Origin of the sequence: Caulobacter sp. BE254, from assembly GCF_031457295.1 — a bacterium.
In the GTDB taxonomy this organism is placed as follows: Bacteria; Pseudomonadota; Alphaproteobacteria; order Caulobacterales; family Caulobacteraceae; genus Caulobacter.
In genome coordinates this window covers 141,438-251,262 of sequence record NZ_JAVDWJ010000006.1, presented here as the reverse complement: position 1 = coordinate 251,262, position 109,825 = coordinate 141,438, and the positions used below count along the sequence as shown (strand labels likewise).

Here is a 109,825-nt window from a genome sequence, read left to right as displayed (position 1 = left end):
GGCGAAACGATCATGGATCGAATTGGCGAAGTCGATGCACAGCCGCCCGCCATCCAGACGGACAGCGGCGATGGGCCGGGGCGCTGAAGCGTTCATGTCACCGATCTAACAGGTTTGACTCTACCATTGAAACCGAAATAGACGGTAACAATGGAACTCGACCTTGCAGCTTCTTCCCCGGCTCGGCCAGCGCCCGGCCCACGCGCTCGGCGGCGCGATCTCATCCGGTCGATGCGAAACGGGTTCTGGATTCTGTGGCTCATCCTCGGGCTTGGCGTGACCGGCGCGCTCTGGGTTGGCGGCCAGCCTGATCCGCAGGGCTCGGGGCAAGCGCTCGACGGCGCCTGGCGCTTCCATCCGGGCGACAATCTCGCCTGGGCCGAGCCCGGAGCGGACGATCAAGACTGGGACCGTCTGGCCCTAGTTTCGGATCCGAGCCTTCGCGATGGCGACGTCGGCATCCCTGGCTATTTCGATGGCTGGCGCGCGCGCGGCCACCACCAGGTCGAAGGCTATGGCTGGTATCGACGCCAGGTGATCCTGCCCCAGCAGGGCGACCTGGTGCTCGTCGGTCCGCCGGTCGTCGACGACGGTTATGAGATGTTCTGGGACGGCCGACCCGTTGGCTGGGTCGGCAGCCTGTCGGGTTCGCCCAGGGTCAGCGCTACGCGGCCGTTGCTGGTGAAGCTGCCGCCCTCGGGCGGGAAGTCGACGGCGGTGCTTGCGATCCGAACCTTCATGCAGCCCCACGTGGACCGCGACGGGCTGAGCGGCGGCTTGCGCACCGTTCCGGTGCTCGCATCGCCGACCCAGGGCCGGAGACTGCATCAGGCTCAGTGGCGGCGAACGATCGCCGGCTACGTCGTCGATGCGGTCGAGCCGGCGTTGATGCTGCTGCTCGTCGTCATGGCCGCGTTTGTCGCGCGCGCTCCGGATCGCCGGGAATTTGCGCTCTGGATTGGCTTTGCTCTCATCGCCGCCGCCGGCTTGCGACTTGGCAATGCGGTCACGGCCTGGTCCGACATGATCAGCCTGCCGAGGCTCCTGTGGCAAAACGGCGTGATCCTGGCGCCCGCCGCCAAGCTCGGCTGGGCGTTGGCCTGGAATGCCTGGGTCGACGGCAAGGACCGCCGCTTCGTCTCGTTCATCGTGGTGGCGGCCTGGGTCGCCTTGGTCGCCGGCGCCCTTGTGGAAAGCCCGTTATTGGCCGCGGCCGGGCGAGCGCTCATCGCCTTGTCCTTGGCGCTCATCAGCGTCCGCATCGCCCGCCTTGGGCGGCGCAGGGGCGCGGCCTTGAGCGCCATGGCGCTGACGTCGGTTGGTCTGTTCGCGCCCGATCTCTCGGCGATGGGCGTCCCCGGTATCTGGTTTCCCTTCAACATCGGGGTCTCGCGTTCGCAGTACGCCTATGCCTTGGCGTTGCCGGTGCTTGCCTATGTGCTCGCGGCGGCGGGCAAGAGAGGCGACGCCGTGGGCGGGGCCCTTGGCGCGCGCCGCCGGCTTCCCATCTTGAAGCCATGAACCCCGTTCTTCACCCCGCCGCGCTCGCCCTGATCGCGGCCTTCGCCCTGGTCGGCGCCGCCCAGGCCGAGATCGCCGCGCCGCCTGTCGCGCCGAAGCTGTCGCTGGCCCCGGCCAAGCCGCTGGACCTGGCCGCGCCCGGCCTGCCGGTGCTGTATTCGCGCGCGCCGACGCCGCTGCCGCCCGGCGTGGCGCGGACCTCGGTCGAGGGCAAGGTGGCCGGCGACGCCCTGCTGGGCGCGGGCCTGCTGTGCGGCCTCAAGCCCAACGCCGACGACAGCGGGGCGGGCCGGGCCCGCGGCTACGACCCCGACGGCAAGTTCGTCGGCGCCAAGCTGGCGTTCAGCTTCTAGGCCTCATAGCCGCACCCCGCCCAGCCAGGTCTGCCAGACCACCACGAAGCCGCCGTGCAGGATCACCGCCGGCCACAGCGAGCCCGTCCGCCAGCGCATCAGCGCGCAGCCCAGGCCCAGGATCGCGGTGCAGGCCAGGAAGTCCGGGCGCAGGAACATCGTCGCCTTCGGCAGGAAGGTCAGGGTCTCCAGCGGGTGCCAGGCGACATAGAGGGCGGTCGAGAGCGTGATGGCCGTCCTGGGCCTGGCGGCTTCATCGCGGGCCGGGACCAGCAGGCCGCGAAACGGGATCTCCTCGCCCAGGGCCGGCACGAACAGCACGGTCAGCAGCCGCAGCGGCAGGCCAGGCTCCGTCGGGGTCACGGCGTAGAGGCCGGTCGAGAACCCCAGGGCGGCCATCGCTCCGCCCGTGACCGCGGCGACCAGCCCGCACAGCACCCAGCCGCGCGCGTCGGGCAGGGTGGTCAGGGCGCGGCGCAGGCGGCGGAGCGGGGGCATGGGCCGCAGTCTAGAACGCGGTGCTGGACCCTGGAAGCGCCCCTCCAAGGCTGTCATCCCGGAAGCCCCGCAGGGGCTGTCCGGGACCCAGGGGACTGGGCTGGCGCCTTGCGGTTCACCTGGATCCCGGACAAGCGCTGCGCGCTTTCCGGGATGACAACGGAAAGGAAGCCCTAACCCAGCACCACCACCTCGCCGTCCTCCTTGCTGAAGCTGGCCGGCTTGCGGTCCAGCAGGTCCAGCACCGTCTCGGACGGCCGGCACAGGCGGACGCCCTTGGGGGTGACGACCAGCGGGCGGTTGACCAGGATCGGGTGGGCGACCATGGCCTCGACCAGGCGGTTCTCAGCGACCCGGTCGTCCAGCAGGCCCAGCTCGGCGGCCGGCGTGCCCTTCTCGCGCAGCAGGTCGCGGACGGCCACCCCCGCCCGGCCGGCCAGGTCGCGCAGCTGGTCGGCCGTCCAGCCGGCCTTCAGGTACTCCACCACCGTCGGCGCGTAGCCGGCCGCCTGGACCATGGCCACGACGTTGCGCGAGGTGCCGCAGGCGGGGTTGTGGAAGATCGTCACGGGGAAGTCGGGGGCGTCGGTCATGGGGTCTGCTCGTCTCTCAGAAGCCAGCCGAAGACCGCCGCCGCGACCAGCGCGCCGGCCGCCTGGGCCAGGATGAAGGCCGCAACGCCCGAGGGGGCGATGCCGGCGAAGGTGTCGCTGAGGCTGCGGGCGATCGTCACCGCCGGGTTGGCGAACGATGTCGAGGCCGTGAACCAGTAGGCGGCGGTGATGTAGAGGCCGACGGCCACCGCTGTGAAGTCCGGGCGGAACCGCACCGTGCCCAGGATGGTGGCGACCAGGCCGAAGGTGGCGACGAACTCGGCGAAGGCCTGGGCCGGGCCGAGACGGGCCTTGGTCGAGACCTGCCAGATCGCCTCGCCGAACATGGCGTGGGCGCACCAGACGCCGAGGATCGCGCCCGCCAGCTGGGCCGGCGGATAGGCCAGGGCCGCGCGCCACGGCAGGTCGCGCCGGAGGGCGGCCACCAGGGTGACGGCGGGGTTGAAATGGGCGCCCGACAGCGGTCCGAACACGGTGATCAGCACGACCAGGGCCGCGCCGGTGGCCAGGGTGTTGCCCAGCAGGGCGATGGCGACATTGCCGCCGGCCAGGCGCTCGCCCATGATCCCGGAGCCGACCACCACGGCCAACAGCAGTCCCGATCCCAGCGCCTCGGCGGCCAGGCGGCGCGGCAGGGAGACAGCGGTCACGACGGCCGCGACGGCGAGCAGGCCGGGCCGCAGTCGGCGGCCTTGGCCAGGATGTCGCCCAGCGGCGCGCAGATCTCCGGCGCGCCGGCGCAGCAGTCTTCCAGCAGGAAGCCCAGCAGGCCGCTCATCGCCGCGAAGTCGGCCGAATAGACGATCGACCGCCCCTCGCGGCGCGAGACGATCAGGCCCGCGTGCGACAGCACGTTGAGATTGGCCGACAGGGTGTTGGGCAGGCTGTCCAGCTGCCGCGCGATCTCGCCCGCCGCCACGCCGGCCGGCCCCGCCTGGACCAGCAGGCGGAAGATGGCCAGGCGCCCTTCGTGGCCCAGGGCGGACAGGCCGGCGACGGCGGCTCTCGATTCCATATTTCCAATATGATCGAAATATGAGACGGATCAATGACGATCTTGGAGCCGCCGTCGATGACCGAGTTTCCCGCCCTGCAGCCGCAGTTCCTGGCCCCGATCGATCGGGCGCGGCTGGAGGTCTCGGCCCCGTCGACCCATCCGCCGCGGATCCTGCTGCTGTACGGCTCGCTGCGGGCCCGGTCGTTCAGCCGGCTGCTGGTCGAGGAGGCGGCCCGCATTCTTCAGCGCCTGGGCTGCGAGACCCGCATCTTCGACCCGCGCGACCTTCCTCTGCCCGACGCCACCGGTCCCGACCATCCCAAGGTCCAGGAGCTGCGGGCCCTGTCGGCGTGGTCCGAAGGCCAGGTCTGGTGCAGCCCCGAGCGGCACGGGGCGATCAGCGGGGTGATCAAGGCCCAGATCGACTGGATCCCGCTGGAGATCGGCAGCGTCCGCCCCACCCAGGGCAAGACCCTGGCGGTGATGCAGGTCAGCGGCGGCTCACAGTCGTTCAACGCGGTCAACGCCCTGCGCCTGCTCGGCCGCTGGATGCGGATGGTCACCATCCCCAACCAGTCGTCGGTGGCCATGGCCTACAACGAGTTCGACGACCACGACCGCATGCGGCCGTCCAGCTATTACGAGCGGGTGGTCGACGTGATGGAGGAACTGGTCAAGTTCACCCTGCTGACCCGCGACCGGGCCGACTACCTGGTCGACCGCTACAGCGAGCGCAAGGCCAGCGGCCGGATCGCCGAGCCCGTCGCGCTGGGCGCGGCGGCGATGAGCCACGAGGCGGGGGCTCCGGCCTGAGCCTCGGGGCTAACTCGAAGGAGGACCCCGTCGCGCGCAGATTGATGACGATCCCGGGCGTTGGTCCGATCACCGCATCGGCCCCGGTCGCCCTGGCGCCGGGAGCCCTCCGCTGAAGACGTCCACAGATGGAAAGCCGAAATCATGAATTTGACCGGACCATCGAGTGGGCGACGCTGAATGCATAGAAAAGCGCGAATGCGATGTTGAACGCTCCGCCCACGATCGGTGCTCCAAGCGGAGCGGGGAGATATGTGGCGTTGGAGAGCAAAAGATAGAATAAGCCGGGGTTCACCAAGGCAAACCACATCGGCCATCGCGTTCTGCGTGTCAGAATGGCTGCGGCCAAGAGAAGTGACGCCGGCGCGCCAACAACCCCGCCCATCAGAAAGTAGGTCGAGAGGTAGTTGGCGACCAAAGCGTTACTCGGACCGTTGAGCGCCATCGTCAAAGCAAAGCTACCCCAGACCGCATGCGTCGCGGTGGCGATAATCGCCAAGATGAGCATGGAGCCCGCAACGGCCTGCCGAAGCCAGGCGGGCCTATCGGCTGTCCGGGCGTAGACGTGGCCAGCTCCGAGTGCATAGCCAAGACCACCGATGATCGATGCGAATCCACCGAAGGCCAAACGCTGAGGATCGGTACGCCGAACGACATCGAGAGACGTTGTCAGGGCGTCGGCCCCGCTTCCCCACTGCCCATAGAAGAGCATGTCGCCAGCGAACATGGCGCAGGCCCCGATGAGTCCTGCGTAGCCGAAGAAGCGAGCAAAAGGGTTCGTCATCGAGCCTCCCGCTCCGGTTGTAGGCGGTTACTGTCGAGGGCGGCAAGGGGCGCATCAGCAATGTCCGCACCGGGGCGAAACTTGCCACGGACATCCTGCCGGCAAGCCGACCTCGGATCGCCGTCGTTGGAATGTCGGTCTCGAGAGGCCGGCCGGCGCCAAGGCGTCTCGCCGTCGGTTGAACCAAAGGCTTGACCGAAAGGCGGAATGACGATTGGGCGGGCCGGAACGTCGATACGACTTTAAGCCGCCGCCTCGGCGTCTTCATCGTCGGCGGCGCTCAGCAGGGCCGACAGCACCATGGCCAGGCGCTCGGGCTTGATCGGCTTTTCGACCACGTCCTGCATGCCGGCGGCGATGTAGGTGGCCACGTCGGTGGGGTCGGCGTTGGCGGTCAGGGCGACGATCGGGGCCGAGCCGGCCCGGCCGGGCAACTCGCGGATGGCGCGGGTGGCGGTGACGCCGTCCATGCGCGGCATCTTGATGTCCATCAGGATCAGGTCGAAGCGGCCGGACCTGGCGGCCTCGACGGCCTCGACGCCGTCGACCACCTGTTCGGAGGTGCAGTCGAACATTTCGCACAGCGCCTCGGCGACCATGCGGTTGGTGGCGTTGTCGTCGACGATCAGGATGTGGGCCGAGCGGGCGTCCATCATCGGCGCGTCGTCGGTCTCGGTCGCCAGGGTCGCGGCGGGCACGGTGAGGGTGAACTGCAGGGTCAGGCCGGCGCCGAGGTTGGCTTCGGCCCGCAGCGGGCCGCCCATGACCCGGGTCAGGCCGTGGGCCAGGGCCATGCCGACGCCCAGGGCCAGTTCGTTGCGGTCCTCGATGGTGGCCGCGCCCAGCGGGTCGAACACCCGGGCCAGGCGGACCTCGGCCGAGCCGGCGGCGTTGTCGCGCACCCGGGCCTCGAGCCTCAGCCCGCCCTCGACCGGACGGGCCTTGAGGCTGGCCTCGATCACCCCGCGGCCGTGGGCCAAGGCGCTCTCGATCAGGGCGTCGAACACCTGCAGCACGCGGTCGGCGTCGATCAGGGCGGCGGCCTCGGGGTCGCCGTCATAGGAGAACAGCAGGGTGCTGCCGCCCTCGGCGGCGCGGGACGCCCAGCGGGCCTCGACGGCGTCGCTGAGGTCGCGCAGCAGGGCGGGGGCCGGCGACAGGGCCAGGCCGCCGGTCGCCGCGCGGCGCAGGTCCATGGCGCGGCCCAGGACCAGGCTCATGTCGCGGCTGGTGTCGCCGATGGCCCGGACATAGGCGCTGGCGTCGGGCGTCAGCCGCGACTGCTCCAGCCGTTCGGTGAAGGCCAGGACGCCGTCCAGGTGGGCGCCGATGTCGTGGGCCATGCGCTCGACCAGGGCCATGGCCTCGTCGGCCTCGTGCTGGCGGCGGCGGTGGGAGGTGAGCAGCGAATTCAGACCGCCGACGCCGACATAGTCGCCGGCCTCGTCGACGCCGACATAGGCGCTGCGGAAGACGGGGATGGCGCTGTGGGCGATGCGTTCGACGAACGCGCCGACGTCCATGTTGGCGTCGATGAGGCGCGGGGCGCGGTCCATGATCTCGACGATCGGACGCTGCGCCAGGTCGGGCGCCACCGCCATCTGGCCCAGGAACACGTCGCGATAGACCAGGCCCACCGGCTTGCCGTCGACGGCCACGGCCACGGCCGCCATGTGCGTGTGGGTGTCGAACAGCGCCCGGACCTCGGCGCACGGCGTCGCGGGGTCGATCGGGGCTCGGCGGTCGATAAGGCGGGCGAGCGTGTCCATGCAGCCGTTCGGCGAGGCGTCGTTGGGATCTCACCATCGCCGGTTGGCGTTGCGGAGTCGTAAATGGCCGGCGGGTTTGCCGTGCGGCGCCTGCGACCGGTTGTCCCTGCGGCGCGTGCCTGCGAGGGGGGGCTGGCTACGTAAGATGCGCCGGCCGCTTCCCTGATTCCGCAGGTTGGGGCAGGGTGGCCGCATGACGGGTCGGATCGTGAGAACCAGCTGGTGGGCGCGGGGGCTGATGCTCCTGAGCGCGATCCTGCTGTTCGCCGCGCCGGTCCTGCCCGCCATCGCCGCGACGCCGCGCGACGAATGCTGCGCCGAGGCGCCGTGCCACGACGAGGACAAGGCGGCGCCGTGCCCCGACGCCTGCCTGCTGGCCTGCCACGTCCTGGTCGCGCCCGAGGCCCTGGTCGTCGGGCCGGCCGAGATCGGGGCGTCGCCCATCGTGCCCCTGACGTCCCTGTTGCCCCCCGGCCGCGCCCTGGCGCCGGAGCTTCCGCCGCCGCGATGACGCCGAATTCAGACCAAATCCCATCCTTCTGAATCGGAAAATCATCATGAAACGCATCTTCTCGACCGCAGCCTTGATGCTGCTGGCTTCCGCCACGGCCGCCTACGCCGCCGCGCCGGACGCCGTGACCAGCGCCGTCCAGGCCTGCTGCGCCCTCGGCGCGGCCTGCTGCAACGGCGGTCCTTGCTGCTGATCTAGCCGACTGAGCTAGACGGGACGCCCGCTCCGTGAGGGGCGGGCGTTTTCGTGTCCGGACGGGCCCGACCTCCCGGCCCAGGACGCCGAAGGGGCGAACCGGCGTCCTTTGGCGAGATCGACCCTGCAACGGGGTGTCCCCAGGGCGGTCGGCCGGCCGTCCTGGCGTCTGGCTAGGCCGCCGGGGCGAGATCGAAGCCGTCGCCTTCGAACACCTCCAGCTGGCTGGGCTTGGGCAGCGACGCGTCGCCGCGCAGGCGGGCCAGGAGATAGGCGACAGCGACCACCATGTCGGCGGCGTCGTAGGGCTTGGGCAGGGAAGCGATCGCCACCGTCTGGGCCGATCGGGCCCGGCTGACCTGTCCGCTGATGAACAGCACCGGAATTCCCAGGTCCTTCAGATGCTCGGCCAGCGCCACGCCGTCATCGCGGCCGGCCAGCCGGATATTGACCAGGGCCAGGTCGGGCTTGCACGCCATGGCGACCTCGACCGCCTCGGCGTGGCGGTCCGTGAGATCCAGGACCTTGTATCCGGCGTCCTCCAGTTCGTCCTTCAGGACGATCGCCACCATGACCTCGTCCTCGACGATCATCAGGGTCTTGCGGGTTTCGCCGTCTCGGGGCGCGGTCATGATCATTCAATCCTTATCGACCGCCGATGGCGCTGGTTCCGGCGGCGGCCCGCGCGGCTCGCTCGCTCGCCGTCTTCGGATCGTCCTGCACGAGGGCGACCTGGGTGTGCTGGATCGAAACCCGGGTGCCCGGATGCTGTAGCGTGGTCTCGACGGAGGCGCTCAGCTGCCGAGCTAGGGCCTCGACAATGCTTGAGCCCAAGCCTTTTCGCGCGGTCGTCGGCATGCCGACGCCGTCGTCGTGCACGCTGAGGGTCCAATTGGGTCCGTGGAAGCCGTAGTCGATGACGATCTTCCCCGGCCGGTCGCCGGGAAAGGCGTGCTTGAGCGCATTGATCACCAGTTCGGTGACGATCAGGCCCAGGCTCACCGAAATCCTGGATTCCACGACGCCGCGGCCGCCCGCCACCGTCAGCGCGACATGGTCCTGGTCGCCGATGATCGAGGCCGAGATGATCTCGCAAAGGCTGGTGAAATAGGCGTGCATTTCGACTCCGTCGCCGTCGGAGGTGGACAGCAGGCGCTCCAGGGCGGCCACGGACATCACGCGATGGTGCGCGTCCTGGAGGTGGCCGCGCGTCTCGTCCGACCCGGTCTTGCGCGCGTTTTGCAGCAGGACGCTGGCGATGATCTGCAGGCTGTTGGCGACCCGGTGGCGCACCTCCCGCAACAGCACGCCGGTTTCGCGCTGGGCGTTTTCCTGCAGGGCCGCGTCGGCGCGGGCGTTCGTCACGTCGGACACCGCCAGCAGGAGGCGAGTCTGTTCCAGGTCCAGATAGTCCAGGCGCCTGGCCTCGACGACCAGGTGGCGAACCGGTCCTTGGGAGGGTTTCAAGTCGATGTCGCAGGCGTCCAGGTCGCCATGGCCGGCGATGGTCGCGGTCATCAGGGACCGCAGGGCGGGACCGTCCCAGTCGCCGGCGTCCAGGGCGTACAGCGACTGGCCGACGAGCTCGCCCGGATGACCGCCGAAGACGTCGCAGAACGACGTGCTGGCCGCGATGATCGTCAGTTGGTCGTCCAGGAGCAGCAACGGGGCGGGCGAGGAGGTCACGACGGCCAAGGTGAGACTCAGGGCGACGTCTTCGGCGCTGGGTTGCGGGGCAGGCATGGTCGGCTTTCGGAAGACCGGAGGCTCGCGGAGCGAAAGCCTAGCGCCGGGAAGTCGCGAAAGTCAGAGGAGGTCGCGCCATGGTGACTCGCTTGACGCTTTTAACGGCCAACTTTCCGTAAAGTTGCATCGATTTGCGCGATGCTGCTTAGGGTGGATTTCAAGGCCCGTCCGGTGAGGCCGAAGGCCGTACCTGGCGTCCCCTGCGTCCCCGGCGTTCAGGCCTTCGGCGGCGCCGGCGAAGTTCCAGGTGCGAAAAAGGGCGGCGGATCGCTCCGCCGCCCCTTGGGCGGAAAACCTCGTCCTTCGACAGGCTCAGGATGAGGTTTTCTACGCGCCGAGCTTGTGAATGGTCCTCATCCTGAGCTCGTCAAAGGACGAGGACCACGCAGGGCCTTGACCTAGAACGACTTGGTCAGGCTGACGCCGTAGGTGCGCGGCTCCAGCGTGATCAGGTTGGTGAACAGGCCCGAGCTGTCGTCGGTGGTGTAGGCGTCGGTGATCGGCGTGTCGTTGCCCAGGTTCTTGACGTAGGCGTCGATGCGCAGGCCCCATTCGGGCTTTTCGACCTTCAGGGTGATGTTGGCGTTGTCCCACGACTTCAGCTGGTCGTAGGCGGTGTTGTAGACCCGGGTGTACTGCTTGCTCTGGCGGTAGTAGTCGCCGCGCAGGGTGGCCGACCAGCCGGCGGAGAAGTCCCAGGTATATTGGGCCCCGACCGAGGTGGTCCAGTGCGGCGAGTTGGGCAGCTGGTTGCCCGACAGGTCCGCGGCCTTGCCCTCGATCGTGTAGCCGGCGCCGTAGTTGTACAGGCCCGTGGCGTTGGCCAGGAAGGCGGCGGTGGGGGCCGGCAGGCCCGCCCCGCCGGCCGCGGCCGGGGTCTGCAGGAAGGCCTGGAACACCTGCGGGCCGCCGCAGGCGAACGGCACGGTCGCGCCGGCCCCGGCCGCGATCAGGGTGGCGACCCCGGCGGTGGTCAGCACGCAGTTGGAGCCGACCGCGACATTGGGCAGGCTGGGGCCCGCCTTGACCACGGTATAGGCCGGGTTGCTCTGGGTGCGGTTCATGGTGTCGATCGACGACACCCCGCTGCCGATCTTGGTGTGCAGGTAGCCGACATTGGCGTTGAGCTTGAGATTGTGGACCGGCGACCAGACCGACTCCAGCTCCAGGCCGTAGACCGTGGCGTTGACGTTCTCGTTGACCGAGGTGCGGTTGACGATCTTGGAGATCTGGTAGCCCTGGTAGTCGTAGTAGAAGCCCGTGGCGTTCAGCATCAGGCTGCCGCCCAGCAGGGTGTTCTTCGACCCCAGCTCGAAGGCGTTGACGAATTCGGGGTCGAACTGCGGCTTGACGCTGGCCGAGCCGGCCGCCGCCGGCGGGTTCGAGCCGCCGCCCTTGTAGCCCTTGGAATAGAAGGCGTAGAGCAGGTTGTCGTCGCTGAGCTTGTAGTCGAAGCCGAAGCGGCCGGTCAGCTCGTTGAACACCGAGCGTTCCTGCGGGTGGGTCGTGCTCTGCTTGAGGCCGATGCCCGGCGACAGCAGCACGGTGTCGAAGACGTCCAGGCGCTTGTCGTCGTGGGTCCGGCGCAGGCCCAGGGTGAACTTCAGCTTCTCGTTGGCCTGCCAGTACAGCTCGCCGAACAGGGCGTTGGACTTCAGGTGATAGGGCGAGCGGTTGTCATAATAGTTGTGGCCGCTGCCGTCCGGCGTGGCGTTGGGGTCGATGCCGATGCAGGTGGTCGGCAGGGCGGTCGGGCTGCAGTTGGGGTTGCCGGTCTTCTGGAAGTTCAGGGCCAGGGCCGACAGGGTCAGCGAGTTGCCGATCACGTAGTAGTCGGTGACGGTCTTGTAGTCGAAATAGATGCCGCCGAAGTTGAAGTTCAGCGGGCCGTCGAAGTTCGACTGCAGGCGGACCTCCTGGCTCCACTGCTTGGAGTTGCCCGCCGAGACGTCCAGGGTGGTGAACTTGTTGGTATTGCCCACCTGCGGGTCGTTGAAGAAGCCGCCGGGCGTGAAGGGCGTGTTCCTGAACGGGACGGTCGCGACGTTCCGGTTGTAGTCCAGCTTGGTATAGACCTTGCCCTTGCTGTACGAGGTCATGGCCGTGAAGGTCAGGGCGTCGGTCAGGTCGTAGGCCAGGTTGAACTGGTAGATGTCGGACTTGGAGCGGTAGATCGGGTCGAACAACGACTCGATTTCGCGCAGGTTGCGGCTGGCGGTGTCGCCGGCGTTGGCGTCGCCGCTGGTGAAGCCGAAGATGTTGCCCAGCTCGCCGGTCAGGGTGCCGGAGGTGTTGACCGTGCCATAGGCGCTGTCGCCGTACAGCGAGGCGGGCAGGCAGCCCTGGCTGAGGAAGGCGCGGGCCGCGCCGCTGGGCACGCCGCCCACCGTGGCCGGGCCCAGGTCCTTGGTGCACAGCTGCTTGCCGACCCGGGCGCGGCTGTCGTCCTCGTTGAAATGCTCCCACATGAAGTTGGTGCGCAGGCTGTCGATGGGATTGAACATCACCGACACGCGGGTCGAGTACAGGTCGCGGTCGTCGACCTTGTGGTTGTTGAAGGTGTTGGTGACGAAGCCGTCGCGCTTGAGATAGTTGCCGGCCACGCGGACGGCCAGCTTGTCGCCCAGGATCGGCAGGTTGACCATGCCGCGGAGCTTCTGGGTGTTGTAGTTGCCCAGCTCGCCGGTGATCTCGGCCTCGAAGGTGTCGGTTGGCTTGGCGGTGATGATGTTGACCACGCCGCCGGTGGCGTTGCGGCCGTACAGTGTGCCCTGCGGGCCGCGCAGCACCTCGACGCGCTCGACGTCGAAGAACTCGGCGTCGAACAGGTTGCCCGTCTGCAGCGGGGCGTTGTTTTCGTGGACGCCGACGCCGCCGTCGGTCGAGACGCCGACGGCCTTGTTGCCGATGCCGCGGATCGCGAAGTTGAAGCTGTTGGTGAAGTTGCCCTTGGCGAAGGTGACGTTGGGGATCGCCTGCTGCAGGTTAGGGCCGCCGTCGATCTTCTGCGCCTGGAGGCTGTCCTGGCTGAAGGCCGACACCGCGATCGGCACGTCCTGCAGGGCCTCTTCCTTCTTCTGGGCGGTGACGACCAGTTCCTCGAGCACGTTGCCGCCGCCTTGCTGGGCGGCCGGCTTCGGCGCGGCGGCGGTCTGGGGCGTGGTCTGGGCGAAGGCTGGGGCGGCGACGGCGGCCAGCACGGTCACGGACGCGCCCATGGCCAGCAGGCTCCGCATACGCAGAGATTGCGACATTCTATTCCCTCCCTGACGTCGCGGCTCCTTATGGCGGACCCTGCGGGCGTCGTGTTGTTTCCTCGGTCGCCGTACTTTTTGAACACTGCGCGGGCGTACGGCTGACCCTGCGCAGCATAATAGGGATTGCATACTTGGCCCTGGGGGCTGTCAACCGGCCAAGGTGTAAGTAATCGGCGATAGGTTACGCGTTTTCACTTTACCCAGGCGCGAAATCACCTGGGCAAGGCAAGTTTTCACGAAAATTCGAAAAGCCGGTCCGGCGCCTGACGTTGGGTCAAGCGTGGTTTCAGGCCGGTAAACCCTGGCGCGCCTTGCCGGAGCGTCCGGCTCATACTGTCTCATTCGCGCCGAAGGTACAGGCCAAATATCGGCGTTCGAAACGATTGTTCGTCTGTGAGGGGCCCAGGCAACGGTCGGGTCGGCATCCGTGACCGTCCCCCACGTGCCAAGTCCGCGCGCCTCGTGTAGAGAGACGCCATGTCCACTCCTGAAGTTTCCTCCGCGTCCGGCGGCTCGCGGGCCGACGCCGCCCTGGTGCTGTTCTCCGGCGGCCAGGACAGCAGCGTCTGCCTGGCCTGGGCCCTGGAGCGCTACGCCCGGGTCGAGACCGTCGGCTTCGATTACGGCCAGCGCCACGTGATCGAGATGCAGGCCCGCCAGTCGGTGCGCCGCCAGATGGCCGAACGCTTTCCGCACTGGGCCGACCGCCTGGGCGAGGACCACGTGCTGGACCTGACCGGCTTCGGCGCGGTGGCCCAGTCTGCCCTGACCGCCGACGTCGCCATCGAGATGACCGAGCGCGGCCTGCCCTCGACCTTCGTGCCGGGCCGCAACCTGGTGTTCCTGATCTACGCCGCCGCCCTGGCCGACCGCCGGGGCCTGGGGGCCCTGGTCGGCGGCATGTGCGAGACCGACTTCTCGGGCTATCCCGACTGCCGCCGCGACACCCTGGACGCCATGCAGAGCGCGCTGAACCTGGGCATGGACCGCGACTTCGTCATCGAGACCCCGCTGATGAAGCTGACCAAGGCCGAAACCTGGGCCCTGGCCAAGCAGCTCGGCGGCGAGGACCTGGTCGACCTGATCGTGGTCGAGAGCCACACCTGCTACCAGGGCGACCGCGGCGAACTGCACGCCTGGGGGCATGGCTGCGGCGAATGCCCGGCGTGCGAGCTGCGGCGGCGGGGGTATGAGGAGTGGGACGCGGGCGGGCGGGGCGTGCTCGGTGTCTGAAGTGCGCACTTTTAACTGTCATCCCGGAAGCCCCGCAGGGGCTGTCCGGGACCCAGGGGACTGGGCGAATGCGGTGCGGTTCACCTGGGTCCCGGACAAGCGCTGCGCCCGCCCGCCGTCAGGCGGGCCGCTTGCGCGACCCGAGGCCGGGATGACAACGGTGGGTGGCGGGCTCGCCCAATGACCTACACCGTCAAGGAAATCTTCCTCACCCTGCAGGGCGAGGGCGGGCAGGCGGGCAAGGCGGCGGTGTTCTGCCGGTTCGCCGGCTGCAACCTGTGGACCGGCCGCGAGCAGGACCGCGCCAAGGCCGTCTGCACCTTCTGCGACACCGACTTCGTGGGGACCGACGGCGAGGGCGGCGGCAAGTTCGCCACGGCCGAGGCGCTGGCCGACGCGGTCGAGGCCGCCTGGACCGGCGGGCCGCGCGACCGCCTGGTGGTCTGCACCGGCGGCGAGCCGCTGCTGCAGCTGGACGCGACGGCCATCGCCGCCCTGCACGCCCGCGGCTTCATGATCGCGGTCGAGACCAACGGCACGCTCAAGGCGCCCGACGGGATCGACTGGGTCTGCGTCAGTCCCAAGGCCGACGCCCCGGTGGTCCAGACACATGGCCAGGAGCTGAAGCTGGTCTACCCCCAGGACAAGGCCCTGCCGGAGCGCTTCGAAGGCCTGGATTTCGAGCGCTTCTACCTGCAGCCGATGGACGGCCCCGACCGCGAGCGCAACACCCAATTGGCCGTCGCCTATTGCCTTTCGCACCCACAATGGCGTTTAAGCGTCCAGACGCACAAATATCTCGGCCTGCCCTGACGGATAAGGCGCTCGACCTGGTGACAGGGTCGAGCCGCTAGAGCCTCCCAGGCCTTGTCAAAAGAAGTACCTGATGAAGCCCGTCTTCGAGATCACGAAGGCCGCGCATTTCGACGCGGCCCATTACATCGAGCAAGGTCCCGCCGACCATCGCTACCGCAAGCTGCACGGCCACTCGTTCAAGGTCGAGGCCAGCGTGCGCGGCGCCATGCAGGACGCCGGCTGGGTCGCCGACCTCGACGGCCTGGACGCGGCCCTGAAGGCGGTGGCCGCCGAGCTGGACCACGGCCTGCTCAACGATCGCCCGGGGCTGGAAAGCCCGACCCTGGAGCGGATCTGCCTCTATTTCGCCGAACGCCTGACGCCCCAGTTCCCGGGCCTGTCGCGCGTGGTGATCTCGCGGCCCACGATCGGCGAAAGCTGCGCGCTGGCGCTGTAAATCGCCCTCTCCCGGGGGAGAGGGAGGGGCCCAGGCGAAGCCTGGGAGGGTGAGGGATTACGCTTTCGCCCTCTTCCCTGAGCGCCCTGCCGGCACGCCGTCGGACGTCTAAACCCCTCACCCTCCCACCGCTGCGCGGCGGGTCCCTCCCTCTCCCAATGGGAGAGGGTTTTCACGCGCCGTTCCGTGTCCTATCCCTAGCGCCCACAACGCCTCGGGGAACCCTCGCCCATGCTCTACATGCTGCTGTGCTACAACAACGAGACCGAGGTCCTGGGCTGGACCCCGGAACAGGACGCCGCCGTCATGGGTCGGCTGTCGGTCGTGCACGACCGGCTGGTCGCCCAGGGCAAGATGGGGCCGTCGGGCCGGCTGCAGGGCACCTCGGCCGCCAAGACCCTGGTCAAGACCGACGCCCCGTTCGTGGTCGACGGTCCCTATGCCGAGACCAAGGAGCAGTTCCTGGGCTTCTATACCCTGGACGTCGCCGACATGGACGAGGCCCTCGACATCGCCCGCGAGCTGGGCGTGGCCAATCCCGGCGGCGCCTACGAGGTGCGGCCGATGCGGCTGTACCTGCCGGGGGCGATCGCGGCGGAGTAGGCCTGAAAGTCGAAGTCATGCGTCACCAAACCCTCGCCGCGCTTCTCGGCCTGATCGCGGCCGCCGCGCCCGCCGTCGCCAACGCCGAGACCTGGCGCTGCTCGGCCCGCAAGGGTCCGGTGACCCACGACCTGTCGGCGACGGTCGACGGCGAGCGGGTGACGGGCTTCGACTACCTGGCCTCGACCAAGGGCGCGTCGGACGTCACCAGCTGCAGCCTGGCGCCCGAGGGCAAGCCTACGGCCGGCCCGGCGGGCGTCACGACCTTCCCGCTGACCGACGACGACGTCGCCGTGGCCCGCAAGCGCGGCGACACGATCGTCTTCGACTTCACGCGGACGCGCCCGAGCCACTATTGCGGCCAGTCCTCGACGCTGGCCGCCACCCTGACGCTGAAGGCCGGCGCCAAGCGCTGCCTGGCGGTGAAGAACCAGTAGGCGGGGCGAGCGGCCTCAGCCGTCCCGCTGGGCCTTCTTCCATTCCTTGAATTCGCGCTCTTCGCGGTCCTTCTTGCTTTCGCCGGGGATCACCGCCTTGCCGGCCCCGACCACGACCTTGCCGGTCGTGCCGACCACGGCGGCGCCCGCGCCGACCACGGCCCCGCCGGCGGCGACGGCCAGGCAGCCCTGGCTGGTGGTGGCGATGGCCACGAGGGCGAGAACGAAGGGCAGGCGACGCGGGACCATGGACAAGCTCACTGAGTTGGGGCCTGCGTTCTAGCCCGGCGCGCCGCCAGGGTCGCCGCGTCCGATGGCCGCTGTGTGGCGAGGAGCAGGCGAGAGGTCACCAAAGACGATTGTCATCCCGGACGAGCGCGTAGCGCGATGATCCGGGACCGGGGCGTGAACTCTGAGCTTGTGGCGGTCCCGGATCGGCGCTCGGCTTGGCCGAGCTTGTCCGGGATGACAGCGCATTTCAGAGCCAATCCATTTGGAAGAGGTCCCTGGTCGCTCCTAGTGATTCCGGGAGAGGCCGCTAATCGTCCAGAAAGCCTAACGTTTTCAGGGTAATATCGATTTTCGGCAGAGGCCGGCGCTGGCGATCCCTCGGCGAACCGCGCGCATGCGGCCACGTTAATCTTCAATCTTCGCGCGCCGATGATCAGACTATCCTTAACGTCGGCGACGCTTGGTTACCTTTTATCAACGAAAAACTTAGGAACGAGACTCGCCGCAGGAGAGTTGATGCGCCGAAGGGATATGATTTCCGAATGACCTCCCGCGACGAACTCATCAAGCGCGAAGCTCTCGAGCTCTGGAATCAGATGCACGACGAGCCTCCGCCGGAAGTCGACGGCGGGACATTGCTCGAGATCATCTGCCGAAACCTGCACATCCAGGACTACGACCGCGTCCGCTCGCCGTTCCTGCGCCCGACGATGATCCTGCGCCCCGAGGAATGGCCCGAGGCGCGCAAGGGGTAGGGGCTTTCGCCAAGCTGAAAACAGCCTGTCATCCCGGACAAGCTCGGCGCAGCCGAGCGCCGATCCGGGACCGCCGGAAGCTCTGAGTTCACGCCCTGGTCCCGGATCTTCGCGCTACGCGCTCGTCCGGGATGACACCTACCGCCGACCGCTCATGCCCGGGACGAACGCCCCGCCGCCGGTCTGGGCGCGGTGGCGCAGGAAGGCGTCGGCCAGGACGCAGGCGGTCATGGCCTCGACCACCGGCACGCCGCGGATGCCCACGCAGGGGTCGTGGCGGCCCTTGGTGCGCAGGTCGACCTCTTCGCCGGCCTCGTTGACGCTCTCGCGCGGGGTCAGGATCGAGGAGGTCGGCTTGAAGGCCACGCGGGCCACCACCGGCTGGCCGGTCGACAGCCCGCCCAGCACGCCGCCGGCGTGGTTGCTGAGGAACACCGGGCCGTCCTCGCCCATCCGCATCTGGTCGGCGTTGTCCTCGCCCGACAGGGCGGCGCTGGCGAAGCCTTCGCCGATCTCCACGCCCTTGGCGGCGTTGATCGACATCAGGGCCGCGGCCAGCTCGGCGTCCAGCTTGCCATAGAGCGGCGCGCCCCAGCCGGCCGGCACGCCGATCGCCTCGACCTCGACGACGGCGCCGGTCGAGGATCCGGCCTTGCGGACCTTTTCCAGGTGCTCTTCCCAGACCGGAATGATCGCGGCGTCCGGCGACCAGTAGGGGTTCTGCTCGACCTGGTCCCAGTCCCAGTTCGCGTGGTCGATGGCGTGCGGGCCGATCTGCACCAGGGCCGCGCGCACGGTGACGCCGGGGATCACCAGCCGGGCGATGGCGCCGGCCGCCACCCGCGCGGCGGTCTCCCGCGCCGAGCTGCGCCCGCCGCCGCGATAGTCGCGCACGCCGTACTTGGCGAAATAGGGGTAGTCGGCGTGGCCCGGCCGGAAGGCCTGGGCGATCTCGCCATAGTCCTTGGAGCGCTGGTCGGTGTTGTCGATCATCAGGCTGATCGGCGTGCCCGTGGTGCGCTGGCCATCGCTGCGCTCGTCCTCGAACACCCCCGACAGGATGCGCACGGCGTCCGGCTCCTGGCGCTGGGTGACGAACTTGCCTTGGCCGGGGCGGCGCTTGTCGAGGAAGGCCTGGATCTGCTCGGCGGTCAGGGCGATGCCCGGCGGGACGCCGTCGACCACGCAGCCCAGGGCCGGGCCGTGGCTTTCGCCCCAGGTGGTGACGCGGAACAGGTGGCCGAAGGTGTTGTGCGACATGCGGGCGGTGTAGCCGAAAGCGGCGGAGGGGGCAAAGCCGGGTGCGGTCTTCTTCGGGTGGCGGCGAGGTCGGACGCCCGGACAGCCGCATTAAGCTTAATGCATCTTATGGTAGACTTAACGGTAAAGCTCCTAAAGGTTGCATTAAGCGCAACCCCAGAGTAAGATTGTATCTGTCGGAACCTAAGGTGGCGCCTGGCGACGACCGGGCCATAACAGGGAGCAAGCACATGACCATCGGCACAGCGAACTTCAGCGGCGATTGCGGCGAGTGCAAGAACGGCTACTACAGCGCCACGTCCTCCGGCGGAATGCAGCCCAACCAGTCGGCCACGGTCAACGGCAACTCGCCGCAGAACTGCGTGGTGGCCAACGACGGCGGCACGGTCTTCGCGATCGAGCTGCAGTCCATCGCCGGCATCTACAGCTACCAGGTCCGGGTCGACGCCCAGGGCCCCAAGGGCGCCTTCAGCGGCTCGATGTACCTGGCCTTCGAGGACCAGACAGGCGACGTCTACTATCTGAGCATCTTCTCCTCGACGCGCGAGTGGCACGAGGTCTCGTACAACAGCAGCGCGCCGGCGATCGTCCGGATCTACTGGAGCGACTATTCCTTCACCGTCGGCAGCGGCGACGCCGCCAAGGCCAAGCCGGCGTACAAGGTGCTCAGCCCGGTCGGCTAGGGCGGACCGTTCGGGGCATGCCCAACGGCATGTTCCGGTTCTAGCGCGCGGCTTGCCCCCACCTGGCGACTTCGTCGCCTGTCCGCCCCCATAGGGGGCGGAGCGCTCCGCCCCCTATGGGGGCGGACAGACCGCAACGCGGTCAGGTGGGGGCAAGTGGGCGAACCGCCAACGTCCTGTCTCGCCGTTAGAACGGCGCGGGGATCCTGCGGCTGACCGTGACCTGGTCGGGACGATCGGGGCTGTAGCGCACCTCGGTGACCGCCTGTCCGGCCCCGCCCAGCCAGAAAACCATCTGCCCATTCTGGCGCGTCACGGCCCATGGCGACAGCTTCGCCAGCGCCTGTCGGATCTTCCCGGGATCGGCGCAGAGGCCCGAGGCGGTCTCGTCGGAACAGGTGAACTGGGCCGGGGCGTCACCCAGCCGGATGTCGTCCAGATATCTCAGCGCCGGCAGGGCCTGGGTCGCCTCAAGGCCCGGGTTCAGGTGCACGTAGCCGTCGTCCGGGCATCCGGCGGCGCCGGGCAGGGCGATCTCGGTCGAGGCCCACACGCTGGAAAGCGCCGCCTCGCCTTCGGCGACGCCGGGGGCGTGGGAGAACCTGGCGATCCACCGTCTTCTCGAGCAACCCTGGGGGCCGGCGACCGACTGTTCGACCAATTGGCGCTCGACCATGCCAGGCGGGTCCATGCCCCGACCCGTCGGAACGACGATCTTCGCGATCGGCTCGTGATCCTTGCCCGCCAGAACGATCTCGCCCGCGGCCCGCGGCGACAGGTTCGCCAGCGCGCCCAGCGTGGGCGGACCTTGCGTCGCGAGCAGGACCATCGTCATCAGGATCATCGGCGCGCCTCGGCGATGTCGGCCAGATAGAGTTCGAGATTGGTATAGCCCGAGCCGTCCTTGGCAAGGGCCGCCCCGTCGGCCTTCCTCGGATCCAGGCCGTGGGCCTTCTCCCAGGCGTCGGGCATGCCGTCGCCGTCGGCGTCGACGGCCGCGACGCCGGCCGCGACGCCGGCCGGCAGGACCGGCCAGCCGCCGACCTGGGCCTGGCTGTCGATCAGTCGGCCCGTCCGGTCGCGCACCCCGGCCACGATCCGGGCGTCGACGCTGTCGCGGAACACGCTGGCCCCGGCGTCGGCCAGCACCCGCTCGTAGGCCGAGGCGGCCGGATCGGCCTTGACCGGCGCCACCGCGATCGGCGCGGCCCGACGATAGCCCGGCGCCTGCAGCCCGGTGACCAGGCTCCACGGATCGGCGGGGACGACGCCGTTCATGCTGTTGCCGGCGAAGAACGCCTTGGCCAGGCTGTTGCTCTCGTCGAAGGCGATGGGCTTATCGCTGTCGGGGCCCATGACATAGGCGTTGTCGACGAAGCTGTAGGCCGCCAGGGCCGCCTTGTCGGCGTCGTAGCCGGCGTGGTCCTTGCCCCAGTTGTAGAAGACGTTGGAGCGGAACTCGAACAAGGCCCCGACCGGGTCCTTGTCGGGGCCCTCATAGTTGCCCGGGCGCGGCATGCGAGCCAGGTGGTTGGCCCACAGGTTGTGGTGGAAGCTGATCCTCGAGCCGTTGCCGCCGCGGATCAGGCTGCCATAGCCGTGGTCGCCCTTGGCGTGGATCGAATGGCGCAGGCTCTCGGCGATGATCGACCATTGAACGGTCAGGTCATAGAAGCCCCCCTCTTTCCCATTGGGGCCCGGCGCGTCGTAGCGGGCGCTGGCCGACAGGGTCTCGTCCACCGACCAGCTGGCCGAGACATGGTCGAGGATGATCCGCCGGCCGGCGTTGATCCAGATCGCGTCGCCCTCGGTCTTGCTCTCGTCGCCCAGGCGCGAGCGGATGAAGCGGATGACCACGTCGTCGGCGGCCACCACCAGGGTGTGGTCGCGCAGGGTGATCCCGCCGCCCGGGGCGGTCTGGCCGGCGATGGTGATCCGGCCGTTGGCGATCTTCAGCTCGCGCTTCAGCGGGATCGTGCCGGCGACCTCGAAGACGACGGTGCGCGGCCCCTCGGCCTCGACGGCGGCGCGCAGGGAGCCCGGGCCGGAGTCCTCCAGGTTGGTCACCTTGATCACCGCCCCGCCGCGCCCGCCCGCCGACAGCCGTCCCGCGCCCTCGGCGCCGGGGAAGGCGAGAACCTCGCGCGGGACGGCCTGGGCCAGGGGCGCGGCGAGGGGCGCGGCGAAGGCCAGGGCGGCGGCCAGGATCGTTGTCGGAGCGCCGGACGTGCGGATCATCTTCGTTTCCCCCTTTTTCGCCGCTCATCCCGGCGAATGCCGGGACCCAGATCCCGTGGCGGTGCGGCTGGCTGGATAGGCTCAGAGCCATTGGCGTCAGCCCCGTCGCCATTCCATCTGGGTCCCGGCATTCGCCGGGATGAGCGGATGTTGGGGGGCATCATCTCCCGTCCCAAAACCTCTGTCCACCGGTGTCATCGCCGTACGGTAAGGCTTCCCGATCACTGTGGAAGGACACCTCGCGCGAGCCTTGATGATTAATCAGGCAGGATTTGCCGCCAAATCGCGCATCCGCCACCCCGATGGCCCGCCAAACCAGCCACAGGGCGCGACGGATTGTCCGACCCCGGTTCTGCAAGCTGACAGCAGTGTCATGCTCGCCCGTCTGGCGAGTGATTCGGCTGTTCCGGGTCCCGCCGCCGGTTTCGGGGGAAACCACGCATGGCAGGACCTTCGACCGGCGAAGACGCCAGCCTCCGCCCAGAACGCATCCTGGAGCTCAGCGAGCGCCTCAGCGCCGTGGCCGGCGAGAAGATCGGCGAGATCGCCTATGTCAACCGCTCGGCCAAGATGCTGGCGATCAACGCCCTGATCGTCGCCGCCCGGGCCGGCGAGGCGGGGCGCGGCTTCGCCATCGTCGCCGAGGAGTTCAAGACCATCTCCACCCAGATCGACGTGGTGGCCGCCGCCCTGGAGAGCCAGGTGCGCGCCGACCTCGACGAGCTGACGGCGATCGGCGGGGCGATCCTGGGCCACCTGCGCGGCCAGCGCCTGGTCGACCTGGCCCTGAACGCCATCGAGATCATCGACCGCAACCTCTACGAGCGCACCTGCGACGTGCGCTGGTGGGCCACCGACAGCGCCGTGGTCGACTGCGTGGCCGCCCCCTCGCGCGAGGCGGCTGCCTACGCCAGCCAGCGGCTGAAGGTGATCCTCGACGCCTACACCGTCTATCTGGACCTGTGGATCGCCGACCCCTCGGGCCGGGTGATCGCCAGCGGCCGCCCCGACCGCTATCCGGCCGCCCGCAACGCCTCGGTAGCCGACGCGCCCTGGTTCCGCGACGCCCTGCGCACCCGGTCGGGCGACGATTTCACGGTCTGCGACATCGAGCGGGTCAAGGCCCTGAACGACGCCCCGGTCGCCACCTACGCCACGGCCATCCGCGAGGGCGGCCAGGCCGACGGCCGGGTGCTGGGCGTGCTGGGCGTGCATTTCGACTGGAAGCCCCAGGCCCAGGCGGTGGTCGACGGCGTGCGCCTGACCGACGAGGAACGGACCCGCTCGCGGGTGCTGCTGCTGGACCAGAACCACCGGGTGCTGGCCAGTTCGGACGGCAAGGGCGTGCTGGAGGAGACCTTCCCGCTCGACACGACCGGCGGCGACATGGCCAGCTACGCCGACGGAGCCCGCACCATCGGCTACGCCCTGACGCCCGGCTACGAGACCTACCGGGGTCTGGGCTGGTACGGCTGCCTGGTCCAGACGGCGGAGGCGGAGAAGGTCTCCGCCACCTTTCGCGCGGGCGTGAAGGCGGCGTGACCTATATTCCCTCTCCCATGGGGAGAGGGAGGGGCCCAAGCGAAGCTTGGGAGGGTGAGGGGGTTCTGAGTTCGACGGCGCGCCGGCAGGGCGCTCAGGGATAATTGGTGAGGGTGTAACCCCTCACCCTCCCACGCCTGCGGCGCGGGTCCCTCCCTCTCCCTCTGGGAGAGGGTGCTTCTACCCCTCCCAGAACCGGAACGCCTGGTACCCCGCGCCGATGTCGGGACGGGAGACGCCGAACAGGTCGGTGATCGTCAGCACGACGCCGAACAGGGCGTGGTTGACGCCGGGGATGAAGAAGATCGCCAGGAACAGGCCGATGAACACCAGGCCGCCGACCTTCATCGCCTGCTGCTGGACGGCCGGCGGCAGGTAGGGGCGGATCACGCCGAAGCCGTCCAGGCCCGGCAGGGGCAGCAGGTTCAGCACCAGGGCGAAGCCTTGCAGGAAGGCCAGGAAGGCGGCGGCGCGCGACAGCGGACTGGTCTCGACGCCGAACGCCCGGTCGGCGGCCAGGCAGACGGCCAGGCCGACCAGCACCGCCAGGGTGCCCAGCGGCCCGGCCAGCGAGGCCAGGGCCCGGCCGCGCCGGCTGCGCATCAGGTCGTCGCGCAGATAGACCGCCCCGCCCGGAAAGCCGATCCCGCCCATGGCCAGCACCACCAGCGGAAGGATCAGGCTGGTCCCCAGGTCGGTGTATTTCAGCGGGTCCAGGGTCAGGTAGCCCTTCTGGGCGATCGTGTGGTCGCCGGCCTTCCAGGCCACGAAGGCGTGGGCGAACTCGTGGACCACCACGCTGAGGATCCAGCCGACCACCACGAAGGCGAAGGTCAGCACGCCGGGCGGCGCCTCCAGCCGCGCCAGGGCGAAGGTCAGGGCGGCGAAGATCCCCGTCAGGATCAGGGCGTTGGCGCTGATCGGGGCGGGCTTGGAGGGGCGGATGTCGGCGAGGGTCATGGACCCTTATACCGCTTCTCCTCCCTCGCGCAGCGGGGGAGGGTTGTCGCACATGGATCCGCATCGAAGAAAACTGTCATCCCGGACAAGCTCGGCGAAGCCGAGCGCCGATCCGGGACCGCCGCAAGCTCTGAGTTCACGCCCCGGTCCCGGATCTTCGCGCCGCGCGCTCGTCCGGGATGACAAACCCTTTTGCGCGTAAGCGATAACCCCCGCGCAGCGGGATGGCGAAGCGGACGGAGGGGCGTCCCTCCGCGCCTCAGTCCACCGCCGCCAGCACCGCGCGGATCGTCTCAACCACCTGGTCCACCTGCCCCTTCTCGATGATCAGCGGCGGCGACAGGGCGATGATGTCGCCGGTCACGCGGGTCAGCAGGCCGCGGTCGAAGGCGGTCTCGAACGCGGCCATCGCCCGGGCGGTGGGCGCGCCGGGGCGGGGCTCCAGCTCGATGCCCGCGATCAGGCCGAAGTCGCGGATGTCGACCACGTGGCGGGCGTCCTTCAGCGAATGGACCGCCGTGCGCCAGTAGGGCTCCATCTCCAGCGCCCGCGCGAACAGGCCCTCCTCCTGGTAGACCTCCAGGGTCGCCAGGCCGGCCGCGCAGGCCAGGGGGTGCGCGCCGTAGGTGTAGCCGTGGAACAGCTCGATCGGGGCGTCGGCGCCGTCCATCATCGCCTGGTAGACGCCCTCGGACGCCGCCACCGCCCCGGCCGGCACAGCGGCGTTGGTCAGGCCCTTGGCCATGCAGATCATGTCCGGCGTCACCCCGAACCGCTCGGCCGCGAAGGCCGCGCCCACTCGGCCAAAGCCGGTGATCACCTCGTCGAAGATCAGCAGGATGTCGTGCCTGTCGCAGATCGCCCGCAGGCGCTGCAGGTAGCCTTCGGGCGGGACCAGCACGCCGGTCGAGCCGGCCACCGGCTCGACGATCACCGCGGCGATGTTGCTGGCGTCGTGCAGGGCGACGATGCCCTCGAGCGCGTCGGCCAGTTCCGCGCCGTTCTGCGGCTGGCCCTGGGCGAACAGGTTGCCGGCCACGCCGTGGGTGTGGGGCAGGTGGTCGACGCCGGTCAGCAAGCTGCCGAAATACATCCGGTTCTTGGGGATGCCGCCCACCGATATGCCGCCGAAGCCCACGCCGTGATAGCCGCGCTCGCGGCCGATCAGCCGGGTCTTGGTCCCCTTGCCGCGGGCCCGGTGATAGGCCAGGGCGATCTTCAGCGCGGTGTCGACAGACTCCGAGCCCGAGCCGGTGAAGAAGATCCGGTCCAGGCCCGGCGGGGTGATCTGGGCGATGCGGCTGGCGAAGGCGAAGGCGCCCGGGTGGCCCATGTTGAAGCTGGGGGCGAAGTCCATCTCGCCGGCCTGGTTGCGGATGGCCTCGACAATCCTGGGGCGGTTGTGGCCGGCGTTGACGCACCACAGGCCCGAGGTGGCGTCCAGCACCTGGCGGCCGTCGGGCGTGGCGTAGTACATGCCCTCGGCGCGGCCCAGCATCCGGGGATTGGCCTTGAACCGCCGGTTGGGCGTGAACGGCATCCAGAAGGCGTCGAGGTCGTTGGTCGCGGCCTGAGAGCCGAAATCGGTCATGGGGAGGTCTCCGGCCCTGGCGTTCTGGGCTGACGCGTGCATTGTGATCGCAGTTCAATGTGATCTGGCAAGCCCCTACGGCCGCTCATCCCGGCGAATGCCGGGACCCAGATCCCAAAGCGTGGATTCTGATCGGATGAACGCCGAGCCCAAGGAAGCCGCCTCAAAGCCATTCCATCTGGGTCCCGGCGTTCGCCGGGATGAGCGGATCTTTTGGCAGGAGGGGTAGGTGGCTGAACGCAAACCCCTCGCCGACAGCCTGGCCGTCCACGACCAGGTCTACGAGGCCCTTCGCCAGGCGGTGATCACCGGCCGCATCGCGCCCGGGGTGGGCGTCAGCCTGCGCAGCCTGGCGGCCGAGCTGGGGGTGTCGCCGATGCCGGTGCGCGACGCCGTGCGGCGGCTGGTGGCCGAGCGGGCCCTGGCGATCAACCCGGCCAACAAGCGCCTGAGCGTGCCGTCCCTGACCGCCGACCGCCTGGAGCAGCTGTCGCTGGCCCGGCTGTGGATCGAGCCGGAGCTGGCCGCCCGCGCCGCGCCGCACGCCGACGCCGCACTGCTCAAGCGCCTGCACGAGCTGGACGCCGCCGTCGACGACGCCCTGCGGCTGGGCGACGTCGACGCCTACATGACCGCCAACCATGACTTCCACTTCGCCCTCTACGCGCGGGCCGAGGCCGAGGTGCTGCTGGCCATGGCCGGCGGGCTGTGGCTGCAGATCGGGCCGTTCATGCGCGTGGTGTTCGGCCGGGTCGGCGCCGACGGCCTGGTCGCCGACCGCCACGCCGAAGCCATGGAGGCGCTGAAGGCCCACGACGCCGAGGGCGCCCGCCGGGCCATCGCCGCCGACCTGTCGGAGGGCATGGACAAGATGCGCATGGCGGTGGAGGCGGGGCGGTGAGCCGCTTCTCCTCACCCGCAAAGCGGGGGAGGTGGCGCGATGCGAATACGCATCGTGACAGAGGGGGCGCTCTCCGCCGTCGGACGCCCCCTCCGTCTCGTCGCTGCGCGCCGAGCCACCTCCCCCGTTCCACGGGGGAGAAGAAACGGCGCCCATCGTTTGGGCGCGGCGTCCATCGCGGCCTCCTTCACCTTGACAGCCGTCCCGCCACCGCAAACTGTGATCACAATTCATCGAGAGCTCTCCCGTGACCGCCGCCAGCCCGATCGACGTCCTCAAGACCCTGGCCCTGCCCGGCCGGGCGGTGATCGACGGCGCGCTGGTCGAGGCGGCCTCGGGCATGACCTTCCACAACGTCTCGCCGCGCGACGGGACGGTCCTGAACCAGGTCGCCGCCTGCCAGGGCGAGGACGTCGACCGCGCCGTGGCCTCCGCCCGCGCCGCCTTCGAGGACGGCCGCTGGCGCGACCAGGGCCCACGCGCCAAGAAGGCGGTGCTGTTCAAGCTGGCCGAGCTGATGGAGCGCGACGCCGAGCAACTGGCCCTGCTGGAGAGCGTCGACACTGGCAAGCCGATCCGCGACGCCCGCGCCGTCGACATCCCGCTGGCGATCGGCACCACCCGCTGGTACGCCGAGGCCCTGGACAAGATCTATGGCGAGGTCGGGACCTCGCCGGTCGACCGGCTGAGCTGGGCCGTGCACGAGCCCCTGGGCGTGATCGGGGCCATCGTGCCGTGGAACTTCCCGCTGCACATGGCCATGTGGAAGGTCGCCCCGGCCCTGGCCATGGGCAATTCCGTCGTCCTGAAGCCCGCCGAGCAGTCGCCGCTGACCGCCCTGAAGCTGGGCGAGCTGGCTCTCGAAGCCGGACTGCCGCCTGGCGTGCTGAACGTGGTCCCGGGTCTGGGCGGAGTCGCGGGCGAGGCGCTGGCCCTGTCGATGGATGTCGACATGATCGCCTTCACCGGCTCGGGCCCGGTGGGCCGGCGGCTGATGGAGTCTTCGGCCCGGTCGAACCTCAAGCGGGTGTCGCTGGAGCTGGGCGGCAAGTCGCCCCAGATCGTCTTCGCCGACTGTCCGGACCTGGACGCCGCCGCCTCGGCCGCCGCCTGGGGCGTGTTCTATAACCAGGGCGAGGTCTGCACCGCCGCCTCGCGCCTGCTGGTGCAGGACTCGATCAAGGACGCCTTCCTCGAGAAGGTGGTCGCGGTGGCCAAGACCATGGTCCCCGGCGACCCGCTGGATCCGGAGACCAATTTCGGGGCCATGGTCAGCGAGCGGCAGATGAACACCGCCCTGGACTATATCGCCACCGCCGACAGCCAGGGCGCGCGCCGCCTGCTGGGCGGCCAGAGGGTGCGCCAGGAGACGGGCGGCTTCTATGTCGAGCCTACCATCTTCGACCGGCTGGCGCCCGACCACACCCTGGCCCGCGAGGAAGTGTTCGGCCCGGTGCTGGGGGTGCAATCCTTCAAGGATGCGGACGAGGCGATCGGCCTGGCCAACGACACCGTCTACGGCCTGGCCGCCGGCCTGTGGACGTCGGACATCAACCGCGCCCTGACCTGCGCCCGGCGGCTGAAGGCCGGACTGGTGTGGATCAACGGCTGGGACGCCTGCGACATCACCATGCCGTTCGGCGGCTTCAAGCAGTCGGGCTTCGGCCGCGACCGCAGCCTTCACGCGTTGCACAAGTACGCCGACCTGAAGTCGGTGTCCGTGACGCTGAGGTGACGCCCATGACCTTCAAGACCCTGGAACTTGTCGAAACCGCCGCCTTCATCGACGGCCTGTGGATCGAGAGCGAGAGCACCTTTGAGGTGCTGAACCCGGCCGACGGGTCGGTGATCGCCGAAGTGGCCGACCTGGGCGCGTCGGAGACCAAGGTCGCCATCGAGGCCGCCCATCGCGCCTTCCCCGCCTGGGCCGCCAAGACCGCCAAGGACCGCGGGGCGATCCTGCGCAAGTGGTCGGACCTGATGCTGCTGCACGCCGAGGCCCTGGCCCGGCTGATGACCGCCGAGCAGGGCAAGCCGCTGGCCGAGTCGCGGGGCGAGGTGTCGTACGGCGCGGCGTTCATCGATTGGTTCGCCGAGGAGGCCAAGCGGGCCTACGGCCATGCGATCCCCAGCCCGCTGCCGGGGAAACGCCTGGTGTCGATCAAGCAGCCGGTCGGGGTCTGCGCGGCCATCGCGCCGTGGAACTTCCCGATCGCCATGATCACCCGCAAGGTCGGGCCGGCCCTGGCCAGCGGCTGCACCGTGGTGGTCAAGCCGGCGGCCGAGACGCCGCTGTGCGCCCTGGCCATCGCCCGGCTGGCGGTGGAAGCGGGGGTGCCGGCCGGGGTGCTGAACGTGGTCACCGGTCGGGACGCCTCGGCCATCGGCAAGGCCCTGTGCGACGATGCAAGGGTGCGCAAGCTGTCGTTCACCGGCTCGACTCCGGTGGGCAAGACGCTCTACGCCCAGTGCGCCGGCACGATGAAGAAGCTGTCGCTGGAGCTGGGCGGCAACGCGCCGTTCATCGTCTTCGACGACGCCGACCTGGAGGCCGCCGTCGATGGGGCGATCGCCAGCAAGTACCGCAACACCGGCCAGACCTGCGTCTGCGCCAACCGGCTGCTGGTGCAGGCGGGGATCCATGACGCGTTCGTGGCGAGGCTGACCGAAAAGGTCGCGGCGCTGAAGGTCGGTCCGGGCACGGAAGAGGGCGTGACCATCGGCCCGCTGATCAACGACAAGGCCATCGCCAAGGTCGAGACGCTGGTGCGCGAAGCCGTGGAGCGGGGCGCGACGGCCACGGTCGGCGGCGACCGTCACGAGCTGGGCGGCCTGTTCTGGCAGCCCACCGTGCTGACCGGCGCCACGCCCGACATGCGGCTGTTCCAGGAGGAGATCTTCGGCCCGGTCGCGCCGATCGTGAAGTTCGACACCGAGCAGGACGCCATCGACCTGGCCAACGCCACGCCGTTCGGCCTGGCCTCCTACTTCTACAGCCGCGACGTCGGCCGCTGCTGGCGGGTGGCCGAGGCCATCGAGGCCGGCATGGTCGGGATCAACGAAGGCATCATCTCCACCGAGGTGGCCCCGTTCGGCGGCGTCAAGGACTCGGGCCTGGGTCGCGAGGGGTCGTCGGAGGGCTTGGACGAGTATCTGGAGACCAAGTACCTGTGCTTTGGCGGGGTGGGATGAGCGCGGCCCTGACGCCCCCTCCGTCACGAGGCTGCGCCTCGCGCCACCTCCCCCGCTTCGCGGGTGAGGAGAAGGACGCGTCAACCCGCTCCTCCCCCGTGCAACGGGGGAGGTGGCGCGCTGCGAATACGCAGCGTGACGGAGGGGGCGTTCAGCGCCGGGTGATGCGCCCATGATCCCCAAACCCGTCACCACCCCGACCCTGTCCGACCTGATCCACGCCGAGGCCGACCGCTTCACCGCCGAACACCCCCGCTCGTGCGCCCTGTCGCGGCAGTCGGCCGAGGTCTGGCGGGGCGGGGCGCCGATGCATTGGATGACCGACTGGGCTAGCCCGTGTCCGGTGTTCGCCGCCCAGGGCGTCGGGGCCCAGATCACCGACGTCGACGGCCGGCTCTATGACGACTTCTGCCTGGCAGACACCCCGGCCATGTTCGGCCACGGCCAGGAGGCGGTGGCCCGGGCGATCGCCGACCAGGCCCGGCGCGGGACCGGCTTCATGCTGCCCACCGCCGGCGCGGTGATCGTCGGCCGGCTGCTGGCCGAGCGCTTCGGCCTGCCGCTGTGGCAGATGGCGACCACGGCCAGCGACGCCAACCGCGCCGCGATCCGCTGGGCCCGGGCGGTGACCGGGCGGCCGGCAGTCCTGGTGTTCGACGGCTGCTACCACGGCATGGTCGACGACGCGTTCGTGACGCTGAAGGACGGCGTCCCGGCCATGAAGCCCGGCCTGCTGGGCCAGGTCCACGACCTGACCGCCACCACCCGCGTCGTGCCGTTCAACGACCCCGAGGCCCTGGCCGCGGCCCTGGCGCCGGGCGACGTCGCCGCCGTCCTGGCCGAGCCGGCCATGACCAATTGCGGGATGATCCTGCCGCGGCCGGGGTTCCTGGGCGCCCTGCGCGACCTGACCCGCCGGGCCGGGACCCTGCTGGTCATCGACGAGACCCACACGATCTCGACCGCCCCTGGCGGCTACGCCCGCGCCCACGGCCTGGCGCCGGACATGCTGGTGGTCGGCAAGGCCATCGCCGGCGGCGTGCCGGCCGCGGTCTGGGGCGTGAGCGCCGAGCTGTCCGAACGGATGGACGCCGCCGCCGCCCGGATCGGGCCCGGCCAGTCGGGGATCGGCACCACGCTTTCCGGCAATGCACTGGCCATCGCCGCCATGCGGGCCATGCTGTCCGAGGTGATGACCGACGCCGCCTATGCGCGGATGCTGGCTGGGGCCGAGCGGCTGATGACCGGCCTGCGCGGGGTGATCGCCGCCCGGCGCCTGCCGTGGTCGGTGGTCCATGTCGGGGCGCGGGTCGAGCTGGTGTTCGCCGCCGCGCCCCCGGAAAACGCCGCCGCGATGCGCGCGGCGCTGGACGCCGATCTGCTGCACGCGCTTCATCTGTGGCTGATCAATCGCGGGGTGCTGATCGCGCCCTTCCACACCATGATGCTGGTGTCGCCGGTCACCCCGGACGCGGCCGTCGACCGACTGGTCGCCGCCGTGGACGGGTTCGCCGGGGCGCTGGAGGGGCTGGCATGAGTATTTATTCCAACACCCTCTCCCAGAGGGAGAGGGAGGGGCCCGCCGCGAAGCGGTGGGAGGGTGAGGGGTTACGCCGTCGCCGTTCGGGCAAGGCGCCCTGCCGGCACGCCGGCCGACGTTTTACCCCCTCACCCTCCCACGCTTCGCGCGGGCCCCTCCCTCTCCCCATGGGAGAGGGTTCAGGAAAGGGAGGAGTGCGCCCATGACGCTCCCTTCGGTCGCCGATCCCCAGGAATGCCGCGACTTCCTCGCCGCCCACCCGCTGGTGAAGTACGTCGACGTGTTCTTCACCAGCATGACCGGCGTGCCGCGCGGCAAGCGGCTGCGGGTCCACGAGCTGCAGGCGATCTACGACTACGGCCGGTTCCTGCCCGGCTCGATCCTGGTGGTCGACACGCAGGGCGCCGACTGCGAGGACACCGGCCTGGTCTGGGAGGACGGCGACGCCGACCGCCGGGCGCGGCCGGTCCCCGGGACCCTGACCCTGGCGCCGTGGCTGGGCGACGACATGGCCCAGGTCATGCTGTCGCTGTACGAGCTGGACGGGACGGCCAACGACCTGGATCCGCGCCACGTGCTGCGGCGGGTGCTGGACCGCTTCGCCGCCGACGGCCTGACGCCGGTCGCCGCCTGCGAGCTGGAATACTACCTGGTCGACCAGCAGCGCGGCCCCAGGGGCGAGCTGCTGCCCGCTCGGTCGCTGCAGACCGGCGAGCGGCCGCAGGGCATCCAGGTCTACGGCCTGCCGGAGCTGGAGGCGATCTCGCCGTTCCTACGCGAGCTGTGGGACGTCTGCGACGTGCTGGGCGTGCCGCTGGAGGGGGCGATCTCGGAGTTCGCCCCGGGCCAGGTGGAGCTGACCCTCAAGCACAAGCCTGACGCCCTGGAAGCCGCCGACGACGCCCTGCGCTACAAACGGGCCGCCAAGGGCGTGGCCCTGCGCCATGGCTGCGAGGCCACCTTCATGGCCAAGCCCTGGGCCGACCAGGCCGGCAACGGCTTCCATGTCCATGTCAGCTTCAACGACGCGGCGGGCAACAACCTCTGCGCCGCCGAGGACCTGGAGGGCTCGGACCTGCTCAAGCACGCGATCGGCGGCATGAAGGCGCTGATGGCCGACTGCATGGCGATCCTGGCCCCCAACGCCAACAGCTATCGCCGCTTCAAGGCCAACAGCTATGCGCCGGTGGCCCCGACCTGGGGCGTCAACAACCGCACGGTCAGCTTGCGCGTGCCGGCCGGCCCGCCGCCGACCCGCCATGTCGAGCACCGGGTGGCCGGGGCCGACGCCAATCCGTACCTGGTGCTGGCCGCCCTGCTGGCCTGCGCCCACCACGGGATCAGCCACCGGATCGACCCCGGCCCGGCGGTGGTCGGCGACGGCTATGCGGCGGCGGCCAAGGAGAAGGTCCGCCTGCCGACGGACTGGTGTGCTTCGGTAAATACGTTCGAGGCGTCCGACGTGCTGCGCGACTATCTGGGCGAGCGGTTCGTGGAGATGTTCGTCTCGGTCAAGCGCACCGAGCAGGCGCGCTTCGCCGAGGTGGTCACAGCACTGGATTATGACTGGTATCTGCGCAACGCCTGATGGCGGGGCGCGGGGGAGTACGGCTTGAGTTGAACGGCGCGGAGGGCAGGGGCCTGATGCGTCACGGAACAAACCAAGGGGAGTTTTGACGCCATGACCAACCGCATTCTCGGCACCCGCCGCTCGCTGCTGACGGCCATGGGCGCCGCGGCGATCGGCATCAGCTTCACCGCCTGCGGCCAGAAGCCCGCGGGCGAGGCCGCCAAGTCGGCCGGCGGCGAGGAGCCCAAGCTGAACTTCTACAACTGGGACACCTATATCGGCGAGACCACCCTGGCCGACTTCAAGAAGGCCACCGGCGTCGACGTCAATATGAGCCTGTTCGCCACCAATGACGAACTGTTCGCCAAGCTGAAGGCGGGCAACGCCGGCTATGACGTGATCGTGCCGTCCAACGAGTTCGTCAGCCGCATGAGCCAGGCGGGCATGCTGGAGACCCTGGACCACGCCAAGATCCCCAACTTCAAGAACGTCGACCCCGCCTTCCTGAACCCCGACTACGACCCCGGCCGCAAGTTCTCGATGCCCTATACTTGGCTGGTGCTGGGCATCGGCTATCGCAAGAGCAAGGTGAAGGGCGTTCCCGACAGCTGGAAGTACCTGTTCGACAGCGCCGAATATAATGGCCGCATCGCCCTGCTGTCGGAAAGCGCCGACCTGGTGCGCCTGGCCGCCAAGTACCTGGGCCACAGCGTCAACAACATCCCGCCCGAGCTGGTCACCAAGATCGAGCAGATGCTGATCAGGCAGAAGCCCTATGTGAAGGCGTTCCACGACGACAACGGCCAGGACATGCTGCTGGCCGGCGATGTCGACCTGGTGCTGGAATACAACGGCGACATCGCCCAGGTCATGAAGGAGGATCCCGACCTCGACTTCGTGATCCCCAAGGAAGGCTCGCTGCTGAACTCCGACACCCTGTGCATCCCCAAGGGCGCGCCGCGGCCGGACAACGCCCACAAGTTCATCAACTACCTGCTGGACGCCCAGGCCGGGGCGGCGATCTCCAAGAAGATCCTCTACCCGACCCCCAACGCGGCGGCCAAGGCGCTGATGCCGGCGGACTACAAGGACAACCCGGTGATCTTCCCCTCCGCCGCCCAGCTGGCCAAGTGCGAGTACGGGGCGTTCGAGGGGGCCGAGAAGGCCAGCCTGTACGAGGAAGTCATCACGCGGGTGCGGGCGGCCTAGGGGTTTTAGATCCTCCCCCTGTGGGGGAGGCGACCGCGCAGCGGTCGGTGGGGGGAGTTTTAGGGTCGTTCGATCCGGATTGTGGTCGCGAGCCAAATACTCCCCCCTCCGTCGGCTTCGCCGACACCTCCCCCACAGGGGGAGGATCGAGGAAAGGGAACCAGACGCCATGGAACAGTCCTGGAAACAGGCCAAGTCCGTCTTCGCCACGGCGCTGGCCGCGCCGCTGGTGTGGCTGGTGCTGTTCTTCCTGGTCCCGCTCGCCATCGTCTGGGCCTACAGCTTCGGCCACAACGCGGGCCTGACGGAAATCGCCATCACCGGCACGTTCAAGAACTACGCCCGGGCGATCGAGCCGCTGTACCTGAAGATCTTCCTGAAGTCGGCCGGGGTGGCGGCCCTGACCACCGGCCTGTGCCTGGTGATCGGCTTCCCGGTCGCCCTGGCCATCACCTTCGCCTCGCAGAAGGCCAAGACCTGGCTGCTGCTGCTGATCATGCTGCCGTTCTGGACGAACCTGCTGATCCGCACCTACGCCCTGATCGCCGTGCTGCGCAACGAGGGCTACATCAACAAGTCGCTGGAGGCGGTCTGGACCCTGGCGGCCAAGGTCGTGCCGCTGGCCCCGTTCCAGCCGCTGGAGATGATGCACACCAACTTCGCGGTGATCGTTGGCCTGGTCTATGTCCACCTGCCGTTCATGGTGCTGCCGCTGTATTCGGCGCTGGATCGCCTGGACAAGTCGCTGCTGGAGGCCAGCCTCGACCTCGGGGCGGGCCACATGCGCACCCTGTTCAAGGTGGTGGTGCCCCTGGCCCTGCCGGGCATCGCCTCGGGCGTGCTGATCACCTTCATCCCGGCCCTGGGCGCCTACCTGACCCCCGACCTGCTGGGCGGTCCCGACAGCCAGATGATCGCCAACGTCATCGAGCGCCAGTTCAAGCGCGCCAACGACTGGCCCTTCGGCGCGGCCCTGTCGTTCCTGCTGATGTACCTGACGTTCGTGGCGATCGCGGTGCAGGCGCTGGTGAGCAAGGGCCGGAAGGGGGCTGCGGCATGAGCGTGTTCGCGAAGTCCTCCCCCTGTGGGGGAGGTGTCGGCGAAGCCGACGGAGGGGGGAGTGATCGGCCGATGGCCGACACCCGGACCTTCGATCCCAAGACTCCCCCCACCGGCCTTCGGCCGCCTCCCCCACAGGGGGAGGATCGCCAATGACCAAGCGCAGTCCCCCCGGCCCCCTCGAATACCTCCGCCGCTGGCAGATGCAGGCCTGGCTGGCCGCCGTGGGGGTGTTCCTCTACGCGCCGCTGGTCGCCCTGATGGTGTTCAGCTTCAACGACAGCCGGCGCAACATCGTCTGGAAGGGGTTCACGCTCAAATATTACGACAAGGCCTTCAACGACTCCTCGCTGATCGAGGCCTTCGCCAACTCCCTGACCATCGCGGCCCTGTGCACGGTGCTCAGCGTCGCCCTGGGGGCCATGGTCGCCCTGGTGCTGTGGCGGTTCCGCTTTCCGGGCAAGACGGTGCTGGACGGGGCCCTGGCCCTGCCGATCGTGGTGCCCGAGATCTGCATGGGCGTGGCCATGCTGGTGTTCTTCGCCAAGGTCCTGCCCTGGCCCGTGGGCCTGCCCTGGCCGCTGAACCTGGGGGCCATCACCATCGCCCACGTCTCGTTCTCGTTCCCGTTCGTGGCGGTGGTGGTCCGCGCCCGGATGGCCAGCTTCAACCGCGAGATGGAGGAGGCGGCCCGGGATCTCGGGGCCGGCGAGTGGCGGACGATCAAGGACGTGATCCTGCCGCACATGACCCCCTCGCTGGTGGCCGGCGCCCTGCTGGCCTTCACGCTGAGCCTGGACGACTTCGTCATCACCTTCTTCACCGCCGGCCCCGACACCGTGACCTTCCCCGTGAAGGTCTATTCGATGGTCCGCTTCTCGGTGACGCCCGAGGTCAACGCCGCCTCGACCATCCTGATCGTGCTGACGGTGCTGCTGACGGCGGTGGCGCTGAAGCTGCAGGGCGATCCGGCCGGCGTGGCGGGGCATGGGGACGGCAAGTGAGCGGTTTCGTGCGGGAGAACCCCCTCAGTCGCTCCGCGACAGCTCCCCCAGAGGGGGAGCATCTAGCAGTGCGCCGGCCAAGCAGATCCTCCCCCTTTGGGGGAGGTGGCCCGGAGGGCCGGAGGGGGCCTGCGGCGGTGGATTTTTCGGGGGCGAGGCCATGACCAACCAACCCATCATCACCTTCGAGAACGTCACCAAGCGCTTCGGCAAGATGGTGGCCGTCGACAACGTCTCGCTCAGCATCCAGGAGGGCGAGTTCTTCTCGCTGCTCGGCCCGTCGGGCTGCGGCAAGACCACCCTGCTGCGGATGCTGGCCGGGTTCGAGACCCCGACCGAGGGCCGGATCCTGATCGACGGCCAGGACGTCTCGACCGTGCCGCCCAACAAGCGACCGGTGAACATGGTGTTTCAGTCCTACGCCGTGTTCCCGCACATGAGCGTGGCCGACAACGTCGCCTACGGCCTGAAGGTCGACCGCGTCAGCAAGGCCGAGCGCGACCGGCGGGTGGAGGAGGCGCTGGACCTCGTCCAGCTGCACGGCCTGGCCCAGCGCAAGCCCGACCAGCTGTCCGGCGGCCAGCGCCAGCGCGTGGCCCTGGCCCGGGCCCTGGTCAAGCGCCCCCGGGTGCTGCTGCTGGACGAGCCGCTGTCGGCCCTGGACGCCAAGCTGCGCGACCAGATGCGCACCGAGCTGTCCACCCTGCAGGAGAAGGTCGGGATCACCTTCATCATGGTCACTCACGACCAGGACGAGGCCCTGGCCCTGGCCAGCCGCTGCGCGGTGATGAACCGCGGCCTGCTGCAGCAGGTGGCCGCGCCCAACGACCTCTACGAGTTCCCCAACAGCCGCTTCGTGGCCGACTTCATCGGCAGCGTGAACCTGTTCGAGGGCGTGCTGGCGGTCGACGAGCCCAGCCATGCGGTGGTCAAGTCGCCGGACCTGGACTGCGACATCTTCCTGGACCACGGCGTCACCGGCGCGCGCGGCGGCACGGTCTGGGCGGCCCTGCGGCCCGAGAAGATCGAGCTGCACAAGCGTCCCGACGACGCCGCCCCGCCCAACATGGGCGACTGCCCGGTCGGCCAGAACGCCGTGGCCGGGGTGATCCGCCACGAGGCCTATCTGGGCGGCCAAAGCGTCTATGAGGTCGAGATCCAGAGCGGCCGCCGGATCAAGGTCGTCCGCCAGAACCTGACCCGCTGGGACCAGGAGGACTTCAAGCTGGGCGAGGCGGTGTGGCTGGGCTGGCACGCGTGCTCGCCGGCGGTGCTGCTGTCGTGATCTTCCTGGTTCACGCCCTTGCCCCCACCTGGCGGCTGCGCACGCCAAGTCCCTCCCCCTATGGGGGAGGTGTCGCCCGCAGGGCGACGGAGGGGGGCGTGACCGGCAGCCGGCCGGGCCTCCGATCTTCGATCCGACAACTCCCCCCACCCATCGCTACGCGATCGCCTCCCCCACAGGGGGAGGGGAGATGAGACCCGTCGCCGGGATCATCTGCTGCACCCGCACCGTCGGGGTCGAACCCGCCCAGGCGGTGATGAACCGCTATGTCGTCGGCGCCATGCAATACGCCGACGCCGCGGCCCTGCTGGTCCCGTCGATGCCGGAACTGATGAAAGCCTCGGAAGTCGCGTCTCGCCTGGACGGCCTGATGCTGACCGGCAGCCCGTCCAATCTCGACCCGGCCCGCTACGGCGAGGCGGTCCCCGACGCCCCGGGGCCGTTCGACACGGCGCGCGACGCCATGACCGCCGACCTGATTGCGGCCATGCTCGACCTGGGCAAGCCGGTGTTCGGGGTCTGCCGGGGCTTCCAGGAGATCAATGTCGCGTTCGGCGGCACGCTGCGGCGCGACATGGCGGCGGCTGATGAACTGATCGCCCATCACGCCCCCGACGACGTCGACTTCGACGGCATGTTCGATCACGAGCACCGCGTCGACCTGACCCCCGGCGGGGTGCTGGCCACCGCGTTCGGCGCCCAGGCCGCGAGCGTCAATTCCGTGCACTACCAGGGCGTCGACCGGCTGGGCCAAGGCCTCGCCGTCGAGGCCCGCGCGCCCGACGGCGTGGTCGAGGCGGTGTCGGCCAGAGTCAACGGCGCGCCGGTGCTGGCCGTTCAGTGGCATCCCGAATGGAAGACCGAGCGCAACCCGCAGAGCCAGGCGTTCTTCCAGCTGTTCGGCCGAGCGCTGCGGGGCGAGGGCCTGCGCCCTCCCGCGTGACCCTCGACCGCTCGTCCCGGCGAAAGCCGGGACCCAAGCCGAGCCGGCGGCGAGCATCCGGGCGAGACAACAAGCGCCGCTTAGCTCCCGGCTTTCGCCGGGATGAGCGGAGATAAGAAGAAGCTCAGGAGTACCCGCAGTCATGATCCCGATCCGCAACCACGACATCGCCGAGCTCAAGCGCCTGGACCTGGCCCACCACCTGCCGGCCCAGGCCGACCACAAGGTGCTCGCGCAGCTGGGCGGCAGCCGGATCATCACCCGGGCCGACGGCGTCTACATCCATGACGGCGAGGGCCACCAGATCCTGGACGGCATGGCCGGGCTGTGGTGCGTCAATGTCGGTTACGGCCGCGAGGAGCTGGCCAAGGCCGCCTACGACCAGATGCTGGAGCTGCCGTACTACAACACCTTCTTCAAGACCGCGACGCCGCCGCCGGTGAAGCTGGCCGCCAAGATCGCCGAGAAGATGGGCGGCCACCTGACCCACGTCTTCTACAATTCGTCGGGCTCGGAGGCCAACGACACCGTCTTCCGCCTGGCCCGCCATTACTGGAAGCTCAAAGGGGAGCCCAGCCGCACGGCCTTCATCAGCCGCTGGAACGCCTATCACGGCTCGACCGTGGCCGGGGTCTCGCTGGGCGGCATGAAGCACATGCATGTGCAGGGCGACCTGCCGATCCCCGGCGTGCACCACGTCATGCAGCCCTATCCGTTCGGCGACGGCTTCGGCGAGAATCCCGCCGCCTTCCGCGACCGGGCGGTCCAGGCGATCGAGGACAAGATCCTTGAGGTCGGCCCCGAGAATGTCGCCGCCTTCATCGGCGAGCCGGTGCAGGGGGCGGGCGGGGTGATCATCCCGCCGGACGGCTACTGGCCGGCGGTCGAGGCCCTGTGCCGCAAGTACGGGATCCTGCTGGTCTGCGACGAGGTGATCTGCGGCTTCGGGCGGCTGGGCCAGTGGTTCGGCCACCAGCACTACGGGATCAAGCCGGACATGATCGCCATGGCCAAGGGCCTGTCGTCCGGCTACCTGCCGATCAGCGCCGTCGGGGTGGCCGACCACATCGTCGCCGAGCTGCGCGACAAGGGCGGCGACTTCATCCACGGCTTCACCTATTCGGGCCACCCGACGGCCGCCGCCGTGGCGCTGAAGAACATCGAGATCCTCGAGCGCGAAGGCCTGGTCGAGCGCACCCGCGACGACACCGGCCCCTACCTGGCCAAGGCCCTGGCCTCGCTGAACGACCACCCGCTGGTCGGCGAGACCCGCTCGCTGGGCCTGATCGGCGCCGTCGAGATCGTCCGCGAGAAGGGGACCAATCACCGCTTCCTCGACAAGGAGGGCGAGGCCGGGCCGATCGTGCGGGACCTCTGCATCAGCAACGGCCTGATGGTCCGCGCCATCCGCGACAGCATCGTCTGCTGCCCGCCGCTGATCATCACCCACGGGCAGATCGACGAGCTGGTGGGGATCATCCGCAAGTCCCTGGACGAGGCCGAGCCGGTCCTGCGGGCGTTGAAACCGGAGGCGGCGGCGTGATGAGCGCCTCCTCAGGCTTCCGCCGACATCCACGCCGGAATGTCGCTTTGTCCGTGCAGCACGCGCCAGACGTCGACGTGATCATCGCGTTCGACATAGAAGACCACATAGGGGTAGCGCCTCAGGGGGCAGGATCTCAGCCCGGGAAGGTTCAGTTCATGAGCGTGGCGCGGCGAGCCGCTGGCCGGATTGGCGCCGATGCGGCCATAGGCCCGTTCCAGGGCGTCGATGAAGCCGAGAGCGGTCTGTCGCGCGCCTTGGTTCAGATGGTAGGCAAGGGCGTCCTCGACATCCCGCTCCGCCGCCGCGCGTGGGATGACCGGCTTGGTGGTCATTCTCCGCGTACGCGCTCCCGCAACGCTTCGAAATATCCGGGACCGACCGGGCTGGCGGGGGCGGAGGACGCCCCGGTGAGCAGGAGGCCCCGCAGACGCAGCCGGTCCTGATCCTTGCGGATCAGCATGCGGACATATTCGCTGCTCGTGCTGTAACCGCCCTGATCGACCTGCTCATCGACGAACGACTTGAGGGCTTCGGGCAGCGAGATGTTCATCGTGCTCATGACCCAAATCTGTGCGCTTTGGCAAAAAATGGCAAGAACGCAGGGTAGAATGAAGATCAAGCCGCTGATCGCACTGACGGCCGCCGAAGGCGCGGAAGCCAATAATGTGAAACTGTGATACTGTGAGATCATGAAAAACATCACAGTCACGGTTGACGATGAAACCTACCGGCGAGCCCGCATCAAGGCCGCCGAACGGGACACGTCCGTTTCCGCCCTGGTTCGCCAGTTCCTGACCGAGGTCGCCGCCGACGAAGGTCGAGCCGAGCGCCTCAGGCGTCTGGAGGCGGAAACGCGCGCGCAGATCACCGACTTCGTGGTGGGCGACAGGCTGTCCCGCGACGAACTGCACGAACGCGGCCGATAGCGTGCCCGTATTCTTCGACACCAACGTTCTGATCTACTCGATCAGCGTATCGCCGGCCGAAGCCGAGAAACGTGAGCGAGCCTTGGTCCTGTTGGATCGGGACGATGGTGTGGTGTCCGTGCAGGTGCTGCAGGAGTTCTATGTTCAGGCCACACGGCCCTCGGGTCCAAAGCCGTTGCCTCATGCCCTGGCCGTGGCCATGGTCGATGCCTGGCAACGGCATCTGGTCGTCGACAACACGGTCGGGACCTTGCGCGCCGCGTTCGAGATCAAGGAACGGTACGGCTTCTCCTACTGGGACAGCGCCGTCGTGGCCGCCGCCAGGGCGGCGGGTTGCACCGAACTCTACACCGAGGATCTTTCGCACGGCCAACTCGTCGACGGCCTTCGCATCATCAATCCTTTCCAGTCCGCTTAGACTTCCACAAGCGCGAGGAGCGCCCCCGTGAAGTACAAAGAAAAGAAATCCAAGCCCGCCCCCAAGACGACCCGCGGGGTCGCGTCGCTGGACGACGCCAAGGACTGGTTCGCGCGGCAGAACATCGAGGAGATCGAGTGCGTCGTGCCCGACCTGGCCGGCGTGGCGCGGGGCAAGATCATGCCGGTGCGCAAGTTCCTGGGCGCGCCGTCGATGAACCTGCCGCTGGCGGTGTTCTACCAGACCATCACCGGCGACTTCCCCGAGTTCGAGGGGGCGGTCAACGCGGTGCAGTCGGACACCGACATCTTCCTGACCCCGGACCTGGCCACCCTGGCCGTGGTGCCCTGGGCCCAGGATCCGACCGCCCAGGTGATCCACGACGCCTTCCACCCCGACGGCCGCCCGGTCGAGGAGAGCCCGCGCCAGGTGCTGCGCCGGGTGATGGCCCTCTATCGCGAGAAGGGCTGGGATCCGGTGGTGGCCCCGGAGATCGAGTTCTACCTGGTCGAGAAGAACACCGACCCCGACTACCCGCTCAAACCGCCGATCGGCCGTTCGGGCCGGCCCGAGACCGGCCGCCAGGGTTATTCGATCGCCGCGGTCAACGAGTTCGACGCCCTGTTCGAGGACATGTACGAATATTCCGAGCGCCAGGGCCTGGAGATCGACACCCTGATCCACGAGAGCGGCGTGGCCCAGATGGAGATCAATCTGCGGCACGGCAATCCGCTGGAGCTGGCCGACCAGGTGTTCATGTTCAAGCGCACCATCCGCGAGGTGGCGCTGGAGCACGAGATCTACGCCACCTTCATGGCCAAGCCGATGGCCGCCGAGCCCGGCAGCGCCATGCACATCCACCAGTCGATCCTGGGGCCGGACGGGGCGAACCTGTTCTCCGATCCCAAGACCGGCGAGGCCACCCCTCTGTTCTACGCCTTCATCGCCGGCCAGCAGCGCTACCTGCCGGCGATCATGGCGATCCTGGCGCCTTACGTGAACAGCTACCGGCGGATCGCGCGGGACTCCGGGGCGCCGGTCAACACCCAGTGGGGCTACGACAACCGCACCTGCGGCCTGCGGGTGCCGCCGTCCGATCCCGCCAACCGGCGCCTGGAGAACCGCATCCCGTCGTCCGACGCCAACCCCTACCTGGCCATCGCCGCGGTGCTGGCCACCGGTTATCTGGGCATGCTCGGAAACCTGACCCCGACCGCCCCGGTCGACACCGACGCCAGCGCCCGCGGCATCGAGCTGCCGCGCAGCCTGCTGGAGTCGGTGGCCCTGTTCGAGGACGCCAAGCCCCTGGTCGAGATCCTGGGCGCCACCTTCTGCGCCGCCTACGCCACGGTGAAGGAGGCCGAGTACGAGACCTTCATGCGCACCATCAGCCCGTGGGAGCGGGAGTTCCTGCTGCTGAATGTGTAGCGCTCACCTTCTCCCAGAGGGAGAAGGAGGGGCCCGCGCGAAGCGTGGGAGGATGAGGGGTTACGCCGTTGGCCGGAGTGCCGGCACGCCGTCGAACTCACCACCCCCTCACCCTCCCACCGCTCCGCGGCGGGCCCCTCCCTCTCCCCATGGAAGAGGGTCGTGAACACCGGCCACCCCGCCACCTCCTGGTACGCGGCCACCGCCACGCCGTTCCCGCAACTCCCCGCCCTGAGCGACCACGTCCGGGCCGACGTCTGCGTGGTCGGCGCGGGCTATACGGGCCTCGGCGCGGCGCTGGAACTGGCGACGCGGGGCGTCCGCGTCGTCGTGCTGGAGGCCGCCCAGGTCGGGTCCGGCGGGTCGGGGCGCAACGGCGGCCAGGTCCATACGGGCCAGCGCAACGACCAGGCCTGGCTGGAGAAGACCCTGGGCCGCGACGCCGCGATGGCCCTGTGGCGGATGAGCCAGGACGCCCGCGCCCACCTGCTGGCCCTGATCGCCGAGCACGACATCGCCTGCGACTTCCGCCCCGGCATGATCCACGCCCGCCACCGCCAGGGCGGCGAGGCGCAGGACGTGGCCCATGTCGCGTTCATGCGCGACCGCTACGGCTACGACCAGCTGGCCCTGATCGACGCGGCGGACTTGGCCGACGAGCTGGGGACCGACGTCTATCACGGCGGCCTCGTTGACCTGGGCGGCGGCCACCTGCATCCGCTGAACCTGGCCCTGGGCATGGCGCGGGCGGCGAGGACGGCCGGGGCCGTGATCCACGAACACAGCCGCGCCACCGCCTGGCGACGCGAGGGCGGGGCGATCGTCGTCCAAACGCCACAGGGCCGGGTGACCTGCGACCAGCTGATCCTGACCGGCGACGGCTATCTGGACGCCGTGGCCGGCGGCGCGGCCCGGGCCCGGGTGATGCCGATCAACAACTTCCTGCTGGCCACCGAACCGCTGGGAGCGCGAGCCGAGACGATCATCCGCTCGGGCGCCGCCGTCGCCGACAGCCGCTTCGTGATCAACTACTTCCGCAAGAGTCCCGACGGTCGGCTGATCTTCGGCGGCGGCGAGAACTACCGGCCCGGATTCCCGCCGGACCTGAAGGCCTTCGTGCGGCGCCACATGCTGAAGGTCTATCCGGACCTGGCCGACGTCGAGGTCACCCACGCCTGGGGCGGGACCCTGGGCATCACCGTCCACCGCGCCCCGTTCGTCCGCGAACTGGCCCCCGGCGTGCGGATCGCCGCCGGCTATTCGGGCCAGGGGGTGATGCTGGCGCCCTGGTTCGGCAAGCTTCTGGCCGACGCGGCCCTGGGCGAGGGGGAGGGCGTCGAGCTGCTGGCGCGCCTGCCGACGCCGCCGTTCCCGGGCGGGCGGCTGCTGAGGTGGCCGCTGACCGTGGCGGGGCTGAGCTGGTTCGCGCTGCGGGACCGGATTTGACGCCCCTCCCCCTGTGGGGGAGGCGGCCCGTAGGGCCGGTGGGGGGAGTTTGCGGTGGTGGCCGTGAGCTGGATCGAGCGTCCTATCACTCCCCCCTCCGGTCGCTTCGCGACCACCTCCCCCACAGGGCAGGGCTATTGCATATGGATTTGCCCTATCGAGAGCGCGTATTGGATCGACGCAAGCTCTTCCAAAAGGCGAACAAAACGAATCCAAACGGGCTTGCGAGCCAACCTTCTGGCTTCGGCTGGATGCACGGCTCAAGCCGTCCACCCTTCGTTCTTCCATATGCGATAGCCCTGCCCCACAGGGGGAGGACCTATGGGGGCCAGGCGTTGACTTCGCCGCCGCCCCGCCATCCCATCCTCCCATGACCGTCACCACCACCGAGCCCGCCGGCAGCGTCGCCACGGCCCTGGCCCATGCCCGGCGCCTGCTGGACGTCGACCCGCGGCTGGCCGCCGAGCAGGCGACGGCGATCCTGGAGGCCGTGCCACGCCACGCCGAAGCGGTGCTGATCCTGGCCACAGCCCTGCGGCTGACGGGCGACGTGGCCCAGGCCCTGCGGGTGATCGATCCCCTGGCCCGCGCCTTCGCCCAGTCGCCGCCGATCCAGCTGGAGCACGGCCGGGTGCTGGCCGCCGCCGGCCACACCCAGGCGGCGGTCGCGGCGTTCAAGCGCGCCGTCGCCGCGGATCCCGACCTGGCCCCCGACCTGGCCGACGCCTGGCGCGGCCTGGCCGAGGCCTTCGAGCTGCTCGGCGATGAGGCCGGGGCCCGGGCCGCCCGGGCCCGGCAGATCAAGGGCGGGGTCCGCGACCCGGTGCTGATGACCGCCGCCGCCGCCCTGGTCGACGGCGCGCCGGCCAAGGCCGAGGCGGTGCTGCGTGACCTGCTGAAGACCCGCCCCGACGAGCCGGCGGCCATCCGCATGCTGGCCGAGGCCCTCGCCCGGCTGGGCCGCGAGGCCGAGGCCGAGACCCTGCTGCTGGACTGCCTGAAGCTCGCCCCGGCCTTCACCGCCGCCCGCTACAACCTGGCTACCCTGCAGTACCGGCTGGGGCGGTCGCCGGAAGCCCTGGCCCAGCTGGACCTGTTGCTGGCCGAGGAGCCGCGCAATCCCGCCTATCTGAACCTGAAGGCCGCGGCCCTGGCGCGGATCGGCGAATACGCCCGGGCCATCGCGATCTACGAGGACGTGCTGGCCCGCTATCCCCAGCAGCCCAAGGGCTGGATGAGCTATGGCCACGCCCTGAAGACCGTGGGCCGCTCGGCCGACTGTGCGGCCGCCTACCGCAAGTCCGTCGACCAGGCCCCGTCGCTGGGCGAGGCCTGGTGGAGCCTGGCCAACATGAAGACCTACCGCTTCGACGCGGCCGACCTGGCGACGATGGAGGCCCAGCTGGCCCGGGAGGACCTGGCGCAGGACGACCGCCTGCACCTGGACTACGCCCTGGGCAAGGCCCACGAGGACGCCGGCCGCTACGCCGAATCGTTCGCCCATTACGCCCGGGGCGCGGCGCTGCGCCGGGCCCAGGTCCCTTACGACCCGGCGGTGATGACCCGGCACGTGGCCCGCTGCAAGACGGTGCTGACTGCCGAGCTGTTCGCGTCGCGGGCCGGCCAGGGCTGCCCCGCGCCCGACCCGATCTTCGTCCTGGGCCTGCCGCGCGCCGGCTCGACCCTGGTCGAGCAGATCCTGGCCAGCCACTCGGCGGTGGAGGGCACGATGGAGCTGCCCGACGTCACAGCCATGGCCCGGCGGCTGAAGGATGGCGCGGCCTATCCCGAGGTGCTGGCCACGCTGGGTCCGGAGGATCTCAAGGCGCTGGGCGAGGAGTTCCTCGAGCGCACCCGGGTGCAGCGCAAGACCGACCGGCCGCTGTTCATCGACAAGATGCCCAACAACTGGGCCCATGTCGGGCTGATCGCCCTGATGCTGCCGAACGCCAGGATCATCGACGCCCGGCGCCATCCGATGGGCTGCTGCTTCTCGGGCTTCAAGCAGCACTTCGCCCGCGGCCAGAACTTCAGCTACGGCCTGGAGGACATCGGCCGCTACTACGCCGACTATGTCGAGCTGATGGCCCATGTCGACGCGGTGCTGCCGGGCCGCGTGCACCGGGTGATCTACGAATCGATGATCGAGGACCCGGAAGGCGAGATCCGCGCCCTGCTGGCCTATTGCGGCCTGCCGTTCGAAGAATCATGCCTGAATTTCCACGAAAACGACCGCGCCGTGCGCACCGCAAGCTCAGAACAGGTCCGTCGTCCCATCTTCAAGGACGCGGTCGAGCATTGGCAAAACTACGAATCATGGCTGGACCCGCTGAAGACCGCCCTTGGACCGGTCCTGTCCAGTTATCCCGCCGCGCCTGAATTTTGATCAGCCGCTCAGAACCCTGCCATTTCTGCAACAGTCGGCCGAATTGACGCGGGTTTGAATTTTGCGTCTTGCCGGCTCAAATCAGCCAGAAGAGCATCGTTCTCCGAACAGTTCGGGGAGCCGATATGACGTCTGCCACGCGTGACAAGACCGCCCTTTCGAAAGGCGGTCTGCTGACGACCGCGCTTCTGGCCTCGACCATGCTGACGGCGGTGTCCGCCCAGGCTCAAGCATCCCAGGCGCCCCAGGGCGCGGTGGCGCTGGAAGAGGTGGTAGTCACCGCCCAGAAGCGCTCGGAAAACCTGCAGGACGTGCCGGTCAGCATCCAGGCGCTCGGCCAGGCCAAGCTGGACCAACTGCACGTCGCCAGCTTCACCGACTATGTGAAGTACCTGCCCAGCATCTCGTTCCAGACCACCTCGCCGGGCTTCTCCAACGTCTATTTCCGCGGCGTGGCCAGCGGCGGCGACGGCAACCACTCCGGCTCCCTGCCCAGCGTCGGCGTCTATCTGGACGAGCAGCCCGTCACCACCATCCAGGGCGCGCTGGACATCCACATCTATGACATCGCCCGGGTCGAGGCGCTGTCGGGGCCGCAGGGCACGCTGTACGGCGCCAGCTCCCAGGCCGGCACCCTGCGGATCATCACCAACAAGCCCAGCACCGCCGGCTTCAGCGCCGGCTACGACCTCGAGGTCAACAACATCGCCCACGGCGACGATGGCTATGTCGCCGAGGGCTTCGTCAATCAGCCGATCAACGACAAGATCGCCGTGCGCCTGGTGGGCTGGAGCGAGCACCAGGGCGGCTATATCGACAACGTGCCCGGCGAACGTACCTATCCCACCTCTGGCGTCACGATCAGCAACGGCGCCCGCGCCAAGAAGGACTACAACGACGTCGACCTCTATGGCGGCCGGGCGGCCGTCAAGATCGAGGCCGGCGACAACTGGGTGATCACGCCCCAGGTCATGGGCCAGATCGAGAAGGTCGGCGGGGTGTTCGCCGAAGACCGCAGCCTGGGGGCGCTGAAGGTCGCCCACTACTATCCGGAAAACTCCAAGGACAAGTGGTGGCAGGCGGCCATGACCGTCGAGGGCAAGATCAGCAACCTCGACGTGGTCTATGCCGGCTCGTACCTCGACCGCGACGTCGACACCCGCCAGGACTACACCGACTACTCGTTCTTCTACGACACCCTGGCCGGCTACGGCGCCTACTGGACCGACGACGCGGGCAATCCGGTCGATCCGTCGCAATACATCATCGGCCACGACGCCTACATGAAGGCCAGCCACGAGCTGCGCGTCTCGACCCCGCAGGAGAACCGCTTCCGGGTGGTCGGCGGGCTGTTCTATCAGCGCCAGACCCACGGCATCCATCAGAACTACCGCATCGACGACTTAGGCGACTCGCTGTCGGTGCCGGGCCATCCGGGCACGATCTGGCTGACCGAGCAGAAGCGCATCGACCGCGACAGCGCCGCCTTCGGCGAGGTGGCGTTCGACATCACCGACAAGCTGACGTTCACCGCCGGCATCCGCTTTTTCAAGTCCGACAACAGCCTCAAGGGCTTCTACGGCTACGGCGCGGGCTACAGCCCGGACAAGTACGACGACGATGGCGTATTCGTCCGCGACGGCACGGGCGAGGCGGCCTGCAACGGCCGCGGCCCGGAGATCAAGGGCTCGCCCTGCACGAACCTCGACAAGCGGGTCAAGGAGAAGGGCGACAGCAAGAAGTTCAACCTCACCTACAAGATCGACCCCGATAAGCTGGTCTATGTCACCTATTCCGAGGGCTTCCGGCCGGGCGGCATCAACCGGCGCGGCACCCTGCCGCCCTACCAGTCCGACTTCCTGAAGAACTACGAGTTCGGCTGGAAGACCACCTGGGCCGACAACCGCTTCCGCTGGAACGGCGCGGTGTTCCACGAGACCTGGGACGACTTCCAGTTCTCGATCGTCGGGGCCAACGGCCTGACCGAGATCAAGAACGCCGTCTCGGCCGAGATCAACGGCGCCGAGACCGACTTCAGCTTCGCGGTGACGCACGGCCTGACCCTGAACGGCGCGGCCTCCTATATCGACGCCAAGCTGAAGGGCACCTATTGCGGCAAGGTCGACCCGGCCACCGGCCAGCCGATCACCGACTGTCCGGTCGACCTGGACAACTATCCCGAGCGCGCGCCGGACGGCCAGCAGCTGCCCGTCACGCCCAAGTTCAAGGCCAACCTGAACGCCCGCTACGAGTTCGACCTGGGGGGCTACGACGCCTTCGTCCAGGGCGGGATCGTCGGCCAGACCGGCGCCTGGGCCGACCTGCGCACCTTCGCCCGCGAGGTGCTGGGCAAGCAGGCCGGCTACATCACCACCGACCTGTCGGCCGGCCTGGGCCGCGACAGCTGGACCGTCTCGGCCTATGTCGTGAACCTCAACGACAGCCGGGCCAGCCTGACCCGCAGCACCGAATGCGTCGAGGCCGTCTGCGGCGCCGAGGTCTATTCGGTGCCCCTGCGGCCGCGCACCGTCGGGGTGAAGTTCGGGCAGAAGTTCTAGGGGCGGCCCGTCACTTGCCCCCTACGGACCGCTTCGCGGTCGTCTTCCCCCATAGGGGGAAGAGCCTCGCGTATCAGGCTCCGCCCCCTATGGGGGCGGACAGGCGGCGAAGCCGCCAGGTGGGGGCAAGTCGCGGGTCGTCTGATAGCGTGACCGCATGACGCCCCAAACTCCCGCCCCCCGCGCCCTGGGCTTCTGGATGTGCACGGCCTTGGTGGTCGGCAACATGATCGGCTCGGGGGTGTTCATGCTGCCCGCGTCCCTGGCCCCCTACGGCTGGAACGCGGTGTTCGGCTGGCTGCTGACCATCGGCGGGGCCCTGGCCCTGGCCTTCGTGTTCGCCGGGCTGGCGCGCGAGTTCCCCAAGGCCGGCGGGCCTTACGCCTACACCCAGGAGGCCTTCGGGCCGCTGGTCGGGTTCATGGTGGCCTGGAGCTACTGGATCTCGCTGTGGGTCGGCAACGCCGCCATCGCCACCGGGGCGGTCAGCTATCTGTCGGCGATCTTCCCGGCCATCGCCCGGGTTCCCGGGATGCACCTGCTGATCACCCTGAGCGCGGTCTGGCTGCTGGTCGGGGTCAACATCGCCGGCGCCCGCCTGGCCGGCGGCGTGCAGGTGGCGACCACCGTGCTCAAGCTGCTGCCGCTGGCGGCCGTGGCCGGCCTGGCCTTCTGGGTGATCGGCCGCGACCACGGGGCCAGCCTGACGCCGTTCCGCGCGTCGGACATCCATCCGGGCGGGATCACCGCCGCCGGGGCCCTGACCCTGTGGGCGCTGCTGGGCCTGGAATCGGCCACCGTGCCGGCCGGCAAGGTGGTCGACCCGGTCCGCACTATCCCCCGCGCCACCCTGGTGGGCACGGTGTTCACCGGGGTGATCTATCTGCTGGTCTGCTCGGCGGTGGTGCTGCTGACCCCGGCCGACGCGCTGAAGGTGTCCAACGCCCCGCTGGCCGACTTCGTCAGCCTTCACTGGGGCGGCAACGCCGGCAAGGTCCTGGCCCTGTTCGCGGCGATCAGCGCCTTCGGGGCCCTGAACGGCTGGGTGCTGCTGCAGGGCGAGATGCCCTACGCCATGGCCCGGGGCGGGGTGTTCCCGGCCTTCCTGGCCAAGGAGTCGGCGAACGGCGCGCCGGTCCGCGCCCACCTGCTGTCAGCCGGCTTCCTGACCGTGCTGGTGCTGATGAACTACGCCAAGTCGATGGCCGACCTGTTCACCTTCATCGCCCTGGTGGCCACCACCGCCTCGCTGTTCGCCTACCTGGCCTGCGCCCTGGCGGCGCTGAAGCTGCAGGCCAGCCGGCGCATCGCCCCGACCACGGCCCTGACCGTGATCGCCATCCTGGCCGGCCTCTATTCGGTCTGGACCCTGGTCGGCGCCGGCGGCCAGGCGGTGCTGCTGGGCGTGGGCCTGCTGGCCATCGGGGCGCCGTTCTACTGGCTGACGCGGGGGCGAGCTCCCGCGGACAACCCCTAAATTCCTTTCATCCCGACGAAAGTCGGGACCCAAGCCGAGCTTGGGGTTTCGCGCGGAGGCCACAAGGCCCGCGCCGCTTGGGTCCCGACTTTCGTCGGGATGAAAGGATCAGAGAGAGGATGAGAGACCGCATGATGATCCGCACCATCCTGGCGGCCGCCGCCCTGGCGCTCGCGCCGCTCGCCGCGCACGCCGCCCCGCTCTACGTCCATGCCGGCAAGCTGGTCGACACCCTGCAGGGCAAGGTCCTCAGCGACCAGATGATCACCATCGACGGCGAGCGGATCGTCGCGGTCGCGCCGTGGAAGACCGCCCCGACCGATGGCAAGGTCATCGACTGGTCGGGCCGCATGGTGCTGCCGGGCCTGATCGACATGCACACCCACCTCTGCGACCAGGAGCAGACCGAGAACATCGCCGAGCCGCTGCTGCGCACCGCCGCCTACCAGGCCTATATCGGCGCCGCCCACGCCCGCGTCACCCTGGAGGCCGGCTTCACCAGCGTGCGCGACGTCGGGACCTGGCGGGCGTTCGGCGACGTGGCCCTGCGCGAGGCGATCAACGCCGGCCTGGTCCCGGGGCCCCGGATGTCGGTGGCCGGCGCCTATATCACCATCCCCGGCGGCGGCGGCGAGATCACCGGCCTGGCGGGCGACGTGAAGATCCCCGACGAGATGCGGGCCGGCGTGGTCGAGGACGCCGCCGACGCCCACCGCAAGGCGGCCAACATCCTGGCCCATCACGCCGACTTCCTGAAGCTGATCGCCACCGGCGCGGTCCTGACCGTCGGCACCGAGCCAGGTCAGCAGGAACTGACTGAGGACGAGATGCGGGCCGCCGTCGAGGAGGCCGCCCGGCGCGGGACCTACGCCACCGCCCACGCCCACGGGGCCGAGGGCATGAAGTCGGCCATGCGGGCCGGGGTGCGCTCGATCGAGCACGGCTCGCTGATGGACGACGAGGCCATCGCCATGATGAAGGCCAAGGGGGTGTTCCTGGTGGCCGACATCTATGACGGCGACTGGATCGACGCCTATGGCAAGGCCCACGGCTGGCCGGCCGAGACCCTGCGCAAGAATTTCGACACCACCCAGGCCCAGCGCGACGGCTTTCGCAAGGCGGTCAAGACCGGGGTCAGGATCGCCTACGGCACCGACGCCGGCGTCTATCCCCACGGCCTCAACGCCCGGCAGATGAGGTACATGGTCAAGTACGGCATGACCCCGATGCAGGCCATCCAATCGGCGACGACGGTGGCGGCCGAGCTGATGCGGAAGACCGACGTCGGCGCCGTCGCCCCCGGCCGCTACGCCGACCTGATCGCCGTCGACGGCGACGCCATCGCCGACATCTCGGTGCTGGAGCACGTGGCGGCGGTGATGAAGGGCGGGGTGGTGGTGAGGGATTGAACCTTCTCCCTCCGGGAGAGGGGCCGGTCAGGTTTCTCACCTTCCCGCCATATTGTTGCACCCAGATTCACCATTGGTCCTCTTGGCGCGGCTCCTGCAGTGTGCAATGCAACAAGATGTTGCTGTGCAGCATTGATACAGCTGTCACGCCAGCGCGGTAAGACCGATGCTTGAGTGAACCAAGGAGTGAGCACCATGGCCGACGAACACACCTACTTCGTCCGACCCGTCTCTGGCGTCTGGCACGTCACCTGGAACGAATCGCTCGACCTGATCGGCTCCTATCCCTGCCAGCCGGAAGCCGTCGGCGTCGCCGAGATGCTGGCCCGCCACATGCGCGCCCAGGGCAAGACCGCCCGGGTCTCGGTGTCCGAGCCGGAAGCCCGCCGCACCAACTGGGGCCGCACCAACCTGGGCGTCCAGGCCGCGGCCTGATTTCTCGCCCTCTCCCATGGGGAGAGGGAGGGACCCGACGCGTAGCGTTGGGAGGGGGAGGGGGTTCTGAGCTAGCCGGCGTGCCGGCAGAGCGCCCGTGTGAAATCGGCGAGGGTGTAACCCCTCACCCTCCCACGACTTCGTCGCGGGCCCCGCCCTCTCCCACTGGGAGAGGGTGTTCTTACGCCAGATACCCCGCCGCCAGCCGTTCGGCGATGGCCCCGGCCTCGGCGGGCGTGAACACCGCCGCGTCCAGGCACAGCTCCAGCCACAGCCCGTCCACCACCGCGGTCAGGCCGATGGCCGCCAGCCGGGCGTCGACCCGCGGATCGCAGGCGCCCAGCAGCTCCTCCAACCGGGCGCGATAGCCGGCATAGGTCCGCCGGTGGATGGCGGCGATGGCCGGGTCCACCTTGACCAGGCTCCAGAAGGCCAGCCAGGTGGCCAGCAGGTCCGGGTCCAGCACCGGCGGCGCGAAGCTGGCGGTCAGATAGGCCGACAGGCGGGCGCGCGGATCGGGCCCCGCCGCCGCGACCGCCGCCTCCAGCGCCGCGTCGATCCGCGCCCCGGTCGCCTCGTAGGTGGCCGCCACCAGGGCGTCGACGCCGTCGAAATAGTGCCGCAGCAGGCCGGGGCTGACCCCCGCCTCGGCGCAGATCGTCCGCACCGACGCCCCGGCCACGCCCTTGGCCGCGAGGATCCGCGCGGCGGCCTCGACCAGGGCCGCGCGGCGGACGTCGGGGGCTTCGCGGGTGAAGGAGGCGCGAGTCATGGTTCCAGCCCACGAGCGCCCATTCCCTTTCCAGCCGTCATCCCGGGCCTCGTGCCCGGGACCCCTCTGTCCGCCGCAAGTGCGGGGGTGTGGCGCGCCAGCGCGCCAAGGCGCTTCACATGCGGGCTGAACCAGGGGTCCCGGGCACAAGGCCCGGGATGACGAACGGTTGGGGGCGGGGAATGGAATGGGACGAAGATCACCACCCCTCCGGCGGCCGAGGCAGCCGCGCCTGCGGGATCAGGGCCCGCAGCTTGCGGCCGAAACTGCGGAGCGACACCTCGGTCTCGGCCAGCGGTCCGGCGGTGAAGCTGCGCGAGGCCATGCCCTGCTGCACCCGCGCCACCAGCCCCGTGTCCTCGGCGTTGACCTGGCGGTTGATGCGCCAGTTGAGATACCGCGCCGCCTTCATCTCGCGCCGCTCGTCGGGCAGGGCGTAGGCGATCTCCCGGATCATCGTCCGGGTCGGCGAGACCGGGATGAACTGCATGAAGTCCACCTGGTCGGGATAGATGTCGAAGGCCTGGTTGGGCCAGAGCTTGAAATAGGTCCACAGCCGCTTGCGCTCGGGCGGCAGGTGAGGGGCGTCGGGCAGGACGGCCTGGTACATCCGCTCGGAGGGATTGTTCGAGGGCTCCTCGACCAGATGGCCCCACATCTTGTCGACCCAGGCCTGGGCCTCGACGCCGTAACCGCGCCCGAACAGCCGGGTCAGGCCGGGATGGGCGACCGGGATGTGCAGCCCGTCGGAATAGTTGTCGCTGATGTTCTTCCAGTTGACGTCGCGCGGCCGCAGGGTGACCCGGCCGAACGGGACCATCTCCTCGAAACGGTAGGGCGCCAGCTCGTGGTCGTAGGGGGCCATCATCTCGGCCACCGACGGGCCGTCACCCTCCAGCCGCACGAAGACGAAACCACGATAGACCTCGACCTGCACCGGCGCCAGGCCCTGCCTGTCCATCTCCAGGGCGGGGTAGGTCTCGGCGTGGGGCACGCCGATCAGCCGGCCGTCCAGGCCGTAGGTCCAGGCGTGGTAGGGACAGACGATGCGGCCGCAGTGGCCGCTTGGCCCGTCCAGCAGCCGCGCGGCGCGGTGCCGGCAGACATTGGCGAAGGCCCGCGCCCCGCCGTCCTTGCCGCGCACGACGACGGTGCTTTCGCCCAGGAAGTCGAAGGTGTGGAAGTCGCCAGCGTTCGGGATGTCGTTCAGGTGGCAGACGATCTGCCAGGACGGCCGCAGGACCTTGTCCTGCTCCTCGCGGAAGAAGCGTTCGTTGGCGTAGAGCCAGCCGGGCAGGCCCCAGTCGGCGTCGGGGTCGTGGTTGGGGAGGTTCAGGTCCATCACGACAATCCTCCAAGGCCGGCGAAGCGATCACTTGCCCCCACCTGACCGCTTCGCGGTCTGTCCGCCCCCATAGGGGGCGGAGCCAGCCAAGGCGCTCTTCCCCCTCTGGGGGAAGACGACCGCGAAGCGGTCCGTAGAGGGCAAGGGCGTGAGCCGCTCATTCCTAACGCCCCACCGCGCTCAGCTTCACCGCCGTGGCGAAGTCCCGGTCGCGCAGGATCTCCCGCGCCGCATTGCGCCCCGGATTCCCCGAGACCCCGCCGCCCGGATGGCAGCCCGCGCCGCACATGTAGAGCCCCTTGATCGGGGCCCGGTGACTGGCGTGGCCCAGCACCGGCCGGGCCGCCCACAGCTGGTCCAGCGACATGTGGCCGTGCATGATGTCGCCGTTGACCAGGCCGAACTTCCGCTCCAGGTCGACCGGCGACAGGATCATCCGCCCCAGGACCGAGGCCTTGAAGTTGGGGGCCCACTGGTTGACCGTGTCGATGATCAGGTCGGCGGCGGCCTCGCGCTCGTCGTCCCAGGATCGGCCGTCGGGCAGGTCCCAGGCGAACTGCTGGCAGAACAGGCTGGCCACGTGCTGGCCGGGCGGGGCCAGGCTGTCGTCCAGGGTCGAGGGGATCAGGATCTCGACGATCGGCCGCTTGCTGATCCCGGTCGCCTTGGCGTCGCGATAGGCCGCGTCCATGTAGTCGAGGGTCGGCGACAGCACGATGCCGCACTGGTGGTGCTCGGCCGCGGCCTTGCCGGGCAGGCAGGTGAAGTCCGGCAGCTCCGACAGCGCCACGTTCATCCGGAAGGTGCCCGAGCCGTTCTTGTAGCCCTTGATCGCCTTCTTGAACGGGGCGGGCAGGGCCGAAGGGGCGACCAGCGACCCGTAGAGCAGGGCCGGATTGAGGTTGGACGACACGATCGGGGCCATGACCTGGCGGCCGTCGACCAGTTGGACGCCCGCCACCCGCTTGCCGGCGCCCTTCGGCGCGTCCTCGACGTGCACGCCCTCGACCTTGGCCTTGAGCAGGATTTCCACGCCCTTGGCACGGCAGGCCTTGGCCATGGCCTGGGTGATGGCCCCCATGCCGCCGACCGCGTGGCCCCAGGCGCCCTTCTTGCCGTTCACCTCGCCGAAGGTGTGGTGCAGCAGCACATAGGCCGAGCCGGGGGTGTCGGGACTGGCGAAGTTGCCGACCACGGCGTCGAAGCCGAAGCTGGCCTTGACCGCGTCGCTCTCGAACCAGCCATCCAGGAAATCGCGGGCGCTCTTGGTGAACAGGTCCAGCAGGTCGCGCTTGCGTTCCAGCGACAGGCCGGCCAGCCGCGAGCCCTGGCGAAGACCGCGCAGCAGGCCCGGCAGGCCGTCGGTCAGGTTCGGCGGGGTCTCGCCGGCCAGGTCGCGCAGCACGTCGCCGATCTCGTCGAGCATGGCGTAATAGGCCGGCAGGGCTTGCGCGTCGCGGGCCGAGAACTTGCGGAATTGCTCCTGCGTGCGCTCCAGCCCGCCGCCCAGCTTCAGGTAGGTGTTGTCGTCGATGGGCAGGAAGTTGGAGATCGGCCGCTCCAGGATCCGCAGGCCATGGCCGTGCAGGTCCATGTCGGCGATGACCTTGGGGCTGAGCAGGCTGACCGTGTAGCTGGCCACCGAGTTGCGGAAGCCGGGGTGGAACTCCTCGGTCACCGCCGCCCCGCCGACCACGTCGCGCGCTTCGCAGACCGTGACCTTCAACCCGGCGCTGGCCAGGTAGAAGGCGCAGACCAGGCCGTTGTGCCCGCCCCCGATGATGATCGCGTCGCGCTGCTGGGTGGCGGTGGCCATGGTCGTCTCCCCGGTGGTGAAGGGAGGTTGCTATACGAGTGTAAAATAGGCAACCCCTCCCCCTGTGGGGGAGGTGTCGGCGCAGCCGACGGAGGGGGGAGCTGTCGGATGACAGCCAGACCTGGGATCGACGATCCTAAAACTCCCCCCACCGATCGCTGCGCGATCGCCTCCCCCACAGGGGGAGGCATGGCGAAACCGGATCTCCGGCCCTATATCCGCGCCTTCCCTTTCGATCGACGAGACTCTCCATGGCCAAGCTGCAGATCCTCGAAACCTTCAGCCTGCAGGAAACCGAGGACGGCTACCGCTTGCTGGTCTCGGCCGTGGGCGGCGAGGCGCTCTACGTCTCGATCACCCCCGACCAGATGGACGACATCATCGAAAGCCTGGAAGCGGCCATGGGCGGCGAGGACGACGAAGGCGTCGAGGAAGACGAGGCGTTCTGAGGGCTCCGCCCCCCACGGGGGCGGACAGACCGCGAAGCGGTCAGGTGGGGGCAAGTCGGGATCGCACGTTAGGCGAACACTTGCCCCCTACTGGCCTTCGGCCGTCTTCCCCCGGAGGGGGAAGAGCCACGAAACCCTGCTAGAACCGCCGCATGTCCCGCCCGTCCGCTTTGCGCGCCGCCTTGCCCTATCTCTGCCTGGCCAGCGCGATGGTGTCGCTGAGCGTCGGGACGTCGTTCGCCAAGGCGCTGTTCCCGCTGGTCGGGGCGCAGGGGACCAGCGCCTATCGGGTGGGGTTCTCGGCCTTGGTGCTGTGCCTGGTCTGGCGGCCCTGGCGCATGGCGATGGACCGCAAGGACCTGGTCGCCGTCGTGACCTACGGCGCGGTCATGGGGGCGATGAACCTGTGCTTCTACATGGCCCTGCGCACCATCCCGATGGGCGTGGCCATCGCCATCGAGTTCACCGGCCCGCTGAGCCTGGCCCTGGTCCACGCCCGCAGGCCCGTGCACTTCGCCTGGATCGGCCTGGCCGCCGCCGGCCTTGGCCTGCTGCTGCCGCTGGGCGACGCCAGCCTGAACCTCGACCCGGTCGGCGTGGCCTACGCCGCGACGGCGGCGGTGTTCTGGGCGCTGTACATCGTGGCCGGCCAGCGGACCGGCCACCTGCACGGCGGCCGCTCGGTGGCCCTGGGCATGGCGACGGCGGCGGCGGTCGTGGCCCCGTTCGGCGTGGCGGCGGCCGGGGCGGCGCTGCTGAACCCCTACGCCCTGGGCCTGGGCCTGGTGGTTGCGGTGGTGTCCAGCGCCATCCCCTATTCGCTGGAGATGGTGGCCATGCGCGCCATCTCCCGGCGCAGCTTCGGGGTGATGCTGAGCCTGGAGCCGGCGGTCGGGGCCCTGGCCGGCCTGGTGGTGCTGGGCGAGCACCTGGTGGCTCGCCAGTGGCTGGCCATCGCCTTGGTGATCGCCGCCTCCGTCGGGACGGTGGCGACCGACCCGTCGCGCCAGCCGGCCGAGGCGCCGCTGCACGACTGACGGCCGCCCGGTCTTTATAAGTCCCTTATGCCCCCGCCCGGAATCCGCATCGCGCCCTTATGCGGCGGACGTGTAGGCCGTCGCTCCCTTCGACGGACTTAAGCCTCATGGCCCATACCCCACCCGAGCCGGCCACGCCGGCGGCGCGCGCCGCCCGGTTCGGCGCCCTGTGGCTGGGGGCCATCGGCGTGGTGTTCGGCGACATCGGCACCAGCCCGCTCTACGCCATGCGCGAGGCCCTGGCCCACGCCGGCGGGGTGGAGCCCCGGCTGGCGGTGTTCGGCGTGGTGTCACTGGTGTTCTGGGCCCTGACCCTGGTGGTCACCCTGAAGTACGTCGTGATCGTCATGCGGGCCGACAATGGCGGCGAGGGCGGCACTCTGGCCCTGATGGCCTTGGCCCAGAACGCGCTGAAGAAGCGCTCGGCCTGGCTGGTGCTGCTGGGCATCGTCGGGGCGGCGCTGTTCTACGGCGACGGCCTGATCACCCCGGCGATCTCGGTGCTGTCGGCGGTCGAAGGCCTGACCACCGCGCCGGTGATCGGCGCCCACTTCCAGCCGTTCGTCCTGCCGCTGGCGGCGGTGATCCTGCTGGGCCTGTTCGCCGTGCAGTCGCGGGGCACCGAGGTGGTGGGGCGGTTCTTCGGGCCGATCACCCTGGTGTGGTTCGTGGCCCTGGCGGCGCTGGGCCTGCCGTTCGTGCTGCAGCGGCCCGACATCCTGCTGGCCTTCAGCCCGGTCTACGCGGTCAGGCTGCTGGCGGCCGACGGGCTGCTGGGGGTGACGATCCTGGGCAGCGTCTTCCTGTGCGTGACCGGGGCCGAGGCGCTCTATGCCGACATGGGCCATTTCGGCAAGGGACCGATCCGGGCGGGCTGGCTGCTGGTGGCCCTGCCGTGCCTGATGGTCAACTATCTGGGCCAGGGCGCCCTGTGCCTGATCCGCCCGGCGGCCATGGACAACCCATTCTTCGCCATGATCCCGCACGCGGTCTACTGGCCGGTCATGCTGCTGACCACCGCCGCCACCATCATCGCCAGCCAGGCGGTGATCACCGGCGCCTTCTCGGTGACCCAGCAGGCGGTGCAGCTGGGCCTGCTGCCGCGGATCGACATCAAGCGCACCAGCGAGACGGTGGCCGGCCAGATCTTCGTGCCGCAGGTCAACATCGCCCTGGCCGTGGGCGTGCTGTTCCTGCTGTTCATGTTCAAGACCTCGTCGAACATGGCCTCGGCCTATGGGGTGGCGGTGACCACGACCATGGTGGTGACCGTGGCCCTGCTGTTCGTGGTCGCCCACCGCCACTGGAAGTGGCCGCTGTGGGCCTGCGTGGCGGTGCTGGCCCCGTTCCTGGCCCTGGACCTGGTGTTCCTGGGCTCCAACGCCCTGAAGATCGCCGACGGCGGCTGGGTCCCGCTGGCCGCGGCGGCGGCCATCGTCCTGGCCATGTGGACCTGGCGGACGGGCAGCGAGCTGCTGCACGCCAAGGTCCATCGCGACTCGATCGCCCTGGCCGACCTGATCGACAGCCTGCGGGCCCGGCCGCCGCACGCGGTGCCGGGCACGGCGATCTTCCTGACCTCCGACCCGTCGGTCGCCCCGGTCGCCCTGCTGCACAATCTCAAGCACAACAAGGTGCTGCACGCCGAGAACGTGGTGATGACCGTGCGCACGGCCGACCAGCCGCGGGTGGCCGAGAAGGACCGGGTCGAGATCGAATCCTTAGGTCCCGGCTTCCGGCGGGTGACCGTGCACTACGGCTTCATGGAGACGCCGCACATCCCGCGCGCCCTGGGCAGCTGCCGGCGGCGGGGCCTGGTCTTCGACCTGATGTCGACCTCGTTCTTCGTCGGACGCCGCACGGTGGTGGCCTCGCCCGGCGTCGGCATGCCGCTGTGGCAGGACAAGCTCTTCATCTGGATGGTCCGCAACGCGGCCGATCCGATCGACTACTTCCACATCCCCGCCGGGCGGGTGGTGGAGATGGGCTCGCAGGTGGTGGTGTGAGGTTTACCCTCTCCCATGGGGAGAGGGAGGGGCCCGCGCCGCAGGCGTGGGAGGGTGAGGGGGTAAACCGCCCGACGGTGTGCCGGCAGGGCGTTCGTGCGAAGGCGGTGAGGGTGTAACCCCTCACCCTCCCAAGCTTCGCTTGGGCCCCTCCCTCTCCCTCTGGGAGAGGGTTCCTAGGAAGCCATCGCCTCGCGCTTTTCCTCGAGCGCCAGCCAGTCCTCCTCGGCCGTGGCCAGGTCGGCGCGGGCCTTGTCGAGGTCCTTCATCACCTTGTCGAAGCCCTTGGGGTCGCGGGCGTAGAAGCCCGGGTCGGCCAGGCGGGCCTCGATGTCGGCGATGATCTTCGGCGAGGCGGCGATCAGGGCCTCGCATTCCTCCAGCCGCCGCTGGTCCTTGTAGGACAGCTTGACGGTCTTCTTCGGCGCCGGCGGGGCCGAGGGGGTGATCACAGCCTTGTGCGAGCCGGTGCCGGTGGCGAAGTCGCCGGCCGCGCCGCGCGCCCCCTTGAAGAAGTCGGGGGCCTGGTCGATCAGGTCGCTCCAGCCGCCGGGGGTCTCCAGCACGCGGCCGTGGCCGTTCATGGCGATGGTCGAGGTGGCCAGGCGATCGATGAAGTCGCGGTCGTGGCTGACCAGGATGAGGGTTCCCTCGAAATCGGCCAGAACCTCTTCCAGCAGGTCCAGGGTGTCCATGTCCAGGTCGTTGGTCGGTTCGTCCAGCACCATCAGGTTGGTGGGCGTGGCCAGGGCCCGGGCCAGCAGCAGGCGGTTGCGCTCGCCGCCCGACAGGCTGGTGACCGGCTGGCGCAGCTGGGCCTCGGTGAACAGGAACTCCTTGGCGTAGCCGGCCACGTGCTTGGGGACGCCGCGCACCAGGATCGAGTCGCCGCCGCCGGGGGTCAGGAAGTCCCACAGCGTCATCTTCTCCGACAGCGCCATGCGGTTCTGGTCGACGTAGGAGATCTCCAGGTTGGTGCCCAGGCTGATTGTGCCCGCGTCGATCGGGATCTCGCCCAGCAGCATGCGCACCAGGGTGGTCTTGCCCGCGCCGTTGGGGCCGACCAGGGCCACGCGGTCGCCGCGCAGGATGCGGGTCGAGAAGTCCTCGACGATCACGCGGTCGCCGAACTTCTTGGTGACGTGCTTGGCCTCGACCACCTTCTTGCCGGAGGTGCCCGAGTTCTCGACGGCCAGGGTCATGCTGCCGCGCTTGTCGGCCTGGATGTCGCGCTTCTGGGCGCGCAGGTCCATCAGGGCCCGGCGGCGGCCCTCGTTGCGGGCCCGGCGGCCCTGGACGCCGCGCGCCAGCCAGGCGTTCTCGCGCTCCAGCTGCTTGTTCAGCCGCCGCTCCTCGTCGGCTTCGGCGGCCAGCACCTGCTCGCTCCAGATCTCGAACTCGGCGAAACCCTTGTCGAGACGCCGCACCTTGCGGTGCTCCAGCCAGAAGGTGCGCTGGGTGACGCGGTTGAGGAAGGCGCGGTCGTGGCTGACGATCAGGGCCGCGCACTTGGAATTGGCCAACTCCTCTTCCAGGGTCTGGATGGCGAAGATGTCCAGGTGGTTGGTCGGCTCGTCCAGCAGCAGCACGTCGGGCTGCTCGGCGAACGCGCGGGCGAGAGCCGCCCGGCGCCGCTCGCCGCCCGACAGGCCCACGGTGCTCTTGGCGTAGTCCAGGCCGAAGTCGGCCAGGGTGGCGTGGGCCTCGTAGTCCTCGGCCCCGCCGGCCGTGCAGTAGTCCAGCAGGGTCTCGCCGACGATGTCCGGCTCCTGGCTGACATAGACGATCTTGGCCCCCGGCTGGGCGGCGCGCTCGCCGCTGTCGGCCTCGATGCCCTGATTGGCCAGGATCTTCAGCAGCGTCGACTTGCCCGCCCCGTTGCGGCCCACCAGACAGGCGCGCACCCGCGGCTCCAGCGCCAGGTCGACGCCGTCGAACAGCGGCTTGGCGCCATCGGCGAGGCGGACGTCCTTGAGGGCCAGGACAGGGGCGCGAGTCGGGGAAGCCATGATCGGGAGGGTCTAACTGTCGGCGAGGAGGGAGGAGATGGGGGCGTATAGCAGGGGAGGCGAGGGGGCGCCGGGATTTCTTGGAGGGCGGCGGGGACGCACACTCACCCCGTGACCTGGATAATCTTGGCTCGGCGAAACGCGTGAGTGTGTGTCCCCTACGGACCCACAGAGCCCAACGTCTTGACCCAAGCCTCGGAACCCAGCGGCCGACCGGAGCGCGTCGCGCCCTGCATCAGCCGACGGCCGTCCTGCCCGACGTCAAGATCGAAGAAACCGGCGAAGTCGACGCCCAACCGATCGGCCAACGGCGTTGGCGAAAGCAGGACGTCGGGTTTGCCTGCCACATGCGCCCGGACGCTGGACCAAGGCCAATCGATGGCTTGCCGCGTGAGGCCGGCGCGCACCGGATTCAGCCCGACATAGCGCACGCAAAGCCGCAGATGGTCCTCGTCCATCGGAAAGGACGAGAACCGATCTTGCCAAAGGTGTCCTGTCCAGCCTCGCGATCGTTGATGTAGCGGGCGTAGCGGACATGGGTGGCCCCAACCGCTCGGGCCAGGCCTTCCACGGTTTCTGGAGTCGCGATCAGGTGGACGTGGTTGGGCATCAGGCAGTAGGCCCAGACCTCGACCCTGGCCGCCGAGAACTCGCCGGCGGCCATGCGGATGTAGGCTTCATAGTCGCTCGCCCGGAAGAAGGTTGGCTGCCGGCGCGTTCCCCTTTGGGTGACGTGGTGGGGGACGCCGGGAATTACAACACGAGCCAGTCTGGGCATCGGGCGGCCTCCGTTCAGTGTGCAGAATGTTCTCTTTTTGTTCCAAAATCAATAGGCGACGCGGATCAGTTGGGGACACACACTCACTTCGAGGTTCGGGGGTTGTCCTGCCGAGGCGGCGAGTGAGTGTGCGTCCCCGCCGCCCCAACGAAAAAAGGGGCCGTCCTTGCGGGCGGCCCCCTTCCATCTCATCGGGGGCGAACACCTGCCCCCGTACGCGAGATCCTAGTACTTCATCTTCACGCCGATCCGGAAGAACCGGCCGATGGCGCCGGCTTGCGAGAAGGTCGGGTTGTAGTTCACCGCGGCGTAGTTGGCCGGGTTGAACTGCGGGCCCGCGTCGGTCGCGTTGAGGACCGCCGCCTGGATCTGGACCTTTTCGTTGATGTCGTACGAACCGGTCAGGTCCAGGTCGATGAAGCGCTTGCTGTGGCAGAACTTGGTGTCGATGTCGTCGCCGCCGTCATAGAGGCAGGCCGGACCGGAGTCGGCGTCGATCGAGCGCTGGCCGCTGACATAGTTGACCGCGCCGCTGACCCGCCACGGACCTTGAGCGAAGCTGTTGGTCCACACGGCGCGATATTTCGGCGTGCCCGCGCCCGACGACAGGGCGTAGGGGCTCTGCTTGCCGACGTAGTTGCTGGTCACGCCGTCGATCGTGAAGTCGTAGTTGAAGATCACGGTCGCATCGAGTTCGCTGGTCCAGCGGACGCCGCCCCAGGGCAGGTCGAAGTCGGTCCGGATGTTCCAGTCCAGGCCGCTGGTGACCAGCGAGTTGGCGTTGACGTAGGGCGAGCCGACCGACAGCACGCGGGGCAGGGCGTTGGGGAACGCCGGGTCCGGGGCGTCGGCCACGATGGTGTAGCCGGCCGGGATCGGCTGGCCGGCATAGTAGGCGGCCAGGGCCGGGCCCGAGGTCAGGGCCGAGATCACGTCGGTCTTCTTGATGTGGTAGTAGTCGAGCGACGTGCTGAAGTGGCGGTTGGGGGCCCAGACGCCGCCCAGCGTGTAGCTTTCCGACTTCTCCGGCTTGATGTCCGGGTTGGCCGTGGTGTTCAGCTGGAACGCGTAGGTCTGGGTGTAGGCGTTGCCGCCGTTCGGGAACGAGCCCGGGTGCAGGGCGATGAAGCTGGCCGGCAGGGCTTGGGAGTTGGTGAAGCCGATCGAGGCCGAGTCGCCGCTTTCCGAGAAGCTCGGGGCGCGGAAGCCCTTGGAATAGGTGGCCCGCAGGGCGACCTGCCGGATCGGGGTCCACTTGGCCGCGAACTTCGGCGAGAAGTTGCCGCCGACATCCGAATAGTGGTCGTAGCGACCCGAGACGTTGAACTCGAGGTTCTCCAGCACCGGCAGGCCGATTTCGCCGAACGCCGAGGCCACAGTGCGGTTGCCGCGAGTCTGGGCGGAGCCCAGGCCCTGGGTGTCGCCGAACGGGTTGATGTTCGGATCGTCGGTGGCCTCGTAGCGGAACTGGCCGCCCAGGGCGACGCCGACCGGACCGCCCGGCAGCATCCACAGTTCGCGGGTGGCGTTGAAGTCGATCGAGTCCATGTCGGTCGTCGACGTCTTGCGCGTGGTCGGCGCCAGCTTGTCGCGGATGGCCTGGGTGTTGGCCGACGGGTTGGCGAAGTTGTAGGTGCCGTTGGTGATGGCGTCGATCAGGGCGGTGTAGCTGATGAAGCCCTTCTGGACGGTGTCCAGCGACGAGTGCGCGATGACCAGGTTGCTGGCGTAGTCCCAGCCGAACGCGTCGCCCTTCACGCCGCCCGCGAAGCGGTAGACGTCGTTGGTGTAGCTGTTGGAGCTGGGGATGTCGCCGAACGCGTAGTTGATGATCGCCGAGCCGGTCTGGCCGGTATAGGTGGGATCCGCGCCCGAGAACGGGTTGGCCGGGTTGAGCTGGCCGCTGGGCAGGAACTGCGGCAGGGCGATGCCGACGGTGTTGTGCGGCGAGCCGGTGACGATCTGGGCCGGGCCGTTGGTGACGCTGACCTTGTTCTGGAAGAAGCTGCCGCTGACATAGGCCTGGAAGTGGTCGTTCGGCTTGATGGTGAAGCGGCTGTAGCCGCCGACCCGCGTCTGCTTGGGCTGGATGTCGCCGATGTCGGCGATGTTGCCGGCGCAGTAGTTGTTGCCGTCCGCGTCGGTGGTCAGGGGCGCGCCGGTGGTGCAGGCGCGCAGCGGGTTGCTGACGGCGCCCGGCAGGGCCGTGGCCTTGTGGGTGACGGGATCGATGGCGCCGCCGACGATGCCGCGGCCGACGAGGTCGCCCGCGCGGAAGCCCGGCTGCGGGTTGTTGTTCAGGCCGCCGATCGAGCTCAGGTCGTTGTTGTTGTACGGGAAGCCGCGCTGGTCGATGCGGATGCGGTCGTCGTTCTGGTATTCGAAGTCGACATAGGCGTTGTACTTGTCGGCGTCGAGGTCGCCATAGCCGGCCTCGGCGTTGAAGCGGTACTGGGTGCCGCCGCCGTGCTCGGCCCCGCCGTACGAGGCGTCGGCGCTGGCGCCCTGGAAGTTCGACTTCATGATGATGTTGACCACGCCGCCGATGGCGTCGGCGCCGTACAGCGACGAGGCGCCGTCCTTCAGGGTCTCGACCCGCTCGACCGCGTTGAACGGGATGGTGTTCAGGTCGACGAAGCCCTTCTGGCCGTCGTCGGCCAGCGGGTAGTTGGCGGTGCGCTGGCCGTCGATCAGCACCAGGGTCGAGTTGACCGACAGGCCGCGCAGGGCGACGCCCGACGAACCGGCCGCGAAGCCGGCCGCGAAGGCGGTCGGGATGCTGCCGCTGTTGTCGGCCGCCAGGGTGCGGATGGCGTCGGAGACCGAGGTGATGCCGCGTTGCTGCAGCTGCTCGTTGGTCTGGATGGTGACCGGCGAGGGCGTCTCGGTGTCGGTGCGGCGCAGCAGCGAACCGGTGACGACGACGGCTTCGACTTCGTTGTCGGCGGGCGCGGCCTGGGCGGCGGCCGGGGCCGGGGCGGTCTGCGCGTTCGCGGCGAAGGCGGCGAAGGTGGCGACCCCCGCCATCATCGTCGTCGCGAGCAGGCGCCCGCGGGTGATCTGCAATTTCATGTCGGTCCCTCCGGGCGCTCGGAGCCTGGCCGCATCGACCCGCTCGTCCCGTCGCCCTGTCAGCTTCAGGTTTCCCGGAGGACCTCCGTCCCCGGTTGGGCTTGGGATAGGAGCCGCCAAAGACGCCCGTCAATCGCCGACACCGTCATGTAATCAATATGTCGACGACCTGTCACATCCAAGCAACGGCCGATGCATAAATGCGGCGAGAATGGGTCTTTTAGGTGTCAGCTGCGCAATGTGCTGTAGAGAAAACGCCGATCTTCAAGCTTGACTGTTCATATCGCAGTTCGAAGAACTCGTGATCTGAAGATCAATTCTTACAGTCCTGTAATCATTATAGCGATGCTCATCGAAAGTCGATATTCGTGGACCGATTATCGATATGGATGAGGACACAAAGCGGCCGGTTTCGCATCGATGGAGCCGGTTGCGGGATCGCAAGGATCCGACGGGGATGGAGCGGGGACAGGCGGTCTTTCTCGACCCCATCCGGTATATCTGACGGCATTTGGACGCTGGCTCGGACCCCGCATGGCTCCGCCCGAAAAAGCTGTCATCCCGGACAAGCTCGGCGAAGCCGAGCGCAGATCCGGGACCGCCACAAGCTCTGAGTTCACGCCCTGGTCCCGGATCTTCGCGCTGCGCGCTCGTCCGGGATGACAGCGGCTTTGGTCATGAGCACGTAGCGAACGGCAGGGGCCCCGTCCGATACAAATCGGTGGCGCGACTGTGTCTTTCTGGTCTCGATGGAACCGGAGCCCTCGTCGCGATCGGATCTAATCGTGGTCATCCCGGAAAGCGCGTAGCGCTTGTCCGGGACCCAGGGCGGCTGCACGGCTCTGGCCCGGTCCCCTGGGTCCCGGACAGCCTCTGCGAGGCTTCCGGGATGACAACCTTTGGGGCGATCCGCCCCTAATACGGCAGCTGTTCCGGCGCGGGCGCCGGCCCGGGCGCCGGGACCTCGGGCACAGTGGTCGGCTCCAGCGCCGAGGCCGAGCGGGCGAACTCGGCGGCCAGAGTCTCGTAGAAGCCGTTGCGGGGATCGGGCGTGGACAGGGGCGCCGGGTCGGCCAGAAGCCAGGGGAAGTCGCGCACCGCCAGGCCTTCGTGGGCGGCCAGCATGTAGCGCCGCCAGATGCTGGCCGGCATGTCGCCGCCGACCACCTTGTTCATCGGCCGGTCGTCGTCGTTGCCCACCCAGACGCCGGTCACGTAGTCGGGGGTGAAGCCCACGAACCAGGCGTCGCGCCAGTTCTGGCTGGTGCCGGTCTTGCCGGCCGCCGGCCAGCCGAACGCCGCCCGCCGCGCGGTGCCGACCTCGACGACCTTCTTCATCATTTTGACCATCATGCTGGCCTTGCTGATGTCGTAGACGCTGGCCGGAACCGCCGGGGCGGAATGGGCGAAGATCGGCTGGCCGTCCTGGGTGGCGATGCTCTCGATCACATAGGGCTCGATCCGCAGGCCGCCCTGCTGGAACACCTGGAAACCCGAGGTCAGCTGCAGCAGGTTGACCTCATAGGCCCCCAGCGCCACCGACAGGTCGGGATTGGAGGGCAGGGTGGTGATCCCGAACCGCCGGGCCAGGTCGCCGATCGCCGGGCCGCCGGCCTCCTGGGCCAGCTTGACGGCGATGGTGTTGATCGAATTGACCAGGGCGTCCTGCACGGTCATCGGCCCGCGATAGCCGCCGCCGTAGTTCTCCGGCCGCCAGGACCCGAACCGCACCGGGCCGTCGACGCGGATGTCGGTGGGCAGCACGCCCTTCTCCAGGGCCGCGGCATAGACGAACGGCTTGAAGGTCGAGCCCGGCTGGCGGCGGGCCTGGACGGCGCGGTTGAACGGGCTCTCGACATAGTCGGTCCCGCCGACCATGGCCCGCACGGCCCCGTCGGCCGACAGCGACAGCAGGGCGGCCTGGCCGGCCCCGGCGTTCGCGCCGCCGACCTGGATGGTCTGGCGGACGGTCTCGGCGCCCACGTGCTGCAGGCGCGGGTCGATCGTCAGGCGCACCACCAGGTCGGGGGCGTTCTGGCCGGCGACGCGCACGGCCTCGGCGGTGGCGTAGTCCAGAACCCAGCCGTAGTCGCCCTCGTCGGCCACGGCCAGGGGCGACAGCCTGGGGGTGTCCTCCAGGGCCCGGCGCTCCTGCTCGGCGGTGATCCAGCCCTCCTTGCGCATGCTTCCCAAGACCAGGCGCGAGCGGGCTAGGCCGCCGCTCATGTCGCGGGTCAGGGCCAGGCGCGAGGGGGCCTTGGGCAGGCTGGCCAGCAGGGCGGCCTCCGACAGGGTCAGCTGGCTGGCGGGCTTGCCGAAATAGGTGCGCGACGCGCCGTCCACCCCGAAGGTGTTGGCCCCGAAGAACACCCGGTTCAGGTACAGCTCCAGCACCTCGTCCTTGGTCAGGATCCGCTCCAGCCGGTGGGCCATCAGGATTTCCTGCAGCTTGCGCTTGACCGTGCGGTCGGGGGTCAGGAACAGACCCTTGGCCAGCTGCTGGCTCAGGGTCGAGCCGCCCTGCACAGTGCGGCCGGCCTGGTGGTTGACCCAGGCCGCGCGGACGATCCCGTAGGGGTCGATCGCCCCGTGCTGGTAGAACCGCTTGTCCTCGGCGGCCAGGAAGGCCAGGGGCACGTAGTTGGGCACGCCGGCCAGGCCGATCCGCTGGCCGTAGCGCGGGCCGCGGCTGGCGATCACCTGGCCGTTGCGGTCCTCGAACCGGATGCCCGGCGCGCGGTTGACGGCGAACAGCGCCTCGCGCGAGGGCAGGGCCGGGGTGTCGCGCAGATAGGTCCACCAGACATAGCCCGCCCCCGCCCCGCCGGCGACGGCCGGCAGGATCAGGGCGACCAGGGCGGCGATCACGATCCAGCGGCCCCGGCGGGCGCGGGCCTTGGCCTTGGCGTGCTCGAGGTCGGCGCGGAACGGCTCTTCCGGCTTCGGCGGTTTGGGCGGTCCGGACGGGGGCGGAGGCGGCGCCGAGCCGAAGGCCGGCGGCGCGGCCGGCGGGCGCGCCGGCTTGTCGTCGTCGAACCGATAAGGCGGGAGCGTCCAGTCGTTCACGTGCGTCCTATGGTCCGTCCTGGCCTTCACCCGTTTGTCGCGGGCGCGAATTGGGTTTAGGACGCCGCCATGATGGCGCGCAAACCTTTCTGGGAGACGAAGTCCCTACACCAGATGACGGTCCCCGAGTGGGAAAGCCTGTGCGACGGCTGCGGCCTTTGCTGCCTGGTCCGCTTCGAGGACGAGGACACCGGCGAGATCATCCCCACCCGCGTGCACTGCCAGCTGTTCGACGAGCACCGCTGCAGCTGCAAGGACTATCCCAACCGCCGCAAGACCGTGCCCGACTGCATCAAGTTGACGCCGCACAACATCGAGACCTTGGAATGGATGCCGCCGTCCTGCGCCTACCGCCGGCTGCACGAGGGCAAGACCTTGCCCGACTGGCATCCGCTGGTCACCGGCGACCCCGACAGCACCCACAAGGCCGGGATCTCGGTGCGCGACCAGACGGTGTCGGAGCTGAGCTTCCAGGATCCGGAGGACGCCATGGACTTCGTGGCCACCGACCTGATGGTCGACAAGGGCGACCTGGCCTACGACCCCGAGGACTGAGCGGCGGCGACGGCTCGTCAGTCGCCCGGCTTTCGCTTGCCCGACAGCAGGGCGTAGATCGCCATGGCGTGGCCGTGGCCCAGGCCCAGCGTCCCCTTGCCCCAGTCCACCACCTGGCCGGCCTTGACCGCGGGCTTGAGCCGGCCGCCGTCGGACAGGCCGGCCGTGTCGGCGGCGGCCTTCAGGGCGTCGGCGTCGAGGCCGGTCTTGGCCTGGATGGTGTCGAGATAGGCTTGGAAGGACATGGCGCGGCTCCGTCTTGGGCGAGTGTTTGACCAAGGACGGTCCGGAGCGGCGAGGGCCGACAAGGCGGCGAAGTTTTTAGTCCCTGAACGGCTGTCCGCGCCAGAGCAAGCCCGCCTCCAAGGCCTTAAGGCGCGGCCTCGCCGAGGCGCCTTCGGGACGGGGAGAGGCCGGCCGGGTTTGCCACGCTGAACACGGTCGCCCCGTGGCGACAGACGCCGAATCCCGGCACGCCTGTCCCCCGCAGGAGGCGCCCCATGGCCCACGACGACCGCACCCGGTTCATCCCCCGGCGAACGCCCGAGTCCGCGGCCATGGCGGCCAATGTCCGGCGGGCCATGGCGATCACCGCCGCCCTCAACCGCCTGACCTATGACGACGCCGACCAGGTCCGCGCCCTGTTCGGCGAGCTGACCGGCCAGGCCGTGGACGCCAGCTTTTGCCTGATCCCGCCGTTCTACACCGAGAGCGGGGTCCACATCCGGGTCGGGCGCGAGGTCTTCATCAACCAGAACTGCACCTTCTACGACCTGGGCGGCATCGACATCGGCGACGCGGTGATGATCGGGCCGAACGTCAGCCTGATCACCTCCGGCCATCCGGTCGCGCCCTCCCGGCGGCGCGACGGCGTCGTCGCCAAGCCCATCGTCATCGAACGCAACGTCTGGATCGCGGCCGGGGCGACGATCCTCGGCGGCGTCACCGTCGGCGAGAATTCGGTGGTGGCCGCCGGCGCGGTGGTCACCCGCGACGTCCCGCCCGACACCCTGGTCGCCGGCAACCCGGCCCGGGTGGTCCGGTCGATCGCGGAGTAGGGGGCGTCGGTCGGAAGGGATCAAGACGCCCTAAGGGGTCAATCCCAGTCGCCGTTGTTGATCTTGGAAATCAAATCCTCGTCGAGGTTCATGACGGCCTCGGCGAGCGCGTGCCGCCCTTTGGACACGGCCATCGCCGCTGTCGCGGCGATCGTCATGTCCTGGTCCCAACTGTCCTCGCGATGGGCGACGACGCAGTCGAACAGGCGCCCGATAGCCGTCTCATAGGCGGCTTTCAAGAAAGCTTGGCGTTGCCGGTCCACGGCCATTGACCCGCGCCACGTCGACGGACGCCGGGAGCAGGAGGAAGTTGAAATCGATCGGACCGGTCTTCGACAGGGCGATCTCGACGATGTGGGGGATCGCCGCATAGGACGCGCTGTAGGCGTCGCCTTGGTGACAAAGGCTCGACCAAAGCGTGAACCATGGCTCGTCCCTTGGTCCTTGCGGCGCCTGGCGCTCCGCCAGCCGGCGAAGCCGGTCGGGAATGTCCGACGCCTGGCCGTAGGCGTGAGAGAGTTCGGACCAGCGGCTATCATCGAGTTCGAGCATGGCTGCAGGCCTCTCACGGTGGAGCCGCCATGCCAATGTCCGGCCGGCTGCGGCGAGATGGTCGCGAACGGACGCCATTCGCGAGCTGGTTCGGGCGTACATCGAATCCACTGACGCCCCTGGCGGGGATACAGCCGCGTCTATCCTCGGCGTTCAGCGACTCAACGCCAACGAAATCAACGCCCTAAACTTTCTCGACCAAACTTATCAGCGGCGCCCGCTGCTCCCGTATCTTTGTGTCATGGCCGGAAGAAGCGAAACAGACGCCGAGGCGATCATCCGCCTCATCGAGGACTGGACGACCGAGGTCTACGCCACGGCTTCTGTCCAAGTCATCGAGGACTCCAAGGGTAAGACCGCCGAGGAGCGCCTCAAGGCCGCCGACACGATCTCGAAGACGGGTCGCAGCCTGAAGCTGTTCCGTGGCGCTGGTCGCCGCGTGGCGACGAACCTCGCCGAACTTCGGAAACTGGCGCCTGTCCGCGAGGCGGGCGCCGAGGAGACATCGATGAATGCAAACGATGCCTGGACCCCCGAACGCCTGGCCAAGCTTCGCGCCGACGTTGAGCGACGTCTCGCGACTTTCAGAGGATCCCTTGAATATAAACGCGGCGTTGCTGCAGTTCGCGACGCCGACGGAGGCCGAGAGGGCGGTGGCGGCATGGCGGCATCGGGCGGACCATCAACACCCGCCCGATGACCCCTGGACCACCTGGCTGTTCCTGGGCGGTCGCGGCGCGGGCAAGACCTTCGCCGGGGCGGCCTGGATCGCCGAACAGGCCGCCCACGGCGCCAACCTGGCCCTGGTCGGACCCACCTTCCACGACGTGCGCGAGGTGATGATCGAGGGCCCGTCCGGGATCAAGAGCCTCTATCCGGCCGGCCAGCGCCCGAAATGGCAGGCCAGCCGCCGGCGGCTGGAGTTCGGCAACGGCGCCGTCGCCCAGGCCTTTTCGGCCGAGGACCCCGACAGCCTGCGCGGGCCGCAGTTCCACGCCGCCTGGGCCGACGAGTTCTGCGCCTGGCCGCGGCCGGCCGAGACCCTGGCCATGCTGCGCTTCGGCCTGCGCCTGGGGACCGATCCGCGCCTGGTGGTCACCACCACGCCGCGGCCGATCCGCGCCCTGCGCAACCTGATCGCCGAGCCGGGCGCGGCCCAGACCCGGGCCCCGACCCGCGCCAACGCCGACCACCTGGCCCCGGCCTTCCTGTCGACCCTGCAGGGCCTGTACGGCGGCACCCGCCTGGCCGCCCAGGAGCTGGACGGGCTGATCGTCGAGGGCGAGGGCGGCCTGTTCCGCGCCGAGGACCTGGCCCGCTGCCGCGGCGCGCCGCCGGCCCGCTTCGAGCGGGTGGTGGTGGCGGTCGACCCGCCGGCCACGGCCGGCGGCGACGCCTGCGGCATCGTGGTCTGCGGGCGTTCTGACGGGCGGGCTTTTGTGCTCGAGGATCGCACCGCGCGGGGCCTGTCGCCCAACGGCTGGGCCCGCCGCGCGGTCGAGGCCGCCGTGCGCTGGTCGGCCGACGCCCTGGTGGCCGAGGCCAACCAGGGCGGCGACATGGTCCGCTCGGTCCTGGCCCAGGCGGCGCCGCCGTGCGCGGTCAAGCTGGTCAAGGCCTCGGTCGGCAAGCGCGCCCGGGCCGAGCCCGTGGCCGCCCTGTACGAGCAGGGCCGCGTCGTCCACTGCGGTCCCTTCCCAGCCCTGGAGGAGGAACTGATGGCCCTGGGCTCCGGGGATCTGGACCACAGCCCGGACCGCGCCGACGCCCTGGTCTGGGCGGTCAGCGAGCTGATGCTGGGGGTGGGGAGAAGGCCGCGGTTGAGCGTGCTTTAGTGTGATCCACTTGCCCCCTACTGGCCTTCGGCCGTCTTCCCCCAGAGGGGGAAGAGCCTTGAGGTCGACGCCGTGCGGTTCCGCCCCCTATGGGGGCGGACAGGCGGCGAAGCCGCCAGGTGGGGGCAAGTGGGTGAGCTGCTCGCGAATGGCGATCAGCGCGCTGTCTACGGATGCGAGCACTCCGCTCGCCGGAATGCGCAAGGTCATAATCCCTTGGCGGGCCAGCCAGCGGTCGCGCGCCTCGTCCCTTCTTGGACGATCCTCGGCATAGTGCGCTGCACCGTCGACCTCGACCGCCAGGCGCGCCGACGCACAGTAGAAATCCAGCACGTAGGGCCCGATCGGGTGCTGGCGGCGGAACTTCAAACCGTCCAGCTGTCCACGCCGTATGGCGCTCCACAGCATCAACTCGGGAAGCGTCATCTCTTTGCGAAGCCGCCTGGCGTTCGTGACCGTCGGTCGTGGCGCATTCATGCGGCTCCCCTCTTGCCCCCACCTGACCGCTGCGCGGTCTGTCCGCCCCCATAGGAGGCGGAGCCTCACGTCGATTGCTCCACTCTAACATGTTCACTTTATGTTCTCAACCCTCGCGAGGCGCCCATGCCCCTGTTCAAACCCCGCCGCCCCACCCCGAAAAAGGCGCCGGAGGCCAAGGACTCCCGGGCCGCGCGGCTGATCGCCCTGACCACCGCCGGGCGGCCGCGGTGGACGCCGCGGGACTATGCGGCCCTGGCCTCGGAGGGCTTCGGCAAGAACCCGATCGCCTATCGCTGCGTGCGGATGATCGCCGAGGCGGCCGCGGCCGTGCCGCTGTCGGTGTTCGTCGCAGGCCGGCGGGCCGACGACCATCCGCTGCGCAAACTGCTGCAGGGCCCCAACCCGGAACAGGGCGGGGCCGACCTGATGGAGGCGTTCTTCGGCCACCTGCAGGTGGCGGGCAACGGCTACCTGGAAGCTTCCCAAGACAAAGGGGGCGGAACCGACGACGTCCCGACCGAGCTCTACGCCCTGCGGCCCGACCGGATGACCGTGGTCCCCGGCCCGCGCGGCTGGCCGCTGGCCTACGACTACCAGGCCGCCGGCCGCACGGCGCGGATCGGCCGCGACGCGTCGGGCTGGCTGCCGGTGCTGCACCTGAAGCTGTTCAACCCCACCGACGACCATTACGGCTTCTCGCCGCTGGAGGCCGCGGCCTTCGCCATCGACGTGCACAACGCCTCGGGAGCCTGGAACAAGGCCCTGCTCGACAACAGCGCCCGGCCGTCCGGGGCCCTGGTCTACGCCAACCGCGAGGCCGGCGACCGGCTCTCGGCCGAGCAGTTCGAGCGGCTGAAGGCCGAGCTCTCCGACGCCCACGCCGGCACCGCCAACGCCGGCCGGCCGCTGCTGCTGGAGGGCGGGCTGGACTGGCGGCCGATGTCGCTGAGCCCCGCCGACATGGACTTCATCGCCGGCAAGCACGCCGCCGCCCGCGAGATCGCCCTGGCCTTCGGGGTGCCGCCCCAGCTGCTGGGCGTGCCGGGCGACGCCACCTACGCCAACTATCGCGAGGCCAATGGCGCGTTCTGGCGCCACACGGTGGTCCCGCTGGCCGAGCGCGCGGCGCGGGCCCTGTCGGTCTGGCTGGCGCCGAAGTTCCCCGGCGCCCGCATCGCCTGCGACCTGGACGCCGTGCCGGCCCTGTCGACCGAGCGCGACGCCCTGTGGGCGCGGCTGGAGGGGGCCAGTTTCCTGACCGACGCCGAGCGTAGGCGGCTGGCGGGGCTGGAGGGCTAACTCCTCCCCCTGTGGGGGAGGTGTCGGCGCAGCCGACGGTGGGGGGAGTGGCCGGACGATGCCCAGCCCCAATTGACGACCCGATCACTCCCCCCAACCGGCCTTCGGCCGCCTCCCCAACAGGGGGAGGGTCTAGGTGCGCCGACCTCACCTTCCAGGAGACACCCATGACTTCACCCAACCGCTGGCGGCTCGACCGCCAGGTCTCGCTCGGCCTGCTGGTCGCCGTGGCCCTGCAGGCCGCCGCCGCCCTGATGTGGGCAGGCCGGGCCAGCGCGCGGATCGACGACCTGCGCCAGCGCCTCGACGCCCAGGCCCCGGTCGCCGAACGCCTGGCCCGCCTGGAGACCCAGGCCGACGCCACCCGGGCGGCGCTGGCGCGGATCGAAAGCAAGCTGGACCGGCCGTAGCGTCCGGCGCCGCAGGCCCCCTCCGGCCCTTCGGGCCACCTCCCCCAGAGGGGGAGGATCTGATGCTCCCTCTGGGGGAGCTGTCGCGGAGCGACTGAGGGGGTCTTCCACCGTCTCCAAACTGGAGCCCTCATGACTCAAGACCTGCCCATCGAAGGCCACGCCAGCCTCTTCTGGACCCGCGACCTCAACGACGACGTCGCCGGCGCTGGCGCCTTCGCCGCCAGCCTGGCGCGCACCGGCCCGGCCGGCGTCAAGATGCTGCACCAGCACGACGACGCCGAGCCCGTCGGCGTCTGGGACGAGATCGCCGAGGATGCCACGGGCCTCTACGTCCGCGGCCGCATCCTGCGCGCGACGCCACGCGGAAGGCTGGTCGCCGCCCTGGTCGAGGCCGGCGCCCTGGACGGCCTGTCGATCGGCTTCCGCGCCGTCAAGGCCCGCCCCGACGACACCGGCCGCCTGCGGGTGCTGCGCGAGGTCGAGCTGTGGGAGGTGTCGATCGTCACTTTTCCAATGCTACCGGGGGCTCGGCTGAGAGTTGCTTGATGTCGAAGATGTTCGCCGTTTGATCTGAGGCGCGGCGCAGTTCTGAAGGCCGCCGTCCTTAGGTTGGCATTGGCATGTCGAAGGTTCGCCTTCGCGCCCATCGCACACCACCAGATGTTCATCGGATTCCGCCAGCGGCCGGGCGGTCTTGCTCGGTCCGGCGCAGCCTGACGCCAACGCCGTCGCGACGCCCAGCACCGTTAGGGCCCGCCAGTCTTTCCCCTTGCCGATCATGTCCGTCTCCCACCTCGCGTGACGAGTGTGGCCGATCGGCGTGGGAACGCAAACTCGCGCCTCGGCGCGGGCTCATCGCCCTCTTCCAGACGGAAGGGCTTTTTCGGAGACTCCCATGAAGGAAACCAAACAGGCCGCGGCCTCGCCGGAGGCCCGCGCCGCCTTGCACGAGGTGCTGGCGGCGTTCGAGGGCTTCAAGGCCGCCAACGACCAGCGGCTGGCCGCGCTGGAGACCAAGCGGGCCGACGTGCTGCTGGAGGAGAAGGTCGCCCGCATCGACGACGCCGTCTCCCAGGCCCAGGCGCGGCTGGACCGCGTGCTGGCCGACGCGCGTAGGCCTTCGATTGGCGGTGACGCGCCGCTGGCGCGGGTCGACGAGCGCAAGGCCGCCTTCGACCGCTACATCAAGACCGGCGAGACCCCCGCGCTTCTGCTGGAGGCCAAGGGCCTGTCGGAGGGCGTGGCCACGGCCGGCGGCTATGTCGCCCCGGCCGAGCTGGAGCGGCAGATCCTGCGCCGCCTGCAGGCCAGCTCGCCGATGCGCGACATCTGCCAGGTGCGCACCATCGGGGCCGGCACGTTCCGCAAGCCGGTGTCGACGGCCGGCCTGGCCGCCAGCTGGGTGGCCGAGACCGCCGTCCGGCCCGAGACCGCCGCCCCGACCCTGGACGTGATCGACTTCCCGGCCGGCGAGCTCTACGCCAGCCCGGCCGCCACCCAGGCCCTGCTCGACGACGCCTATGTCGACATCGACGAGTGGCTGGCGGAGGAGGTGCAGGACGCCTTCGCCGCCCAGGAGACCGCCGCCTTCGTCGCCGGCGACGGGATCAACAAGCCCAAGGGCCTGCTGGCCTACACCGCCGCGGCCGACGCCTCGGCGACCTGGGGCCAGGTCGGCTACCTGGCCACCGGCGTGGCGGGCGCCTGGCCGGCCTCGAACCCGACCGACAAGCTGATCGACCTGATCTACGCGGCCAAGACCCAGTACCGCCAGAACGGCCGCTTCGTGATGAACCGCCGCACGGTCAGCGCCGTGCGCAAGTTCAAGGACGCCCAGGGCAACTACATCTGGAACGCGGCCCTGCAGCCGGGCCAGTCGGCGTCGCTGCTGGGCTATCCGGTCACCGAGATCGAGGCCATGCCCGACGTCGCGGCCAACGCCATGGCCATCGCGTTCGGCGACTTCGAGAAGGGCTATCTGATCGTCGACCGGGCGGGCGTGCGGGTCCTGCGCGACCCCTATTCGGCCAAGCCCCACGTGCTGTTCTACACCACCAAGCGGGTCGGCGGCGGGGTGCAGAACTTCGACGCGATCAAGCTGCTGAAGTTCGCGGTTTCGTAAGCGTCGTCGTCTGACGCCCTAACACTCCCCCCTCCGTCGGCTGCGCCGACACCTCCCCCACAGGGGGAGGATTTCGTGATCGCCCCTCCCCCTGTGGGGGAGGTGGTCCGAAGGACCGGAGGGGGGAGTCCTTTCCTTCCAGGAACCCCCACATGCCCCTCTCCATCACCCTGGCCGAGGCCAAGGGCTTCCTGCGCGTGGCCGACGCCACGGAGGACGCCCTGGTCGGCCTGCTGGTCGACGCCGCCGAAGCGCGGGTCGGCCGCGCCACGGGCCTGGCCCTGACCCCCGCCAGCCCCGCGCCGCTGCGCCTGGCCGTGCTGCGCCTGGTCGCCCACGCCTACGAGCACCGCGACGACGCCGAACCGCCGCCCAGCCTGGTCGAGGCCTGGCTGGCGCCCTATCGGGAGGCCCGGCTATGAACGCGGGTCCCGACGCGGCGATCGCCGCCGCCCTGGTCGAGGCCCTGAAGGCCGCGCCCGCCGTCTCGGCCCTGGTCGCCGCCCGGGTCCACGCCGACCCGCCGCGCCATCCGGTCTATCCGTGCGTCAGCCTGGGCCGCCAGGAGAGCCGGCCGGCCGGACCGGACGCCGACGCCCTCGAGCACCTGCTGACCCTGACCTGCGCCAGCAAGTTCGGCGGACCAGAGGAGGCGCGCGCCGTCACCTCGGCGGTCCGCGCGGCCGTGCACAACGCGCCGCTGGCCGTCGCCGGCCGTCGCCTGGTCACCCTGCGCGTCACCTATGCCGACGTCTTCCGCGCCGCCGATCGCGAGCTGTCGCTGGGCGTGCTGCGGGTGCGGGCGGTGACGGAAACCCTCTAGCGAAAGGACACCCCCATGGCCGCCCAAGCCGGCAAAGACATCCTGCTGAAGATCAGCGACGGCGCGCCGACGCCCAGCTTCACCACCGTGGCCGGCCTGCGGGCCCGCACGATCAGCCTCAACGCCCAGACGATCGACGCCACCGACGGCGACAGCGCCGGCCGCTGGCGCGAGCTGCTGGCCGGGTCGGGCGTGCGCTCGGTCGCGGTCTCGGGCGGCGGCGTGTTCCGCGACGCCGCCTCCGACGCGGCGGTGCGCGACAGCTTTTTCGCCCAGACGGCCCGTGTCTGGCGGCTGGTGATCCCCGACTTCGTGCAGCTGGAGGGGCCGTTCCTGGTGGCGGCCCTGGAATATGCCGGCGACCACGACGGCGAGGCCGCCTTCGCCCTGTCCCTGGCCTCGGCCGGACCGGTGACGTTCACGGCGATCTAGGATCGCGATCAAAACAGTCATTTCCATGATCAGCGCCGTCATCCCGGGCCCCTGTGCCCGGGACCCCTCCATCCGCCGCAGGTGCGGGAGGGGCGGTTCGCTGGCGAACCGCTTGCCTCTCACGTGTCGGCTGAACCAGGGATCCCGGGCACAAGGGCCCGGGATGACGACCGAGAAAGGCGTGGCTTCGAGAGGAGAAAAACCCATGCCCACCCCCAACCCCGCCCGCGGCGAGGTCGTCGTCCCGCTGGCCGGATCGCCCCGCCGCCTGTGCCTGACCCTGGGCGCCCTGGCCCGGATCGAGGCGATCCTGGGCCTGGACGACTGGAGCGCCTTGCCCGAGCGGTTCGGCCGGCTGTCGGCGCGTGAGCTGCTGGCCGTGCTGGCCGCCCTGATGGAGGGCGGCGGCGAGGATCCGGCGGTGCTGGACGCCGCGCCGGTGTCGGTCCCGCAAGCCGTCGCGGCCGTGGCGGCGGCCTTGGCGGCCTGCGCATGAAACCCCACTGGCGCGCGGCCCTGCGTCTGGCGAGCCGGCAGCTAGCCCTTTCGCCCGAGGCCTTCTGGCGGCTGTCCCTGGCCGAGTGGCGGGCCCTGGCCGAGGCGCCGTCCGCCCCGGTGCTCGACCGCGCGGCGCTGGACGCCCTGATCGCCCGCTTCCCCGACGATCCAATCCCTTGGGAGACCCCATGAGCGACTTCGATCCTGATGGCCTGGACGCCGTCCCCGCCCGGGCGACCGAGGCGGCCGCCGCCCTGTCGGCCCTGCGCGCCCCGGCCGAGCAGGCCGCCCGCGCCATCGACGAGGCCTTCGCCAAGGCCGGCACGGGCTTGGCCAAGTCGCTGGCCCACGCGGCCGCCGACGGCAAGGTCAGCCTGGCCGAGCTGGCGGGGGCGGTGCTGGACGCGGTGTCGAGCGGCCTGGGCGGGGGCTCGGGCGGCGGCGGCCTGGCCAAGGCCCTGGCCGGGGCGGTCGGCTCGGCCTTTTCGGGGGCCAGGGCCGATGGCGGCCCGGTCGCGCCCGGCGGCGCCTACCTGGTCGGCGAGCGTGGCCCCGAGCTGTTCCGCCCCGCCGGGGCCGGCGCGGTCGAGCCCCTGGGGGCCGGCGGGGTCAATGTCGTCGTCAATGTCCAGGGCGGCGACACGGCGGGCCTGGCCCGCTCCGACGCCCAACTGGCCCAGGCCCTGGCCCGGGCGGTCAGCCTGGGGGCGCGGCGGCTTTGACCGGAAAGGACCCTCTCCCATGGGGAGAGGGCAGGGTGAGGGGTTCTGCGTTCGACGGCGTGCCGGCAGGGCGCTCGTGAAAAAGGGTGAGGGTGTAACCCCTCACCCTCCCACGACTGCGTCGCGGGCCCCTCCCTCTCCCTCTGGGAGAGGGCGCTTGAAAACCTAAGCCATCAGCCGCGTCAGCGGCGGCTCGCCGTAGCGGTTCTCGCCCGGCTGGCCCTCGGTCACGCCCACCCACAGGGTGAAGGCGGCCACCGCGATGAAGGCGATGGCGACGCTGACCAGCAGGCCGCCGACGCCGGCCAGGGCGGCCCAGTCGGTGTTGGTGATCTCGCCCAGGATCGCGCCGATGCCGATCGACATCGCCGAGCCGATGATCAGCACCGGCCCCAGCAGGATCGGCAGCAATTGCCACCAGCCGCTGCGGCCCATGTCGTGCAGGCGCTTGGTGCACAGGCAGACCCAGGCGAACACGGCGATCAGGCCGATCACCTGGCCGACCAGCGGGATCCAGCCGGCCACCACGTGGGCGCCCAGCAGCATCAGCCAGCCGATCCAGAACACCTGGCGGCCGATCCGGCCCTCGGCCGAGAAGAACAACGATTTCCAGTCCATTTCCAGCTCCCAATCCTGAGCCTGAGACTAGGGCCGGCGGCGCCGCGGTTTAAGTGAATTGCAAGTCATGACGAGGGTTTAACCTCGGCTGGCTTGAACCCTCTCCCGGCGGGAGAGGGCGGGGCCCGCCGCGTAGCGGTGGGAGGGTGAGGGGTTAAACCCTCGCCGTCTTCGCACCGCCGCCCTGCCGGCGCGCCGGCCGCCTCACCACCCCCCTCACCCTCCCATGCTGCGCATGGGTCCCTCCCTCTCCCCATGGGAGAGGGTTCGATGAAGGACATCTCCATGACCGCGTTCCACGAGACGCGCCTGCCCGCGCGGCTGGCGTTCGGCTGCACCGGCGGGGTCGAGCGGCGGACCCAGGTGACGACCCTGGCGTCGGGCTTCGAGCGGCGGTCCAGTCCCTGGGCCCAGGGGCGGCGGCGCTATCTGATCGGCACGGCGACGCGGCCGCTGGACGACGCCGCCGCCCTGGTCGCCTTCTTCGAGGCGCGGCGCGGGCGGCTGCACGGCTTCCGGTTCCGCGACCCGGCCGACTGCAAGTCGTGCGCGCCGTCGGCGACGCCGGCCGCGACCGACCAGGCGCTGGGGACCGGCGACGGGGTCCGCAAGACCTTCGTCCTGGCCAAGACCTATGGAAGCGGCGAGACGGCGGTGGTCCGGCCGATCGCCAAGCCGGTGGCCGGCACGGTCAAGGTGGCGGTGGCCGGGATCGCCCTGGCGGCGGGCGGCTTCACGGTCGATACGGCCACCGGCCTGGTCACCCTGGCGACCGCTCCGGCGGCTGGGGCGGCGGTCACCGCCGGCTTCGAGTTCGACGTGCCGGTGCGCTTCGACGGCGACCGCATCGACGTGACCCTGGAAGGCTTCAACGCCGCCCGGGTCGGGGCGGTGGCCCTCATTGAGGTTCGGGTCGAGGTGCGGGTCTGATGCGCGCCGTGCCCGCCGAACTGGCCGACCGCCTCGAAGGCGGCGCGGCCAGCCTGTGCCACGCCTGGATCCTGACCCGCGCCGACGGCGTCGTGCTGGGCTTCACCGACCATGATAGCGACCTGGTGGTCGAGGGCGTGGCCTGCAAGGCGGCCAGCGGCTGGACCGCGGGCGCGGCCGAGACGGCGACCGGCTTCTCGCCGGGCCAGGCCGCGGCGGTCGGTGGCTTCGACGACGCGGCGCTGTCGGAGGCCGACCTGGCGGCCGGGCTCTATGACGGAGCGCGGGTCGAATGCCGGCTCGTCGACTGGTCGGCGCCTGGCCTGGGCGTGCGACTGTGGTCGGCCCGGGTCGCCGCGGTCAAGGCCGAGGGCGGGGCTTTCACCCTGGCCCTGGAGGGTCCGCTGGCGGCCCTGGACCGGGTGGCCGGCCGCACCTTCGGACGCTCGTGCGACGCGGCGTTCGGCGACGCCCGCTGCGGCGTCGACCCGGCGGCCTTCCCCGGCGCGACCTGCGACAAGCGCTGGGCGACCTGCCGGGCGGTGTTCGGCAACGGCCTGAACTTCCGCGGCTTCCCGACCGCGCCGGGCGAGGACTTCTTGACGCTGTACCCCAACGAGGGGGAGCGCAATGACGGCGGGCGGCGGTGAGCCCCCTCTCGCTACCCAAAATGGTTGTCATCCCGGCCTCGGGTCGCGCAAGCGGCCCGCCTGACGGCGGGCGGGCGCAGCGCTTGTCCGGGACCCAGGTGAACCGCAAAGCGCCAGCCCAGTCCCCTGGGTCCCGGACAGCCCCTGCGGGGCTTCCGGGATGACAACGTTTTGTGTCGAGGATTCAGCAACCAGCCAACGCGCCCTCCACGAAGCCCGCCTGTGGCTGGGCACCCCCTACCAGCACCAGGCCTCCCTGCGCGGCGTCGGCTGCGACTGCCTGGGGCTGGTGCGCGGCGTCTGGCGGGCGCTCTACGGCGCCGAGCCCGAGATCCCGCCGCCCTACCGTCCCGACTGGGCCGAGCTGGGCGGGCGCGAGCTGCTGGCCCAGGCGCTGGACCGCAGGCTGATCCGACTGGACCTGGACGCCGCCCATCCGGGCGACGTGCTGCTGTTCCGCATGGCGCCGGACGCCCCGGCCAAGCACTGCGCGATCGCCTCGGCCGAGGACCGGATGATCCACGCCTATTGGGGCCGGGCCTGCGTCGAGAGCTGGCTGGGCCGCTGGTGGCGCGAGCGGCTGGTCGGCGCCTTTCGTTTTCCCGAACCCTGAAGGACACCCCATGGCCCAGGTCATTCTTTCCGCCGTCGGCACGGCCGTGGCGGGTCCCGTCGGCGGCGCGATCGGCCTGGCGGTCGGGGCGGCGATCGACAGCGCCGCGATCAACGCCCTGACCCCGGCCCGCCGGGTCGGGCCGCGCATCCCCGAGCTGCGGTTGTCGGGGGCGGCCGAGGGCGGGCCGATGGCCGCGGTGTTCGGCCGGGCCCGGGTTGCCGGCCAGGTGATCTGGGCCGCGCGGTTCAAGGAGCGCTGGGTCGACGGCCGGTCCGGCGGCGGCAAAGGGTCCCGCACCAGCAGCGCCGCCTACAGCCTGTCGTTCGCCGTCGCGGTCTGCGAGGGTCCGATCGACGGGATCGGCCGGGTGTGGGCCGACGGCAAGCCGATGGACATGGCCGGGGTGGTCATGCGCGTCCACACCGGCGGCGAGGACCAGGGTCCCGACCCGCTGATCGCCGCCGTCGAAGGCGAGGCCCCGGCCTATCGCGGGACGGCCTATGTGGTGTTCGAGGACCTGCCGCTGGGCGCCTACGGCAACCGGCCGCCGCAGCTGTCGTTCGAGGTGTTCCACCGCCCGCGCGCCAGCGGCGCGCCAGCGGGCCTCGAGGAACGCCTGAAGGGCGTCTGCCTGATCCCCGGCGCGGGCGAGTTCGTCTACGCCACCGACCTGGTGATGCGCCGCGACGGCCTGACCCGGACCACGGCCGAGACCCTGAACAACACCGAAGGCCGCCCCGACCTGGTGGTGTCGCTCGACCAGCTCCAGGCCCAGCTGCCTCATGTCGAGGAAGTGACCCTGGTGGTCGCCTGGTTCGGCGACGACCTGCGCTGCGGAGCCTGCGCGATCCGGCCCAGGGTCGAGCAGGCGGCCAAGACGACGATCCCGTTCGACTGGCGGGTCAACGGCGTCGACCGGGCCGGCGCGGCGGAGGTCTCGCGGAACGGCGGCGGCCCGGCCTATGGCGGCACGCCGGCCGACCGGGCCGTGCTGCAGGCCATCGCCGAGCTGAAGCGGCGGGGGCTGAGGGTGACCCTCTATCCGTTCGTGCTGATGGACGTGCCGGCGGGCAACGCCCTGCCCGACCCCTATGGCGGCGCGCGGCAGGGGGCCTATCCCTGGCGCGGCCGGATCACCTGCCATCCCGCGCCCGGCCGGCCGGGGTCGCCCGACAAGACCGCCGCGGCCGGGGCGCAGGTCGCCGGCCTGTTCGGCGCGGCTGCGGCGGCCCAGTTCGGCGTCGCGGACGGCCTGCCGACCTATACGGGTCCGGCCGGCGACTGGGGCCTGCGGCGGATGCTGCTGCACTACGCCAAGCTGGCCCAGCTGGCGGGCGGGGTGGACGGCTTCATCCTGGGCTCGGAGCTGCGCGGCCTGACCACGGTGCGCGACGGCCCCTCGTCCTATCCGGCCGTGAGCGCGCTGAAGAGCCTGGCCGGCGAGGTCCGGACCCTGCTGGGGCCGACGACCAAGCTGGGCTACGCCGCCGACTGGAGCGAATATTTCGGCCACCAGCCGGGCGACGGCTCCGGCGACGTCCACTTCCACCTCGACCCGCTGTGGAGCGACGCCAACGTCGACTTCGTCGGGATCGACTTCTATCCGCCGATGGCCGACTGGCGCGACGGCGACGAGCACCTGGACGCCGGCCGGGGCGGTCTGCGCGACGTCGACTACCTGCGCGCCAACCTTGTGGGCGGCGAAGGCTTCGACTGGTTCTACGCCTCCGACGCGGCGCGGGCGGCCCAGGTCCGCGTCCCGATCACCGACGGCGCCTATGGCGAGCCGTGGGTGTTCCGACCCAAGGACCTGCTGTCCTGGTGGAGCAAGCCGCATTTCAACCGCCCCGGCGGCGTGCGCGCTTCGACGCCGACCGCCTGGGGCCCCCGGTCCAAGCCGCTGCGGCTGGTCGAGTTCGGCTGTGGCGCGGTCGACAAGGGCGCCAACGCCCCGAACCTGTTCGTCGACCAGAAGAGCGCCGAGAGCGCCCTGCCGCCGTTCTCGGACGGGACCCGCGACGAGGTCGGCCAGCGGCGGGCGCTGGAGGCGGTGCTGGCCCACCTGGCCGACCCGGCGACCAATCCGGTGTCGCCGGCCTATGGCGGGCCGATGATCGAGGCCGCCGCCGCCTGGTGCTGGGACGCCCGGCCGTTCCCCGACTTCCCGGCCCGCAGCGCCGTCTGGGCCGACGGACCCAACTGGACCCTAGGCCACTGGCTGAACGGCCGGGCCGGGATCGCGCCGCTGCCCGAGCTGGTGGCCGCCCTGGCCGAGCGGGCCGGCGTGGCGATCGACCCGGGCGAGGCCGGCGGCGCCGTCGTCGGCTATGTGGTCGACCGGCCGATGCGACTGCGCGACGCCCTGGCCCCGCTGCTGGAGGCCTTCGCCCTGGACCCGGTCGAGCGCCAGGACGGCGTCGCGCTGGCCGGCCGCTCGGGCCCGCCGGCCCTGGCCCTGGGCGAGGACGACCTGGCCTGGCCGGAGGATCGCGCCGCGCCGCTGAGCGCCGGCCGGACCCTGGCGGCCCCGGTCCAGGCCCTGCGCCTGCGCTTCATCGACGCCGCCCGCGACTACCAGACCGGCTCGGTGATCGTGCGTCGCGAGGACGGGGAGGGGGGCGCCGACCTCGACGCGCCGCTGGTTCTGGCCGCCGCCGACGCCCGGGCCGTGGCCGAGCGCCTGCTGGCCGCCGCCGACCCCCGCGAGGCGACCGTCCATCTCTCGCCCCTGGCCGCCCTGCGGCTCGAGCCTGGCGATCGGCTCGAACTGGAGGGACGGGCGTGGCGGGTGATGCGGGTCGACCTGGACGAACACCCGCGCGCCCAGCTGGCGCCGGTGGCCGATCCGGTGCGGGTGAACGGCGACCTGGACTGGTCGCCGGCCGCGCCGCGCGAGGTTCCCGGCCCGCCGGTGCTGCACGTGCTGGACCTGCCGGGCCAAGCCGACGAGCGGCCGCTGGTCGCGGTGGCGGCCTCGCCGTGGCGGGCCTTCGACGTCCATGTCGGCGCGGGGCAGGAGGCCTTGCGCGCGCGGGCCACGGCCGGCGTCCCGGCCACGGTGGGCGTCACCTTGTCGGACCTGCCGGCCGGGCCGCTGCACCGCTTCGACCGCGCCACGCGCCTGACCGTGCGGCTGGAGGGCGCCGCGCCCGCCAGCCGCGACCGCTCGGCCGTCCTGGCCGGGGCCAACGCCCTGGCGGTGCAAGGCGCGAACGGCGAATGGGAGATCCTCCAGTTCCTGACCGCCGAGCCGGTCGGCGATGATGCCTGGACCCTGTCGGGCCTGCTGCGTGGCCAGGCGGGCAGCGACCCGGCCATGGCCGCCCTGACCCTCGCCGGGGCGGCGGTGGTGGTGCTGGACGAGGCCCTGGTCCGCGCCGACCTGGCCCTGGCCGAGCGCGGCCTGCCGCTGACCTGGCGCGCCGCCCCGGCCGGCGGCCCGGCCTCGGGACCGTCGATGAGCCAGACGGTCCAGACCTGGCGCGGCCTGTCGGCCCGTCCCTGGTCGCCGGTCCATCTGCGCGCGCGGAGCCAGGGCGGCGACACGCTGGTGACCTGGATCCGACGGACCCGCCTGGCCGGCGACGGCTGGGACGCCGAGGTCCCGCTGGGCGAGGAGCGTGAGGTCTATCGCGTCGAGATCCTGGACGGCGAGACCGTGGTCCGTACCGCCGAAACCACCACGCCGAGCTTCACCTACGCCGCCGCCCAGCGCGCCGCCGATTTCCCCGCTGGACCGACCGGGCCCCCGGCTGTCAGGGTCGCCCAGGGCTCGGCCCTGTTCGGGTGGGGCGCGATGTCACGGATCTTGCTGTGATAATAATGCAACATAACGCTTGCGCGCCGCGCCGAACGGCCTAATTGAGGCGTTCCGCCTGTTTGAACTGACGTGAGGAGCCTCCTTGGCGCGCGACCCCTATCTGGAGCTTGGCGTTTCCCGCACCGCGAGCGCGGCGGAAATCCGCAAGGCGTTCCACAAGCTCGCCAAGCAGCACCACCCCGACGCCAACAAGGGCGACAAGAAGTCGGAGGAGAAGTTCAAGCAGGTCAGCGCCGCCTTCGACATCCTGGGCGACGCCGACAAGCGCAAGAAGTTCGACGCCGGCGAGATCGACGCCGACGGCCGCGAGACCATGCGCGGCGGCTTCGGCGCCGGTGGCGGCAACCCGTTCGGGGCCGGCTTCGGCGGGCGCGGCGGCGGCTTCCGCAGCAGCGGCGGCGGCGAAGGTCCCGAGATCGACCTCAACGACCTGTTCGGCGACATCCTGGGACGCAATCGTGGCGCGGGGGCCGGGGCGGGCGGCGGCTTCGGCGGCGGCGGCTTCGCGGCCAGGGGCGCCGACGTGCGCGCCCGGCTCGACATCGACCTGGAAGAGGCGATCAAGGGCGGCAAGAAGCGCGTGGCCTTCTCGGACGGCCGCACGATCGACGTCACCATCCCGGCCGGCGCCCAGGAAGGCCAGACGCTTCGCTTGAAGGGGCAAGGCAGCCCGGGCCGGGGCGGGCAGGGCGACGCCCTGATCGAGCTGGCGATCAAGCCGCACCCGATCTATCGGCCCGAGAACGGCGCCCTGGTCATGGACCTGCCGGTCAGCGTCCCCGACGCGGTGCTGGGCGGCAAGGTCGAGGCCCCCACCCCCGACGGCCCGGTGACCCTGACCGTCCCCAAGGGCTCCAACACCGGCGCCAAGCTGCGGCTCAAGGGCCGCGGCCTGGCCGACGCCAAGGGCCACCGCGGCGACCTGTTCGCGCGGCTGGTGGTGACTTTGCCGGACGCGCCGGACGCGGAGTTGGAGAAGTTCGCGGAGCAGTGGCGGGAGAAGCGGCCCTACGCGCCGAAGCGGCGGTAGGGGGCCCGCGACGCCCTCTCCGGCGACCTCGGTTCTGTCGTCGAAAAGCGTTCAGCTAAAAGCTGCGATGATGGTTTCGAGGGGCAGGAACAGCGTGCGGCTCTCCGCCGGATATTCGATGAATTCAGCGCAAGCCAGATAGAACTGCTTGGCCCGCTGATTCTTGGCTTGAACGAGGACCGCGCCGATCCCGATGCTTTGCGAAACGATAGCGATCCGTCGAAGGGCGTCTGAGAGAATGTCGGCGCCGAGACCTCGGCCGGCATAGGCCCGGCTGACCGCCAGACGGCCGATCACGGAGACCGGGATCGCGTCGGGCGCATTGCGGCGGAGTTTGCCTGGCGCGGCCTCTCGGTCCACCGCTCCTGCGGAAATGCAGAAATAGGCGACAACGCTGGCGCCTTCACAAACCACATAGGTCCTGGAAAAGCGGCTCTCGTTCTTGAGCGCGCGCTGTTTCAGCCAGTCGTTCAGCGCCGGTTCGCCGCAATCGAAGTTGGAAAGATCATGCTCCGCCGTCAAAGGGACCGGAGCGGACAGCTTCGCCTGCGAACCTCCGGCGCCCGACGCTACGCCTTCCACGCGGGGACTCGACCTAGCAACGCGCGCAACTTGGGCCCAGGCGCGGGAGGATTGTCGAGGGCGTGGACGAACGCATCGAAGCGCGCGGGGTCGAGGACAAACAGGCGTTGATCCAGCAATACGTCGATGGCGAGCGCCCGGGCGCTTTCGATCATGAACTCGGTTCGCGTCTTCCCCAGGACGGCGGCTGCGTCATCGATGAGCTGGCGCGTTTGCGCCTCGATACGCAGGTTGATGCTGCCCTTGACCTCCGCGCTGGACGGGGATGGCTCCGTGCTTGCCGGGGCTCCCGGAGGCAATTCCGCCAATGTGGGGGAGTGGCTCTTGACCATCTGAACATTGTTGGGGAGTGTATGCACATTGTCAATACGGATGGTAATGGGACGGGTCACCGAACGCCGTCCACGGACATCGGACCATCTCACCCCACCCCGTTCGGCAGGGCCGCCTTCTTGATCAGGTAGGCGCCCTGGCCGACGCCGAAGCTGCCCAGCAGGGCGGTGTCGATGTCGGGGAGGGTGGTGGTCTTGACGATGTCGACCAGGGTCAGGAACTCCCAGCTGGCGGCGGCGAAGATCACCGTGGCGACGCTGCTGATCAGGATCATCTGGAAGTCGCCCAGGTCGGCGACGCCGAAGTCGTTGAGCACCAGGTCGGCGATCCTGGGCCGTGGCGCGGGATCGGCCGGGGCGGGGGCGACGACGCCCGGGGCGGCCGCCGCGGCCGCCGCGGCGTTGGCGTCCTTCTGCACGGCCACCACCTTGGCCGCGCCGAACGACAGGCCCGAAAGCCCGGTCATGGCCAGGACATTGGCGGTCATCGAGATGCCGCCCATGAATTCCCAGCCCAGGAACCAGGCGCGCAGGATCAGGGTGGCGCCGTAGACCATGGCCACGACGCCGAACCACAGCGCCACCTGGGTCTGGGAATTGCTCACCCTGTTGTCGTTGCCGATCAGGAACCGCCAGGGGCGGCCCGCCGTGGCCAGGCTGGCGAAGGCGGCGATCACCGCCAGGGCCGAGGCCAAGGCGATCGTTCGCTGCAGGGCCGGCACGGGCCGGGCGAGGCGGGTGACCTGGATCACGCGTCGGGGGTTCACGGGATCGTCGACGGTCAGCCAGATCCGGTCTCCGGGCCGGGCGCCGAGCTCCAGGGCCTGCTTGTCGGCCGGCCGGTCGACGGTCAGCGCCACCGGGCCGGGGGCTCCGGTCGGCAGGAGGGTCAGCTGGTCGGCGTTGGCGCCGAGTTTCGACGGCGAAACCCCAATGGCCTGGATCACGCCGTCCACCGGGGTGGGCGTGACGCTGGACGGCGGTGTATCGGCGGCGGCCGTCGCGGCCAGGCCCCCAAGCCCCACCAGCGCCAGCGCCAGGCCGCAGATCAGGGCCGCGCCCCGCAGATCTCCCAACCACCGCATGCGTTTCCCCACAGGTTTCGGGATCCCGCCAGGCCCCGGGCGAGGATCCGACGGCGCGTCGAGGCGTTTGGCTGCAACCTGCCGTCTTGCATCCGAGGATTGTATCCTAAAACCCCGTTACCTGAACTGGCAAGTGCGCGGCGAACGCGCCGGCGCCGACGCTTTTCGCGACGGGATCGGCCGGGACGGCGAGCCGCGTGGCCATCGTTCGCCGAATCCGTGACAGAACGACGTTGCCCGTCCATAACGGCCGTGTTCAGCCTCTATTCAGCCGCGACGCTCTACACCGGAGCCCATGAAGCCGATCCATTTCCTCTTCGCCGCCGCCCTGGCCGCCGCCGCCCTCCCCGGCGTGGCGTCCGCCCAGCGCGGGCCGGACTCGCTGGGCGCCGACTGGCGCGCCCGGCAGGACCAGGCGCGCGGGGGCGTGCAGTCGGGCCAACTGGTGCCGCTGGGGCGGGTGATCGAGCAGATCGGCCGCCGCACGCCGGGCCGCGTGCTCGACGCCGGCCTGGAGGGCCCTAACTATCGCGTCCGCTGGGCCACGGCCGACGGCCGCCGCATCGACTTCATCGTCGACGCCCGGACCGGCCAGATCCTCAGCGCCAACTAAGTCCCCATATCCAGCGTCCCGAGACAGAGGCTCCTCCATGCGCATCCTGCTTGTCGAAGACGATCCCGACCTGTCGCGCCAGCTGAAGCTGGCCCTGGGCGACGCGGGCTACGCCGTCGACCACGCCCCCGACGGCGAGGAGGCCCAGTTCCTGGGCGAGACCGAACCCTATGACGCCGTGGTGCTGGACCTGGGCCTGCCCAAGGTGGACGGCGTCTCGGTGCTGGAGCGCTGGCGGCGCGGCAATGTCGCCACCCCGGTGCTGATCCTGACCGCGCGCGGCTCGTGGAACGAGAAGGTCGCCGGCTTCGACGCCGGGGCCGACGACTACCTGACCAAGCCGTTCCACACCGAGGAGCTGCTGGCCCGCCTGCGCGCCCTGCTGCGCCGCTCGTCCGGCCACGCCTCGCCGACCCTGTCGTGCGGCGGCCTGCGCCTGGACCCGCGCGCCGCCCGGGCCAGCGTCAACGGCGAGCCCCTGCGCCTGACCTCGCTGGAATACCGCCTGCTGCACTACATGATGATGCACCAGGGCCGGGTGATCGGCCGCACCGAGCTGGTCGAGCACCTGTACGACCAGGACTTTGACCGTGACTCAAACACCATCGAGGTGTTCATCGGCCGGCTGCGCAAGAAGCTGGGCAGCGATCGCATCGAGACCGTGCGCGGCCTGGGCTACCGCCTGACCCCGCTGGAAGGCGAGACCAGCGAGTGACCCTCCGCGGGAGCGCCTAGCCGTGTGGGACCTCAGCAAGCGCTCGCTGGTCCGGCGGCTGGTGCTGCTGGCCGCCGCCTGGAACCTGGTGGTGCTGGTGCTGGCGGGCGTGTTCCTGACCGCCCAGTTCCGCGACGCGGCGATCCGCCGGTTCGACCAGTCGCTGGCCGTGCTGACCGACGACCTCTATGCCGGCTCCACCATCGACGACGGGGTGCTGAAGGCCCCGGTGCTGACCGACATCCGCGCCACCCGGGCCTATTCCGGCCGCTACTGGACGATCTTCGACCAGCCGGCCGGCGGCGGCGGGCTGAACGTGATCGAGCGCTCGCGCTCGCTGTTCGACAGCGACCTGATGATCCCGGTCGAGCAGTCCGAGCGGCTGATGTCCGAGCCGGGCAAGACCCTGTATTTCGATCTCAAGGGCCCGCAGAACCGGCCGTTGCGAGCCGCCGCCCTGCTGGCCCGGCTGCCCGGCTATCCGCGGCCGGTGGTGTTCATCGCGGCCGAGGACCGCTCGCCGATCGACGCCGACGCCGACCGTTTCGGGCGCATCACCACCCTGGCCCTGGTCATCCTGGGCGTGGGCCTGATCGCCGCGGTGGTGGTTCAGGTGCGGGTCGGCCTGGTGCCGCTGTTCCGGCTGCGCCGCGAGGTGGCCGCCGTGCGCCGCGGCAAGGCCGAGAAGCTGGACGGGGACTATCCCGAGGAGCTGGCCCCGCTGGCCGTCGAGCTGAACGCCCTGCTGTCGCATAACCAGGAGGTGGTCGAGCGCCAGCGCACCCATGTCGGCAACCTGGCCCACGCCCTGAAGACGCCGCTGTCGGTGATGCTGACCGAGGCGGGCCAGCGGCCCGGCGCCCTGGCCGACGTCGTCGCGCGCCAGGCCCAGACCATGCGCGAGCAGGTCGACCACCACCTGCGCCGGGCCCGCGCCGCCGCCCGCTCCCAGACCTCGGGCGAGCGCACGCCGGTCGAGCCGATCATGGACGAGCTGGCCGTGACCCTGGAGCGGATCTTCCAGGACAAGGGCGTCGAGATCGACTGGCGGTGCCCCGAGGACCTGTGCTTCCAGGGCGAGCGCCAGGACTTCATGGAGCTGGCCGGCAACGTGATGGAGAACGCCGGCAAGTGGTGCAGGGGCAAGGTGCGGGCCGAGGCCGTGGCCAGCTCGCCCGAGCGGATGACCCTGACGGTCGACGACGACGGCCCCGGCCTGCCGCCCGATCGCTGGATCGACGCCCTCAAGCGCGGCCAGCGGATGGACGAGCACACGCCCGGCTCGGGCCTGGGGCTGTCGATCGTCGACGAACTGGCCCGCGCTTATGGCGGCTCGGTCACCCTGGGCGCCTCGCCGCTGGGCGGCCTGCGCGTGACCCTGGTGCTGCCGCGCTCGGAGGGGTGAGAAAAAACCCTCTCCCGGAGGGGAGAGGGAGGGACCCAAGCGAAGCTTGGGAGGGTGAGGGGTGAAGGCGTTGGACGGTCTGCCGGCGGCGCCCTCTACGAAAACGGTGAAGGCGTAACCCCTCACCCTCCCAACCGCTTCGCGGTCGGGCCCCGCCCTCTCCCTCTGGGAGAGGGTTCAAACCTTCGGCTCAACCCAACATTTCGCGGAGGTCGCTCCATGCCCCCAGCGACCTTTCGACGCCCCTGTTCGGGCCGCGAAAACTTATGGTTTCGGAAAGTCTTAACCTCGTTGGCGACATGGTTGACGCGGCCCGGAGCGGGCCCGTTCGGTGGGGGGTTATGGCAGCGATCGCCGCCAACAAGTTGCTGATGGTGCGGAAGCTGGTGGAAACCGCGCCTGACGCCGCGTTGCGCAGTCTTGAACTCGCCCTGGCCGGCCCGGCCGGCGGGCAGGGCGCGCTGGCGATCGTGCGCGGCCTGGTCGAGGACGAGGTCGCCGCCCGCTATGTCCGCAACAGCGTGCTGGCCCCGATCGTCCCGCTGTGCGCCGCTCGCGACACCGAGCAGACCTCCTTTCCGCCGCGTACCCTTACCCTGCTGTGGGCCGCCCTGAAGCAGCAGGCGCCCGCGAAGGTCGAGGAGGCCGCGGCGCGCTGCAATCCGTGGGACCTCGAGCAGGGCCCGCCCGACGTCTTCAACGAGCTGTGCAAGATCGCCGCCGGGGGCCTGCGGGCCCAGGCCGAGGCGGGCTTCCGGGCCCTGGACGCCATCTGCGACATCGACGAGCTGGCCTCCTGCCTGGAGCTGTCGGCCATCGTCCGCGCCGCCCTGCCCAGGCTGCAGGAATGGGTCAGCAGGATGAGCGAGGAACGCGCCTCCTCGGCCCGGCTGGCCTACAAGGACGCCTGCGCCATCCGCCCGGACGCCGGGCCGCTGCTGTTCGAGATGCTAGCCGCCCACCTGCCCGACGACTTCCGCATCCTGCGGGTGATCTCGGCGGTCATGGACCGGCCGGGCGACAAGTTCTGGGCCTCGTCCGAGGTCGGGGTGTTCGGCGAGCGGGTGCTGGCCGACATCGAGCGGAACATCGATTTCATCGCCGCCTTCGACCCGGTCAAGGGCGAGGCCGAGGGCCGCAAGGCCGCCGCCGCCGCCCAGAGGGTGGCCCAGCAGATCACCGAGCTGGAGCAGTCGGTGAACCTGGTCAAGGACGGTCCCTGGGGCCGCCGCGTCGCCAAGCACAAGCAGGCGATCGCCCAGGTGGTCGAGGGGCGGATGAACGCGGCCGAGAAGGAGCTGCTGGCGGCCCTGCCGCTGCGGCCGATCTCGATCCTCGGCGGCAAGAAGGGCAAGGGCGTGCCGCAGCTGACGGCCGAGCCCGACCAGGCCCAGGTCCGGCGGCTGACCGCCGTGCTGGTGTTCATCGCCGAGATCCGCGGCTGCGCCATGCAGAGCGGCTACGGGTCCAGTCGCGCCAAGGTGCTGGAGAAGCTGAACGGGCGCCTGGACCAGTATATCGAGGACATCCTGCATATCGTGCGCACCGGCGACGGCGGCGACCAGGGCCTGGCCCGCCTCTATGTCGACCTGGCCGCGGGCTACATCGCCTACAGCCGCGACGAGAAGACCGCCGAGATCGTCCGCCGCCGCGCGGCCGCGGCCATGGCGGCGGCGGCCTAGGGGCTGTCCGCTCCTTAAGCGCTTTTTTCGCTAACGTTCGCCCTCGTTTCCCCGCTAACACGCGCAACATGATCGCTTTCTGGATCGCCGCGGCGGGACTGTCGGCCGTCGTCGCCGCCCTGATGCTGCGCGGCGCCGCGCGGGCGTCCCTGGGCGTGGGCGACGACGGCAGCCTGGCCGTGCACCGGCGGCAACTGTCCGAGATCGACGACCTGGCCGAGCGGGGCCTGCTGGCCGACGCCGAGCTGAAGGGCGCGCGGGCCGAGGCCGGCCGCCGGCTGATCGCCGCCGCCGACCGCCAGGCGCCGTGGCCGCCGGCCAATCCCAAGCTGCGGCCGCTGGTGCTGACCCTGGCCGCCGCCGCCCCCGTGCTGGCCATCGGCATCTACGGCCTGGTCGGCGGGCTGGGCATGGCCGACCAGCCGTTCCTCAAGCGCGTGGCCGAATGGCGCAGGACCGACCTCACCCAGCTCGAGCCGCAGAAGGTGGCCGCCGTGCTGGAGCAGATCGCCATCCAGCGGCCGACCGACCCCGAACCGCTGAAGAACCTGGCCCTGGTCCGGATGATGGCCGGCGACGCCACCGGCGCGTCCCAGGCCCTGCGCCGCGCGGTGATCCTGGCCCCGAACCGCGCCGACCTGTGGGCGGGGCTGGGCGAGACCTTCCTGGCCGACGGCCAGGGCGAGATCGGAACCGACGCCCGCAAGGCCTTCGCCGAGGCGCTCAAGCGCGATCCCGGCAATGTCAGCGCCCGCTACCACCTGGGCCTGGCCCGGATCGCCGACGGCGACGTCCAAGGCGGCCTGGCCGACTGGAAGGCGCTGCTGGCCGACCTGCCGCCCGACGACCCGCGCCGCATGGGCTTTGGCCACCAGATCGCCCAGGTCCAGGCTGACGGCGGCCTGCGCGCCAGCGCCGCCCCCACCGGCCAGCCGGCCGAAGCCGCGCAGGGCGCGGACGTCCAGGACATGATCCAGGGCATGGTCGCCGGCCTGGCCGCGCGGCTCGAGGCCAATCCCGACGATCCCGACGGCTGGATCAAGCTGGTGCGCGCCTATGCCGTACTGGGCGACGCGGCCCGCCGCGACGCCGCCCTGGCCAAGGCCCAGGCGCGCTACAAGGACCAGCCCAAGGTGCTGGCCGCCCTGCGCCAGGCGGCGCAAACTCCCTCCCAAAAGACCTCCCAGCCATGAGCCTGCTGCCCAAATCCCGCAAGGCGCGCCGCCGCCTGATGGTCCTGGCCGTCGCCGCCCCGGTGGTGGCCCTGGCCGTCGGCCTGGCCCTGTGGGGCATGCGCGACGCCATCTCGCTGTTCTACACCCCGGCCCAGGCCGCCGCCGCCCATGTGCCGGCCGGCCGCAAGGTGCAGCTGGGCGGGCTGGTCAAGGTCGGCAGCGTGGTCAAGCACCCGGACGGGCTGGTCGAGTTCGTGGTCGCCGACCAGCGCTCCACCGCCCTGGTCCGCTACCAGGGCGACCTGCCGGACCTGTTCCGCGAGGGCCAAGGCATCGTCGCCTCGGGCGCCTTCGACGAGTCCGGAACCTTCGTCGCCAAGCAGGTGCTGGCCAAGCACGACGAGCGCTACATGCCGCGCGAGGTCTCCAAGGCCCTGAAGGAACAGGGCGAATGGCGCGGCGACGGCGCCAAGCCGGCCTATGGAAGCTACCAATCCGGGAAGCCAACCACGTGACGTCGATCCTGCGCCTTCCTTCTCCCCTTGCGGGAGAAGGTGGCCTGCGTAGCAGGTCGGATGAGGGGTCGCACCGGCGGCGCCGTGCGCGGCCGACCGCGCCTTCGACCTCTCATCCGTCGCTTCGCGACACCTTCTCCCGCAAGGGGAGAAGGGGAGTTCTCGCATGATCACCGAATTCGGCGCCTACGCCCTGGTCCTGGCCCTGGTCCTGTCGGTCCTGCAGACGATCCTGTCGGCCGTGGGCGGCGCGCGGCGGTCGTCGCTGCTGGCCGGCGCCGGGCGCGGCGCGGCGGTGGGGACCTTCCTCTGCACGGCCCTGACCTTCCTGGCCCTGGTCCACGCCTTCGTGGTGTCGGACTTCTCGGTGGCCAATGTCGCGGCCAATTCCCACACCGCCAAGCCGATGCTCTACAAGGTGGCCGGCGCCTGGGGCAGCCACGAGGGCTCGATGCTGCTGTGGTGCCTGGTGCTGACCGGCTACGGCGCGGCCGTGGCCAGCCTGGGCGAGGCCCTGCCGCCCCGCCTGCGGGCCTACGCCGTGGCCACCCAGGGCGCGCTGGGCGTGCTGTTCCTGGCCTACACCGTCTTCGCCTCCAACCCCATGGCCCGGCTGCTGGACGTTCCGGTCGAGGGCGCGTCGCTGAACCCGCTGCTGCAGGACCCGGCCCTGGCCTTCCACCCGCCGTTTCTCTACTGCGGCTATGTCGGCTTTTCGGTGGTGTTCTCGTTCTCGATGGCCGCCCTGATCGAGGGGCGGGTCGACGCGGCCTGGGCCCGCTGGGTGCGGCCCTGGACCCTGGCGGCCTGGAGCTTCCTGACGGTCGGCATCACCCTGGGGGCGTTCTGGGCCTATTACGAGCTGGGCTGGGGCGGCTGGTGGTTCTGGGACCCGGTCGAGAACGCCAGCTTCATGCCCTGGCTGATCGGCACGGCCCTGCTGCACTCGGCCGTGGTGCTTGAAAAGCGCGGGGCCCTGCCGGGCTGGACGGTGTTCCTGGGGCTGGCGGCCTTCACCTTCTCGATGCTGGGCGCCTTCCTGGTGCGCTCGGGCGTGCTGACCAGCGTCCACGCCTTCGCGGTGGACCCGACGCGCGGGATCCTGCTGCTGACCATCATGGGCATCGCGGCCGGGGCCGGCTTCGTGCTGTTCGCCCTGCGCGCCCCCAGCCTGAACAGCGGCGGCCTGTTCGCCCCGGTCAGCCGCGAGAGCGCCATCGTCCTGAACAACATCATCCTGTCGACGGCCACGGCCGTGGTGCTGGTCGGCACGCTGTTCCCGCTGATCCGCGAGGCGACCGACGGCGAGGCCGTGTCGGTCGGGGCGCCGTTCTTCAACATGACGTTCGTGCCGCTGATGGTTCTCGCCATGGCGATCCTGCCGGCGGGGCCCCTGCTGGCGTGGAAGCGCGGCGACGCGCGGCTGGTGGTCCGCCGGCTGTGGCTGGCCCTGGCCTGCGCCGCGATCCTGGGCCTGGTCGCCTTCGCCGTGGTCGCCCCGCGCAGCGCCCTGGCCAGCAGCGGCCTCGTCGTCGGCTTCTGGCTGGTCGGCGGGGCGCTGCTGGAGCTGGCCGAGCGGGCGAAGGCCTTCCGCGCGCCGTGGGCCGAGGTCCGCCGGCGCCTGACCGGCCTGCCGCGCGGCGCCTGGGGCACGACCCTGGCCCATGCCGGCCTGGGGATCTTCGTGCTGGGCGCCAGTTTCGAAACCACCTGGCGGGTCGAGGCGGCCCAGGCCCTGAGCGTCGGCGGGCAGCTGAAGCTGGGCGCCTACGAACTGGTCCTGACCGAGGTCGGCACGGTCGAGGGCGAGAACTATATCGCCGAGCGCGGGGTCGTGAAGATCACCGAGGCCGGCGCGCCGGTCTGCGAGGCCCGGCCCGAGCGCCGCTTCTACCCGACCGGCAAGCAGACCACCTCGGAGGTGGCGATCTGCCCCAAGGTGCTGGACGACCTCTATGTGGTGCTGGGCGAGCGCCGGGCGGGCGCGGGCGGCCAGCCGGCCTGGCTGGTGCGGGCCTTCGTCAATCCGTGGGTGCGGCTGATCTTCCTGGGCCCGCTGGTCATGGCGATCGGCGGCGCGGTGTCGCTGTCGGACCGCCGCCTGCGGTTCGGGGTCGGGAGCAAGAACGCCACGCGCAAGGCGGAGACGGCGGCGTGAGACGGCTCCTGATCGCCCTCGCCGCCATCGCCTGCATGGCCGGCGCCGCCGCCGATCCGGCCGAGCGGCTGCCCGACCCCGTCCAGGAGGCCCGGGCCCGCGAGATCTTCCGCGAGGTGCGCTGCCTGGTCTGCCAGAACGAGTCCATCGACGACTCCGAGGCGGCCCTGGCCGGCGACCTGCGCCAGGTCGTGCGCGACCAAGTGAAGCAGGGACGCAGCGACGGTCAGATCCGCGCGTTCCTGGTCGAGCGCTATGGCGAGTTCGTGCTGCTCAAGCCGCCGTTCTCGCTGGGCAACGCGCTGCTCTGGGCCACGCCTGGGATCGTGCTGATTCTGGGCGGCGTTCTGATGGCGCTGCTGCTGCGCCGGCGCCCCGCCTCGGCGGCTGACGGCGAAGATACGCCGGCGCTTTCACAGGTCGAGGAAGCGCGTCTTCAGGTGTTGTTGAAGGACGAATGACACGATTGCGCCGCGAAGACGCCGCAAGACCATCTTGAGCGTGGACGCATGATCTCTTCGAAGACCATTGCGCCTTTCGCCAGCGCAACTAGGTTCTCAAGCCAAGGACCCGGCGCCGCGCGCCGTGGGTGAGGAAAGACGTAAGATGGCTGCTAGGAAGTCTGGTTTCTTTGTCGGTGCGGTGGCCGGTGCGGGCGTGGCCTGCGCGGCGCTGGTCGGCGTGGGCATGCGCATGGGTCCCGCGGGGGCCGCCGAGCCGGCCCAGGTGATCCGCACCTCGGGCGCGCCGATGGCCAGCGGGACGCCGATGTTCGCGCCGCCGCCCGGCGCGCCGATGTCGTTCGCCGACATCTTCGAGCAGGTCTCGCCGGCCGTGGTGCAGATCGACGTCACGTCCAAGGCCGCCGCCGCGCCGAAGCTGCGCATTCCCGGCCTGGAAGGTTTCGACATCGTGCCCAAGGGCCAGAAGGGCGAGGACGGCGAAGAGGCCCCCGGTCCCAAGCAGCAGTCCTCGGGCTCGGGCTTCTTCATCTCGGCCGACGGCTACCTGGTGACCAACAACCACGTCGTGGCCGACGCCGACGACGACGGCATCAATGTCGTGCTGAAGGACGGCCGTGAGCTGAAGGCCACCATCGTCGGCCGCGACGAGGGCACCGACCTGGCGGTCCTCAAGGTGGTCGACCCCAAGGCCAAGGGCGCGGCGTTCCCGTTCGTGAACTTCGAGAACCAGGCCAAGCCGCGGGTCGGCGACTGGGTGATCACCATCGGCAACCCGTTCGGCCTGGGCGGCACCGCCACGGCCGGCATCATCTCGGCCTATAACCGCGACCTGGGCGACAGCTCGTCGACCTTCGTCGACTACATCCAGATCGACGCGCCGATCAACCGTGGCAACTCGGGCGGCCCGTCGTTCGACATCTACGGCCGGGTGATCGGGGTCAACACCGCGATCTTCTCGCCGACCGGCGGCTCGGTGGGCATCGGCTTCGCCATCCCGGCCGATGTGGCCGAAAACACCGCCAAGCAATTGATCGCCGGCGGCAAGGTGGTGCGCGGCTATATCGGCGCCCAGATCCAGTCCTTCACCAGCGAGATGGCCGAGGCCCAGGGCCTGAGCGGCGTCAAGGGCGTGATCGTCGCCGACCTGGTGCCCGGCGGTCCGGCCCAGAAGGGCGGCCTGATGCCCGAGGACGTGGTCACCGCCGTCAACGGCGTCGAGGTCAAGAGCAACTCGGAGTTGACCCGCGAAGTGGCCAAAGGCCGTCCGGGCGACACCCTGAAGCTGTCGGTCCTGCGCGGCGGCAAGCCGCGCACGGTCGAGATCAAGTCGGGCGTGCGGCCCACCGAGAAGGAACTGTCGCTGAACGACGACGACAGCGACGAGGGCGGCGCCGATGCGCCGGCCAAGCCGCAGGCCCAGAAGTCGGAAGCCCTGGGCATGACCCTGGTGCCGATCGACGAGGCCGCCCGCCGCACCTACGGCATCGACGCGGCGGTCAAGGGCGTGCTGATCGACGGCGTGAAGGCGACTTCGGACGCCGGCGAGAAGGGGCTGCGCAAGGGCGACGTCCTGACCAGCGTCAACGGCGAGCCGGTCTCGTCGGCCGCCCAGGTGTCGTCGGCGGTCGAAGCGGCCAAGAAGCTGCAGCGTCCCAGCGTCAACCTGCGGATCATCCGCGCCGGTCGTCCCACGATCGTGCCGCTGAAGATCGCGCCGTAGGGCTAACGCTAACGCCGATACGCGAGGGCTTTCGCCCGCGCGCGGATCACGTCACCATCGCCGGGACGTGACGACAACACGATAGAGGGCGTCATCGATTCGTACGGTGGCGCCCTTTCGTGCATCCGGGGACTGGCTGAGCATGCGTATTCTGATCATCGAGGACGATCTCGAGGCGGCGGCGGCGATGCGCCATGGCCTGACCGAGGCCGGCTACGACTGCGTCCACGCGCCCGACGGCGAGGCCGGCCTGACCGAGGCGGGCAAGGGCAAGTTCGACGTGATGATCGTCGACCGGATGATGCCCAAGAAGAACGGCGTCGAGGTGGTCGAGACCCTGCGCCGCGAGGGCGACCAGACGCCGGTGCTGTTCCTGTCGGCCCTGGGCGAGATCAACGACCGCGTCACCGGCCTGCGGGCCGGGGCGGACGACTACCTGGTCAAGCCCTATGCCTTCGCCGAGCTGATGGCCCGGGTCGACGCCCTGTCGCGTCGTCGCGAGACCGGCGCCGTGGCGACCACCCTCAAGGTGGGCGAGCTCGAGATGAACCTGATCAACCGCACGGTCCATCGCCAGGGCAAGGAGATCGACCTGCAGCCCCGCGAGTTCCAGCTGCTGGAATTCATGATGCGCCACGCCGGCCAGTCGGTGACCCGCACCATGCTGCTGGAGAAGGTGTGGGAATACCACTTCGACCCGCAGACCAACGTCATCGACGTGCACGTCTCCCGCCTGCGCTCGAAGATCGACAAGGGCTTCGACCGGGCCATGCTGCAGACCGTGCGCGGGGCCGGCTACCGGCTCGATCCGTAGGCGGCGTTCCGAGGCTGTGTTAGGCTAGGACCATGAACAAGCCGGCGAAACCCGAGGCCGACGACTTCGACGATCTGTCGGACCTGTATGGTCCGTTGCCGACCGAAGCCGAGATGGACGCCTGGATCGAGCGCAATCGCGACGAGATCAACGCGTCGCTCGAGCAAGCTCGGCAAGAGCTTGCCGAGGGCAAGGCCACGCCTTGGAGCATGGACGAGATCATGGCCGAGGTGCGTGAAGAGCTGCGCAAGGAAGGCCGCTAGCGTCACGAATGCCGGGGCCGACGATCGAGCGCAGCTTGAACGCACGTCGCGACGTGAAGCAGTTGGCTTTATGGATCGCACGGGAAAGCGGCGACGCTCGTGCAACAGCCGTAACCGGCCGACTGGAGATCGCTTTCGAACGTCTGGCGCGTCGCCCCCAGCTGGGCCGGGTTCGGTTTGATTTCAAGGGAAATCCCAGATCCTTTTCAATTACGCCCTGGGTCATCGTGTATGAGGTTCTGGAAGACGGAAGCGGCATCCATCTTCTCCGCATCCTCGACAGCCGCCGAGACATCGCCGCCCTGATGGGCAAGAAGAGCTAGCCCATGCGCCTGCCGCGCCTGATCCGATCGACGCCGTTCCGGCTGACCCTGCTGTTCCTGGCCCTGTTCGCGGCGGCCGCCAGCGCGTTCCTGGGCTACATCTACATCGCCACCGCTGGCGAGGTGAACCGCCGCGCGGACGCCGACATCACCCGCGAGATGGAGAGCCTCGAGGCCGCCTACCGGGTGGGCGGGGTCAACGCGCTGAACCAGACCATCGTCGAGCGGGCCACCGGCGAGCGGCCGTTCCTGTACCTGCTGCTGGACAAGGACGGCAAGCGGATCTCCGGCTCGATCGAGGAGTCGCCGATCGACGACTTCACCGGTCCCGGTCCGACCTGGGAGACCTTCAAGCTCACCGAGACCGACATCGACGGCGCCGAGGTCAAGCGCGCGGCGCGGGGGGTGCAGGAGCGGCTGAGCGGCGGCGAGGCCCTGTTCGTCGGGGCCGACGTCCAGGAGTCTGAAGGCTATGTGATGAAGATCGTCCGGGCCCTGCGCGGGGCCGGGGCGCTGGTGATCATCCTGGGCCTGGCCGGCGGGGTGCTGATCAGCCGCAACGTCTCGCGCAGCATGCAGGGTCTGGTCGACGTGGTGAACGCGGTGCGGGCCGGCGACCTGCACGCCCGGGCCCGGGTGCGCGGCACGCGCGACGAGTACGACGAGCTGGCCGAGGGCCTCAACGACATGCTCGACCGCATCGAGCGGCTGATGGGCGGCCTGCGCCACGCCGGCGACGCCATCGCCCACGACCTGCGCTCGCCGCTCACGCGCTTGAGAGCGCGCATGGAGGTGGCGCTGATCGACGCCGAGAACGGCAAGGGTGATCCGGTGGCGGCCCTGGAGACCGCCCTGATGGATGCGGACGGCGTGCTCAAGACCTTCAACGCGGTGCTGGCCATCGCCCGGCTGCAGGCGGCCGGCGAGGCGCCGAACCAGGAGGTCTTCGACGCCAGCGAACTGGCCTCCGACATGGCCGAACTCTACGAGGCCAGCTGCGAGGACAAGGGCCTGGACTTCAAGGCCGAGATCGTTCCGGCCCTGGGCGTGCGCGGCAACCGCGAGTTCATCGCCCAGGCCCTGGCCAACATCCTCGACAACGCCATCAAGTACACGCCCGAGGGCGGGGCGGTGATGCTGCGCGCCCGGCGCACCTCGTCCAGCGAGCTGGAGTTCTCGGTCACCGACACCGGCCCCGGCGTGCCCGAGGCCGACCGCGCCCGGGTGGTCCAACGTTTCGTGCGGCTGGAGAACAGCCGCAGCGAGCCCGGGGCGGGGCTGGGCCTGTCGCTGGTCCAGGCGGTGGCCGCCTCGCACGGCGGACGTCTGGAGTTGGCCGAGGGCCCCGGCGAATACGGCGGTTTCGGTCCGGGCCTACGCGTGGCGCTGGTGCTGCCGCGGGTGGAGTAGGGCGGCCAGCGCCTGCTCCTACCGCCCGTATACCACGTCGAAGCACCGCTGCCGCCCCAGCTTCGTCGGGCAGAAGCCCGTCTCCTCCGAGCCCTCGCGGATGACCACGTAGCGGTCGCGCTTGCAGGCCCACCATTCCTCCTCGAAATCCGGACGGCCGTCCTGCTTGAACACCGGCTCGTCGCCCTGGGCGTAGAAGCGGGTCATGCCGGTCAGGCCGCCGAAGCTGCCCCAGCCGTTGACCAGGCCGCAGACCCGGCCGTCGCGCCGCGCCCACACCTTGCCCAGTTCCAGGGCGTGCGGCTGGGCCAGGCGGGCGACCAGCCGCGGCTTGACGCTGGCCCAGCGCACCCGCGCCATCGAGCGGGCGTGGACCAGCCGCGCGCCGGCGGCCGGCGCCTTGGGCTCGACCTTCAGCTCATAGCGGACGGTGAACATCACCATCAGGCCGACGGCGAAGACGACCAGGGCCATGACGCCCAGCTCGAAGACCCGCGCGGCCAGCGCCTTGCGGCGGGTGCGGGGGCCGCGCGCCTTGGGCATCCTGAGGACGAAGGTCATGATCGCGGCCCGCCTGTCGCCGCGCCTGGCGCGGATTACGTCTGTAGTTCAAAAAACTTACAGATGTAATCAGAGTCGTCAAGCCATGGATGCGAAAGGCTTGCCGACCGACGGTGTCAGTGGTGCAGCTTGGGCAGGGTGATGCCGTCAACCGGGCCGTCGCCGACGAACCGGCCCGGCCAGGAGATCTCCTGGTTGGGCAGAGGGCCGCGCGGCGTGACCGTCCAGACGCCCAGGGCGGTGACCACCGCGATCAGGGCGATCGCGGCGGCGCCGGCGGTCTGGCGGCGATAGCTGGGCTCGGGCCGGGCCAGCAGCCTGACCCGCAGCAGCAGCGGATGGGCCGCGAAGAAACAGGCCAGGGGCGAGCCGGTCCGGCGGGTATGGGCCTCCAGCAGCGCCTCGGCATAGGGGCGGCGCAGGTTGGGCCGCAGGCTCAGGACCGAGGCGTCGCAGGCCATCTCCTGGTCCAGGCGGGCGCACAGGGCGCCGACATGGATCAGCGGATTGCACCAGCCCAGGACCTGGACGGCGGCGATGGCCAGGTTGGCGATCGGGTCGCCGCGCTTGATGTGGGCCCGTTCATGCAGGTCGACCATCTTGCGGGCCTGCTCGTCGAAGCGGGTCGAGAAGTCGGCCGGCAGCACGATGCGGGGCCAGAAGACGCCCATGACCGCCGGACCGGCGCGCCCGGCCTCGGCTCGGGCCCGGAAGGCGCGCTCCTGCAGCAGGATCACCGTGGCCAGGGCGACGCCGCCGGCCAGCCAGACGGCCATCACCAGCACGGCCCGCTCCTCGCCCATCAGCGGCGGCGGCGCGCCCGAGCCCAGGGTCTCCGACAGGCTGGGGAACACCGTGGCGATCGCCGCCACCGGCACCAAGGCCCACAGGCGATAGGCCAGGCCGGCCCCGAACGCCGCCCGCATCGGGCCGCGCAACAGCAGGACCAGCAGCACCGCGGCGGCGGCGGCCGCCTGGGTGCGCAACAGGGTCAGGGCCAGCAGTTCAGCCATCATGTTCGAGACCCTCGATCAGAGTCTTCAGTTGCTTGATCTCGTCGGTCGACAGGGCGCGGTGCTGGGCGAAATGCGCCACCAGCGGCGTCAATTGGCCGTCGAACAGGCGGTTGAGCAGGCTCTGGCTTTCGGCCTGCACATAGTCGGCGCGCTGGATGATCGGGGCGTAGCGCGCCCGGCCCTCGATCCGGTCCGACCGAATCGCCTTGCGCTTCAGCAGCCGGTTGATCAGCGTCTTGACCGTCGCCTCGCCCCAGCCCTGGGCCTCGGCGACCTCGGCCATGATCTCGTCCACCGTCAGGGGCTGGCGCGTCCAGAGCGCGTCCATGATGCGGCTTTCGGCCTGGGTGATGTTCATGGCGTTCGGTCTCCGACCGCAACGATTACGCCTGTAACATCGACTGTCAAGCGATCGTGGAGGCCACACGAGACGGGATGACCTCGCCGCCCGCCCGCGCCACAGTGGCCGCCATGACTCGCCTGCTCGAACGCCTCACCCCCTGCGGCCCCGTGGTCGATCCCAAGGCCGCCGAACGGGCGCACGAGACCATCGTCAGGCGGGTCGGCGAGGCCGCGCCGCTGGTCGAGGCCGCCTGGCCCGCCCTGGCGCCGATCTTCGCCGCCTCGCCCTACCTGGGCGGCCTGGCGCGGCGCGACGGCCAGCGGCTGGCCGCGCTCCTGGACGGCGATCCCGAAGCGCGGCTCGCCCAGATCCTGGCCGCCGCCGAGGCCGTCGCCGCCGAGCCGGAGTTCGAGACCGCCCGCCGCGCCATGCGCGAGCTGAAGGCCGACCTGCACCTGCTGACCGCCCTATGCGACCTGGGCGGGGTCTGGGATCTGGACGCGGTGACCGGGGCCCTGACCCGCTTCGCCGACGCGACCCTGCACGCGTCCCTGGCCCAGGCGGTGCGGCTGGAAGTGGCGCGCGGGGCCCTGACCCACGTCGGCGAAGGTCCGGACGGCCCGGCCCCGGGCCTGTTCTGCATCGCCATGGGCAAGCACGGGGCGTTCGAGCTCAACTATTCCAGCGACATCGACTTCTCGATCTTCTACGCGCCGGAGGCCCTGCCTGTCGCCGAGGGTGTCGAGCCGCAGGGCGTGGCGGTGCGCATCGCCAACCACCTGGGCCGGTTGCTGGCCGAGCGGACGGCCGACGGCTACGTGTTCCGCATCGACCTGCGCCTGCGCCCCGACCCGTCCTCGACCCCGCCGGCCATGCCGATCGACGCCGCCCTCGACTACTACGAGAGCGTCGGCCAGAACTGGGAGCGGGCGGCCCACATCAAGGCGCGGATCTGCGCCGGCGACTTCGCGCGCGGCGAGGCGTTCCTGGCCGAGCTGCAGCCGTTCATCTGGCGCAGGAACCTCGACTTCGCCGCCATCGCCGACATCCACTCGATCAAGCGCCAGATCCACGCCTACAAGGTCGACGACCGCCTGACCGCCAAGGGCGCGGACCTGAAGCTGGGGCGCGGCGGCATCCGCGAGATCGAGTTCTTCGTCCAGACCCAGCAACTGATCCTCGGCGGCCGCCATCCGAGCCTGCGCAGCCCGCGCACGCTTGACGCCCTGGCGGCCTTGTCCGACGCCGGCCATGTCACGCCCGAGGATCGCGACTATCTGGTCAAGGCCTATCGCGACCTGCGCGCCCTGGAGCACCGGGCCCAGATGATCGCCGACGACCAGACCCACAAGCTCCCGGAGTCCGATACTGACCGCAAGAAGGTGGCCGCCCTGTGGGGTCACGCGGCGTTGCGCAGTTTCGACGCCGTGGTCGGCCAGATCCTCAAGGGCGTGAACCGCCGCTACGGCGCGCTGTTCAAGGGCGAGGAGGAACTGTCGTCGCGGTTCGGCAGCCTGGTGTTCACCGGTGTCGAGGACGATCCGGAGACCCTGGCCACGCTCAAGCGCATGGGCTTTTCCCATCCCGAGCGGGTGGCCGCCACCATCCGCGGGTGGCACCACGGCCACATCGCCGCCACCCGCACCGCGCGCGGCCGCGAGCTGTTCACCCGCCTGGCCCCGCGCCTGCTGGACGCCGCCAACGCCACCGGCGCGCCGGACGACGCCTTCAACCGGTTCGGCGACTTCTTCGCGGGGCTCAGCAGCGGGGTGCAGATCCAGTCGCTGTTCCTGGCCCAGCCGCGCCTGTTCGAGCTGATCGTCGAGGTCATGGCCTTCGCGCCGCGCCTGGCCAGCACCCTGGCGCGACGGCCCACGGCCCTGGACGCCCTGCTGGACCCCGCCTTCTTCGGGCCGATGGAGATGCCGACCGAGGCGTCCTGGGATCCGGCCGACTTCGAGGGGGCGATGGACGCCGCCCGGCGGCTGTTCCGCGACCAGAGCTTCCGGATCGGGGTGCGGGTGATCAGCGGCACGGCCGGGGCGCGCGACGCCGGGGCGGCCTTCGCCGACCTGGCCGACCTGATCGTCGGCGGCCTGGCCCCGGCGGCCCTGGCCGAGGTCGAGCGGCTGGGCGGCGCGTTCCCGGGGCAGGTGGCCGTGGTCGCCCTGGGCAAGGCCGGCTCACGCGAGATGACCGCCAAGTCGGACCTGGACCTGATGACGCTCTACGCGGCCGACGGGCCCGCGGACCAAGGGGAGGCGGTGTCGGCGATCAAGGGCTGGGGCGCCGAGAGTTTCTACGCCCGCTTCACCCAGCGCCTGACCTCGGCCCTGTCGGCCCCGACCGGCGAGGGCACGCTGTACGAGGTGGACCTCAAGCTGCGGCCATCGGGCACCAAGGGTCCGGTGGCGGTCAGTTTCGCGGCCTTCGAGGACTATTATGCGCGCGAGGCCGAGACCTGGGAGCTGCTGGCCCTGACCCGCGCCCGGGTGATCTGGGCCTCGTCGCCGGCGTTCCAGGCCCGCGCCGAGGCGGCGATCGCCACCGCCCTGCGCCGGGCGCGCGATCCGGGGAAGACCGCCGTCGACGTGCTGGAGATGCGCCAGCTGATGGAGGACGAGCGGCCGGGCAAGGGCGACTGGGACCTCAAGCTCACCCCCGGCGGCCTAGTCGACATCGAGTTCGCCGCCCAGTTCCTGCAACTGGTCCATGCGGCGCAGGGCGGCCCCCTGGCGCAGAACACCGGCGAGGCCCTGGCGGCGCTGTGCCGCGCGGGCCTGGGCGATGGGGCGGCCCTGGCGGCGCTGGAGTCCGCCTGGCGGCTGGAGCAGGACCTGTCGCAGCTGCTGAAGGTGGCGCTGGAGGACGGCCATGACCCCGACACCGAGCCCAAGGCCTTCCGGGCGCTGCTGGCTCGGGCCGGCGGCGTGCGCGAGTTCCGGTCGCTGAAGACCAAGCTGGCCAAGGCCAAGGCCGAGGCGCGGGCGGCGTTCGAGGCGGTGGTGAAGGCCTAGACGGATGGGGCGCCCCTCATGCGGTGAAGGGCGCCCCGACAGGCTCTAGGGTCCAGGACTGGAGCGCGCTTGGCGGGCGAAATCGCTTAGACTTTCGCCCAATGCGCGCCTAGGCCGTTTCGAGTTTTCGGGCGACCGTCAGGTGCTTCACATAGGCCTCTTCGGTGGTGAAGGGGATCTCCTTCACGTCGATCAGCAGGCGCTTGTTCTGCCCGACGATCAGGATCTTGGGCAGATAGAAGCCGCCGAAGACGGCATGCACCGCGTAGGGCGTCGTGCCCTGGGCCAACGGGCCGGTCCAACCCATCACGTCGATCGCCAGGCCGCCGACGAAGTGGGGATCGCGGATCAACTGGATGCCGCTGGTGAAATTCGGCGCGGCGCCCTTGACGCTGACGCTGAAGAAGCCCGGTTCGCGCAGGCCGGTCCAGACGTAGGTCGCCTCGGCCGTGTCGAATGGCTCAGGACCATAGAAACCCATGACGCTCTCCCTGTGTCTCGACTTCCGTCCGCCGGCAGGGGTCGACGGAAGACGACGTCGCCGACAGCCGGCGGCGTTCGAGCGCGATCTATGCGCGAAATTGAGAAAAATACTAGTTAAAAGTGTGCAACGGGCCGCCTCGCCTTTGGGGCGATCACACGCGGCGCGGAAAAGCGCCTCCTGGCCGCTGTAACCATTGGCGCTTCCAATACGTATCTTCCAGGGTAGCTTCCCCGGAGCCCGCCATGCTGATCCGCCACGCCCTCGACCTGACCGACAACGACGTCACCGACCCGGGCCTCTATCTGCGCCGGCGCGAATTCATCGGCGGGGCGGCGGGGCTGGGGCTGCTGGCGGCGGCGGGCACGGCCAGCGCGCGGGGCCTGGCCTACAAGCCGGGGTTCTCGACCACCGAGCCGCCGACGCCGAAGAAGGACATCACCAGCTACAACAACTTCTACGAATTCGGGGTCAACAAGGAGGACCCGTCCGAGAACGCCGGCTCGTTGAAGACCCGTCCCTGGACGGTGCGCGTCGACGGCGAATGCGAGAAGCCGGCCAGCTTCGCGATCGACGACCTGATCAAGGGCCAGAAGCTGGAGGAGCGCATCTACCGCATGCGTTGCGTCGAGGGCTGGTCGATGGTGATCCCGTGGGTGGGCTTCCCGCTCAAGGACCTGATCGCCCAGGTCCAGCCGACGTCGAAGGCCAGGTTCGTCGCCTTCGAGACCCTGACGCGGCCCTCCGAAATGCCTGGCCAGCGCTGGGACACCCTGCAGTGGCCCTATCGCGAGGGCCTGCGCATCGACGAGGCGGTCCACCCGCTGACGATCCTGGCCGTCGGCCTCTATGGCGACGTCCTGCCCAACCAGAACGGTGCGCCGCTGCGGTTGGTCGTGCCGTGGAAGTACGGTTTCAAGGGCGCCAAGTCGATCGTGCGGATCAGCCTGGTCGAGCGCATGCCGGCCACCGCCTGGAACGTGCTGGCGCCGCGCGAGTATGGCTTCTATTCCAACGTCAATCCGGCCGTGGACCATCCGCGCTGGTCGCAGGCCACCGAGCGCCGCATCGGCGAGTTCCGCCGCCGCGAGACCCTGCCGTTCAACGGCTACGGCCAATACGTCGCCGACCTCTATCGCGGCATGGACCTGAAGCGGAACTTCTGATGGACGCCTCGGTGAAGCGGGCCGCCACGCGCAAGCGCCCCTCCAAGACCCAGGACAACCTGATCTACGCCGCCGTCTGGCTGGCCTGTTTCGCGCCGCTGGTCTGGCTGGCCTGGCGGGGGGTCAGCGGCGACCTGGGGGCCAATCCGATCGAGGCGCTGATCCGCCAGATCGGCGTCTGGGGCCTGCGCCTGCTGCTGGTCGGCCTGGCGATCACCCCCGCCGCGCGCATCCTGAAGAAGCCGCGCCTGATCCGCTTCCGCCGCACGATCGGCCTGTTCGCCTTCAGCTACATTTGCCTGCACCTGCTGACCTATATCGGCGTCGACCTGTTCTTCGACTGGGGCCAGCTGTGGAAGGACATCCTCAAGCGGCCCTTCATCACCCTGGGCATGGCGGGCTTCGTGCTGCTGGTCCCGCTGGCCGTGACCTCGACCAACGGCTGGGTGCTGCGCCTGGGCCGCGCGACCTGGCAAAGGCTGCATTGGCTGATCTACCTGATCGTCCCGCTGGGCGTGGTCCACTACTACCTGCTGGTGAAGGCGGATCATCGGCCGCCGCTGGTCTATGCGGCGATCCTGGCGGTGCTGCTGGGCTGGCGGGCGTG

109 protein-coding genes (2 of these 109 only partly in view) are annotated in these 109,825 nt (G+C 70.0%); 72 read left to right on the top strand and 37 right to left on the bottom strand.

The features are described from left to right. Positions 1 to 96, bottom strand: partial view of an ABATE domain-containing protein gene (locus J2X41_RS13490; protein ID WP_310082462.1) — the start only. 531 nt of this gene lie to the left of the window's left edge; only the first 96 of its 627 coding nucleotides appear in the window; its start codon is at positions 94 to 96; the stop codon falls past the left edge of the window. Positions 97 to 231: 135 nt separating this feature from the next. On the opposite strand from J2X41_RS13490, the gene J2X41_RS13485 reads away from it, so the two are divergent. Together J2X41_RS13485 and J2X41_RS13480 are read left to right on the top strand one after the other, a co-directional pair. Beyond that, positions 232 to 1,521, top strand: coding sequence for a hypothetical protein (locus J2X41_RS13485; RefSeq protein WP_310082460.1), 1,290 nt, complete (start codon positions 232 to 234; stop codon positions 1,519 to 1,521). Further along, the gene (locus J2X41_RS13480; protein ID WP_310082459.1) at positions 1,518 to 1,874 is read left to right on the top strand and encodes a hypothetical protein; all 357 of its coding nucleotides are present in this window, start codon (positions 1,518 to 1,520) and stop codon (positions 1,872 to 1,874) included. Before J2X41_RS13485 ends, J2X41_RS13480 begins: the two co-directional genes overlap by 4 nt. Positions 1,875 to 1,877: 3 nt before the next feature. Here J2X41_RS13480 and J2X41_RS13475 read toward each other — a convergent pair whose 3' ends face one another. From J2X41_RS13475 to J2X41_RS13460, 4 genes are all read right to left on the bottom strand, one after another. Beyond that, the gene (locus tag J2X41_RS13475) at positions 1,878 to 2,372 is read right to left on the bottom strand and encodes a type II CAAX prenyl endopeptidase Rce1 family protein (protein ID WP_310082458.1); all 495 of its coding nucleotides are present in this window, start codon (positions 2,370 to 2,372) and stop codon (positions 1,878 to 1,880) included. 173 nt (positions 2,373 to 2,545) lie between these two features. After that, positions 2,546 to 2,965 (bottom strand): arsenate reductase (glutaredoxin), encoded by a 420-nt coding sequence (gene arsC / locus J2X41_RS13470; RefSeq protein WP_310082456.1) that lies wholly within the window; start codon positions 2,963 to 2,965, stop codon positions 2,546 to 2,548. Continuing rightward, the gene (locus J2X41_RS13465; protein WP_310082454.1) at positions 2,962 to 3,636 is read right to left on the bottom strand and encodes an MIP/aquaporin family protein; all 675 of its coding nucleotides are present in this window, start codon (positions 3,634 to 3,636) and stop codon (positions 2,962 to 2,964) included. Before J2X41_RS13465 ends, arsC begins: the two co-directional genes overlap by 4 nt. Then, positions 3,633 to 4,001, bottom strand: coding sequence for a helix-turn-helix transcriptional regulator (locus J2X41_RS13460; RefSeq protein ID WP_310082453.1), 369 nt, complete (start codon positions 3,999 to 4,001; stop codon positions 3,633 to 3,635). The genes J2X41_RS13465 and J2X41_RS13460 overlap by 4 nt, the downstream gene beginning before the upstream one ends. 57 nt (positions 4,002 to 4,058) lie before the next feature. Between J2X41_RS13460 and arsH the strand changes: the two genes are divergently transcribed. Further along, positions 4,059 to 4,796: an arsenical resistance protein ArsH gene (gene arsH, locus J2X41_RS13455; RefSeq protein WP_310082452.1), complete on the top strand. Its 738-nt coding sequence runs from the start codon at positions 4,059 to 4,061 to the stop codon at positions 4,794 to 4,796. A gap of 142 nt (positions 4,797 to 4,938) precedes the next feature. On the opposite strand, the gene J2X41_RS13450 is transcribed toward arsH, so the two are convergent. After that, positions 4,939 to 5,580, bottom strand: a complete 642-nt coding sequence (locus tag J2X41_RS13450) for a DUF6796 family protein (protein ID WP_310082450.1) — start codon at positions 5,578 to 5,580, stop codon at positions 4,939 to 4,941. A gap of 242 nt (positions 5,581 to 5,822) precedes the next feature. Then, positions 5,823 to 7,349: a response regulator gene (locus tag J2X41_RS13445; RefSeq protein WP_310082449.1), complete on the bottom strand. Its 1,527-nt coding sequence runs from the start codon at positions 7,347 to 7,349 to the stop codon at positions 5,823 to 5,825. Between the two features lie 238 nt (positions 7,350 to 7,587). Between J2X41_RS13445 and J2X41_RS13440 the strand changes: the two genes are divergently transcribed. Both J2X41_RS13440 and J2X41_RS13435 read left to right on the top strand, forming a co-directional pair. Then, a complete protein-coding gene (locus J2X41_RS13440; RefSeq protein WP_310082447.1) occupies positions 7,588 to 7,860 on the top strand; it encodes a hypothetical protein in 273 nt (90 codons plus the stop codon). A 46-nt stretch (positions 7,861 to 7,906) separates the two neighbouring features. After that, complete coding sequence (locus J2X41_RS13435) at positions 7,907 to 8,053, top strand: hypothetical protein (RefSeq protein ID WP_310082446.1); 147 nt, start codon at positions 7,907 to 7,909, stop codon at positions 8,051 to 8,053. Between the two features lie 175 nt (positions 8,054 to 8,228). On the opposite strand, the gene J2X41_RS13430 is transcribed toward J2X41_RS13435, so the two are convergent. The 3 genes from J2X41_RS13430 to J2X41_RS13420 form a co-directional block, all read right to left on the bottom strand. Next, a complete protein-coding gene (locus tag J2X41_RS13430; RefSeq protein WP_310082445.1) occupies positions 8,229 to 8,687 on the bottom strand; it encodes a response regulator in 459 nt (152 codons plus the stop codon). A 13-nt stretch (positions 8,688 to 8,700) separates the two neighbouring features. Then, entirely contained in the window at positions 8,701 to 9,798 is a 1,098-nt protein-coding gene (locus tag J2X41_RS13425; RefSeq protein ID WP_310082444.1) for a histidine kinase dimerization/phosphoacceptor domain -containing protein, read from the bottom strand. 401 nt (positions 9,799 to 10,199) lie between these two features. Beyond that, positions 10,200 to 13,055 carry a TonB-dependent receptor gene (locus J2X41_RS13420; RefSeq protein ID WP_310082443.1) on the bottom strand — a complete coding sequence of 952 codons (2,856 nt, stop codon included), beginning with the start codon at positions 13,053 to 13,055 and terminating at the stop codon, positions 10,200 to 10,202. Positions 13,056 to 13,535: 480 nt separating this feature from the next. On the opposite strand from J2X41_RS13420, the gene queC reads away from it, so the two are divergent. The 5 genes from queC (at position 13,536) to J2X41_RS13390 (ending at position 16,583) form a co-directional block, all read left to right on the top strand. Further along, complete coding sequence (queC, locus tag J2X41_RS13415) at positions 13,536 to 14,291, top strand: 7-cyano-7-deazaguanine synthase QueC (RefSeq protein ID WP_310082442.1); 756 nt, start codon at positions 13,536 to 13,538, stop codon at positions 14,289 to 14,291. Between the two features lie 180 nt (positions 14,292 to 14,471). After that, complete coding sequence (gene queE / locus J2X41_RS13410; RefSeq protein ID WP_310082441.1) at positions 14,472 to 15,104, top strand: 7-carboxy-7-deazaguanine synthase; 633 nt, start codon at positions 14,472 to 14,474, stop codon at positions 15,102 to 15,104. A 73-nt stretch (positions 15,105 to 15,177) separates the two neighbouring features. Beyond that, positions 15,178 to 15,543, top strand: a complete 366-nt coding sequence (locus J2X41_RS13405) for a 6-carboxytetrahydropterin synthase (RefSeq protein WP_028038409.1) — start codon at positions 15,178 to 15,180, stop codon at positions 15,541 to 15,543. Between the two features lie 231 nt (positions 15,544 to 15,774). Then, positions 15,775 to 16,146: a YciI family protein gene (locus tag J2X41_RS13395; protein ID WP_310082440.1), complete on the top strand. Its 372-nt coding sequence runs from the start codon at positions 15,775 to 15,777 to the stop codon at positions 16,144 to 16,146. A gap of 17 nt (positions 16,147 to 16,163) precedes the next feature. Further along, entirely contained in the window at positions 16,164 to 16,583 is a 420-nt protein-coding gene (locus tag J2X41_RS13390) for a hypothetical protein (protein WP_310082439.1), read from the top strand. A gap of 15 nt (positions 16,584 to 16,598) precedes the next feature. Here the strand turns inward: J2X41_RS13390 and J2X41_RS13385 are convergent, their stop codons facing one another. Continuing rightward, positions 16,599 to 16,832, bottom strand: coding sequence for a hypothetical protein (locus tag J2X41_RS13385; RefSeq protein ID WP_310082438.1), 234 nt, complete (start codon positions 16,830 to 16,832; stop codon positions 16,599 to 16,601). 524 nt (positions 16,833 to 17,356) lie between these two features. Here J2X41_RS13385 and J2X41_RS13380 point away from each other — a divergent pair. Further along, on the top strand, positions 17,357 to 17,569 hold the full coding sequence (locus J2X41_RS13380) for a hypothetical protein (protein ID WP_310082436.1): 213 nt from the start codon (positions 17,357 to 17,359) through the stop codon (positions 17,567 to 17,569). Between the two features lie 138 nt (positions 17,570 to 17,707). On the opposite strand, the gene aroC is transcribed toward J2X41_RS13380, so the two are convergent. Continuing rightward, positions 17,708 to 18,829 (bottom strand): chorismate synthase, encoded by a 1,122-nt coding sequence (gene aroC, locus J2X41_RS13375; protein ID WP_310082434.1) that lies wholly within the window; start codon positions 18,827 to 18,829, stop codon positions 17,708 to 17,710. Positions 18,830 to 19,059: 230 nt separating this feature from the next. Between aroC and J2X41_RS13370 the strand changes: the two genes are divergently transcribed. Further along, positions 19,060 to 19,512 (top strand): hypothetical protein, encoded by a 453-nt coding sequence (locus J2X41_RS13370; RefSeq protein WP_310082433.1) that lies wholly within the window; start codon positions 19,060 to 19,062, stop codon positions 19,510 to 19,512. Positions 19,513 to 19,699: 187 nt separating this feature from the next. Here the strand turns inward: J2X41_RS13370 and J2X41_RS13365 are convergent, their stop codons facing one another. After that, positions 19,700 to 20,356 carry a hypothetical protein gene (locus J2X41_RS13365; RefSeq protein ID WP_310082432.1) on the bottom strand — a complete coding sequence of 219 codons (657 nt, stop codon included), beginning with the start codon at positions 20,354 to 20,356 and terminating at the stop codon, positions 19,700 to 19,702. Beyond that, positions 20,353 to 21,750: a pectate lyase gene (locus tag J2X41_RS13360; protein ID WP_310082430.1), complete on the bottom strand. Its 1,398-nt coding sequence runs from the start codon at positions 21,748 to 21,750 to the stop codon at positions 20,353 to 20,355. Before J2X41_RS13360 ends, J2X41_RS13365 begins: the two co-directional genes overlap by 4 nt. Positions 21,751 to 22,191: 441 nt before the next feature. On the opposite strand from J2X41_RS13360, the gene J2X41_RS13355 reads away from it, so the two are divergent. After that, on the top strand, positions 22,192 to 23,292 hold the full coding sequence (locus J2X41_RS13355) for a methyl-accepting chemotaxis protein (protein WP_310082427.1): 1,101 nt from the start codon (positions 22,192 to 22,194) through the stop codon (positions 23,290 to 23,292). A gap of 180 nt (positions 23,293 to 23,472) precedes the next feature. Here the strand turns inward: J2X41_RS13355 and J2X41_RS13350 are convergent, their stop codons facing one another. Together J2X41_RS13350 and J2X41_RS13345 are read right to left on the bottom strand one after the other, a co-directional pair. Further along, positions 23,473 to 24,252 carry a site-2 protease family protein gene (locus tag J2X41_RS13350; RefSeq protein WP_310082425.1) on the bottom strand — a complete coding sequence of 260 codons (780 nt, stop codon included), beginning with the start codon at positions 24,250 to 24,252 and terminating at the stop codon, positions 23,473 to 23,475. A 259-nt stretch (positions 24,253 to 24,511) separates the two neighbouring features. Then, positions 24,512 to 25,885 (bottom strand): aspartate aminotransferase family protein, encoded by a 1,374-nt coding sequence (locus J2X41_RS13345; RefSeq protein WP_310082423.1) that lies wholly within the window; start codon positions 25,883 to 25,885, stop codon positions 24,512 to 24,514. Positions 25,886 to 26,072: 187 nt separating this feature from the next. Here J2X41_RS13345 and J2X41_RS13340 point away from each other — a divergent pair, with 187 nt between their 5' ends. From J2X41_RS13340 to J2X41_RS13285, 11 genes are all read left to right on the top strand, one after another. Then, positions 26,073 to 26,744, top strand: coding sequence for a GntR family transcriptional regulator (locus tag J2X41_RS13340; RefSeq protein ID WP_310082422.1), 672 nt, complete (start codon positions 26,073 to 26,075; stop codon positions 26,742 to 26,744). A 247-nt stretch (positions 26,745 to 26,991) separates the two neighbouring features. Beyond that, the gene (locus J2X41_RS13335) at positions 26,992 to 28,479 is read left to right on the top strand and encodes an aldehyde dehydrogenase (RefSeq protein ID WP_310082420.1); all 1,488 of its coding nucleotides are present in this window, start codon (positions 26,992 to 26,994) and stop codon (positions 28,477 to 28,479) included. 5 nt (positions 28,480 to 28,484) lie between these two features. Then, the gene (locus J2X41_RS13330) at positions 28,485 to 29,936 is read left to right on the top strand and encodes an NAD-dependent succinate-semialdehyde dehydrogenase (RefSeq protein WP_404979935.1); all 1,452 of its coding nucleotides are present in this window, start codon (positions 28,485 to 28,487) and stop codon (positions 29,934 to 29,936) included. A gap of 172 nt (positions 29,937 to 30,108) precedes the next feature. Beyond that, positions 30,109 to 31,473 (top strand): aspartate aminotransferase family protein, encoded by a 1,365-nt coding sequence (locus J2X41_RS13325; protein ID WP_310082416.1) that lies wholly within the window; start codon positions 30,109 to 30,111, stop codon positions 31,471 to 31,473. A 205-nt stretch (positions 31,474 to 31,678) separates the two neighbouring features. Next, a complete protein-coding gene (locus tag J2X41_RS13315) occupies positions 31,679 to 33,064 on the top strand; it encodes a glutamine synthetase family protein (protein WP_310082415.1) in 1,386 nt (461 codons plus the stop codon). A gap of 93 nt (positions 33,065 to 33,157) precedes the next feature. Beyond that, on the top strand, positions 33,158 to 34,255 hold the full coding sequence (locus tag J2X41_RS13310; protein ID WP_310082413.1) for a spermidine/putrescine ABC transporter substrate-binding protein: 1,098 nt from the start codon (positions 33,158 to 33,160) through the stop codon (positions 34,253 to 34,255). Between the two features lie 169 nt (positions 34,256 to 34,424). Beyond that, on the top strand, positions 34,425 to 35,315 hold the full coding sequence (locus J2X41_RS13305) for an ABC transporter permease (protein WP_310082411.1): 891 nt from the start codon (positions 34,425 to 34,427) through the stop codon (positions 35,313 to 35,315). Between the two features lie 151 nt (positions 35,316 to 35,466). After that, entirely contained in the window at positions 35,467 to 36,318 is an 852-nt protein-coding gene (locus J2X41_RS13300) for an ABC transporter permease (RefSeq protein WP_310082410.1), read from the top strand. 160 nt (positions 36,319 to 36,478) lie between these two features. Continuing rightward, positions 36,479 to 37,603, top strand: coding sequence for an ABC transporter ATP-binding protein (locus J2X41_RS13295; RefSeq protein WP_310082409.1), 1,125 nt, complete (start codon positions 36,479 to 36,481; stop codon positions 37,601 to 37,603). Positions 37,604 to 37,793: 190 nt separating this feature from the next. Further along, complete coding sequence (locus tag J2X41_RS13290; protein WP_310082408.1) at positions 37,794 to 38,546, top strand: gamma-glutamyl-gamma-aminobutyrate hydrolase family protein; 753 nt, start codon at positions 37,794 to 37,796, stop codon at positions 38,544 to 38,546. A gap of 142 nt (positions 38,547 to 38,688) precedes the next feature. After that, positions 38,689 to 40,089 (top strand): aspartate aminotransferase family protein, encoded by a 1,401-nt coding sequence (locus tag J2X41_RS13285; protein ID WP_310082407.1) that lies wholly within the window; start codon positions 38,689 to 38,691, stop codon positions 40,087 to 40,089. 11 nt (positions 40,090 to 40,100) lie between these two features. Here J2X41_RS13285 and J2X41_RS13280 read toward each other — a convergent pair whose 3' ends face one another. Beyond that, complete coding sequence (locus tag J2X41_RS13280) at positions 40,101 to 40,424, bottom strand: type II toxin-antitoxin system RelE/ParE family toxin (protein ID WP_310082406.1); 324 nt, start codon at positions 40,422 to 40,424, stop codon at positions 40,101 to 40,103. Beyond that, positions 40,421 to 40,642 carry a type II toxin-antitoxin system ParD family antitoxin gene (locus J2X41_RS13275; protein WP_310082405.1) on the bottom strand — a complete coding sequence of 74 codons (222 nt, stop codon included), beginning with the start codon at positions 40,640 to 40,642 and terminating at the stop codon, positions 40,421 to 40,423. The genes J2X41_RS13280 and J2X41_RS13275 overlap by 4 nt, the downstream gene beginning before the upstream one ends. Between J2X41_RS13275 and J2X41_RS13270 the strand changes: the two genes are divergently transcribed. The 10 genes from J2X41_RS13270 (at position 40,635) to J2X41_RS13225 (ending at position 52,575) form a co-directional block, all read left to right on the top strand. Continuing rightward, positions 40,635 to 40,769 carry a hypothetical protein gene (locus J2X41_RS13270; RefSeq protein ID WP_310082404.1) on the top strand — a complete coding sequence of 45 codons (135 nt, stop codon included), beginning with the start codon at positions 40,635 to 40,637 and terminating at the stop codon, positions 40,767 to 40,769. The two genes, J2X41_RS13275 and J2X41_RS13270, sit on opposite strands and share 8 nt — an antisense overlap. Positions 40,770 to 40,781: 12 nt before the next feature. Then, positions 40,782 to 41,018, top strand: a complete 237-nt coding sequence (locus J2X41_RS13265) for a hypothetical protein (RefSeq protein WP_310082403.1) — start codon at positions 40,782 to 40,784, stop codon at positions 41,016 to 41,018. 1 nt (position 41,019) lies between these two features. Continuing rightward, positions 41,020 to 41,436, top strand: a complete 417-nt coding sequence (locus tag J2X41_RS13260; protein ID WP_310082402.1) for a PIN domain-containing protein — start codon at positions 41,020 to 41,022, stop codon at positions 41,434 to 41,436. Between the two features lie 27 nt (positions 41,437 to 41,463). Continuing rightward, entirely contained in the window at positions 41,464 to 42,864 is a 1,401-nt protein-coding gene (locus J2X41_RS13255; RefSeq protein WP_310082401.1) for a glutamine synthetase family protein, read from the top strand. Between the two features lie 162 nt (positions 42,865 to 43,026). Beyond that, complete coding sequence (locus J2X41_RS13250) at positions 43,027 to 44,310, top strand: FAD-binding oxidoreductase (RefSeq protein WP_310082400.1); 1,284 nt, start codon at positions 43,027 to 43,029, stop codon at positions 44,308 to 44,310. Positions 44,311 to 44,680: 370 nt separating this feature from the next. Further along, positions 44,681 to 46,696: a sulfotransferase gene (locus J2X41_RS13245; RefSeq protein WP_310082399.1), complete on the top strand. Its 2,016-nt coding sequence runs from the start codon at positions 44,681 to 44,683 to the stop codon at positions 46,694 to 46,696. 125 nt (positions 46,697 to 46,821) lie between these two features. After that, the gene (locus J2X41_RS13240; protein WP_310082398.1) at positions 46,822 to 49,254 is read left to right on the top strand and encodes a TonB-dependent receptor; all 2,433 of its coding nucleotides are present in this window, start codon (positions 46,822 to 46,824) and stop codon (positions 49,252 to 49,254) included. A 157-nt stretch (positions 49,255 to 49,411) separates the two neighbouring features. Further along, complete coding sequence (locus tag J2X41_RS13235; RefSeq protein WP_310082397.1) at positions 49,412 to 50,731, top strand: amino acid permease; 1,320 nt, start codon at positions 49,412 to 49,414, stop codon at positions 50,729 to 50,731. Positions 50,732 to 50,862: 131 nt separating this feature from the next. Beyond that, the gene (locus tag J2X41_RS13230; RefSeq protein ID WP_310082396.1) at positions 50,863 to 52,140 is read left to right on the top strand and encodes an amidohydrolase family protein; all 1,278 of its coding nucleotides are present in this window, start codon (positions 50,863 to 50,865) and stop codon (positions 52,138 to 52,140) included. 195 nt (positions 52,141 to 52,335) lie between these two features. After that, positions 52,336 to 52,575: a hypothetical protein gene (locus J2X41_RS13225; RefSeq protein WP_310082395.1), complete on the top strand. Its 240-nt coding sequence runs from the start codon at positions 52,336 to 52,338 to the stop codon at positions 52,573 to 52,575. 181 nt (positions 52,576 to 52,756) lie between these two features. On the opposite strand, the gene J2X41_RS13220 is transcribed toward J2X41_RS13225, so the two are convergent. From J2X41_RS13220 to J2X41_RS13210, 3 genes are all read right to left on the bottom strand, one after another. Further along, positions 52,757 to 53,347, bottom strand: coding sequence for a TetR family transcriptional regulator C-terminal domain-containing protein (locus J2X41_RS13220; protein WP_310082394.1), 591 nt, complete (start codon positions 53,345 to 53,347; stop codon positions 52,757 to 52,759). A 199-nt stretch (positions 53,348 to 53,546) separates the two neighbouring features. Further along, entirely contained in the window at positions 53,547 to 54,689 is a 1,143-nt protein-coding gene (locus J2X41_RS13215; RefSeq protein WP_310082393.1) for an aromatic ring-hydroxylating dioxygenase subunit alpha, read from the bottom strand. A gap of 166 nt (positions 54,690 to 54,855) precedes the next feature. After that, positions 54,856 to 56,508, bottom strand: coding sequence for an NAD(P)/FAD-dependent oxidoreductase (locus tag J2X41_RS13210; protein WP_310082391.1), 1,653 nt, complete (start codon positions 56,506 to 56,508; stop codon positions 54,856 to 54,858). A gap of 251 nt (positions 56,509 to 56,759) precedes the next feature. Here J2X41_RS13210 and J2X41_RS13205 point away from each other — a divergent pair, with 251 nt between their 5' ends. From J2X41_RS13205 to J2X41_RS13195, 3 genes are all read left to right on the top strand, one after another. Next, a complete protein-coding gene (locus J2X41_RS13205) occupies positions 56,760 to 56,957 on the top strand; it encodes a hypothetical protein (protein ID WP_310082390.1) in 198 nt (65 codons plus the stop codon). A 152-nt stretch (positions 56,958 to 57,109) separates the two neighbouring features. Next, positions 57,110 to 57,994, top strand: a complete 885-nt coding sequence (locus J2X41_RS13200) for a DMT family transporter (RefSeq protein ID WP_310082389.1) — start codon at positions 57,110 to 57,112, stop codon at positions 57,992 to 57,994. Between the two features lie 107 nt (positions 57,995 to 58,101). Continuing rightward, on the top strand, positions 58,102 to 60,000 hold the full coding sequence (locus J2X41_RS13195; RefSeq protein ID WP_310082388.1) for a potassium transporter Kup: 1,899 nt from the start codon (positions 58,102 to 58,104) through the stop codon (positions 59,998 to 60,000). 176 nt (positions 60,001 to 60,176) lie between these two features. On the opposite strand, the gene J2X41_RS13190 is transcribed toward J2X41_RS13195, so the two are convergent. The 4 genes from J2X41_RS13190 to J2X41_RS13175 all read right to left on the bottom strand — a co-directional run bounded on the left by J2X41_RS13190 (position 60,177) and on the right by J2X41_RS13175 (position 68,925). Continuing rightward, positions 60,177 to 62,009 (bottom strand): ABC-F family ATP-binding cassette domain-containing protein, encoded by a 1,833-nt coding sequence (locus J2X41_RS13190; protein ID WP_310082386.1) that lies wholly within the window; start codon positions 62,007 to 62,009, stop codon positions 60,177 to 60,179. A 412-nt stretch (positions 62,010 to 62,421) separates the two neighbouring features. Then, the gene (locus J2X41_RS13185) at positions 62,422 to 62,787 is read right to left on the bottom strand and encodes a transposase (protein ID WP_310082385.1); all 366 of its coding nucleotides are present in this window, start codon (positions 62,785 to 62,787) and stop codon (positions 62,422 to 62,424) included. Positions 62,788 to 63,012: 225 nt separating this feature from the next. Continuing rightward, positions 63,013 to 65,859 carry a TonB-dependent receptor domain-containing protein gene (locus tag J2X41_RS13180; RefSeq protein WP_310082383.1) on the bottom strand — a complete coding sequence of 949 codons (2,847 nt, stop codon included), beginning with the start codon at positions 65,857 to 65,859 and terminating at the stop codon, positions 63,013 to 63,015. A 915-nt stretch (positions 65,860 to 66,774) separates the two neighbouring features. Next, positions 66,775 to 68,925 carry a PBP1A family penicillin-binding protein gene (locus tag J2X41_RS13175; RefSeq protein ID WP_310082381.1) on the bottom strand — a complete coding sequence of 717 codons (2,151 nt, stop codon included), beginning with the start codon at positions 68,923 to 68,925 and terminating at the stop codon, positions 66,775 to 66,777. Between the two features lie 69 nt (positions 68,926 to 68,994). Here J2X41_RS13175 and J2X41_RS13170 point away from each other — a divergent pair, with 69 nt between their 5' ends. Further along, positions 68,995 to 69,480 (top strand): YcgN family cysteine cluster protein, encoded by a 486-nt coding sequence (locus J2X41_RS13170; RefSeq protein ID WP_310082380.1) that lies wholly within the window; start codon positions 68,995 to 68,997, stop codon positions 69,478 to 69,480. A gap of 17 nt (positions 69,481 to 69,497) precedes the next feature. On the opposite strand, the gene J2X41_RS13165 is transcribed toward J2X41_RS13170, so the two are convergent. Further along, entirely contained in the window at positions 69,498 to 69,725 is a 228-nt protein-coding gene (locus tag J2X41_RS13165) for a DUF4287 domain-containing protein (protein WP_056753285.1), read from the bottom strand. Between the two features lie 255 nt (positions 69,726 to 69,980). On the opposite strand from J2X41_RS13165, the gene J2X41_RS13160 reads away from it, so the two are divergent. Next, positions 69,981 to 70,538 carry a sugar O-acetyltransferase gene (locus tag J2X41_RS13160; RefSeq protein ID WP_310082378.1) on the top strand — a complete coding sequence of 186 codons (558 nt, stop codon included), beginning with the start codon at positions 69,981 to 69,983 and terminating at the stop codon, positions 70,536 to 70,538. A gap of 38 nt (positions 70,539 to 70,576) precedes the next feature. Here J2X41_RS13160 and J2X41_RS13155 read toward each other — a convergent pair whose 3' ends face one another. Both J2X41_RS13155 and J2X41_RS13150 read right to left on the bottom strand, forming a co-directional pair. Then, positions 70,577 to 70,777, bottom strand: coding sequence for a hypothetical protein (locus J2X41_RS13155; protein WP_310082377.1), 201 nt, complete (start codon positions 70,775 to 70,777; stop codon positions 70,577 to 70,579). After that, positions 70,761 to 71,090 carry a hypothetical protein gene (locus tag J2X41_RS13150; RefSeq protein WP_310082376.1) on the bottom strand — a complete coding sequence of 110 codons (330 nt, stop codon included), beginning with the start codon at positions 71,088 to 71,090 and terminating at the stop codon, positions 70,761 to 70,763. The genes J2X41_RS13155 and J2X41_RS13150 overlap by 17 nt, the downstream gene beginning before the upstream one ends. Between J2X41_RS13150 and J2X41_RS13145 the strand changes: the two genes are divergently transcribed. Together J2X41_RS13145 and J2X41_RS13140 are read left to right on the top strand one after the other, a co-directional pair. After that, entirely contained in the window at positions 71,089 to 71,790 is a 702-nt protein-coding gene (locus J2X41_RS13145; protein WP_310082375.1) for a hypothetical protein, read from the top strand. The genes J2X41_RS13150 and J2X41_RS13145 overlap by 2 nt on opposite strands. After that, positions 71,744 to 72,925, top strand: a complete 1,182-nt coding sequence (locus tag J2X41_RS13140; protein WP_310082524.1) for a terminase large subunit domain-containing protein — start codon at positions 71,744 to 71,746, stop codon at positions 72,923 to 72,925. The genes J2X41_RS13145 and J2X41_RS13140 overlap by 47 nt, the downstream gene beginning before the upstream one ends. Before the next feature lie 87 nt (positions 72,926 to 73,012). On the opposite strand, the gene J2X41_RS13135 is transcribed toward J2X41_RS13140, so the two are convergent. Next, positions 73,013 to 73,402 (bottom strand): endonuclease domain-containing protein, encoded by a 390-nt coding sequence (locus J2X41_RS13135; RefSeq protein WP_310082373.1) that lies wholly within the window; start codon positions 73,400 to 73,402, stop codon positions 73,013 to 73,015. 126 nt (positions 73,403 to 73,528) lie between these two features. Here J2X41_RS13135 and J2X41_RS13130 point away from each other — a divergent pair, with 126 nt between their 5' ends. The 10 genes from J2X41_RS13130 to J2X41_RS13080 all read left to right on the top strand — a co-directional run bounded on the left by J2X41_RS13130 (position 73,529) and on the right by J2X41_RS13080 (position 79,714). Then, positions 73,529 to 74,704: a phage portal protein gene (locus J2X41_RS13130; RefSeq protein ID WP_310082370.1), complete on the top strand. Its 1,176-nt coding sequence runs from the start codon at positions 73,529 to 73,531 to the stop codon at positions 74,702 to 74,704. A 167-nt stretch (positions 74,705 to 74,871) separates the two neighbouring features. Further along, entirely contained in the window at positions 74,872 to 75,114 is a 243-nt protein-coding gene (locus J2X41_RS13125) for a hypothetical protein (protein ID WP_057186487.1), read from the top strand. A gap of 132 nt (positions 75,115 to 75,246) precedes the next feature. Then, on the top strand, positions 75,247 to 75,663 hold the full coding sequence (locus tag J2X41_RS13120) for an HK97 family phage prohead protease (RefSeq protein WP_310082367.1): 417 nt from the start codon (positions 75,247 to 75,249) through the stop codon (positions 75,661 to 75,663). A gap of 349 nt (positions 75,664 to 76,012) precedes the next feature. Continuing rightward, on the top strand, positions 76,013 to 77,239 hold the full coding sequence (locus tag J2X41_RS13115; protein WP_310082366.1) for a phage major capsid protein: 1,227 nt from the start codon (positions 76,013 to 76,015) through the stop codon (positions 77,237 to 77,239). A 152-nt stretch (positions 77,240 to 77,391) separates the two neighbouring features. Beyond that, on the top strand, positions 77,392 to 77,661 hold the full coding sequence (locus J2X41_RS13110; RefSeq protein ID WP_310082365.1) for a head-tail connector protein: 270 nt from the start codon (positions 77,392 to 77,394) through the stop codon (positions 77,659 to 77,661). Further along, entirely contained in the window at positions 77,658 to 78,062 is a 405-nt protein-coding gene (locus tag J2X41_RS13105) for a DUF3168 domain-containing protein (protein ID WP_310082364.1), read from the top strand. Before J2X41_RS13110 ends, J2X41_RS13105 begins: the two co-directional genes overlap by 4 nt. A gap of 15 nt (positions 78,063 to 78,077) precedes the next feature. Then, positions 78,078 to 78,494 (top strand): phage major tail protein, TP901-1 family, encoded by a 417-nt coding sequence (locus tag J2X41_RS13100; RefSeq protein WP_057186601.1) that lies wholly within the window; start codon positions 78,078 to 78,080, stop codon positions 78,492 to 78,494. 205 nt (positions 78,495 to 78,699) lie between these two features. Beyond that, entirely contained in the window at positions 78,700 to 78,990 is a 291-nt protein-coding gene (locus J2X41_RS13090; protein ID WP_310082362.1) for a GTA-gp10 family protein, read from the top strand. After that, complete coding sequence (locus J2X41_RS13085; protein WP_310082360.1) at positions 78,987 to 79,184, top strand: phage tail assembly chaperone; 198 nt, start codon at positions 78,987 to 78,989, stop codon at positions 79,182 to 79,184. The genes J2X41_RS13090 and J2X41_RS13085 overlap by 4 nt, the downstream gene beginning before the upstream one ends. Continuing rightward, entirely contained in the window at positions 79,181 to 79,714 is a 534-nt protein-coding gene (locus J2X41_RS13080; RefSeq protein WP_310082359.1) for a phage tail tape measure protein, read from the top strand. The genes J2X41_RS13085 and J2X41_RS13080 overlap by 4 nt, the downstream gene beginning before the upstream one ends. Positions 79,715 to 79,879: 165 nt before the next feature. Here J2X41_RS13080 and J2X41_RS13075 read toward each other — a convergent pair whose 3' ends face one another. Further along, positions 79,880 to 80,332, bottom strand: a complete 453-nt coding sequence (locus tag J2X41_RS13075; protein ID WP_310082358.1) for a DUF805 domain-containing protein — start codon at positions 80,330 to 80,332, stop codon at positions 79,880 to 79,882. Positions 80,333 to 80,617: 285 nt separating this feature from the next. Here J2X41_RS13075 and J2X41_RS13070 point away from each other — a divergent pair, with 285 nt between their 5' ends. From J2X41_RS13070 to J2X41_RS13050, 5 genes are all read left to right on the top strand, one after another. After that, on the top strand, positions 80,618 to 81,262 hold the full coding sequence (locus tag J2X41_RS13070; protein ID WP_310082523.1) for a DUF2460 domain-containing protein: 645 nt from the start codon (positions 80,618 to 80,620) through the stop codon (positions 81,260 to 81,262). Next, positions 81,262 to 81,912 (top strand): DUF2163 domain-containing protein, encoded by a 651-nt coding sequence (locus J2X41_RS13065; protein WP_310082356.1) that lies wholly within the window; start codon positions 81,262 to 81,264, stop codon positions 81,910 to 81,912. The genes J2X41_RS13070 and J2X41_RS13065 overlap by 1 nt, the downstream gene beginning before the upstream one ends. 160 nt (positions 81,913 to 82,072) lie before the next feature. Next, positions 82,073 to 82,525: an NlpC/P60 family protein gene (locus tag J2X41_RS13060; protein ID WP_310082355.1), complete on the top strand. Its 453-nt coding sequence runs from the start codon at positions 82,073 to 82,075 to the stop codon at positions 82,523 to 82,525. A 10-nt stretch (positions 82,526 to 82,535) separates the two neighbouring features. Continuing rightward, a complete protein-coding gene (locus J2X41_RS13055) occupies positions 82,536 to 86,345 on the top strand; it encodes a glycoside hydrolase/phage tail family protein (protein ID WP_310082353.1) in 3,810 nt (1,269 codons plus the stop codon). A gap of 85 nt (positions 86,346 to 86,430) precedes the next feature. Continuing rightward, positions 86,431 to 87,378, top strand: a complete 948-nt coding sequence (locus J2X41_RS13050) for a DnaJ C-terminal domain-containing protein (RefSeq protein WP_310082351.1) — start codon at positions 86,431 to 86,433, stop codon at positions 87,376 to 87,378. 51 nt (positions 87,379 to 87,429) lie between these two features. Here the strand turns inward: J2X41_RS13050 and J2X41_RS13045 are convergent, their stop codons facing one another. Genes J2X41_RS13045 through J2X41_RS13035 form a run of 3 tightly spaced genes read right to left on the bottom strand, consistent with a single transcriptional unit; the run spans position 87,430 to position 89,377 of the window. After that, a complete protein-coding gene (locus J2X41_RS13045) occupies positions 87,430 to 87,960 on the bottom strand; it encodes a GNAT family N-acetyltransferase (protein ID WP_310082350.1) in 531 nt (176 codons plus the stop codon). After that, positions 87,948 to 88,352: a DUF1778 domain-containing protein gene (locus J2X41_RS13040; protein WP_310082348.1), complete on the bottom strand. Its 405-nt coding sequence runs from the start codon at positions 88,350 to 88,352 to the stop codon at positions 87,948 to 87,950. The genes J2X41_RS13045 and J2X41_RS13040 overlap by 13 nt, the downstream gene beginning before the upstream one ends. Positions 88,353 to 88,381: 29 nt before the next feature. Beyond that, entirely contained in the window at positions 88,382 to 89,377 is a 996-nt protein-coding gene (locus tag J2X41_RS13035) for a hypothetical protein (protein ID WP_310082346.1), read from the bottom strand. A gap of 295 nt (positions 89,378 to 89,672) precedes the next feature. On the opposite strand from J2X41_RS13035, the gene J2X41_RS13030 reads away from it, so the two are divergent. From J2X41_RS13030 to J2X41_RS12970, 13 genes are all read left to right on the top strand, one after another. Then, positions 89,673 to 89,990, top strand: a complete 318-nt coding sequence (locus J2X41_RS13030) for a PepSY domain-containing protein (RefSeq protein WP_310082345.1) — start codon at positions 89,673 to 89,675, stop codon at positions 89,988 to 89,990. 37 nt (positions 89,991 to 90,027) lie between these two features. Continuing rightward, positions 90,028 to 90,705 carry a response regulator transcription factor gene (locus tag J2X41_RS13025; RefSeq protein WP_028038332.1) on the top strand — a complete coding sequence of 226 codons (678 nt, stop codon included), beginning with the start codon at positions 90,028 to 90,030 and terminating at the stop codon, positions 90,703 to 90,705. Between the two features lie 22 nt (positions 90,706 to 90,727). After that, complete coding sequence (locus J2X41_RS13020) at positions 90,728 to 92,110, top strand: ATP-binding protein (protein ID WP_310082341.1); 1,383 nt, start codon at positions 90,728 to 90,730, stop codon at positions 92,108 to 92,110. A gap of 341 nt (positions 92,111 to 92,451) precedes the next feature. Then, positions 92,452 to 93,792 carry a hypothetical protein gene (locus J2X41_RS13015; RefSeq protein ID WP_310082339.1) on the top strand — a complete coding sequence of 447 codons (1,341 nt, stop codon included), beginning with the start codon at positions 92,452 to 92,454 and terminating at the stop codon, positions 93,790 to 93,792. Between the two features lie 68 nt (positions 93,793 to 93,860). Then, positions 93,861 to 94,985 carry a c-type cytochrome biogenesis protein CcmI gene (gene ccmI / locus J2X41_RS13010; protein WP_310082337.1) on the top strand — a complete coding sequence of 375 codons (1,125 nt, stop codon included), beginning with the start codon at positions 93,861 to 93,863 and terminating at the stop codon, positions 94,983 to 94,985. Next, positions 94,982 to 95,482 carry a cytochrome c maturation protein CcmE gene (ccmE, locus tag J2X41_RS13005; RefSeq protein WP_310082336.1) on the top strand — a complete coding sequence of 167 codons (501 nt, stop codon included), beginning with the start codon at positions 94,982 to 94,984 and terminating at the stop codon, positions 95,480 to 95,482. Before ccmI ends, ccmE begins: the two co-directional genes overlap by 4 nt. 166 nt (positions 95,483 to 95,648) lie before the next feature. Continuing rightward, positions 95,649 to 97,640, top strand: a complete 1,992-nt coding sequence (locus tag J2X41_RS13000; RefSeq protein ID WP_310082335.1) for a heme lyase CcmF/NrfE family subunit — start codon at positions 95,649 to 95,651, stop codon at positions 97,638 to 97,640. Next, on the top strand, positions 97,637 to 98,101 hold the full coding sequence (locus J2X41_RS12995; protein ID WP_310082334.1) for a cytochrome c-type biogenesis protein: 465 nt from the start codon (positions 97,637 to 97,639) through the stop codon (positions 98,099 to 98,101). The genes J2X41_RS13000 and J2X41_RS12995 overlap by 4 nt, the downstream gene beginning before the upstream one ends. A 145-nt stretch (positions 98,102 to 98,246) precedes the next feature. After that, positions 98,247 to 99,824, top strand: coding sequence for a trypsin-like peptidase domain-containing protein (locus tag J2X41_RS12990; protein ID WP_310082333.1), 1,578 nt, complete (start codon positions 98,247 to 98,249; stop codon positions 99,822 to 99,824). A 142-nt stretch (positions 99,825 to 99,966) separates the two neighbouring features. Next, positions 99,967 to 100,638 carry a response regulator transcription factor gene (locus J2X41_RS12985; RefSeq protein WP_310082332.1) on the top strand — a complete coding sequence of 224 codons (672 nt, stop codon included), beginning with the start codon at positions 99,967 to 99,969 and terminating at the stop codon, positions 100,636 to 100,638. Between the two features lie 32 nt (positions 100,639 to 100,670). Then, on the top strand, positions 100,671 to 100,901 hold the full coding sequence (locus J2X41_RS12980) for a hypothetical protein (RefSeq protein WP_056753236.1): 231 nt from the start codon (positions 100,671 to 100,673) through the stop codon (positions 100,899 to 100,901). Between the two features lie 35 nt (positions 100,902 to 100,936). Further along, positions 100,937 to 101,224 (top strand): type II toxin-antitoxin system RelE/ParE family toxin, encoded by a 288-nt coding sequence (locus tag J2X41_RS12975; protein WP_310082331.1) that lies wholly within the window; start codon positions 100,937 to 100,939, stop codon positions 101,222 to 101,224. Positions 101,225 to 101,227: 3 nt separating this feature from the next. Continuing rightward, the gene (locus tag J2X41_RS12970; protein WP_310082330.1) at positions 101,228 to 102,634 is read left to right on the top strand and encodes a HAMP domain-containing sensor histidine kinase; all 1,407 of its coding nucleotides are present in this window, start codon (positions 101,228 to 101,230) and stop codon (positions 102,632 to 102,634) included. Positions 102,635 to 102,652: 18 nt separating this feature from the next. Here the strand turns inward: J2X41_RS12970 and J2X41_RS12965 are convergent, their stop codons facing one another. The 3 genes from J2X41_RS12965 to J2X41_RS12955 all read right to left on the bottom strand — a co-directional run bounded on the left by J2X41_RS12965 (position 102,653) and on the right by J2X41_RS12955 (position 104,569). After that, entirely contained in the window at positions 102,653 to 103,195 is a 543-nt protein-coding gene (locus J2X41_RS12965; RefSeq protein ID WP_310082329.1) for a hypothetical protein, read from the bottom strand. 116 nt (positions 103,196 to 103,311) lie between these two features. Further along, the gene (locus tag J2X41_RS12960; protein ID WP_310082327.1) at positions 103,312 to 104,211 is read right to left on the bottom strand and encodes a M56 family metallopeptidase; all 900 of its coding nucleotides are present in this window, start codon (positions 104,209 to 104,211) and stop codon (positions 103,312 to 103,314) included. Then, the gene (locus tag J2X41_RS12955; protein ID WP_057186465.1) at positions 104,201 to 104,569 is read right to left on the bottom strand and encodes a BlaI/MecI/CopY family transcriptional regulator; all 369 of its coding nucleotides are present in this window, start codon (positions 104,567 to 104,569) and stop codon (positions 104,201 to 104,203) included. Before J2X41_RS12955 ends, J2X41_RS12960 begins: the two co-directional genes overlap by 11 nt. Positions 104,570 to 104,682: 113 nt before the next feature. On the opposite strand from J2X41_RS12955, the gene J2X41_RS12950 reads away from it, so the two are divergent. Further along, positions 104,683 to 107,571, top strand: a complete 2,889-nt coding sequence (locus tag J2X41_RS12950) for a bifunctional [glutamine synthetase] adenylyltransferase/[glutamine synthetase]-adenylyl-L-tyrosine phosphorylase (protein WP_310082522.1) — start codon at positions 104,683 to 104,685, stop codon at positions 107,569 to 107,571. Between the two features lie 109 nt (positions 107,572 to 107,680). Here the strand turns inward: J2X41_RS12950 and J2X41_RS12945 are convergent, their stop codons facing one another. Continuing rightward, positions 107,681 to 108,052, bottom strand: coding sequence for a hypothetical protein (locus J2X41_RS12945; RefSeq protein ID WP_310082324.1), 372 nt, complete (start codon positions 108,050 to 108,052; stop codon positions 107,681 to 107,683). A 245-nt stretch (positions 108,053 to 108,297) separates the two neighbouring features. On the opposite strand from J2X41_RS12945, the gene msrP reads away from it, so the two are divergent. Further along, positions 108,298 to 109,218, top strand: coding sequence for a protein-methionine-sulfoxide reductase catalytic subunit MsrP (gene msrP / locus J2X41_RS12940; RefSeq protein ID WP_310082323.1), 921 nt, complete (start codon positions 108,298 to 108,300; stop codon positions 109,216 to 109,218). Beyond that, positions 109,218 to 109,825 carry the 5' portion of a protein-methionine-sulfoxide reductase heme-binding subunit MsrQ gene (gene msrQ / locus J2X41_RS12935; protein WP_310082322.1) on the top strand. 31 nt of this gene lie beyond the right edge of the window, so the window shows 608 of its 639 coding nt (coding positions 1-608); its start codon is at positions 109,218 to 109,220; its stop codon lies beyond the right edge, outside the window. The genes msrP and msrQ overlap by 1 nt, the downstream gene beginning before the upstream one ends.

Bases quoted from the DNA above. Each gene is read 5' to 3' on its own strand.
- J2X41_RS13070 (WP_310082523.1), top strand. From the start codon at position 80,618: ATGACCGCGTTCCACGAGACGCGCCTGCCCGCGCGGCTGGCGTTCGGC.
- J2X41_RS12985 (WP_310082332.1), top strand. From the start codon at position 99,967: ATGCGTATTCTGATCATCGAGGACGATCTCGAGGCGGCGGCGGCGATG.
- J2X41_RS13100 (WP_057186601.1), top strand. From the start codon at position 78,078: ATGGCCGCCCAAGCCGGCAAAGACATCCTGCTGAAGATCAGCGACGGC.
- J2X41_RS13285 (WP_310082407.1), top strand. From the start codon at position 38,689: ATGATCCCGATCCGCAACCACGACATCGCCGAGCTCAAGCGCCTGGAC.
- J2X41_RS13325 (WP_310082416.1), top strand. From the start codon at position 30,109: ATGATCCCCAAACCCGTCACCACCCCGACCCTGTCCGACCTGATCCAC.
- ccmE (WP_310082336.1), top strand. From the start codon at position 94,982: ATGAGCCTGCTGCCCAAATCCCGCAAGGCGCGCCGCCGCCTGATGGTC.
- J2X41_RS13390 (WP_310082439.1), top strand. From the start codon at position 16,164: ATGCGTCACCAAACCCTCGCCGCGCTTCTCGGCCTGATCGCGGCCGCC.
- J2X41_RS13145 (WP_310082375.1), top strand. From the start codon at position 71,089: ATGGCTGCAGGCCTCTCACGGTGGAGCCGCCATGCCAATGTCCGGCCG.
- J2X41_RS13365 (WP_310082432.1), bottom strand. From the start codon at position 20,356: ATGATCCTGATGACGATGGTCCTGCTCGCGACGCAAGGTCCGCCCACG.
- J2X41_RS13295 (WP_310082409.1), top strand. From the start codon at position 36,479: ATGACCAACCAACCCATCATCACCTTCGAGAACGTCACCAAGCGCTTC.
- J2X41_RS13035 (WP_310082346.1), bottom strand. From the start codon at position 89,377: ATGCGGTGGTTGGGAGATCTGCGGGGCGCGGCCCTGATCTGCGGCCTG.
- J2X41_RS12945 (WP_310082324.1), bottom strand. From the start codon at position 108,052: ATGGGTTTCTATGGTCCTGAGCCATTCGACACGGCCGAGGCGACCTAC.
- aroC (WP_310082434.1), bottom strand. From the start codon at position 18,829: ATGTCGCACAACACCTTCGGCCACCTGTTCCGCGTCACCACCTGGGGC.
- J2X41_RS13075 (WP_310082358.1), bottom strand. From the start codon at position 80,332: ATGGACTGGAAATCGTTGTTCTTCTCGGCCGAGGGCCGGATCGGCCGC.
- J2X41_RS13300 (WP_310082410.1), top strand. From the start codon at position 35,467: ATGACCAAGCGCAGTCCCCCCGGCCCCCTCGAATACCTCCGCCGCTGG.
- J2X41_RS13275 (WP_310082405.1), bottom strand. From the start codon at position 40,642: ATGAACATCTCGCTGCCCGAAGCCCTCAAGTCGTTCGTCGATGAGCAG.
- J2X41_RS13190 (WP_310082386.1), bottom strand. From the start codon at position 62,009: ATGGCTTCCCCGACTCGCGCCCCTGTCCTGGCCCTCAAGGACGTCCGC.
- J2X41_RS13125 (WP_057186487.1), top strand. From the start codon at position 74,872: ATGACTTCACCCAACCGCTGGCGGCTCGACCGCCAGGTCTCGCTCGGC.
- J2X41_RS13360 (WP_310082430.1), bottom strand. From the start codon at position 21,750: ATGATCCGCACGTCCGGCGCTCCGACAACGATCCTGGCCGCCGCCCTG.
- J2X41_RS13110 (WP_310082365.1), top strand. From the start codon at position 77,392: ATGCCCCTCTCCATCACCCTGGCCGAGGCCAAGGGCTTCCTGCGCGTG.
- J2X41_RS13395 (WP_310082440.1), top strand. From the start codon at position 15,775: ATGCTCTACATGCTGCTGTGCTACAACAACGAGACCGAGGTCCTGGGC.
- J2X41_RS13345 (WP_310082423.1), bottom strand. From the start codon at position 25,885: ATGCACGCGTCAGCCCAGAACGCCAGGGCCGGAGACCTCCCCATGACC.
- J2X41_RS13420 (WP_310082443.1), bottom strand. From the start codon at position 13,055: ATGTCGCAATCTCTGCGTATGCGGAGCCTGCTGGCCATGGGCGCGTCC.
- J2X41_RS13105 (WP_310082364.1), top strand. From the start codon at position 77,658: ATGAACGCGGGTCCCGACGCGGCGATCGCCGCCGCCCTGGTCGAGGCC.
- J2X41_RS13385 (WP_310082438.1), bottom strand. From the start codon at position 16,832: ATGGTCCCGCGTCGCCTGCCCTTCGTTCTCGCCCTCGTGGCCATCGCC.
- J2X41_RS12970 (WP_310082330.1), top strand. From the start codon at position 101,228: ATGCGCCTGCCGCGCCTGATCCGATCGACGCCGTTCCGGCTGACCCTG.
- J2X41_RS13085 (WP_310082360.1), top strand. From the start codon at position 78,987: ATGAAACCCCACTGGCGCGCGGCCCTGCGTCTGGCGAGCCGGCAGCTA.
- J2X41_RS13305 (WP_310082411.1), top strand. From the start codon at position 34,425: ATGGAACAGTCCTGGAAACAGGCCAAGTCCGTCTTCGCCACGGCGCTG.
- J2X41_RS12950 (WP_310082522.1), top strand. From the start codon at position 104,683: ATGACTCGCCTGCTCGAACGCCTCACCCCCTGCGGCCCCGTGGTCGAT.
- J2X41_RS13425 (WP_310082444.1), bottom strand. From the start codon at position 9,798: ATGCCTGCCCCGCAACCCAGCGCCGAAGACGTCGCCCTGAGTCTCACC.
- arsC (WP_310082456.1), bottom strand. From the start codon at position 2,965: ATGACCGACGCCCCCGACTTCCCCGTGACGATCTTCCACAACCCCGCC.
- J2X41_RS13355 (WP_310082427.1), top strand. From the start codon at position 22,192: ATGGCAGGACCTTCGACCGGCGAAGACGCCAGCCTCCGCCCAGAACGC.
- J2X41_RS13210 (WP_310082391.1), bottom strand. From the start codon at position 56,508: ATGGCCACCGCCACCCAGCAGCGCGACGCGATCATCATCGGGGGCGGG.
- J2X41_RS13270 (WP_310082404.1), top strand. From the start codon at position 40,635: ATGTTCATCGTGCTCATGACCCAAATCTGTGCGCTTTGGCAAAAAATG.
- J2X41_RS13150 (WP_310082376.1), bottom strand. From the start codon at position 71,090: ATGCTCGAACTCGATGATAGCCGCTGGTCCGAACTCTCTCACGCCTAC.
- J2X41_RS13315 (WP_310082415.1), top strand. From the start codon at position 31,679: ATGACGCTCCCTTCGGTCGCCGATCCCCAGGAATGCCGCGACTTCCTC.
- J2X41_RS13350 (WP_310082425.1), bottom strand. From the start codon at position 24,252: ATGACCCTCGCCGACATCCGCCCCTCCAAGCCCGCCCCGATCAGCGCC.
- J2X41_RS13475 (WP_310082458.1), bottom strand. From the start codon at position 2,372: ATGCCCCCGCTCCGCCGCCTGCGCCGCGCCCTGACCACCCTGCCCGAC.
- J2X41_RS12980 (WP_056753236.1), top strand. From the start codon at position 100,671: ATGAACAAGCCGGCGAAACCCGAGGCCGACGACTTCGACGATCTGTCG.
- J2X41_RS13120 (WP_310082367.1), top strand. From the start codon at position 75,247: ATGACTCAAGACCTGCCCATCGAAGGCCACGCCAGCCTCTTCTGGACC.
- J2X41_RS13055 (WP_310082353.1), top strand. From the start codon at position 82,536: ATGGCCCAGGTCATTCTTTCCGCCGTCGGCACGGCCGTGGCGGGTCCC.
- J2X41_RS12990 (WP_310082333.1), top strand. From the start codon at position 98,247: ATGGCTGCTAGGAAGTCTGGTTTCTTTGTCGGTGCGGTGGCCGGTGCG.
- J2X41_RS13165 (WP_056753285.1), bottom strand. From the start codon at position 69,725: ATGTCCTTCCAAGCCTATCTCGACACCATCCAGGCCAAGACCGGCCTC.
- J2X41_RS13445 (WP_310082449.1), bottom strand. From the start codon at position 7,349: ATGGACACGCTCGCCCGCCTTATCGACCGCCGAGCCCCGATCGACCCC.
- J2X41_RS13370 (WP_310082433.1), top strand. From the start codon at position 19,060: ATGACCATCGGCACAGCGAACTTCAGCGGCGATTGCGGCGAGTGCAAG.
- J2X41_RS13450 (WP_310082450.1), bottom strand. From the start codon at position 5,580: ATGACGAACCCTTTTGCTCGCTTCTTCGGCTACGCAGGACTCATCGGG.
- J2X41_RS12955 (WP_057186465.1), bottom strand. From the start codon at position 104,569: ATGAACATCACCCAGGCCGAAAGCCGCATCATGGACGCGCTCTGGACG.
- msrP (WP_310082323.1), top strand. From the start codon at position 108,298: ATGCTGATCCGCCACGCCCTCGACCTGACCGACAACGACGTCACCGAC.
- J2X41_RS13000 (WP_310082335.1), top strand. From the start codon at position 95,649: ATGATCACCGAATTCGGCGCCTACGCCCTGGTCCTGGCCCTGGTCCTG.
- J2X41_RS13485 (WP_310082460.1), top strand. From the start codon at position 232: ATGCGAAACGGGTTCTGGATTCTGTGGCTCATCCTCGGGCTTGGCGTG.
- ccmI (WP_310082337.1), top strand. From the start codon at position 93,861: ATGATCGCTTTCTGGATCGCCGCGGCGGGACTGTCGGCCGTCGTCGCC.
- J2X41_RS13160 (WP_310082378.1), top strand. From the start codon at position 69,981: ATGGCCCACGACGACCGCACCCGGTTCATCCCCCGGCGAACGCCCGAG.
- J2X41_RS13200 (WP_310082389.1), top strand. From the start codon at position 57,110: ATGTCCCGCCCGTCCGCTTTGCGCGCCGCCTTGCCCTATCTCTGCCTG.
- J2X41_RS13430 (WP_310082445.1), bottom strand. From the start codon at position 8,687: ATGACCGCGCCCCGAGACGGCGAAACCCGCAAGACCCTGATGATCGTC.
- J2X41_RS13225 (WP_310082395.1), top strand. From the start codon at position 52,336: ATGGCCGACGAACACACCTACTTCGTCCGACCCGTCTCTGGCGTCTGG.
- J2X41_RS13135 (WP_310082373.1), bottom strand. From the start codon at position 73,402: ATGAATGCGCCACGACCGACGGTCACGAACGCCAGGCGGCTTCGCAAA.
- J2X41_RS13195 (WP_310082388.1), top strand. From the start codon at position 58,102: ATGGCCCATACCCCACCCGAGCCGGCCACGCCGGCGGCGCGCGCCGCC.
- J2X41_RS13265 (WP_310082403.1), top strand. From the start codon at position 40,782: ATGAAAAACATCACAGTCACGGTTGACGATGAAACCTACCGGCGAGCC.
- J2X41_RS13060 (WP_310082355.1), top strand. From the start codon at position 82,073: ATGACAACGTTTTGTGTCGAGGATTCAGCAACCAGCCAACGCGCCCTC.
- queC (WP_310082442.1), top strand. From the start codon at position 13,536: ATGTCCACTCCTGAAGTTTCCTCCGCGTCCGGCGGCTCGCGGGCCGAC.
- J2X41_RS13435 (WP_310082446.1), top strand. From the start codon at position 7,907: ATGAAACGCATCTTCTCGACCGCAGCCTTGATGCTGCTGGCTTCCGCC.
- J2X41_RS13460 (WP_310082453.1), bottom strand. From the start codon at position 4,001: ATGGAATCGAGAGCCGCCGTCGCCGGCCTGTCCGCCCTGGGCCACGAA.
- J2X41_RS13030 (WP_310082345.1), top strand. From the start codon at position 89,673: ATGAAGCCGATCCATTTCCTCTTCGCCGCCGCCCTGGCCGCCGCCGCC.
- J2X41_RS13115 (WP_310082366.1), top strand. From the start codon at position 76,013: ATGAAGGAAACCAAACAGGCCGCGGCCTCGCCGGAGGCCCGCGCCGCC.
- J2X41_RS13170 (WP_310082380.1), top strand. From the start codon at position 68,995: ATGATGGCGCGCAAACCTTTCTGGGAGACGAAGTCCCTACACCAGATG.
- J2X41_RS13245 (WP_310082399.1), top strand. From the start codon at position 44,681: ATGACCGTCACCACCACCGAGCCCGCCGGCAGCGTCGCCACGGCCCTG.
- J2X41_RS13180 (WP_310082383.1), bottom strand. From the start codon at position 65,859: ATGAAATTGCAGATCACCCGCGGGCGCCTGCTCGCGACGACGATGATG.
- J2X41_RS13015 (WP_310082339.1), top strand. From the start codon at position 92,452: ATGGCAGCGATCGCCGCCAACAAGTTGCTGATGGTGCGGAAGCTGGTG.
- J2X41_RS13405 (WP_028038409.1), top strand. From the start codon at position 15,178: ATGAAGCCCGTCTTCGAGATCACGAAGGCCGCGCATTTCGACGCGGCC.
- J2X41_RS13380 (WP_310082436.1), top strand. From the start codon at position 17,357: ATGACCTCCCGCGACGAACTCATCAAGCGCGAAGCTCTCGAGCTCTGG.
- arsH (WP_310082452.1), top strand. From the start codon at position 4,059: ATGACCGAGTTTCCCGCCCTGCAGCCGCAGTTCCTGGCCCCGATCGAT.
- J2X41_RS13310 (WP_310082413.1), top strand. From the start codon at position 33,158: ATGACCAACCGCATTCTCGGCACCCGCCGCTCGCTGCTGACGGCCATG.
- J2X41_RS13330 (WP_404979935.1), top strand. From the start codon at position 28,485: ATGACCTTCAAGACCCTGGAACTTGTCGAAACCGCCGCCTTCATCGAC.
- J2X41_RS13065 (WP_310082356.1), top strand. From the start codon at position 81,262: ATGCGCGCCGTGCCCGCCGAACTGGCCGACCGCCTCGAAGGCGGCGCG.
- J2X41_RS13220 (WP_310082394.1), bottom strand. From the start codon at position 53,347: ATGACTCGCGCCTCCTTCACCCGCGAAGCCCCCGACGTCCGCCGCGCG.
- J2X41_RS13080 (WP_310082359.1), top strand. From the start codon at position 79,181: ATGAGCGACTTCGATCCTGATGGCCTGGACGCCGTCCCCGCCCGGGCG.
- J2X41_RS13215 (WP_310082393.1), bottom strand. From the start codon at position 54,689: ATGGACCTGAACCTCCCCAACCACGACCCCGACGCCGACTGGGGCCTG.
- J2X41_RS13130 (WP_310082370.1), top strand. From the start codon at position 73,529: ATGCCCCTGTTCAAACCCCGCCGCCCCACCCCGAAAAAGGCGCCGGAG.
- J2X41_RS12965 (WP_310082329.1), bottom strand. From the start codon at position 103,195: ATGACCTTCGTCCTCAGGATGCCCAAGGCGCGCGGCCCCCGCACCCGC.
- J2X41_RS13025 (WP_028038332.1), top strand. From the start codon at position 90,028: ATGCGCATCCTGCTTGTCGAAGACGATCCCGACCTGTCGCGCCAGCTG.
- J2X41_RS13240 (WP_310082398.1), top strand. From the start codon at position 46,822: ATGACGTCTGCCACGCGTGACAAGACCGCCCTTTCGAAAGGCGGTCTG.
- J2X41_RS13205 (WP_310082390.1), top strand. From the start codon at position 56,760: ATGGCCAAGCTGCAGATCCTCGAAACCTTCAGCCTGCAGGAAACCGAG.
- J2X41_RS13480 (WP_310082459.1), top strand. From the start codon at position 1,518: ATGAACCCCGTTCTTCACCCCGCCGCGCTCGCCCTGATCGCGGCCTTC.
- J2X41_RS13440 (WP_310082447.1), top strand. From the start codon at position 7,588: ATGCTCCTGAGCGCGATCCTGCTGTTCGCCGCGCCGGTCCTGCCCGCC.
- J2X41_RS13235 (WP_310082397.1), top strand. From the start codon at position 49,412: ATGACGCCCCAAACTCCCGCCCCCCGCGCCCTGGGCTTCTGGATGTGC.
- J2X41_RS13185 (WP_310082385.1), bottom strand. From the start codon at position 62,787: ATGCCCAGACTGGCTCGTGTTGTAATTCCCGGCGTCCCCCACCACGTC.
- J2X41_RS13280 (WP_310082406.1), bottom strand. From the start codon at position 40,424: ATGACCACCAAGCCGGTCATCCCACGCGCGGCGGCGGAGCGGGATGTC.
- J2X41_RS13290 (WP_310082408.1), top strand. From the start codon at position 37,794: ATGAGACCCGTCGCCGGGATCATCTGCTGCACCCGCACCGTCGGGGTC.
- J2X41_RS13230 (WP_310082396.1), top strand. From the start codon at position 50,863: ATGATGATCCGCACCATCCTGGCGGCCGCCGCCCTGGCGCTCGCGCCG.
- J2X41_RS12960 (WP_310082327.1), bottom strand. From the start codon at position 104,211: ATGATGGCTGAACTGCTGGCCCTGACCCTGTTGCGCACCCAGGCGGCC.
- J2X41_RS13090 (WP_310082362.1), top strand. From the start codon at position 78,700: ATGCCCACCCCCAACCCCGCCCGCGGCGAGGTCGTCGTCCCGCTGGCC.
- queE (WP_310082441.1), top strand. From the start codon at position 14,472: ATGACCTACACCGTCAAGGAAATCTTCCTCACCCTGCAGGGCGAGGGC.